We start from the raw sequence: 115,343 nt of genomic DNA, 5'->3' as shown, positions 1-115,343 counted from the left end.
GCAGGAATCCGCCGTGCACGAGTGCGGCCCGCCTGAGTAGACCGACGTCCCGGGTCAGCAGGATTCGATCTTCCGTGCGGGACAGCGCAAGAAGCTCGTCGTCGTCGCTGTCGTTCCGGTAACGGGTGTCGAAGCCGAGCAGTCGCAGGTAGCGCGCGAGGTGACCGAGGTGCACGTCGAGCACGAATCGCGGCTGCTGCAGCGGCGGGCGCAGCGGCGCGATCCCCGGCAATTCCAGCGACTGGAACGCCGGATACACCGCGACCCGTTCCCCACCGGCGAGACGGTGGTCGAATCCCACGGGGCTGCCGTCGACGAGGATCAGATCGACCTCGGTGTGCGGGACGCCGAGTGATTCGATCCGGTCCTTGACCGACGGCGTCCCGTCGAAGGCGTGCTCGAAGCTCCGCTTGCGTTGCGCGGGCGCCAGAAAATCGTCCAGCTCCCCGTAGAAGCGGAACTCGCACCGACGTCGATCCATCACCAGACACCGCACGGAACGGGGCGTCGTTCGCCCGCCTACCCTCGCCGCACCCGACCGCCTAGCGGCCGGAACCGTACGGGCGGGTGATGATCTCGAGGTTGTGTCCTGCCGGGTCGTGGAAGTAGACGCCGCGGCCACCGTCGTTCCGGTTGAACGCGCCCGGCCGAGACTTGTGCGGATCGGCCCAGTGCTCCATCCCCCGTTCTACGATCAGGCCGTAGATGCGGTCGAAGTCCTCCTCGCTCACGAGGAACGCGTAGTGCTGCGGCAGGACGTCGATCGGCGGATCCGCGAAGTCCAGAGTGACTCCGTTCTCCAGTTGCACTGCCAGGAACGGACCGGCCGGAACCGGATCCGGCAGGCCGAAGAGCGAGGTGAGAAAGAACGCGGACACGTGCTTGTCCTGCGCGAAAACGATGGTGTGGTTGAGCGAGATGGCCATGGATGACCCCTTGTGATACGACGCCTCCATGCCTGACGCAGTCCGTCACCGGCACGCGACGCTGCGCACCATCAAAGCACCGATCGCGGTTGCCCCGCAAGATCATCGGAGATCGCCGTCCAGGCAGGCACCGACGATCGGCCCGATCTCCGCGAGCGCCTCGGGCGTGGTGAGCCGGTTGTGCGTGTGACCGACCGGGTAGACCCGGACGGCACCGGTCACGAAGCGATCCCACGGCGTCTCTTGCCGTGCCGATCCGCCGTCGGCGGCGACGTAGACGAGGTCGCCGTCGAACACCGCCGGCCGGTAATTCTGTCCCAGCCCGACGGTGTGGACGTAGTCGTCGTAGAGCCGGCGCAGGTCGTCGGCGGTCAACGACGCGTACGGTCCGCCGCTCTCGTGCAGCAGTTGCGCGGCGCGCTCCGGGGTGAGCTCGCCATCGCCGCCGGCGGGCTCGTCGACGCCCGCGAACTCGGCGAACAGCATGCCCAGCGTCGGTGTCCGGGACGCCTCGGGAACCGAGTCGGAGGTCTGGGTGTCCAGCATGATCAGCGTCCCGACGTCCTCGCCGAGTTCGCGCAGTCGCACCGCCATCGCGTGGGCGATCGCACCGCCGACGGAGTACCCGAGCAGGTGGTATGGACCGTGGGGGCGCACCCGACGAATCAGCTCGACATACTCGCCCGCCAGTTCCTCCATCGACCCGGGATCGTGCCCGACATCGACCGTGCCGGGCGACTGCAGGCCGTACACCGGACGCGCTGTCGGCACGTACGGAACGAGTCCCGTGTAACACCCCACCAATCCGATCGCCGGATGCACACAGAACAGCGGGGCGCCGCCTTCCCCGGCCCGCATTCTCAAAAGGTTGCCCATACGGTCCGGGGTCCCGGCGTCACCCGCGGTTCGCCGCGCGATCACCGCCGGCGTCGGGTCACCGAACACCCACTGCATCGGCAGTGCCCGACCGAGTCGCGACTGCACCTCGGCGACCACCCGCACGGCGCTCAGCGAATTGCCGCCGAGCTCGAAGAAGTTGTCGTCGATGCCGACCCGCTCGGCGCCGAGGACGTCGGCGAACACCTCGCACAGCACCCGCTCGACGTCGGTGCGCGGCGGCCGGTACTCCCCCGCCGTGAACACCGGCGCGGGCAGCGCGGCGCGGTCGAGCTTGCCGTTCGAGTTCATCGGCACCTCGTCGAGGATCGTGATCGCCGACGGCACCATGTACGCCGGCAACGATGTCGCCGCGAACTTCCGCAGCGCAGCGCCGTCGACGACACCGTCCGGGGTGAGCCGGACGTACGACACCAGCACCGTCTCGCCGTTGGGCGCATCGTGGCCGAGGGACGCGGCGAACTCGACGTCCGAGTGCGCGGTGAGGGCGGCGTCGACGTCCCCGATCTCGATGCGCAGGCCGCGGATCTTGATCTGGAAGTCGGTGCGCCCCACGTACTGCAGGCCGCGCCCGCCGCACCGGCGCACCAGGTCCCCGGAGCGGTACATCCGCGACCCGGCGCCGTCGAACGGGTTCGCGACGAACCTCTCCGACGTGAGCGCCGGCTGCCCCCGATAGCCCCGGGCCAGGCACGAGCCGAACAGGTACAGCTCGCCCTCGCCGCCGTCGGGCACCGGACGCATCCAGCAGTCCAGGACGACGGCGCCGACACCGGACCGGGGCACCGGTCCCCCCATCGTGATCGGCGCCCCGGGCTCGAGGGACTCGCTGGTCGTCACACACACCGTGCACTCGGTGGGCCCGTACGCGTTGAGCAGGCGCGTGCGGTGCGCCCACGCGTCGACCAGTTCCGCGCCGAACAGCTCGCCGCCCACCTCGATCACCTGGACGTCGGGCAGCGATCCCGGTTCGATCGTCCCGCACACCGCGGGGGTGACCAGCAGATGCGTGATCCGCTCCTCCCGCGCGTAGGTCGCGAGTTCGGCGCCCGCGTACACGTCGGGCGGTGCCACCACCAACGTCGCGCCGACGCCGAACGCGAGCATCAGTTCCAGGACCGAGACGTCGAAGCTCGGGGAACACACGTGGAGGATCCGCGATTCCGCGCTCGCCCCTTGATGTTCCACCTGTGCGGCGGTCAGGTGTGGCAGACCGGCGTGCGTCACCACGACGCCCTTGGGCGCGCCGGTGGATCCGGACGTGTAGATGAGGTAGGCGGGATCGGCCATCCGGATCGGGTGGGTGCGTTCGTCGTCGCGGATCGGCGGTGCCGGATGGTGTTCCAGGTCGAGGCCGTCCAGCGGCAACCAGTCGAGTCCGCCCGGCAGCACGTGGGCAGCGGTCGCGGTCAACCCCACCCGGGCGCCGCAGTCCCCGAGCATGTACTCGATGCGTCCCGGCGGCAGCTTCGGATCGATCGGTACGGGCGCCGCACCGCTCTTCGCGACCGCCCACGTGGCCGTCACCGACTCCGCCGAGCGCGGCACCGCGACCGGCACGAAGTCCTCCGGGCCCACACCCCGGTCGAGCAGCACCCGCGCCAACCGGGTGGAACGCTCGTCGAGTTCACGATAGGTGGTATCGATTCCGTTCCAGCGCAGCGCGATCGCGTCGGGATCGCGCGCTACCGCGTCCTCGAGAATCTGCGGCCAGGTCCGCGGCGGGACCGACGCCGACTCCGCCACGTCGACGAGTTCGGCGCGCCGCTCGTCGCCGAGCAGATCGATGCGTCCCACCGGCGTATCGGGGCGGTGCGCCACGGTCTCCACGACTCGACCCAGCCGCTGCGCGAGATCCGCGACGTCGACCGGCGCGAGCGCCTCCGGCGAGTACCGCAGGCGCATCCGCAGTCTCGTGTCCTCGAACGCCATCAGCGACAGCGGGTAGTGCGTCGAGTCGTTGCCGACCACTCCGGTCACACGCAGTCCGGTGCGTTCGGTGAGGCGCGCGAGCGCGCCGGGATTCATCGGGTACGACTCGAACACCATCGCGGTGTCGAACAGTCCGCCGAAGCCGGCCGCCTGCTGAATCGCGGTGAGACCGCGGTACTCGTGCGGCATGAGCGCGGTCCGTTCCCGCTGCAGCCGCGCCAGCAACTGGCGCACGGTCTCGTCCGGATCGAGCCGCACCCGCACCGGCACCGTGTTGATGAACAGACCCACCATCGCCTCGGCGCCGGCGATCATGGGCGGTCGACCGGAGACCGTGGTGCCGAACACGACATCGGTCCCGGCGCTCATTTCGCCGAGAAGGATTCCCCACGCCACCTGCAGCACCGTGTTGACGGTCACGCCCGCCGCCTCCGACGTGCGCACGAGCGCCTCGGCCGTCGGATCATCCAACGGCACGGTCTCACTCGCGCTCGCCGACAGCTGCCGACCGACCGCGTGGGGGGCCGCGAGTGTGGGGCCGGGCAGCCCCGACAGTGCCCTCGCCCAGGCCCGTCCCGCGGCGCCGACGTCACGGGAGACCAGCCACGCGAGGTAGTCCCGGTACGGCGGGGCCGTCCGGTCGAGCGGTGCGCCCCCGGTGGCGTACAGGTCGAACAGATCGGCCACGAGCAGCGGCGCGGACCAGCCGTCCAGGACGATGTGATGGTTGGTGATCACCAGTCGGTGGGTTCGCTCGCCGACGTCGATCAGCAGGAAGCGGATCAGCGGGGCGCCGCGCATGTCGAAGTGGTTGCCGCGGTCACGGTCGATCACGGTGTCGCTGTCCGCGCGGGTGGCGACGGTGATCGCCGACCAGTCGACGGGGACGTGGTCGAGCAGCACCTGCACGACGCTGCCGTCGTCGTGGTTGTCGAACACCGTCCGCAGGCTCGCGTGCCGGTCCATCAGCGCCTGCGCCGCGGCGGCCATCCGGCGTTCGTCCAGGTCACCGTCGAGGTCCAGGACGAGCTGGACGTGGTAGGCGTCGACGGCCTCCTGCGCGAGCAGCGCGTGGAAGAGCAGCCCCTCCTGCAGCGGTGTCGGTGGCCACACGTCGACGACACCGCCGTGCGAGCGCTCCCAGCGGGCGATCTCCGCCCGCGTCGCGGGAACCAGGTCCAGGTCCGACGGGGTCAGGCCCCCGCACGACGGGTCGCTCAGGTGCGCGGCGAGGTCGCGGATTCCGTTCTCCCACAACGTCACGAACTCGCGCGTCGCGTCCGCGCCGAGCACGCCGCACGCGTACCGGATCTTCGCGGTCAGCTGCGGCCCCGCCGGACCGTCGGCGATATAGGCGTCGACCGCGAGCGTGGTCGGCACCGGGCCGTCGCTGCCGGAGTCGGACGCGGAGTCCGCACCGACCGCCGTGACCCCGCCCGCGGACGCGTCCCCCGACAGCCGTCCCAGGTAGTTGACGGAGATCTGCGGCGTCGCGAGAGCGGCGAGGGTGGGACCGGTATCGGGATTGAGATACCGCAGCAGCCCGTAGCCGATGCCGTGTCCGGGGACCGCGCGCACCTGCTCCTTGACGGTTCGCAGCGCCTCCCCGAGGTCGGCCGGGTCCACGTCGGTCAGGTCGAGCCGGATCGGGTACGCCGTGGTGAACCACCCGACAGTGCGTGACAGATCGACCCCGGGAACCGCGTCCTCGTCCCTCCCGTGGCCTTCGACGGACACGACGGCGCGCACCCAACGGCCGACCCCGCCCCACCGGTTCCACCGCGCCGCCGCGATCGCCGTCGCGCACAGCACGGCATCGGCCGGCGTCGCCCGATACGCCTCGGGCAGGCGCTCCAGGAGCTGACGGGTGACCTCGACCGAGTGGCGCACGTCGAGTTCGCCGACGGCGGTATCGGCGGCCGGATCGAACCGATGGTCCCCGAGCACCGGATCCGGCGGGACGAGCATGTCCGTCCACCAGTCCATCTCGGCAACTCGTTCCGGTGCGGTGGCCGACGCCGCGAGTTCGTGCGCCCACGTCCTCATCGACGTACCGACCGGGGGCAACTGGGGTGTCCGACCGCTGCGGATCTGCTCCGACGCCGACACGAGGTCGGGCAGCAGGATCCGCCACGACACCCCGTCGACCACCAGGTGGTGGATTGCGACCGACAGTCGGCCCGCCCGGTCCGGGCCCGCGTCGCACCACACCGCCTGCACCATCATCCCGTTCGACGGGTCGAGCCGACCGACCGCCGCGGTCCGTTCCCGCGCCGCCACCGCGTCGACGGCACCGTCGTCGGCCGCATCGGAACAGTCCACGCGGCGCAGGCACTCGCCGGCCGCCACCGCGCCCGGTTCGGGGATCTCGAGGTGCAGATCGGTGCCGGCGCCGACGCGACGGGCCCGCAGCATGTCGTGACGGTCGAGCACCTCCTGGAAGGCGCCGGCGAGGTCGGCGGCGGACAGTTCCGCCGGGACCGCGACCGTCACCGACTGCGAGAAGTGGTCCCAGTTTCCGCCGCGCTCGGCCAGCCAACGGACGATCGGTGTCGGCTCGACCGGCCCGATGCCGCCGCCGTCGATCTCCCCCAGCACCGGGTGTCCGCCCGCCTCGACCCCGGCCCGGATCACCGCGGCCAGGCCCGCGACCGTCGGGTGTTCGAAGACGTCCTGGGGGGTGAGCCCGAACCCGCTCTCGCGGGCCCGCGACACCAGCGAGATGACCGTGATCGAGTCACCGCCGAGCACGAAGAACGAGTCGTCCGCCGCGACCTCCGGCACCCCGAGTGCCTGCGCGAACAGCCCGGCGAGCGCTTCCTCGACCGCGCCGGCCGCGCGGCGGCCACCCCCGGCGAACGCCGCGAAGTCCGGTTCGGGCAGCGCCTTCCGATCGATCTTGCCGTTGACCGTGACCGGGAGATCGTCGAGCACCGTCACCGCCGCGGGCACCATGTAGGACGGCAGCAGCGCCTCGACCTGCCGACGAACCTCGACCGGGTCGAGCGTGCGGCCCGGAGTGGGGACCACGTATCCGATCAGCCGATCGCCGCCGCCATCGACGCTGCCACCGGCCCCGCGTTGCGCCACGACCACGGCCCGGGCCACCCCCTCGCACCGCAGCAGGGCGGACTCGAGCTCGCCGAGTTCGACGCGGAAGCCGCGCACCTGGACCTGGAAGTCGGTGCGTCCCAGGAACTCCAGTTGCCCGTCGCCGCCGCGACGGCCGAGGTCCCCGGTCCGGTACATCCGCCGCCCGCCGCCGCGGCCGTCCGCGACGAACCGTGCCGCCGTCAACCCCGGGCGTCCGACGTAGCCGCGCGCCACGGCCTCACCGGAGAGGTAGATCTCGCCCACCACGCCGTCCGGGACCGGATGCAGCCGTGCGTCGAGCACGTGCAGGCCGACCCCCGGGATACCCCGGCCGATCACGGTGCCGGGGATGCCGGCCAGGCCGCCGCGCTCGAGCGCGGCGGCGCTGTCGATGACCGTGGCCTCGGTGACCCCGTACATCTCGAACACCCGACCGGCGTCGTCCGGGCGGCGGGCATACCAGCGGGACACCTGCTCGAGGGCGAGCTCCTCGCCGCCGACGAACACGTAACGCAGGGGCAGATCGGCCGTGTCGCGGTCCACCAGCTGGTAGAACGACGCGGGGGTCTGATTGAGCACCGTGATCCGTTCGCGGCGCAGCAGGTCGACGAAGTCCGCCGGGGTCCTCGCCGTCAGCGGGTCCACGAGCACGGCCGTCGCACCGGTCGACAGCGGACCCCACACCTCCCACACCGCGACGTCGAAGGCGAACGAGTGGAAGATCGTCCATGCGTCCGACGAGCAGAGGTCGAACAACGTCGTCGCGTTCACGAGAAGGGCGACCGCGCTGCGGTGCGTCACCTGCACGCCTTTCGGCCGTCCCGTCGATCCCGAGGTGTAGATGACGTACGCGGCGTTGTCCGGGCGCAGCGCCGCGACGCGATCGACGTCGGACAGCGGCGCCGGCGAGAGTCGTTCGAGTTCGGCACGGGTCGCGTCGTCGTCGAGCAGCAGCATCGGGGCGGACACTGCACCGAGCGCGGCGGCCGAGTCGGTAGTGGCCACCACGCACGTGGGCTCCGCGTCACCGAGCACCAGCGCGATCCGCTCCGCGGGCGAACCCGTGTCGACGGGCAGGTAGGCCGCGCCCGCCGCGATGGTCGCGACGATCGCCACCATCATGTCCGTCGACCGCGGAAGCGCGAGGGCCACCACGGTTTCCGGCCCCGCGCCACGATCCACGAGGAGCCGCGCGAGCCGGTTCGCGGATGCCGCGAGGTCCCCGTAGCTGAGCCGGGTGTCACCCGACACCACGGCCGTCGCGTCCGGGTGCTCGGCCGCGGCGGCGGCGAACACGTCGGCGAGCGTGTCCGACGCGGGCGGGGTGCCGCCGATGACCGCCGACACGATCGCGGTCCGCTCGCCGGAGGTGAGCAGGTCGACGTCGCCGACCGGGTGGTACGGGTCCACCGCGGCGGCGTCGAGGATCCGGTGCAGGCGCTCGGTGAACCCTCGGACGGTGCCGAGGTCCCACAGGTCGGTGGCGTAGGTGACGTCGAATCGCATGCCGTCGGGGGCGCCGTCCGAACCGAACGACTCCGACACGCTCAGCTGCAGATCGAACTTCGAGACCCCGAGGTCCCGCTCGACCGGTTCGACGTCCAGGCCCGGCAGCCGCAGGTAGTCGGACATGTCGGTGCGGTACTCGACGAGCACCTGGAACAGCGGCGCATACGACGTCGACCGGGTCGGGGCCAACTCGTCGACGAGCCGCTCGAACGGCAGGTCGGTGCGCGCGAAGGCGCCGAGGTCCACCTCACGCACCGCGGCGAGCACGTCGGCGAATCCGGCGCCGGTGTCGATCGGAGTCCGCAGCACGAGGGTCCCGACGAACATGCCGACCACGTCGTCCAGCCCGGCCTCTCCCCGGCCCGAGACCGGGGTGCCGATCACGATGTCGGCGGTGCTCGACAGGCGCGCGACGAGTACCGCGAGGGCGGCGTGGGCGACCATGAACATCGTCGAACTGCCCCGGTGCGCAAGGTCGGCCAGGGCAGCGTGCGTCCGCCGGTCGACATCGAAACCGACGACGGCACCGCGCAGCGACTGCCGCGCTGGGCGCGGCCGGTCGGTGGGCAGCGGGACCAGGTCGGGGATGCCGTCGAGCGTCCGGCGCCAGTAGTCGAGTTGCCGCGCATAGCGCGACGTCGGATCGTCGGGCGACCCGAGCAGGTCACGCTGCCACAGGGCGTAGTCGACGTACTGCACGGCCGGCGGCGGCCAGTCGGGCGTCGCCCCGCGTCGACGCGCTTCGTACGCGCGCATCACGTCCTTGCCCAGCGCCGTCATCGAGAAACCGTCGGCACTGATGTGATGCGCCACCACGGCCAGCACGTGCTCGGACCCGGACACCCGCACCAACTCGGCCCGCAGCGGCACCCGATCGCTGACGTCGAAGCCGGTCGACGCGAGCCGCAGCAGGTGCGCGTCGAGGTCGGCGCGCAGCACCGCCAGCACCTCCGGTTCGGGGACCTCGCCGATGTCGACGATCCGCTGCGTCGGCACGCCACCGACCAGCGGGTACATCGTGCGCAGACTCGAATGGCGGCACACGACGTCCCGGACGGCGGCGGCGAGCGCCCGCTCGTCGAGGTCACCGCGCAGGCGCACCGCCATCACGATGTTGTAGGCCGGCGACGACGTGTCCAGTTGGTTGATCGACCACATCCGCAGCTGCGCCGACGACAGCGGCAGCACCTCGGGCCATTCGTACGGCCGCAGCACCGGTCGGTGCTCGGCGCCCGCGCCGCCGTGTTCCACCCGCGCGGCGAGCCCGCGCACCGTGCGGGCCTCGAAGATCGCGCGGACATCGAGGTCGGCGTCGAGCGCGGCATTGAGTCGGCCGGTGACCCGGGTGGCCATCAACGAGTTGCCACCGAGGTCGAAGAAGCTGTCGTCCAAGCCGATTCGGTCGATCCCCAGCACGGCCCGCAGGTGCGCGGCGACGATCGTCTCGATCGGGGTGAGGACCGCGGCGCTCGTGGCATCGACGAGGCGCGGGAAGTCCGGGGCGGGCAGCGCCTTCTGGTCGAGCTTGCCGGCCGGGGTCAGCGGCACCTCCGCGATCGGCACGATCAGCGCCGGAACCATGTGCGCCGGCAACCGGCCCGCGAGGTGGCGGACCAGTTCGTCGGGGTCGACGGCGGGGTCGTCGCCGGAGCGGACGTACGACACGAGGACGGTCTCCCCGGACGGCGCGGTCCGGCCGAGGGTCGCGGCGAACTCCACCGCCGGATGCTCGGCGAGGGCCGTGTCGATCTCGCCGAGTTCGATGCGGAATCCGCGCACCTTGACCTGCAGGTCGCTGCGACCGAGGTACTCGAGTGCGAGGTCGGGGCCGTCCTGCCGCCAGCGGACGATGTCGCCCGTCCGGTAGAGGCGGTCACCGGGCATGGTGCCCTCGTCCTCGTCCGTGGGGTCGTCGGTCGCCGCCACGAACGGGCTGGCGACGAACCGTTCCGCGGTGAGACCGGGGCGCAGGTGGTAACCACGCGCGATCGCCGGACCGCCCAGGTACAGCTCGCCGGGGACGCCGATCGGGACCGGCTGCAGGCGCGCGTCGAGCACCAGTTCCACGAAACCGAGGGTCGGGCCACCGATGGTGACCGGGTCGTCCGGGGCCAACGGACCGGCGATGTTCGACATGATGGTGCCCTCGGTGGGCCCGTAGGCGTTGAACATGTCGCGTCCGGACGCCCACCGGCCGATCAGTTCGGGCGGGCACGGCTCCCCCGCCACCGCGAGGGAGCGCAGTGCATCGAGCCCTTCGGGATCGAACGACCCGAGGACACTCGGGGTGAAGAATGCGTGTGTGTCCTGCCCGGCGGCCAGCTGCCGGGCCAGATCCTGGCCGCCGTAGACGTCGGGCGGGGCGATCACCAGGTGCGCGCCCGACCCGAACGCCATCAGCAGCTCGAACACGGACGCGTCGAAGCTCGGCGACGTGAACTGGGAGACCCTCGAATGGGAGGTGACGGTGAGGCTTTCGCGCTCCTGGACCACGAGGTTCGCGAGACCGCGGTGGGTGAGCACGACACCTTTCGGCACGCCGGTCGAGCCGGACGTGTAGATCAGGTAGGCCGGGTTGTCGATCCGCAGGGGCGCCGCGCGGTCCGCGTCGGTGACCGGATCGGCCGGGTACCGCTTCAACCGGTCCCGGTAGTCGTCGGAGTCGATCTCCCGCCACCCGATCCGCCCGGACAACCGCGGGCGCCGGTCGTGCACGGTCAGCCCCGCCGCCGCTCCCGAGTCGCAGAGCATGTGGTCGATCCGCTCCGGCGGATAGGTGGGGTCGACGGGGACGAACGCCGCCCCGGCCTTCGCGACCGCCCACACCGACTCGACGAATTCGATGGACCGGGTCAACCCCAGCGCGACAACGCTTTCCGGTCCGACGCCGTCGTCGATGAGCAACCGGGCCATGCGCGAGGATCGGGCGTCGAGGTCGGTGTAGGAGACGGTGCGATCCCCGCACGACAGCGCGGGCGCGTCCGGATCGATCGTTGCCGCGTCGGTGAGGATCCGCGCCAGCGTCCGGTGACGGTCACCGCGGCGGCCGAGCACGGGTGCGAGACGGTGGTAGTCGGCGTCGGACAGCAGTCGCAGCCGGGCCAACGTCTGCTCCGTGTCGTCGGCGAACGCATGCAGCACCCGCTCGAGCCGATCGGCCACCGCGTCGACCTCGACCGCGTCGAAGAGGTCGGGCGCGTAGTCGATCCGGATCTCCAGCCCACCGTCCACCGACGCCGCGAGCGCGAACGGATAATGGGTGGCGTCCCGGACGGCGACGTCGGTCACCCGCATCCCGGCGAAGTCGGTGTCCGCGGTCAGGCCGGCCCGGTCGACCGGGTACGACTCGAAGACGGTGATGGTGTCGAACAGGGCGGCCGCACCGGTCGCACGTTCGATGTCGGCGAGCCCGACGTGCTCGTGATCGAGCAGCGACGTCTGCTCGGCGTGCGCGCGGTCGAGGAGTTCGCCGAGCGTCTCGGCGGGATGCAGGCGCACCCGCACCGGAATCGTGTTGATGAACAGGCCGATCATCGACTCGATACCGTCGATCTGCGGCGGCCGCCCCGACACGATCGCGCCGAAGACGACGTCGTCACGCCCTGTCCACGCCCCCAACACGATTCCCCACGCCGCCCGCACGATGGTGCTGAGGGTGACACCGCGCTCGCGGGCGACCGCCTCGAGTCGGGCCGTCGCCTCCTCGGTGAGGATCAGCCGCTCCGCCCGTGGCACCGTGGGCAACTGCCGACCACGTTCGAGCGGTCCGAGCAGCGTCGGCTCGTCGACCCCTGCCAACGCGTCGACCCAGCGCTCCGTCGACGCCGCGAGGTCGACACTGCCCAGCCAGGACAGGTACTCCCGGAACGACGGCGGCACCGGGACGGCCCCCGGGTCGGGTGCGACGTACGCCTCGAGAAACTCGCGCACCAGCAGGGGCACCGACCAGCCGTCGAGCAGGATGTGGTGGTACGTCAGCACCAGACGGTGCGTGTCGGCGCCGGTGCGGATCAGCAGCCCCCGGAGCAGCGGCGACACGCTCATGTCGAAACGTCGGGCCCGATCGTCGGCCAGGACCTGCTCGGCGGCTTCGGGGTTCTCGAGATCGGCTACCGCCCACGGCAGCTCGACGCGCTCCGGCACCAGCTGCACGGGGTCGCCGTCCGGCCCGGTGGCGTACGAGACTCGAAGGATCGCATGACGATCCAGAAGAGCCTGGACGGCGCGGCGGACCCGGTCGGCATCGACCGATCCGCCCAGCACGATCTCGAGCTGCACCAAGTACGGGTCGTGCTCGTCGCCCGTCAGCTCCGTCTGGAACAACAGCCCGGCCTGCAGCGGCGACAGCGGCCACACGTCGGCGAGCCCCGCCTGCGCCTCCTCGAGACGTTCGACGGTCCCCTGGTCGAGGTGCACGAGCGGCAGATCCGACGGAGTGAGGCCGCCGGCACCGGGCCGGACGGCGGCCGACGCAAGTGCGCGGCACGCCGATCGCCACAGCTCGGCCAGGTCCTGGACGTCCCGGTGATCGAGCACGCCGCCCGGGTACGCCAGTGTCGCCCGCAACGTCGGGCCCCGCTCGCTGTCGACGGTGATCAGGTTGATGTCGAGGGCGGCGGTGGCCGGCATGTCCGGTTCGACCGAGGAACCCAGGTCCCCGAGTTCGTCGACCGGGAGCCAGTCCCCACCCACGCCGTGCGGCGCCACGGCCATCCGCCCGAGGTAATTGATGCTGGTCTGCGGGGTCGGCAACCCGTCGAGGGGTCCGGGGGTGCCGTCGACGCGGGCGCCCAGGTAACGCAGTACGCCGTAACCGATTCCGTGATCGGGCGCCCCACGCAACTGTTCCTTGACGAGTTTGAGCGCCTCACCCGCGACCGGCCCCCCGGCGAAGGCGGCGTCGAGATCGATTCCCGCCAGGTCGAGCCGCACCGGGTGGGTCGTCGTGAACCACCCGACGGTCCGCGACAGGTCCGCGCCCGACACCACCTGGTCCTCGCGGCCGTGTGCCTCGATCGTGAGCAACGTCGACAAGTCGGACGCGGTGCCACGCCGGTGGCGCCAGGTCGTCAGCGCCAGGACCAGCGCGGTGACGACGGCGTCGTCGACACTCCCGTGCACGCTCTCCGGTACCGCGGTGGACAGTGCCGCGGTCACGGCCTGTGGGAGGTCGACGGCGACGGTCTCGACCGTGTCGGCCACGTCGAGGCGCGGATCCAACGGGCGGCTGCCGAGCAACGGGTCGGGGCCCGCGAGCACGCCTCGCCAGTAGTCGATCTCGGCGGCGTGATCGCCACGTGCACGCTCGTCGAGTGCGTGCGCCCACGTCCGCATCGACGTCCCCACCGCCGGCAGTCGCACCGTCCGACCGGCCCGCGCCTGCCCCCACGCGGAGGCCAGGTCCGGCAGCAGGATTCGCCACGACACACCGTCGACCACCAGGTGGTGGGCCACCAGCACCAGCCGACCCGGCCGACCCGGGCCCGCGTCGCACCACACCACCTGCAGCATCCGGCCGGCCGTCGGGTCGAGCCGATCGACCGCCTCGGTGCGCGCGACGACCAGTGCCGCGACGAAGTCGTCCGTGCCGGGATCCGCGGCCACCGGGATCCTGTGCACGACGTCGCCCGCGGCGACGGCCCCGGGCGGCGGGACCTCGAAGGCGGCGATGTCGATGTCGATGCCACCGACGTATCTGGCGCGGAGCATGTCGTGGTGGTCGAGGACGGCCTGTACCGCGGTCCGCAGATCACCGCCGTCCAGCCCGATCGGCAGGACCACGCACACCGACTGCGACAGCCGGGTCCAGGACCCTCCGCGGTCGACGAGCCAGCGCACGATCGGTGTCGCCGCCACCGATCCGACACCGCCGCCCGACAGTTCCTCGAGCGCGGGAGCGCGCGCGGCGGTGTCGGTGGCCACGGACGCCAGCCCCGCGACCGACAGCCGCTCGAAGACGTCTCGCGGGGTCAACGCGAGACCGGCGGTACGCGCGCGGGACGCCAACTGGATCGCCATGATCGAGTCGCCGCCCAGCGCGAAGAACGAGTCCTCGGCGCCCACGGATTCGAGCCCGAGGACCTCGGCGAACAGCCCGGCCAACTTCTCCTCGGTGACCCCGGCCGGCGCCCGGCCGACCCCCGACGAGGAACCGAAGTCCGGTTCCGGCAACGCCTTCCGGTCCACTTTCCCGTTCACGGTCAGCGGCAGCCGCTCGAGAACCGTCACCGCCGCCGGCACCATGTAGGGCGCGAGCGTGCCGGTCACCTGCTCCCGCACCGCCGCCGGTCCCACCACCGCACCCGATTCCGGGACGACATACGCGACCAGTCGCACGGGCTCTCCCGGCGCGGCGCGTCGAGGCACCACCACCGCGTGGGCGACACCGGGGCACTCCACGAGCGCCGCCTCGATCTCGCCGGGCTCCACGCGGAAACCACGCACCTGGACCTGGAAGTCGCTGCGCCCCAGGAACACCAGCCTTCCCTCGTCGTCGAGACGGGCGAGGTCCCCCGACCGGTACATCCGGCTGCCGTCGCCGGAGAACGGATCGACGACGAATCGCTCGGCGGTGAGCCCGGGGTGGCCGCCGTAGCCGCGGGCCACCTGCACACCACCCGCATAGATCTCCCCGACGACACCGACCGGGACGGGACGCAGGCGACGGTCGAGCAGATACAGTCTCACGCCGGGAAGCCCCCGGCCGACGACGTTGCCGCCGCCCGACGCAGCCAGCGCCGACGTCATGGGCATCGAACTGAGGAAGACCGTGGTCTCGGTGATGCCGTACACGCTGACCAGGGCGGACCGGTCCCCGGCATGGCGGTCGAGCCAGGGCACGAGGCGCCGCTGGTCGTACTCGTCGCCCCCGACGAAGACCCGGCGCAGGTCGGGCAGTGGTGCGGGGGCATCCTGCTCGACCTCGGCCAACTGCAGGAACGCGGCGGGTGTCTGGTTCACCACGCTCACGCGCTCACGTCGGAGCAGATCGAGGAACGCGTCCGGGGTTCGCACGGTGTCCCGATCGACCACCACGAGTGTTCCGCCGATGGTCAGCGGCCCCCAGATCTCCCATACCGAGAAGTCGAACGCGAAGGAATGGAACATCGTCCACACGTCGGCCGCGGTGTTGTCGAACTCGAGGTTCGCATTGGCGAGCAGCGCCGCGGCACTGCGATGACTCACCTGCACGCCCTTGGGCCGGCCGGTCGAGCCCGACGTGTAGATCGAGTACGCCAGGTGGTCCGGCCGCAGCGGCCGGATCCGTTCCCCCGCGGTCACCGGCGCGGTCGGCAACCGCGCCAGCTCGGCGCGTGTCGCGCGCGTGTCCAGGGCGACGACGGGGGCGTCCAGCCCGTCCAGTCCGTCCAGTTCCTCTGCGAGCGCGGCGGTCGTCAGCACACATGTCACCCGCGCGTCCGCCAGCACGTAGTCGCGGCGTGCACGGGGCGATGACGCCTCGATCGGCACGTACGACCCGCCTGCGGTCAGGACCGCGAGCAGCGCGACGATGAGCTCGGCGGACCGGTCCGACACCACCGCCACCCGCGACTCCGGCCCCACTCCGAGCGTGATGAGTTCGCGTGCAAGCTGATTCGCCTCGCCACACAGCTCGCGGTACGTCAGCTCGGTGTCGCCGAACACCACCGCGGCCCGATCCGGGCCCAGCTCCGCGGAGTGGGCCACCAGCTCCGGCAACGTCCCGCCGCCCGACACTCCGGGAGTGTTCCACGCCGCCAGCAGCGCGGCGGTCTCCGCATCGTCGACGATCGGGAGCTCGCCGACGGGGGCCTCGGGAGCGGCGGTCGCCAGCGCGCGCAGCAACCTGGTGAACCGGTCGTAGTGCCGGCCGAGTGTGGCGTCGTCGTACAGGTCGGGATTGGCCTTGAAGTCCAGGCGGATCGGGCCGGAGGTGCCGTACCGGTAGACATTGACCAGCAGGTCCTCGATCGGACCGGACGAGAGCACCTCGAGCGAGGTCCGGGTGTCACCGAGGCGCAGCTCGGTCGGGAACATCATCAGGTTGAGCAGCGGACCCGAGAACCCGCGGCCGGACCCGTGCTCCCCGCGGTCCCGGCGCAGATCCTCGTGCCGGTAGCGCTGATGGCGCAGCGCGCCGGACAGGGCCGCCGCGACGGCCGCCACCAGTTCCGAGACCGTGGTGCCGGTACCCACCGAGACCCGCAGCGGCACCACGTTCGCGAGCGTCCCGCCGGATCGCCGCAGCACCGCAGTCGTCCGGGACGAGACCGGCAGGCTCAGCACGATGTCGGACGCGCCGATGTGGCGTGCGGTGTAGGCGACGATCGCCGACGCGACCAACACCGGGAGCGTGACCCCGTATCGATCCTGCGCGGCTGCAAGAGCGTGGGCGACCGCGGGTTCGATCTCGGTGCCGACGTCCCGGCTGTGGGCCCGCGCCGGCGCGGCGTGCTCGGCGAGGCTGCACCGCTCCGGCATCCCTGCGGTCCGCTCACGCCAGTAGTCGCGATCCGACTCCCACCGCGTCGACCCGACGTACTTTGCCTCGGCGGCGTGGACCTTCTCGAGACCGTCGGCCGTGTTCGGTGGTGGCTCGCGGCGCTCGACTGCCGCGTTGTAGAGATCGGCCATCCGATAGACCAGCGTCGCCGCGCCGACACCGTCGAGCACGATGTGGTGCGCACGTGAGTACCAGAAGTAGCGGTCGTCGGCGATCCGCAGGAGCGCAGAGACCGCCAGACGGTCCCGGAACAGATCGATCGGCGTGCCGATGTCCGAGCGCATCCATTCGCGCGCCGCCGCCTCCGGGTCGGGTTCACCCCGCAGGTCCACCAGCCAGGTTCCGGTGTCGACGTCGGGATCGACGATCTGTTGCGGCCGGGAATCGTGCGGAACCAGACGAATCAGACCCGAACCGAATTCGCGGGCCGCTTCGGAAGCGGCCCGCGAGAGCAGTGGGACGTCGAGCCGTCCTCGGATGTCGATGAACTGGGCGACCGCCATCGGCACGCCGGGGTCGAGTTGTTGTGCGAGCCACTGGCCCATCTGTGCGGGCGTCAGAGGCATCGGATCCGGACACCCTGCGCCGAACCTGTACGCCCCCATGCGATCACCGGCGTCCGTCGCGCCGGGCGCCGTGTCGACTCGAAATGGAAGCTCCATCAGCAGGATTGCGGCTTCACACGGACCGAGAGGTCCGGTTGTCGGGCTCCGGACCCGACGCCGTCACCTCAGCCGGTGCCGGGTGAGCCGATCGTCCGCGCCCGAACGCCGAGTGCGCTCGCCGACGCGGGATTTGCGTCGATGTTCGTCATTGCAACAACGATACGTCGGTCCGCCGCGACGGAGCGAGTGACGATTTCGTGTCGATCCCGGTCAACTCACCACTGCGGTCCCGCAACCACCAGGAACACGACGCCGACCGTCACACCCAACGCCCCGCTGAGGGCTCCGAACAACGCCTCGAGCGACTTCGGTTCGTCGTCCTCGACATCCACGGCACGGGACGCGGCCACACCGGTGACGATCGCACCGATACCGAGCAGGATGCCCAGACCGAACGTCCAGAATGTGATGACGGACAGGGCCCCGAGCGCGAGCGACGTGTCGCTGCCCGCTCGGCGCAGGACCGCCCCGACGGACGCGAGCGGCGATGCGGGACGGCGTTCAGGCCGGGAATCGGGGGCGGGAGTGGGCTCGGGAGCGGAATCGGGCGAACGGTCAGCGACGACGGACATGGTGGAGCGGTACTTTCTCGAGCGAAGGACAGAGGTTGCGAGGTGCGTGGGGACCGCAGACCTAATCGGTACGGGAACCGTGCCCCGTACCGATTCGCGCCGACGGTGGTGCAGGTGCCGTCGGCCCTAGGTGTCTCCCGTCCTGTCGCCCGCCCCCGCCTCGATGGTCCGTGGAGTGTCGGATCCCAGGCGGGTGACCTCGATCCGTCGTGGCTTCGCGCGCTCGGCAACCGGGATCATGACCGTGAGGACACCATTTTCGTAACTGGCAGAGACCTTTTCGGCATCCACGTCGTCGCCGAGAGAGAGCTGACGACGGTACGTTCCGCTGAACCGCTCGGACGCGAGCCACTGGACGTTCTCCTCCGAGGGCGCGCTGCGGTGCGCCGTGAGGGTCATCGTCCCGTTCTCGATGTTGACGTCGACCGAGCCGGGATCGACACCGGGCAGGTCTGCATGGAGGACGTAGTGATCGTCGACTCGGTAGAGGTCCATCGGCATGAACCGCGGTACGCGCGTGCTACCCATCGGGTTGGAGAGAAGGCTTCGAGTCAGTGCATCAATATCCGAAAAGGGATCGAAGCGCAGCACAGCAACACACCTCCTGAGCATCTCCGGTGCCCGCCACCCGACGGGCAGCCGATCAACTGTGCATTACCAAAATTAGCACTCCCACCCGATGAGTGCCAATCGTTTGTTCGGTCGATCGCAACAGGGCCCGGAGGGCTACTTCCCTCGCCGAAACAGCTTGTTACCCAGCCACACCACAGGGTCGTACCGCTTGTCGGCGACGCGCTCCTTCATCGGGATCAGCGCGTTGTCGGTGATGTGGATGTTCTCCGGACACACATCGGTGCAGCATTTGGTGATGTTGCACAGCCCCAGCCCGAACTCGGACTGGGCGGCGTCGCGGCGATCCGCGGTGTCGAGGGGGTGCATCTCGAGCTCGGCGATCCGCATCAGGTAGCGCGGGCCGGCGAACGCCTCCTTGTTCTCCTCGTGGTCCCGCACGACATGACACGTGTTCTGACACAGGAAGCACTCGATGCACTTGCGGAACTCCTGAGACCGCTCGACGTCCACCTGCTTCATCCGGTACTCGCCCGGCGCCAGACCGGGCGGCGGCGTGAACGACGGGATCTCGCGCGCCTTGGTGTAGTTGAACGACACGTCGGTGACGAGATCGCGGATGACGGGGAAGGAACGCATCGGGGTGACGGTCACGACCTCGTTCTCGCCGAACGTCGACATCCGGGTCATGCACATCAGCCGTGGTTGACCGTTGATCTCCGCCGAGCACGACCCGCACTTGCCGGCCTTGCAGTTCCAGCGCACCGCCAGATCCGAGGACTGCGTCGCCTGGATGCGGTGGATGATGTCGAGGACCACCTCGCCCTCGTTGACCTCCACCGTGTAGTCGCACAGGTCCCCGCCCGACGCGTCGCCGCGCCACACCCGGAACTTCGCGTCGTAGCCCATGTCAGGTCGCCCTTCCCGGATGCCCTTCGAGCTCGGCATCCGTGTAGTACTTCCCCAGCTCGTCGATCTCGAAGAGCGCCAACAGATCCGGACGCATCGGCGTCTGCTCCTCGCGCGTGACGATCACGTCGGGGATCGCGACGTCGTCGCCGAGTGCCGGATCGCCGGGCACCGTGCTGCAGACCAGCAGTGTCGACCGCCACTGCGGGTCCATCGACGGGTAGTCGTCGCGCGTGTGCCCGCCGCGACTCTCGGTCCGCATGAGGGCGGCGCGCGCGACGCACTCGCTCACCAGCACCATGTTCAGCAGATCCAACGCCAGGTGCCACCCCGGGTTGAACTGGCGGTGGCCCTCGACCGTCACCCCACCGACGCGAGACTTGATGTCGTCGAGCCTCGCGACTGCCCGCTCCACCTCCTCCTCGTTGCGAATGATGCCGACCAGGTCGTTCATGGTCTGCTGCAACTCGGTGTGCAGGGTGTAGGGGTTCTCCCCGACCCCCTCCGCGGGCGGGTCGAACGGCGCGAGGGCCGCGGCCGCCGCGGCCACGACATCCGATTCGGTGACCGCAGGACGGGTCTCGAGGGACTGGACGTAGTCGGCCGCCCCGAGCCCGGCGCGCCGACCGAAGACCAGCAGGTCCGACAGCGAGTTTCCGCCGAGCCGGTTCGATCCGTGCATGCCCCCGGAGCATTCTCCGGCAGCGAAAAGGCCGGGCACCGTGGATGATCCGGTATCGGGATCGACTTCGATGCCGCCCATCACGTAGTGGCAGGTGGGACCGACCTCCATCTGCTCCTTCGTGATGTCGACGTCGGCGAGTTCCTTGAACTGATGGTGCATCGACGGCAGCCGCCGCACGATCTCGTCCGCCGGCATCCGGGACGCGATGTCGAGGTACACCCCACCGTGTGGGGTGGACCGTCCGGCCTTGACCTCGGAGTTGATCGCCCGCGCCACCTCGTCACGCGGCAGCAGGTCGGGTGTACGACGGTTGTTGTCCGGATCGTCGTACCACTTGTCGGCCTCCTCAGCGGTCTCCGCGTACTGACCTTTGAACACCGCGGGGATGTAGGAGAACATGAACCGCTCGCCGTCCGAGTTCTTCAGCACCCCGCCGTCGCCGCGGACGCCCTCGGTGACGAGGATGCCCTTCACGCTGGGCGGCCACACCATGCCCGTCGGGTGGAACTGGACGAACTCCATGTTGATCAGGTTCGCCCCGGCCCGCAGCGCCAACGCGTGGCCGTCGCCGGTGTACTCCCACGAGTTGGACGTGACCTTGAACGACTTGCCGATTCCGCCGGTCGCCATGACGATCGCGGGGGCGTCGAACAGCACGAACCGCCCCGACTCGCGCCAGTACCCGAAGGCGCCGGCGATCCGGTCGCCGTCCTTGAGGAGTTCGGTGATCGTGCACTCCGCGAAGACCTTCACGCGCGCCTCGTAGTCGCCGGTCTCCGCGAAGTCCTCCTGCTGCAACGAGACGATCTTCTGCTGCATCGTGCGGATCAGTTCGAGCCCGGTGCGGTCCCCCACGTGCGCCAGGCGCGGATAGGTGTGCCCACCGAAGTTGCGCTGGCTGATCCGGCCGTCCGGGGTGCGGTCGAACAACGCGCCGTAGGTCTCGAGTTCCCACACCCGATCCGGCGCCTCCCGCGCATGCAGTTCGGCCATCCGCCAGTTGTTGAGGAACTTGCCGCCACGCATGGTGTCGCCGAAGTGGACCTGCCAACTGTCCTTGGAGTTCGCGTTGCCCATCGCGGCGGCGCAGCCGCCCTCCGCCATCACGGTGTGAGCCTTCCCGAACAGCGACTTGCACACCACGGCCACCGACAGGCCCCGTTCGCGCGCCTCGATGACCGCCCGCAGCCCGGCGCCGCCGGCGCCGATCACCACCACGTCGTACTTGTGCCGCTCCACCTCTGCCACGAATTCCCCCTCCAGCTGGAATCGCTCGTGCCCGTCGAGCCCGTCAGTTGATGAGACGCAGGTCGGAGATGGTGCCGCTCGCGACCAGCATGATGTAGAAGTCGGTGATGATCAGGGTCGCCAGCGTGGTCCACGCCAACTGCATGTGGCGGGTGTTGAGCTTGCTCACCCACGTCCACAGCCGATAGCGGACCGGGTGTGCCGAGAAGTGCTTGAGCCGGCCGCCGGTGACGTGGCGGCACGAGTGGCACGACAGCGTGTACGCCCACAGCAGGATCACGTTGACCGTGATGATCAGGCTGCCCAGGCCGAGGCCGAAGCTGCCGTTGGGGCCCTCGTACGCCCGCACCGCGTCGTACGTGTTGACCAGTGACACCACCAACGCGACGTAGAAGAAGTAGCGGTGGGCGTTCTGCACGATCAACGGCAGCCGCGTCTCCCCGGTGTAGGTGGCGTGGGGCTCGGCCACCGCGCAGGCAGGCGGCGCCAACCAGATCGACCGATAGTAGGCCTTGCGGTAGTAGTAGCAGGTGAGACGGAAACCGAGCAGGAACGGCAGCACCAGGAAGCCGAGCGGAATCCACATCGGCAGCTCGCCGACCCAGGTGCCGAAATGACTCGCACCCGGCACACACGACTCGCTGATGCACGGCGAGTAGAACGGCGTCAGGTAGTGGTAGTCGTCCACCCAGTACGCGGTCCGCACGAACGAGCGGACCGTCGCGTACACGACGAAGACCGCGAGCCCGAGCGTCGTGAGCAGCGGCGCCAGCCACCACCGGTCGGTGCGCAACGTGCGCGCACCGATGTCCGCCCGAGCCGGCGATGGTGCACCGATCTCGGTCACGCGGGGCGCCCTCACGCGTTCTCGTGCGGGTTGCCGCCAAGGCCTTCGTCGTCGGCCCCCTGCCACAGCGAACGGTCGTAGGGCGTGTCCGGCACCTGTACACGCTCGGTGCCCGCCCCGACCGTGGGCCGCGGAGGCGATTCGGTGAGGTCGTGGGCGTCGATGTCGAGACGATCGACGTCGTTGGCCAGCCGGCGCACGGCCGACGCGTCGCCGTAGACGTCACGCAGCGACCCGACGCACTCCCGCAGATGGCCGATCGTGCGCTGCAGATCCATCACTTCGGTGGTGGTCATCGGTACCTCCGAGAAGCTTCGAAAAGCACTGTTCGAATCCTCGGCCGATCGGAGCGGTACCAGGGCTGTCGGTCCGCCGCCCGATCTGCCTTCTCGATGTGATGGCACTCACAGTACGTGAAGCGTCGCCGTGTCGCCGCGAATTACCCCGACGGCACCGGGCCGTCGGAATTCCCCAGCACAGCGGGGCGCCTGGCCACGACAGCGAAGTTGAGAGGAATCCGCGGCGCTCCGGGTCGCAGCTCCCACCCGCGCCGACACGGGACGAGATCGTCGAACGCGGGCCAGTCCATGTACGGCAGCTCGACCAGGGATTCGATCGTCAAGCCGGCCTCCAGGAGGGAGCCGACGACTTCGCCGAGGTCGTGGCGCCACTCGTAGTTCGTCACATGCGCGATCTGCCCGGCCGAATCCTCGGTGTACGTTCCCGAGTCGTCGTAGGTGCGGTGACCACCCCCGCCGAGATAGTCGTCGACGATCTCCCACGGCTCGTGGTCCATCGACCCGAGAATCGGATGGTCGTCGCGAATCATGAACACGCCTCCCGGTTCGAGGAGGTCGTGGATCGACTGGGCCCACGTCGCCAATTCCGGCAGCCACACGATCGTGCCGGCACTCGTGACGACGGTTGCGAACCGGCGGTCGATCAGGGTCGATGCATACCGGGCGTCGCCTTCCACCCAGCGGATGTCACGCCCGTCGGCGGCCGCGATCCGCGCCGCGTGGTCCAACGAGTTCGGCGACAGATCGAGTCCGTGCACGTCCACGGCGCCGAGCCGCGCCCACGAGATCGTGTCGGTGCCGATGTGACACTGCAGGTGCAGCAGACTGCGGCCGCGCACCCCCGAGTCCGGCAGGTGGGGCGCAAGCACCGAAAGATCGTTCACAACGACTTGCGAGATCGTCCCCGGATCGGCGAGGAAGCCCTCGACGTCGTACATCTTCGATCGCGCGTGGACGTCCGCCCGGTCGTTCCAGTTCGCCCGGTTGGCGGCGATGGCCTCCGTGGCCTCTGTGGCCTCTGTGGTCTCTGTGGTCTGCACGACCCGTCCTCCCGTATGCGTACGCGTATGTCGACTCGACCGTGTCTAGCACGGACATATGCGTCCGGCGCAGCGATTTTCTGCGCCTCGGGCCGTCGGATCGGGTTGTTCAGCCGATCGAGGCGGCGAGCCATTCGGGGTCGAACCAGCCCGGCGCGGCACTCGCGAATCGAGCCTCGTCGAGACGCCCACTCCCCTCCGGGATGCGCCCGACCAGCGCGGCCCCCGTCACGTTCGGCAGATCCTCGAGATTGCAGCGCATCGCGAGATCGGGTTCGACGGGCCACGATCCGACGACGAAGCCCGAGCACTTCACGCCCGCCGCGGCCAGCGATTCGGCCGTCAACGCACAGTGGTTGAGCGTGCCCAATCCGGGCGCAGCCACCACGACGACAGGCGCATCCAGGTCGGCGGCGACGTCGCGCACCGTGAAGCCGTCCGCGCCCAGACGCACCAGCAGTCCCCCGGCGCCCTCGACGATCGTCACGTCGTACGTGGCATCCAGTTCGCGCACGACGGCCACGACATCGGACCGGGTGAGCATCGGCATGCCACTGCGCCGGGCCGCCGTGTCCGGGGCGAGCGGTTCGGGATACCGGGCGAGTTCGACCGTCGCCGTCACACCGCTCAGCCGCGTGACCTCCGCCAGATCGCCCGGCTCGTCCGCCGTGACACCCGTCTGCGCCGGCTTGCACACCGCGACCGATCGGCCTGCTGCCCGAAGCGCGGCCACGAGCGCCGCGGTGACGATCGTCTTGCCGACGTCCGTCGAGGTACCGGACACAACGAGCACGCTCACGCCGATACTCCCACGCGATTGCCCGAAAGCACCTCGGCGAGAATACTTTCGATCCGTTCCATCTCGTCGGCATCGATCGTCGCGCGCGCGGTCAGGCGCAGCCGCGACGTGCCCTCGGGCACCGACGGCGGTCGGAAACAGCCCACGTGCAGCCCCCGTTCCCGGCACGCGACCGCTGCGGTGAACGCCACCTCCGGATCCCCGAGGATCACCGAGACCACGGCCGATGCCGGATCTGTTACCCCGGTGATGCGCGCCAGGTCGCGGGCCCGGTCGAGCACCGCGGACGCGCGCTCCGGCTCCCGGATCAGCACGGCCAGCGCGGCACGTGCGGCCCCGACCGCGGCGGGCGCGAGGCCGGTGTCGAAGATGAACGTGCGCGCCGTGTCGACCAGGTGTGCACGCACCTTCTCCGACGCCAGCACCACGCCGCCCTGGCTGGCCAGCGACTTCGACAGGGTCGCCGTGACCACGACGTCGGGCTCCCCCGCCAGTCCGACCTCGTGGACGAGGCCGCGGCCGCCCGACCCGCGGACGCCGAGCCCGTGGGCCTCGTCGACCAGCAGCACCGCGCCGTGCTCGCGGCACACACGGTGCATCGCGGCGAGCGGCGCAAGGTCGCCGTCCGCGCTGAAAACCGAGTCGGTGAGCACCAGCGCGCGTTCCTCGGCGCGTTCGGCCAGCGCGCGGCGGAGGAACTCGATGTCGGCGTGCGGTGCCACCACGACCCGGGAGCGGGACAACCGGCACGCGTCGACCAGCGAGGCATGGCAGCCCGCATCGGACACGATCAGCGCGCCGGGACCCGAGAGTGCCGTGACGGCACCGAGATTCGCGGCGTAGCCGCTCGCGAAGACCAGGCCGGCCTCGGCGCCGACGAACTCGGCGAGTTCACGTTCGAGCAGTTCGTGATCCGACGTCGTGCCCGTCACCAGCCGCGATCCGGTCGCGCCACCGCCCCAGCGACGGACCGCGTCGACGGCGCCGTCGATCACCTCGGGGTGCCGGACGAGACCCAGGTAGTCGTTGGAGGCGAGGTCGATCACCGAGTCGGACGCGCCGCGTGCCCGCAGCTCGCGACGCAGACCGGCCGCCCGCCGATCACGTTCGACGTCGTCCAGCCAGCTCAGCGCATTGCCCTCGGTACCCACCCGAAGCACGATACAAGCCCACTTGAACAGCGTTCAAGTGGGCTTGCGGTCAGGCCGCCTGGCTTCGCGCGGCCGCCACCATGCCGGTGGTGAGCCGGTCCAGATCCTCGGCGGTACAGATGTAGGGCGGCATCGCGTAGATCAGATTCCGGAACGGGCGCAGCCACACCCCCGCCCCGACAGCGGCGTCGGTCGCGGTCTGCATGTCGACCGGTTCGGCCAACTCGATCACCCCGATGCCGCCGAGCACCCGGACGTCGACGACACCGGGAATGTCCCGCGCGGGTGCCAGCCCGCGTTCGAGCCCCTCGTTCAGCGCCGCGACCTCGGCCCGCCAGTCGCGCGAGAGCAGCAACTCCACCGCCGCGACCGCGACCGCACAGGCCATCGGGTTCCCCATGAACGTCGGGCCGTGCATGATCCCGCCGCCCTCGCCTGCGCTGATCGTCTCGGCCACCTCGGTGGTGCACAGCGTCGCGGCGAGCGTGAGATAGCCGCCGGTGAGGGCCTTGCCGACACACATCACGTCGGGCGCGATCCCCGCGTGGTCGGCGGCGAACAGCTCGCCGGTGCGACCGAATCCGGTGGCGATCTCGTCGAACACCAGCAGCAGATCGTGCTCGTCGCACATGCGGCGCAACTCGCGGAGGTAGTGCGGGTGGTGGAACCGCATGCCCCCCGCCCCCTGCACGACGGGCTCGACGATGATCGCCGCCAACTCGTCGCGGTGTTCGATCACGAGCCGCTCGAACTCCGCGACGTACGCGGCGTCGTACTCGCGCGGCGGCGCGGGCGCGAACACCTGCCGGGCCAGCACGTCCGTCCACATCGAGTGCATGCCCCCGTCCGGGTCGCACACGCTCATCGGCGCGAACGTGTCCCCGTGGTAGCCGCCCCGCCACGTCAGCAGCCGGTGCTTCTCCGGTCGCCCCTGGGCGCGCCAGTACTGCAGGCACATCTTCACGGCGACCTCCACCGACACCGAGCCGGAGTCGGCGAGGAACACCTTCTCCAGACCGGCGGGTGTGATCTCGACCAGCAACTCCGCGAGACGTGCGGCCGGCGCGTGGGTGAGCCCGCCGAACATGACATGACTCATCCGGCCGAGCTGATCGGTGACCGCGGCATCGAGGACCGGATTGCGATACCCGTGCACCGCGGACCACCACGAGCTCATACCGTCGACCAGTTCGGTGCCGTCCGCGAGGGTGAGGCGAGCGCCCTCCGCGGACTCGACGACCAGGGGGGCCGTCGACGCGGGAAACGCCCCGTAGGGATGCCACAGGTGTTCGGTGTCGATCGCGACGATCCGCTCGGAAGACATGCGCAAGGAGTTCACGGCGCTCGACTGTATGTGCTCGGGCGCGACGGTCGACGCGGCAGGTATTTTGGGGACGTCGCCGCCGCGACCGTTCCGCAGCAATCCGGGATTCCTCCCGCGCCGCCTCGAAAGGATCGCGTGTCAGTCCGCTCCACCGCCCCGACCCTCGGTGGCCCCTCGGGCTCCGAAAGCCGCATTCGCCCAGTTCACCGCCGTGATCTCGACGGTCTCCGCGGCCTCGCGATCGGGCTGGTGGTCGTCTACCACGTGTGGTTCGGACGGGTCTCCGGCGGCGTCGACATCTTCCTGGCGCTGTCCGGGTTCTTCTTCGTCGGGTCGCTGCTGCGGGTCGCTGAGGGTCCGTCTCGACTCGATCCACGCCCCGTCGTGGGGCGAATCACTCGACGACTCGGACCGCCTCTCGTCGTGGTGCTCGCGGCGACGGTCGCGTTCACCGTCTGGGTCCATCCGGCTACGTTGTGGTTCGACATCGCGCGGCAGACGACCGCCTCGCTGACGTTCCTCCAGAACTGGCACCTCGCCGACACCGCGAGCGACTACCTGGCCGCCGACCCGTCGGTGAGCCCGTTGCAGCACCTGTGGTCGATCTCCGTGCAGGGCCAGTTCTACCTCGCCGCGATCGTTGTCGTGTTCGCGGTCGCGTGGCTGTTGCGGGCCCGCGGGTTGCCCGTCCGCGGGCCGCTCGCGGTCGTCCTCGCGGCCCTGGCCGCCGCGTCCCTGATCTATGCGACGACCAGTGAACTGCCGCAGACGTGGCTGTATTACGACACCGCCGCGCGGATGTGGGAACTGCTCGCCGGCGGTGTGCTGGCGTGCGTCGCACCGTGGATCCGGGTGCCGCGCGGGTGGCGGATCGCGCTGTCCGTCACCGGCCTGGCGATCGTTCTCGGCTGCGGCATGGTGCTCGACGGACGCAGCGAGTTCCCCGGACCGTGGGCGCTGGTCCCGGTCGGCGCCGCGCTCGCCTTCATCGTCGCGGGCGCGCAACCGGCGGACGATGCTCGCGCGAATCCGGTCTCGAACCTGCTCACCTCGCGGCCGCTGCTACGTCTCGGCACCGTCGCGTACGCGCTGTACCTGTGGCACTGGCCGATCCTCATCGGCTATCTGGTGATCGCCGATCGCCCGTCGGCGAGCGTCGCCGGCGGGGCCATCGTGATCGCGGTGTCGCTGGTCCTCGCGGAACTGACGACCCGACTGGTCGAGACCCCGATCCGTAGGACCGCCGATCGCGGAGTGGCACGGTCGGCGCTCGTCGCGGCCGTCGCGGCGCTCGCGGTGATCGTGGGTGCCGCATCGGTGACCTGGACCGACTTCGTCGACCGCCGGACAACGCAATGGGCCCAGCAGGGACCACTCGATCCGGTCACCTACCCGGGTGCGGCCGCGCTCACGTCCGGCGCCGACGTCGTGACGGCGCGCGAGCAGCCGTCCCGGTTCGTCGCGCACGCCGACCTGCCGCCGACCACGGGCGACGGATGCATGTCGCAGTCCGGCCAGATCGAGGCCCTCACCTGCACGTACGGCGACGTCGATGCCGAGCGGAGTATCGCGGTGATCGGTGGATCGCACGCCGAGCACTGGATTCCGGCCCTGGACATCCTGGCCCGGGAGCACCGTTTCCGTCTGGAAACGTTCCTGAAGGTGGGCTGCCCCGCCCTGTTGCCCGTCGGCCCCGACTACCCGATCGGCGAGTGCGAGGAGTGGACGTTCGGGGTGGTCGACGCCCTCACGGAGATGCGCCCCGACTACGTCTTCAGCACCTCGACCCGGCCCCGCCCCGGCGAGCCCGGCGACTACACCCCTGAGACGTACGTCGCGCTCTGGCAGGAACTGGCGACCCGGGATCTGCCCGTGATCGCGCTGCGCGACACGCCATGGCTCGAGGAGGACGGCGTCAGCTACCGGGCGGCGGACTGCCTCGCCCGGCGTGGGGGCAACGCAGACTCGTGCGGCATCGACCGTGCGGAGGTCCTCGAGCCCGTCGACCCGGCGCAGGCCGCCGCGGCGTACCTGCCGACCGTCCAGCTACTCGACCTGTCCGACGCCGTGTGCAGGACCGACCGATGCCGCGTGGTCGAGGGCAACATCCTGGTCTACCGCGACGACGACCACCTGACCGCGACCTACGTGCGCACCCTCGCGCCCGAACTGGGCAACCGCCTCGGCCCCGCCACCGGGTGGTGGTGACGGGGCCGCGGGCGCGGGCTCAGTGCGCCACCGGGCACTTACCGGCGTAGTCCACCTGGAGTTCCTTGATCCCGTTGATCCACCCGGACCGCAGCCGCCGCGGGTCACCGAGTTTGGTGATGTCCGGCATGTGGTCGGCGATCGCGTTGAACATCAACTCGATCTCCATGCGCGCCAGGTTCGCCCCGATGCAATAGTGCGCCCCGGTGCCACCGAAGCTCAGGTGGTCGTTGTCGGCTCGCGTGATGTCGAACTGCATGGGGTTCTCGAACACGTCCTCGTCGAAGTTGGCGGACGAGTAGAACATGACGACACGGTCGCCCTTGCGGATCTGCTGACCACCGAGTTCGGTGTCGGACAACGCGGTTCGCTGGAATCCGACGACCGGCGTGGCCCAGCGGATGATCTCGTCGACCGCCGTGGCCGGACGCTCCCGCCGGTACAACTCCCACTGGTCGGGGTTGTCCATGAACGCCATGATCCCGTGCGTGATCGCGTTGCGCGTGGTCTCGTTGCCCGCGACCGCGAGCAGCAGCACGAAGAACCCGAATTCCTCGGAAGCCAGGGCGTCGCCGTCGATGTCGGCCTCGACGAGCGTGGTGACGATGTCCTGCGCGGGACACTTGCGCCTCTCCTCCGCCATCGCATACGAGTAGGCGAGAATCTCCGCGGACGCCGTCGCCGATTCCTGCGCGAACTCGGGATCGTCGTAGCCCATCATCTGGTTCGACCAGTCGAAGATCTTGTGGCGGTCCTCCTGCGGCACACCGATCAACTCCGCGATGGCCTGCAGGGGCAGCTCGCATGCGACCTGTTCGACGAAGTCGCCGGCGCCGGCGGCGACCGCCTGCTGGACGATCTGTTCCGCCCGCGCCTTCAACGCCGGACGCAGACTCTGGACGGCACGCGGGGTGAAACCACGAGCGATGATCTTGCGGAGCTTGGTGTGATCGGGCGCATCCTTGTTGATCAACAGGTGCCGCATCATCTCGACGGTCTCGCGGGGCATGTCGTCGCCGAAGCGGGCGATCGCCGTGTTCTCCCACGTCGAGAACACCTCGCCGTTGCGCGAGACCTCCTTGACGTCGGCGTGCCGGGACACCGCCCAGTAGCCGGCGTCTGGGTACCCGCCCTTCGTCGGTGACTGCTCCACCCACCAGACCGGAGCCGACTTCCGGAGTGCCGCGAACTCCTCGATCGGCAACCGGGTCTCGTACACATCGGGGTCCGTGAAGTCGAATCCTTCGGGGATGCCGGGAACCGCCACGTCGTACTCCTTCGCTCGGGGATATCGCCGACCACGTCTTCCGTCGTCGTGACGATCGTCACACGGAAGGGTGCGATCTCGCTTGGCCGATCTGCCCAGTCCAGCGCGGACCTTTTGTGCGACCCGCACATCCCGACATTTGTGCGACCCGCACATCCCGACACTTGTGCGACCCGCACATCCCGGCGCACCGCGGGTCAGCCCCCGAAGGTGTCGAAGCAAGCCAACGCCAGTTCGAGTTCGAGGTGCCGCCCCGTCAGATCGCGCCCGAGCGTGGCCTCCACCTGCTGGATCCGGTACCGCACCGTGTTCTTGTGGACACCGAGCCTGCGGGCCGCGGCTTCATGGTTACCGCGGCAGGCCAACACTTCGCGCAGCGTGTCCCGGAGACGCTCCGCGGTGGCATCCTCACCCCGCAGGCCCCCGAGTTCCCGCTCGACGAGTGCCCGCATCGACTCCGGATCCGCCGACAGCATCGACACCACCTCGACGTCGCGATACCGCGTGACGGTCGCACGACGGCGACCGGACTCGGCGATCCGTTGCGCCGCAATCGCTTCCCGGTGGCTGCGACGGAATCCGTCGATCCCGGCGGCCGGCTCGCCCAGCGCGAGCCGCACCCCCTTCGGCACCGACAGCGGATCGACCGTCCACGGATCAGCGTCACCGTCGTCGGTGGCGATCCACGCCCACACCCCGTGCGCCCCGGAGGGCACCGACAGACTGCGACGTGCCCCGGCCAGACGCGCCACGACCGATTCGAGGGATCCACCGGACGATGTGGATTCATCCGCCCACAGCACGACCGCGATGTGCGCCCGCTGCAGCGGATACCCGAGCCTGGCCGACGCCTGCGTCTGGTCTCCGCCGCCGTCGAGGATCTCCCGCACCGCCGTCACCCGGTACGCGAACGCGCCCTGCAGCAGACGTTCCCGCTCCTGCGCGTAGGTGACCGCAAGCTCGTCGAGCATGGAGTTGAGCAGTTCACCGGTCTGCGACCACATCGTGGTGAGCACCTGGATCTTGAAGTCGGGGTCCAACGACTCCTGCTCTATCAGCGCGGACGTGAAGCCCAGCATCGCGCGGTGGCCGGCGTGGTAGATCCGCGAGAGCACCCGCAGCTCCAGACCCCGCTGCGCGACGGTACGCGCCAGTGCGTGCGTCTCCTCCGACACCGCGGCCGCGGCCGGGCCGTCCGCCAACGGCCCACTGGCCTCGAGGAACGCTCCGAACTGACTGCGGATCGCCGACCGCAGATCCCGCTCCAATTCCGCGTCCGACGCCAACTCCGGCACATCCGCAGCGAACGACTCCTCCAAGTAGGCGAGGAAGGCGCTCAGATGCTCTCGTGTCAGCGTCGTGGTGATGTAGTCCCGCAACCACAAATCGGCACGCGTGTCCTTGCCCACGCGCCCACCTCCCCTGTTCGCGGCGCACCGTCGGCGCCATTGTGTATCGAACGGACCATCGGCGCCGGCAGTTCCTCGAGACCCGCCGAGGATTCGTCGGCGACCGAGGCGAGCCTCGCGCGGTAGTGGAATGCTCGACAGGCAAGGCGAGTTCTCCTCGAACGATCGACGAAGGAGCGCGGTATGCGAGCAATTCAGTACACCCGGATCGGCGGCGAACCCGAACTGGTCGACATCCCGAAACCCGAGCCGGGGCCGGGCGAGGTGCTTCTCGAGATCACCGCCGCCGGTGTGTGTCATTCCGACGAGTTCATCATGAGTCTGCCGACGGAACAGTTCGGCTACGACCTGCCGCTGACGCTCGGCCACGAGGGCGCCGGTCGCGTGGCCGCCGTCGGCGCCGGTGTCACCGATCTCGACGTCGGCACCAACGTGGTGGTCTACGGCCCATGGGGCTGCGGCCGCTGCTGGCACTGCGCTCAAGGACTCGAGAACTATTGTTCGCGTGCAACGGAACTCGGTATCCACCCGCCCGGTCTCGGAGCACCCGGCGCCATCGCGGAGTTCATGGTGGTGGACTCGCCTCGGCACCTCGTACCGATCGGAGACCTCGACCCGGTCGCGACCGTCCCTCTCACCGATGCGGGTCTGACCCCGTATCACGCCATCAAACGGTCGCTGGGCAAGCTCAGGGCAGGATCGTCCGCGGTGGTGATCGGTACCGGTGGACTGGGCCATGTCGCGATCCAGCTGCTCCGCCATCTGTCCCCGGCTCGCGTGATCGCACTCGACGTCAACGACGAGAAGTTGCAGTTCGCCCGTGAGGTCGGAGCCCACGAAGCGGTGTTGTCCGACGCCGACGCCGCGGCGAACGTCCGGAAGATCACCGGCCCCGCCGGCGCGGCTTTAGTCCTCGACTTCGTCGCCGTCCAGCCGACTCTCGACGTCGCCACCGCGGTCGCCGGCGTCGGATCGGACGTCACGATCGTCGGACTCGGCGACGGCAAGGCCACCGCCCGCGTCGGCTTCTTCACCGGCGCATTCGAGACCAATGTGTCAGCGCCGTACTGGGGCTCGCGCAGCGAACTGATCGAGCTCATCGACCTCGCGCACCAGGGCGTCCTCGACATCGCTGTGGAGCGCTTCAGCCTGGACGACGGCGTCGAGGCCTACCGCCGCCTCGCCGCGGGCACGTTGCGGGGACGGGCGGTCATCGTGCCGTGACCGGTGCCAGCGATCTCCTGCCGGTGCCGGCGCTGCTCGGCTACCTGTTACGCGAGAGCCTGCGAACACCCCCACCCACGCCGTAGCGTTGGGCGTGGCCGCCGCCGTCATCCCGATCGCGATGGTGATCGTCACCGATCGAGTCACCGATCTCCTCTACACCTGGATCCCGGATCTCGTCGGGTTCGACGGATATGCCCGGTGGTGGATCTTCGCCGTGCTCACCGGGATCGGGCTCCTGGTCGGGCTCCTGGTCGGGCTCCTGGTGTGGAAGCTTCCGGGTCACGGCGGACCCGATCCGGCGACAGCCGGACTGGTCGGCCCCCCGATCCCGCTCCGCTCGCTCCCCTCGCTGGCGCTGGTGGGTGGCACTCGCCCTCGGCGCGGGTGTGAGCCTGGGTCCGGAGAATCCGCTGATCGCGATCAATGTCGCGGGGGCGGCGTGGATCCTGGCGCGGCTGTGGCCGACCGTGCCGACGAAACGGGTGGTGTGGCTGACGACGTCCGCGACGATCGGAGTGCTGTTCGGGACCCCGCTGGCGGGGCCGTTGGCGTTCGTCGAACTCGCCGGGCGGTGCCCGAAAGGCGAACTGTGGGAAAACATGTTCGCCCCGCTCGTCGCGGCCGGGGCGGGGACGGCGACGATGTTCCTCCTCGATCGCCCGATGCTCATCCTCGACGTGCCCGAGTACCGTTGGCCGACGTTGGGCGCGGTGCTGGGCGCGCTGGTCGTGGCGGTCCGCAGTTGCTGGCTGGGCCTGTTCATCGGGGCGACGATGGTGGCATCGTTCGGGGTGATCCTGGTGCTGTGTGTGGCGGTGCTCCCGGTATGGCTGTTGACGGTCCACCGCGGCCAACTGGTGGTGGGACCCAACACCGGACCGCTCGAGAAACACGCCGGCTGATGCTTTGTCAGAGTCATCTTCCGAGTGAGAGGTGCCGCGGCCGCCGATCTCCGGGGTTGTTGTGCTGCATGTTCTCAAGTCTCGGTGAGTACTGTCTCGTCCGCGTGCGCAGCGTGTCTTGGCTGTGTAACAACGGTGGCGTGGCGGTATCGGTACCGGTGGGAGTCTGGATAATGGGTGCCTGTGGCTCAGATCTTGCTCATCGAGGATGACGAAGCGGTACGCGAAGGACTCAGACTGGGGCTAGGTCAGCTCTCTCATGTCGTGCAGGGAGCCGTCACCGGCCATATGGGTCTCGATTTTCTCCAGATCCAACCGCCCGACGTTGTCATCTTGGATCTCATGTTGCCCGGCATGGACGGTTTCGAGGTCTGCCGAAGAATTCGTTCCGCCAGCAGTGTTCCGATCATCATGCTGACCGCCCGTGGCGACGATGTGGACATCGTCAGTGGGCTCGAAGCCGGGGCCGACGACTATGTGATCAAGCCGGTCCAGCCTCGGGTTCTCGATGCTCGGATCCGGGCGGTGCTCCGTCGCGGCGAGACGCAATCCACGCCCACGGCCAAGTACGGCGACTTGACGATCGACTACTCCTCGCTGATCGTGGCAAAGCATCACGATCCGCTGATACTGCCCCCGACGGAGCTGCGTCTGCTCCTGACCCTCTCAGCGGCCCCGGAGCAGGTCTTCAGCCGGCAACAGCTGTTGCAGTCCGTGTGGGAGCACGAGTACCTGGGTGATTCGAGACTGGTCGACGCCTGCGTGCAACGACTGCGCGCCAAGATAGAGGACAATCCCGCACAGCCGGTCTACATCCAGACGGTGCGTGGGTTCGGCTACCGCTTCGGACCGGTCTAGGCGGGAACAGCGGATGCGGATTCGGATGCGGCTACCCGGGTGGCGCGGCGGCTTGCGGGCTCGCCTGGTGATCGCCTTCATCCTGGTGACTCTGGCTGCCATAGCCAGTGCCGCCACGGCCGGCTACATCTCCGCCCGCAATTCCCTCCTCGCCGCCGATCAGGACCGCGCCATCCGCGACCTGCGGCAACGCGTCACCGCGCTCGCCCCCGAGCTGCAGTACCCACCAGACCAGGAAACCCTGAACGCGTTCGCGGCACAGTTGCCGGGCAACGCCACGGTGACCTACCGCGATCTGCAGTCCACCACTGAATCGGCACACGTCATCATCAACCCGGAGCTCCGCGACGCGGTACGCGACCACACGCGCGTACAGGTGCAGTATGTCTCCACCCCGACCGGGCCCGAGTTGGTGATCGGCATGCCGGTGACGATCTGGCAGCCCGGCGACGCGAGTCAGCCGTCGGGGCTGGAGGTGTATTCCGGCCACGATCTTGCTCCGACCTACCAGCAGGTGCAGGTGCAGAGTCGGACCGCATGGCTGGTCGGTGCCGTCGCGGTGCCGTTCGCCATTCTGGTGGGTTTGTTGTCCTCCAACGGCGTACTTCGCCCGGTACGAGATCTCCGTCATGCCACTCGGCGATTGTCCGCGGGCGATCTCACGGCACGCCTGCGCGTGCGGGGAACCGATGAGCTGGCGGATCTGGCGCACACGTTCAACGAGACCGCTGACGAACTCGAGCGGACGATCGCCGAACTGCAGCGACTGGAGGAAGACGCCCGCAGGTTCGTTGCCGACGTCTCTCATGAGCTCCGAACCCCACTGAGCGCGATGCTCGCGGTGACCGACGTGCTGGAGGCAGACGTCCCGCGTATGCCCGACGATGCCGCGCGATCCGCCGGTCTGCTGGTGCGGGAAACCCGCCGACTTACTCGACTGGTCGAGGACCTCATGGAGGTGTCACGATTCGACGCGGGCACCGCGTCGCTGATCCTCGAGGAGGTGGACGTCGGGGAGGCGATTCGGGCGACCCTGGTGGCCCGCAACTGGGACGACACGGTCGATCTGGACTTACCGAGAGACGTTCGAGCCCAAGTCGATCGACGCAGACTCGACGTGATCATCGCGAACCTGGTCGGTAACGCGCTCCGGCACGGGCGGCCTCCTGTCACTGTCGTGCTTCACGCCGACCGCGATTGGATCGAAGTCGTCGTGAACGACCACGGCGACGGAATCCCAGACGACGCGCTGCCGCACGTCTTCGACCGATTCTTCAAAGCGGACACCGCCCGCGGTCGCTCCGAGAGCAGTGGATTGGGGCTGGCCATCGCACAGCAGAACGCGCGGATACACGGCGGCGACATCGAGGTCGGGAACGTCCCGGGCGGCGGGGCACGTTTCGTGGTTCGGCTACGCCGGAACGCCGACCAGAACCTCAACGAGGTCCAGCACGATCCTGACGATCAGTGATCAGATCCGCCTACTGTGCAGTCGTGGCCAGCACAGCTGGTCACAGCACCGGACATTTGCGGCCAGCAACCTTGTCGCCGGATAGTCCGTTGTGGAGCAAGATATCAACGGATTTGCCCTGGCCTGGGTTGCCGCGCGCGGCGTCGACCGCGAGGGCGGTGCACACCACCTGGTCGACCGCCGGCGGGGAGAGGTCGTAGACCGGTACCGACACGGTGATCACGGTCTCGGTGACGGTGACGTCGATGTCCGCCAGTGAGGCCCCCATCCGGGGCACCTCATTGCGAAGCTCGCGGGTGTCGTCCCGTAGGTCGCGACCGGCACCCAGGCCGAGCATCTGGATGGCGCGGCGGAGGTCGCCGAGCTTCCCCCACGGCTCGTCCCAGACGGTCCCTTGCGGTGCCGTCACCGGGCGCAGCGCGGTCCCGTCGAGGTAGTACAGGGTCGGGCCGGTGGCAATGCCGACCGGGGGCTCGCCGCCGTCTGTGACCCCACTACCCGTTGGGATCGCGCTGCAAGCCACGGTCAGAGTCAACCCCGTCAAGACCAGCAGAAGAGCACGCAGCGCCGCAGTCGGCACCCGGTTCACCCCTCGCACATCGACGATCCTCCCACGAGCTTGCGGAACGCCGTTCGGACGGGCGGGTGTGCGGTCCTTCCGGCGGCGACCTGCCGGGTGATGGCTGTTCATCGCGACTGCTGCTCGATGGCGCGCGTCAAAAGGTCGACATACAGCCCGGTCCCGGTGGGGCTCCGCGGGTGAGTGTCGTCCTCCCAGAACACCTCTGGTACACCCTGGGTGGCGACCTTCCAGTCGACGATCACGGTGTTGGGCCAGCGCCGCTGTGCGGCGCGCAGGGCGGCATTGACCGCGTCCTGCCACGGCCTGGGCACGCTGACGTTCATGATGATCACCCGACGCGACGACCCGATCGTTCGCAGTGCCGCATCGAGGGCGGACTCGTCGAATTCGCCGTTCGTGCCCAACGCGATCACAACCACCTTCCCGAGCCGTCCGGTGTCGCGCAGCTGCGCAATGAGATCGGGCAGATCCCACATCTGCCGACCGATTTCCACATCGACGTCCGCGCCGGGCAGGCGCTCTCGCAGTTCGCGTCCGGCCGCCGCCATGACGGAGTCGCCGATCGCGGTCACCCCGCTGCCCGGAGGGCCGGGAGTCTCCGCCCTCAGCGGGATACCCGCGGGCGGAGATGTGGGTGTCACTGATGGCGTCTGCGGGGCGCGGGCCGCGCTCTGGCCGGCAGCGATCTGAGATTGCAGGTCGTCCGCCGGCGGGGCGAAGACAATACCCGCCGCCGCAGTGAAGACGGTAGTGGCGGCCACGGCCACGGCCACCGCCACGCCACGGCCGGACGACGAGGGCAGTGAGCGGGGGTACTCGGTGAACCGCACGAGAGTGCCGCGGAATCCGTGCCGCCTGATCGGGTCCTCGACCCAGCGATACGACAACGCAGCGGCAGCAAAGGATATCGATGTCGCCGTCGCGGCGAAGACGAGCGGCGACATCGCGGGAACCGCAGCGTGAAGCAGCACGATGACCGGCATATGCCACAGGTATATGCCGTAGGACCGCAACCCGATCCACCGCAACGGCCGCGCAGCGAGGGTTCGCGCGAACCAACCGCCATCAGCGACAGCACCTATTACCACGGCGCCCGCCGCGACAGTCACCAAGCCGAACCCGCCGGAATACAGGAACGGGCTCGCTCCATCCAGCACCGCAACCATGACCACCAAACTCGCGGCGCCCACCAACCCCGCGGTGTCGAGGGCGCGACGCCGCACAGGCACCATCGTCCTCACCCACGCCGAAGGCATCGACAGCGCCAGCGCTGCCCCGACAAGCAACCCGAAGGCATGGGTATCGGTCCCGTAGTACACACGGGAGGCATCGACGCCGGGCTCGTAGAGCACGATCATCGCGGCCAGTGACGCCAGCGCGCCCGCTCCCGCGAGCACGGCGCACAGCGAGCGACTACAAGTGACCCGCATGACGACGAACAGGACCGGCCACACCAGATAGAACTGCTCCTCGACCGCGAGGGACCACAGGTGCAGGAACAACGACGGCTCGCCGAACCCGGCGAAATAGGACATCCCGCTGACAATGTTCCACCAGTTGCTGGTGAACGTCGCTGCGGCGAGCAGCTCTCCACCGATATCGGACACCAGAGTCGGCCGAATCACTGTGGCCGCGGCTGTGGCGACCACGACGACCACCGACACGGCCGGAATCAATCTACGTGCCCTGCGAACCCAGAAAGTACGCAGAGGAATGGTTCGTCGTTCCGAGAACAACCCGTGCAACTGATCGGTAATCAGGTAGCCACTGATCACGAAGAAGACATCGACACCGAGAAACCCACCCGGAAGCCATGTCTCGTCGAGGTGGTACACGAGCACCGCAAGCACCGCCCACGCCCGTACCCCGTCAATCCCCCGCCGGTACCGCCTCCCACCCGACTCGCCCAGACGCGCAGTCGGAATCGCGGCGCCGCCACGACCGTCGACACGGCGGGCGAGCGTTGGTGGCGAAGAATCCATGGGCACAGACTTCCTAAGCAGTGTCAGCACCAGATGCGGTCCGTGTCGCAACCGCGTCACAGAACCACCGACCCGGGGCACGGGACGGCGCGGCGGAGCCGGCGATCACCCCTCGCAGGTCTCGTCCTGGAAGGCTGCAGCGCGTGCCATTTGCGCGGGCCTGCGGCGCACGATCGCCCACGCCACACCCAGCACGGCGAACCACACCGGGGTGATCAGCAGCGCCTGCAGCGTGTCGTCCTTCTGGGTGAACGCCCAGATCAGGAACAAGAAGAAGGCGAACACCGCGTAACACATGGGGACGCCGCCAGGCATCTTGTACGTGGAGGCCTGGTGCAGGTGCGGACGTCGCTTGCGATAGACGAGGTAGCTGATCAGGATGATCGACCAGACGAACATGAAGCAGAGTGACGCGATGGTCGTGACGAGGGTGAAGGCCTCGATGATCGAGCCACCGACCACGACCATCACGACACCGGCAAGCAGGAACACACCCGAGAGGTACAACGCGTTCGCCGGCACGCGTCGCCGGGTGAGCTTGCCGAACGCCGCGGGCGCGTCACCTTCCTGTGCGAGCCCGTACACCATCCGCGAGGTCGAGTAGATCCCCGAATTCGCCGAGGACGTCGCGGAGGTCAGCACGACGAAGTTGATCACCGAAGCGGCAATGCCGAGGCCGGCGAGGGAGAACATTGCCACGAACGGGCTGCGATCTGCGACGATCTCTCGCCACGGCGTAACCGAGATGATGACAGTCAGCGCGACCACGTAGAACAGCATCATGCGAACCGGGATCGAGTTGATGGCCTTCGGAAGGTTCTTCTCCGGGTCCTTGGCCTCGGCAGCGGTGGTGCCGACAAGTTCGATACCGACGAAGGCGAAGGTCGCGATCTGGAATCCGGCAACGAAGCCCATGATGCCGGTCGGGAAGAAGCCACCGTCGTTCCACAGATTGGCGAAGGACGCCTCGGCGCCGCCGGGGGCGATGAAATGAGTGAAGACCATTGCCAGTCCGACAACGATCAAACCGACGATGGCAATGATCTTGATCAGCGCGAACCAGAACTCAGTTTCTCCGAATGCCTTGACGCTGGGCAGATTCAATCCGATGAGGAGGGCCACCGAGACGAGCGCCGGGATCCACAGCGGCAACGACCCCCACCAGTACGAGACGTAGCCCGCAATGGCGATGACATCCGCGATACCGGTGACGATCCAACAGAACCAGTAGGTCCACCCGGTAAAGAAGCCGGCCCACGGGCCGAGTAGATCGGAGGCAAAATCCGCGAACGATTTGTACGAGGTGTTGGAGAGCAACAACTCCCCCATCGCGCGCATGACGAAAAACAGCATCGTGCCGATGATCGTGTACACGAAGATCACCGACGGACCCGCGAGGGAGATCGTCTTGCCGGACCCCATGAACAGGCCGGTGCCGATCGCCCCGCCGATCGCGATCAGCTGGATGTGACGATTGGACAATTGCCGGGACAGTCCCGGCGGGTGTGACTCGTCGGCTGCGACAGCAACTGGCGTCGCAGCGACGCGGGGCTCGGTGTACTCGGACACAGGTACTCCTTGCTTGGGATGGATGCGGCACAACGACGATTGGTGGCCTGCGCACGGCACCCACACGGTTCGGTTCGACTGGGCGGGATCGATCGCGACCGGGATGTCGCACAAGTGAGAGGTGGGCTGCCCCAGCAGTCACATCGACGCTCCGAGCGCCCCAGCGCTGTGCCGCGGATCACACTGTAAGGGTGGACGAGGCGCGGCGCAACGGTCACGTCCTCGCCGAGGGCACCATGCCGCACCGCAACACTGCACCAACCATCCGACACCCGCGCGTCAAATGCGCTGCACACCAGCGCTTTAAGATACCCACCGATTGCCGGGACCCGGGAGTGCGCGGCACGTTCAGCCACACCCGTCGACATGCGCACCTCCCCAACATGGCGAGAGCATTCAACTCCGGACAGGCAACCGCGGGCGCAGGGAACGTGCATGGAGCGCCAGCCCGCCCCAACGGTCATCGACGGCATCGCCGCTGTTCAGGGCATCGATTGTGCTGTCAGCACTGGCTGCCGACGAAGTATTGGAGCGACAGCACGGTGACTCGCCGCCCCACACACCCCGATGATCGTGTGACGGCAAACACGTTTCGAGAAGAGGTGCGTTCATGAGGCTCTGCCCAACGACTCCACAGCGGGTCTGCATCGTCGGTGCGGGGATGGTCGGGTTGTCCACGGCATGGTTCCTGCAGGAACGGGGTGTCGAGGTTACAGTGCTCGACCGCAAGGGAATTGCGGCCGGGGCGTCGTGGGGTAACGCCGGGTGGATCACCCCTGGAATCAGCACTCCATTGCCCGAGCCGGCGGTGCTGCGGTACGGGGTTCGTGCGGTGCTCAGCCCATCCTCGCCGGTGTACGTACCGCCGACATTGAACCCTCGTTTGATTCGTTTTCTCGCGTCATTCGCCCGGCACAGCACCGCGGCGCGGTGGCGTACCGCGATGGAGGCCCTGGTCGGGATCAACCAAGGCGCACTGTCCGCGTTCGACGAACTAGCGGACAGCGGTGTACAGGCGAGGGCACACGAGGCGAAATCCTTTCTGGCAGCGTATCGGACACCGGCGGAGCGCACCGTCCTGCTCGAGGAGATCGAACACATTCGTGCAGCCGGTCAGGGAATCGAGTTCGACGTCCTGTCGGGTGACGACGCACGCGGGGTAGAGCCGTCGTTGTCCGACGAAATCGGCGCCGCGATCCGACTGCACGGTCAGCGGTTCATGAACCCCGGCGAGTTCGTGCACAGCCTCGCGGATGCGATCCGAGAGCGCGGGGGCACGATCTGCGAGGGCGTTGACGTCAACGGTGTCTTCGATGACGGTAGCGCCGTTCGGATTTCAGCCCCCACAGGTGATGTGGGACAGTTCGACGCCCTGGTACTCGCGACCGGAACATGGCTCGGCGACATTGCGCGCGACTTCGGCGTCCGCATACCCGTGCAGGCCGGTCGTGGATACAGCTTCAGTGTCGCGATCGACCACGTTCCTGCAGGCCCGGTCTACTTCCCGGCACAGCGGGTGGCATGTACGCCACTCGGAGATCGTTTGCGGGTGGCCGGGATGATGGAGTTCAAGACACCCGACGCTGCACTGGATCGGCGACGGATCGCGGCGATCGTGGAGGCCGCGCGACCTCTGTTGCGGGGCGCCGATCTCAACGCGCGTCGCGACGAATGGGTCGGTTCACGTCCGTGCACGCCGGATGGCCTGCCGGTGATCGGAGCAACCCGCTCGCCCCGCGTGTTCGCCGCAGGCGGTCACGGTATGTGGGGTATCACCCTCGGGCCGGCGACGGGACGTCTGCTCGCGGAGACGATCACCACCGGCCGAACAGCGACCGAGCTCGCACCGTTCGATCCGCTCCGGTGACCGGATCAGTTGTGGAGGTGGAGACTCCCCCGCGGCCCAGCGCATCGATCTCGGTCCGTCGATTCCCGACAAACGAGCGATACTGTGGAAGTGCGACTGCGCACGGCGGGTCCCAGGAGACTCGGCACGGCCGAGTCTCCTCCGTCACCGAGGAGAACCGATGATCAACGTCAGCGCCTTGATCGACTCGCTGGGCGGGGCCCTTCTTCGCCCGATCGTCTCCGGTCAGCGCGATCAGATCCACGACGTCACCCTCGCCGATGCCGACGACACATCCTTCGACCACCCCGGCAGCCTCGTCCTGGGTTTCGGAGTCGACTGCGCGGCCGCCGCTGTCGAACTCATTGATCGAGCAGTCCGCGCCGAGGCCTGTGCCGTGGTCCTCAAGGCACCCTTGGCCGAGGACCCGGGCGTGGCCGGCCCGGCCGCCGAGCTCGGCGTCGGTCTGATCGAACTGCAACCGCAGGCCTCGTGGACGCATCTGGTGTGGTTGACACGCAGCATCCTCGATCACGCCACGACGCTCGCACGATCCGAGATCCAGCACGATCCCAGCAACTACGGTGAACTGTTCGCCTTCGCCGACGCCGCAGCGGCCACCATCTCCGCACCCGTCACCATCGAGGACGCCCATTCGCGGGTGCTCGCCTACTCCGAGCTCCAGGACACCGCCGACCCGGCCCGCATCTCCACCATCGTCGGACGCCGCGTCCCGGAGCCGATCGTGCGGCACTTTCGGTCCCGAGGAGTGTTCCGACGACTGCAGTCATCCGACGAGCCGATCTGGGTCGACGCCGGTCCCGACGGCGTACTTCCGCGGTTGGTCATCCCTATCCGCGCCGGACGAGAGCTCCTCGGCTCCATCTGGGCCGTCGATCCCGGACCTCTCCCCGATGACCAGGTCCACGAACTGACCCGAACCGCATCTGTGGTCGCGCTGCACCTCCTGCGTCTGCGCGCGCAGTCCGGCGCCGCACGCAGAATGACCGTCGACCGTCTCCGCGCGGGACTGCTCAGCCCAGACAACACAACGGACCTGCGGTTGCCGCCCGGCCCGTGGCGCGTCGTCGCTTTGGCCGACGCTGCCACCGAAACGCAACCGGAGTACCGGCTACACCTGTGGGAGTCGGTCATGACGCGCTACGGCTGGCCCCAACCACTGCTCACCTCAATCGAAGGCACTCCGATGGCCGTGGTCACCGACACGGGGTCTGCACGCACCGCAGGGAGCTGGGCGTGGCTCCAGGCATTGGCCGACGACACGTACGCGTACGCGTACGACAACACCGTGTCGATCCTCGCCGGGCGACCCGCACACACGACACACGATCTTTCCCGATCATGCGCGGAGGCAACCGAACTCATTTCACTGGCCCGGAAAGGACGGGCCGCTACACCGTCGACGACCTATGAGGAATCCTGGCACGAAGTCGTTATCGCACGAACTCACGCGGCACTGCTCACGGAACCACCGCTCGGCGCAGGACCTATCCAGCCCTTGGTCGACCACGACGCTGAACGAGCAACCGATTACGTCACAACCCTGGCCGCGTTCCTCGTGCACTACGGCGAACCGAAGCGTGCCGCACAGTCGCTCCATATCCACCCGAACACGTTGCGCTACAGAATCAAGCAGATAACCGACCTCATCGGACTCGACTTGATGGATGCCAGGCTCCGCCTGGCCATCGCGGTCCATCTGACGTCCATCCTGGATGCCGCCGACAGCGCCGCCTCCGGTTCTCCTGAAGAGGCTGCCGTAGAACCACTTCCGGACGAACAGCCGACCAGCGACGATCGCCAGTGCTGATCGGCAAGCCGGCATTTCCTATCTCTTTCCAACCATCACCAAGATCCGAATCCGACAACCCAGGGAGCGCAACTATGTCCTCGACACCACCCACCGCAACCACGCCCGACGCGGGTTCGAACTCGGAATCGGACGCGGACCCGTCGATGTCGTGGGCGGACATCCTCACCGAGTTGGGGTACGCGTTACCGGCGACCACAGCACCGATAGGTGCGTATGTCTCGGCCGTTCGGACCGGCAACCTGGTGTACACGTCTGGCCAACTGCCTGTGGTAGACGGTGTGATCGAACGGACGGGCAAGGTCGGCCGCGACGTTTCAGTGGCGGACGCATCGAGCGCCGCTGAGATCTGCACGCTGAATGCTCTCGCTGCGATCGATGCTCTCGTCGGTCTCGACGCGGTCGTGCGAATCGTCAAGGTGGTCGGATTTGTCGCGTCCGCAAACGATTTCGCCGGCCAGCCAGACGTCGTCAACGGGGCATCGAATCTGCTGGCAAATGTATTCGGCAACGCCGGTGCACATGCTCGATCGGCAGTCGGCGTCGCGGAACTACCTTTGAATGCACCCGTCGAAGTTGAACTCGTCGTCGAGGTGGCCTGACCACGAATACGGAAGGATGGCGGTGGTCGCGACAGTCGTCAGTCTGACACATACCCCCGAAACGACAACAGCCCCGAGCCGACCCGAGTTTCAGGTCGGCGCTTGATCCCATCGGAGAGTGACTCGCGATGGACATCGGACGTAGAACCCTTGTCGCAGCGGTCGGCCCGATTGTGTCGTCCTGCCTGGGCGGGGCGCTGGCGCCGGAGGGCTACTGTCTGGGCAGCCACACCGGCTACGGGGCGACTGTACGAACACGACAGCCTCGGCCTGTGGCAGCATCCGTCGGCAGTCGAAGCGGTGCTCGCCGAATGTGTTGCTCTGCGGGTGCGGAGACACAGTTCGTTCCTGCTCGCGGGCCTGTATCGCCGTAGTGTCCTGTCCACACCGTTCAGAAGGTGATCACGCGGCCCTGCCCTATCCGGATCCGGAGGCTCACCATGACCCATCCGACGTCGACCAAGACGGCGACACGACGTATGACAGAGACGCGGCGCAGTCCCTGCCGCAGCTGCGGCTGAGTCTCCCCGCGGTCCAGCACAACGTCGATCTCATGGCGGCGTGGTGCCGCGACCGCGGCGTCGAGCTGTGCCCGCACATCAAGACGACGATGACCCGGCCCATCGTCCAGAGACAGCTGGACGCCGGCGCGTGGGGGGTCACGGTCGCCACGGTTCGTCAAGCCTCCATTGCCCTCGAATGGGGGCGCTGCCAATCCACTGAGGGTCCTCGTCGACGTCGGGACCCCGGGCGGGCGAACCGGAGTCCGGGACGCCCCGGCGGCGCTGGGCCTCGCCCGGGAGTGTGAGAACGTGCCGGGAATCGCCCTCGCGGGCGTCGCGGGGTACGAGGGTGTTCGCCCCAACCGTCGGGACGCGGACATCGTCACGCAGGTCGATGCGCATTGCCGGGAGACGGTGGACGCCTTCCGCGCGGTGTCGCCGTGGATCCAGACCGACAGCGCCCTACGGGGGGGTGAACTTCGGATCATCGCGTGATGCGCATTGTGATCAACGAGTTGTGTTGAATGCGAGCTGATTTCGAACATGCTGGGCAACCGCTCGGTCGGTTCGGTGGCGCGCTGCTTGGCTGCGATCGCAGCCCGCAGTCGTCCATGCCGACGTCGGAGACGTAGCGTCGAGTGACTCGCCGCTCGTCGTGTTGTTCGATGACAATGACTGTCACCAATGGAGGACGCGGCCGTGGGGAAAGATCTCCACGACGTCGGCTCTGAGTTGATCTCCTTGGACGGCAAACTCTGCGGCGCCCGACCCCTCCCGCATCGTGGGATCATCCGTTTCTGAAATTCACTTCTTGCAGATTCGCCTGCCGAATCCTGACATCTTGCGACTTTCGGATCGCAAGTGCTCGTCGGCACCTTCAATATGGTCGGTCATTCGTTTGCAATTTCTTCTGATTTATGATGACCTGCAACAGAGTTCGCAAACGAAAGTGACCGCCAGCGCCCGCTGTCCTATCCTTTCCAGGTCGCCCTCCCCCGGGGTGACGTTCGTGGCTCCATTCCCCCAGCGTGGTGTCACCTGGGTGGCGCTTCTCGCTTCCGAGAGTGCAGGCACCACCCTTCTATCGACTGATCGCCCTGCCACCGGTGTGACCAGGCGGGGCGATCAGTCCACAAGGGCCGCCCCTGGCTGCCGTTGGCGTCCTGTCCAGCGAGCTGTGCCGCATAGGACTGCTTGCAACACAGGGTGAACCGGGCGGTTGCGCAAATATCGACCCGATCCACCCGATCTGAATCCGAGAGGCGGACCGAAGTGTTCACGACAGTCGTCGTCCTGGCCGCCCTCGTCCTGGCTGTCGGCGGTGTCGTCATGGTGGTGATCGCTGCACCCCGCAACCGGAGCCCAGGTCCACGTTCAGCAAGACGAACCGGAGACGAATCTCCCGAGATCGACGACAGGTAGTAGCTCGCGCCGGGTCGTCGAAGGCGGTCAAGAGCTCGGGCCCAGACCAGGATAGGTATACAAACAGGCAATAGTGCCGTAGTCCCTGAGCCGCCGATAGGTCAAGCTGAGGTAGTCCTGATCAGCCCGACTTCGACGAGGGTGAGGAACGATGAACGGCGGACTCGAGGCATTCTTGACCTTGGTCGTCTGCAAGTGGCGCTTCGCCTCGATCGGCCGAGGTCGTAGGCAGTCAATCCTTTGGGCCCCACTGCCGCATCGACCGGAAAGGCGGCTGTACGAGTATGACAGCCTCGGCTTGTAGCGGCGCCTCACGATGCCCGCGCGACGAACTTCTCTACGTATCAGATGTTACGTGCCGATTGAGACCCGCCTTTTGCTGACCCAGCCCGTCGGGAGCGTGGACGATGTTGTGCTTCGGCCTCCAAAGCGTTTGTGAGGACAGCCTGCTGGTCCGATCGGCGCCCGCGCCGCCTCGGCGCGCCAAGTTGGTCTAGTTCGGCGCAGACCGCACGCAGGGACCATCGGTAGGCCCAGGCGTTGTCGGTGATCAGCCGACCCCGCTGACGCTACCGATATTCCATGGCTGTCGCAGGACCGCTCTCACCACAATTGTGTCGAACATTTGATTCACAGACCGGACTGAAGGTCGGGAACCTGGCGTCAGCTGGATGTTCCTGAAACTCGACGCGCAGACCGGGCATCACGCGGTGTTGGCCACGGACCCACGCGAATGTCCACTGGCCAGAGTCCAACGCAATGATCGTCATCCTGCACGGAGCGGGCTCCCGCGTGCGCGGCGTCTCTTGGATTGGCCGAAGGGCCACGACCGTGCCCTTCTTCGATGGGTTCCAGGGGGCGTGCAGGTCGGCTACTGGTTGCAGGTTCTCGCCAGGCATCTAGGTCGCTCCCTGAGGTGGGCTGTTTGAGCAGATCCACCCTGTCGCACCCGGACAGAAGACCGCACCGGTAGAAATACCTGGTTAGGTACCTATATCGGCACTCGACGCAATGAGTCCGCGTCGGGTACCAACAGTGTTGCGACGGCCCCTTGAAACCGCCTGCTTCGGGGAGAGGCGTTTCGTCGTTCTCGGGTCACTGCGTCGGAAGCAAACCGAATGGGCCTACCGGCAGGTCTTCACCACCAACGCCGAACGCGCCGCGGCACTTGCACCCTGGCTCAAGCGCGACAACACTCGACGACGCCACAGCGCACTCGGAGGCCTTCCTCCAATCAGCCGCCTGGCACCAACCTGGTGGCCGGGTACAGCTAGTACCGCAACCACAGTTTGTGATGTCGGCCCGTCGCCGATAACGCTCGTCGTCGCGGAAGCGGCCGACGCGTGCCAGTGGGACGGCGCCCCGCCGCACCCTTCGGGGCGATCGCCCATCTCCGGCGCTCAGACCTCGGTAGGTCAATGAATCACGCACAGGCACAGCAGTTCTCGCTGGTGCTGAACTTCTCGCGTCACGGCCGTGGCGGTCGTCGACTGCGCCGGGCCGTTGGGTTCGTTTCGCCGGTGGGCGCGCCCATCGGCTCCAGGGTTTCTGTACAGCAGAGCGGTGTTGCCATCTGAGGAAAACTTGCCTACGTTATGAGCGCAGCGGGTGTGATCGGCGTCTCATCTTGCATCACTCGTGAAGTGCATTAGTTGTCGCGTAGGAGGTTCAATGTCCATCGACGTCCTCGGAATCGTCGTTCTCGCGCTCATATTCGCGCTCGGGACATGGCGGTCGGTCAATCTCGGTGCGCTGGCGCTGATCGGAGCGGTGGCGGTCGGCACGCTGGTTGCAGGAGTTGGACTCGACGAGATCTACGAAGGGTTCCCGGCCGATATCTTCGTGCTTCTGGTGGGAATGACCTTCCTGTTCGGCGTCGCCACGGCCAACGGCACCGTCGAATGGGTCGTAGACCGAGCTGCCCACCGCGTAGGAGACCATGCGAAGGTGCTGCCCTGGGTGCTCTTCGCAGTCGCTGCGGTGCCGACTACGGCCGGAGCGCTGGGGCCGGCCGGCGTCGCCATCCTCGCTCCTCTGGGTCTTCGACTCTCACAGCGGTACAACATCAATCCGGTCCTGACCAGTTTGATGATCGTTCACGGTTCCGCGGTCGGGAACTTCTCGCCGGTCAATGTCCTCGGGGCTATCGTCAACCAGACGATGGAACGAGAAGGCCTGTCGTCGAATCCGCTGCTGTTGTTCGCCGGCAACCTGGCATTCAACGTCATGCTCGGCGGAGTGATCTACTGGATCTACGGCGGCGCGCTTCGCCGCCGCGGCGCTGATCGCTCGGACACCACTTCCGGGTTGCCGGACCCGACCGGCGGCGACGTCGCGCAGGTGCCGGATGGTTCCGGCGCCGTTGCGGTGCGGGGAGCGGCGGCCACGACGATCGCACCTTCCCGAAGCCTGCCCACACTCACGTCCCCGCAGATCGTCACCATCGGAGCCGTCCTGGTAGTGGTCGCGGGCGCCATGATCTTCGGGTTGGACATCGGCGTGTTGGCGTTGACCGCCGCGGTGGTGTTGCGGTTGGTCACGCCGAAATCGAGTGAAGGAGCAGAGAAATCGATCTCGTGGAACGTCGTGCTCTTGATGTGCGGAATCATCACCTATGTCGCGCTGCTGCAGCACATCGGGACGATAGGTCGGATCGGTCACGCCGTCGCCGGCTTGAGTCTTCCTCTCCTCGCGGCATTCATCATCTGCCTCATCGCCGCAACGGTTTCCGCGTTCGCGTCCAGTGCGGGCACGCTCGGAGCCTTGATTCCGCTCTCCGTTCCGTTGTTGGCACAGGGGGATGTTCCCGTGCTCGGATTGATCATCGCGCTGGCGGTGTCGGCGACGGCCGTCGACGCGACCCCCTTCTCCACCGTGGGCGCATTGACGGTCGCCAACGCCCCGGTCTCGCAGCAGCAACGCATCTTCAGTGGCATTCTGCGATGGGGTCTGTCGATGATCATCGTCGCACCGGTCGCCGCATGGCTGATGTTCGTGCTCGTCCCGAGCCTGTGATCCTGCGTTAGTGTTCTGAGTCAGGAATTGTATTCACAATTGCCGAATGGGCGAATGGCGCGTACCGGGTGGCCGAAGGCCGAGTTGACACAACGCGGTCCCGTGCGACACCACGCCCACTGGATACCGCACTCGAAGCAGCCAGGGGGCGAATCCGACGGTTTCTCGTTCCACGAGTCCATCACCGTGTTGTGGTAGCGGTTGCCTTTACGTGACATCGACTGCGTCGCACCGGCATCGGCCAGCAACCGTCGCCAGGACCGATGCTGATATTGGGCGGAATCAACCGGTGGTCGCAACACCTTGATGACGGAGGTGTTGATGGGCAGGCCAGCGGGATGGATGAAGGATCTCACGGGCCGGTCGCCGATGAGGTCGCCTGGCGCACCGTCGCATCGACGGGAGGTCGAGGGGCAGTTCTGGCGTGAGATCGCGACAGGTGTGACGAGTGAGGCAGCAGCGGCAGCGGTCGGCGTGTCGCCGGCGGCCGGTGCCAGGTGGTTCCGGGATCATGGTGGGATGCCGACGTTCGTGACCGTACCGCTTATCGGCCGGTATCTGTCCTTCGAGGAGCGTGAGGAGATTGTGCCACTGAAGGCGCAGGGAGTTGGGGTGCGTGAGATCGCCCGGGCGGTGGGACGGGATCCGTCGACCATCTCACGGGAGCTGCGTCGCAACGCGGCAACCCGCGGCGGCAAACTCGACTACCGGGCTTCGGTGGCGCAGTCCACGACAGTCAGGACAACACGAACGCCCCGTCATCCTTGACTACCGGCTTCGGTCCGTCGGCGGGTGCCGACGGACCGAAGCAGGTGATCGCAGTGGTGCGCGTACGCGCCCTGCCTCGCTCCTGTCAGGGGCGCGGTCAGGTCGTACATCGGCATCCCGTCGACAGTGGTCGGCGCGAAGTTCTGCTTCACCCATTCGGTGATCTGTGCGCCTGTGCCGACGCCGCCGGGTCCCATCCCGGCCATTTCCATGCCGTCGCCGATGAAGTAGTGGATCCGGCCCTCGGCCACGTACCGCTGGAACTGCGCGAGGGTCGGCGACGGATCGGTACCGTTGAACCCGCCGATCGGCATCACAGGGCGGCCGGTGGCCAGCTGGTAGCCGGCGGCGCTGTTCGAGCCGGTCGTAGCGGCCGCCCAGGTGTACCGGTCTGCGTCGTGTTCGAGCAGTTTGGTCATCTCAGCGCTGGGCTCGCTGCCGTGCAGCAACCCGCCGCCGGGGCCACCCCCAATCTGTTCTAGCCCGACTGGCTGGCTTCCCGCAGGTGCTGCCGGCTGGTTCCCGGTGGGGCCGCCCGGCGCGGGCCCCGGGCCCGGGGCCCCGGTGGCAGGGCCGGGCGGCGGGATCACCACCGCCCCGCCTGGGCCGACGACAATCAAGCCCGCGCCCGAGTACTCTGCAAGGTCGAAAGGCAGGGCCGAGTCGCTGGGCCCTGCGGTGGGTATCGCGCCCCCGTGTGGGGTCCTGATGGTGTCGGCCGCGTACGCGGCCGGGCCCGCCAGCCCGGTGAGCACCGCCGCCGCCGCGGTCGCCGCTGCCAGCCGCCCGTTCAGGCGCGGCCACAGCAGTGCCACCGCCGCGAGGGCCCCGACCACCAGCACCGTCCAGCGCAGCCAGGGCAGGAAAGACGAGCTGCGCCCGAGCAACTCCCACGACCATACGGCTGTCACTGCGAGGATGACCGCCAGGGCGATGCGGATCCGCCAGTCGGTGCGCCGGCGCCAGGCCAGCACCGCACCCGCGCCGACGAGTGCGCCGACCTGCGGGGCCATCGCGATTGTGTAGTACGAGTGGAAGATTCCGGCCATGAAGCTGAACACCAGTCCGGTGACAAGCAGCCAGGACCCGAACAGCACGAACGCCGCCCGTCTGGGATCGATACGGGCACTCCTGCCGCACAACACGATTCCGAGCACGCCGAGGATGAGCGCGGCTGGTATCAGCCAGGAGATCTGACCGCCCTGCTCGAGGTCGAACATCCGGGTGATCCCGGTACTCCCCCACATCCCGCCGGGACCACCGGCCGGCAGTTCACCCAATGGGGGCATCCCGGCGGTCTCTGCGCTCGTTCCCAAATTCATGAGGGCGCTGCCGAGTTCGTTGCCGTTCAGGCGGCCGAGGCCGTTGTAGCCGAGGGTCAGCTCCAGGATCGAGTTGTTTTGTGAGCCGCCGATCCATGGCCTGGACTCGGCGGGCCACAGCTCGACCGTCAGCAGCCACCAGCCGGCGGCGACGACCATCGCGGCCAGTGCCGCGAACAGTTGCGCGATCCGGGCGCCGAGGCGGGGCGGCCCGAACAGCAGGTAGGTCAGCGCGAGTGGCGGCACCACCAGCATCACCTGCAGCTGTTTGGTGAGGAAGCCCAGCCCCACCAGCGCGCCGGTCAGGACCAGCCAACGGGTGCGGCCGTCCTGCACCGCCCGCAGCAGCGCCCAGGCCGAGGCCGTCATGAGCAGCACCAGCAGCGCGTCAGGGTTGTTGAACCGGAACATCAGCACGGCCACCGGTGTCAATGCCAGCACCAGCCCGGCGAGCAGTCCTGCGGCTGCGCCGAAGTACCGCCGCACCGTCGCCCACAAGAGCGCGACCGTGGCGACGCCCATCAGTGCCTGCGGCACCAGGATCGCCCACGAGCTGAGCCCGAACAGCCGCACCGACAGCGCCATCACCCACAGCGAGGCGGGCGGCTTGTCCACGGTGATCGAGTTCGCGGCGTCCGACGAGCCGAAGAAGAAGGCCTTCCAGGACTCCGAACCCGCCTGCACCGCAGCGGAATAGAACGAGTTGGCCCAGCCGGAGGCGCCGAGTCCCCAAATGTAGGCCACCGCGGTCCCGATCAGCAGCGCCGCCAGCAGCCACGGCTCGGGGTTGCGGCGACGCGGGGTCGGCTCGGGCGCCGCGGCCTGCATCGACATGGCTTCGACGGTGGTCACCGGGCGGCTCCTTCGAGGTGGTTTCGGAACACCCGACGCAGGGCGACGAAACGAGTGAGAGTGGCAATCAGATTCGCGGCCACCAGCACCGCCAACTCGAGATGCTTGGAGGCGTCGGGCAGCCAGTGGTGCAGGGCAAACAGGGATCCGCTGGTCAGAGCCAGGCCGACCGCGAACACCGCGAGGCCCTGGGCCTGGTGTTTGGCGGCATCCGCGCGGCCGCGCACTCCGAAGGTGAACGCCCGGTTGGCTGCGGTGTTGAGCACCGCGGTGATCAGCAGCGCGACGAGATTCGCCGCCTGGGCACCGATCACGGGATGCAGTGCCAGGTAGAGCACCGCGTACGCGACGGTCGAGGCTGCCCCGACCGCGGCGAACCGGACCAGCTGCCCGACCATGCCGTGCGGCACCCCCGGCACCAGCGGCTCGCGGCCGAGGCTGGTGCGTAACGCGGCGACCGGCAGAGCGCCGGTGGCCAGTGCCCGGCCGACCCGGAGCACGCCCTTCAAGTCGGCGACTGCGGTCGAGACGATGTCGACGGTGCTGTCGGGGTCGTCGACCCAGTCCACCGGCACCTCGTGGATGCGGAGCCCCACCCGCTCGGCGAGCACCAGCAGCTCGGTGTCGAAGAACCAGCCGGTGTCCTCCACCAGCGGCAGCAGCTGTCGGGCGACGTCGGTGCGCATCGCCTTGAATCCGCACTGGGCGTCGGAAAACTTCGCCCGTAGCGCACCGCGCAGGATCAGGTTGTAGCAGCGCGAGATCGCCTCACGCTTCGGCCCACGCACCACACGGGAGGAGCGCGTGAGCCGCGAGCCGATCGCGACGTCGGAGTGTCCCGACACCAGCGGCGCCACCAGCGGAAGCAGCGCGTTGAGATCGGTGGACAGGTCTACGTCCATGTAGGCGACGACCTCCGCGTCGGAGGCGCTCCACACGGTGCGCAGTGCTCGGCCGCGCCCCTTCTCGTCGAGGTGCACCACACGGACGGAGTCGAACTCCTCCGCCAGCCGGTTCGCCACCGCGAGCGTCGCGTCGGTGCTGGCGTTGTCCGCCACCGTGATCCGGCTCGGATATGGGACGGATCCGTCCAGGTACGCGCGCAGCCTGCGCACGCAGGGCTCGAGGTCGCGTTCCTCGTTGTAGACAGGGATCACCAGGTCGAGAGTGACGGTGTCCACGCTTTCCGGCGGCGGCCGATCTCCGTGGCAGAGAAAAGAGTTCGTCGTCATGACCGCAAATGATGCTGGCCGAACCTGCGACGACCCTGGACTGCGGCTGGCAACTTCCTGTGCGCGCTCGCCGCGCGGGTACGGCGTAGGCGGGAGTATGGCTCCGAGAACCCGCTGCGCGAGCGGGGTCCCGGGCCACCGCCCCGCCTGAGCGGTCAGTCCTGCCGCTCGATCCGCGGCAGCAGCACCCGGAACACCGCACCCTCCCCCTCGGCGGACTCCAGGGTGACGGTGCCACCGTGCGCGGACACCAGCGCCGCGACGATGGACAGGCCCAGCCCGCTACCGCCGCTGCTCCGGTTTCGCGAGGCATCGACCCGGTAGAACCTCTCGAACACCCGCTCTACGGCTTCCGCACTCAGGCCGGGACCGGTGTCGGAGACCTCGAGCACCGCATTCGGCCCCTCGGTGCCGACCCGCACCACTACTTCGGCGTCCTCCGGTGTGTGGCTTAGTGCGTTGCCGACAAGGTTGCCGAGCACCTGACGCAGCCGCGCCACGTCACCGAGGACCTCGGCCAGCCCTGGGCCGCCGAGCACCTCGAGGCCGATCCGCCGCCCGGGAGCGACGGCCCGCGCGTCGTGGACCGCGTCCGAGGCCACCGCGAGCAGATCCACCGGGGCCCGCTCGATCGGGCGCTCGGCGTCCAGGCGTGCCAGCATCAGCAGGTCCTCGACCAGCAGACCCATCCGGGCGGCCTGCCCTTCGATCCGTGCCATCACCACCGCGGTGTCGGTCATCGCACCCTGTCGGTACAGTTCGGCGAATCCGCGGATCGTGGTCAGCGGGGTACGCAGCTCGTGACTGGCGTCGGCGACGAACCGGCGCATCTTCTCCTCCGACCGGCGCGCCGAGTCCTCAGACGCCGCGGTGGCCGCGAACGCGGTTTGGATCTGCGCCAGCATCCCGTTGAGCGCGGCCGACAGCCGCCCCACCTCGGTCCCGGCGCCGCGGTGGTCGGGGACCCGGCGGTCCAAGTCGCCCGCCGCGATAGCTGCGGCAGTGTGCTCGACCTCGACGAGCGGACGCAGGCTCCGCCGCACAACGAAATAGCCGAGCACCCCCAGGACCAGCAGCACCACGGCCCCGATCACGACCTGGAGGATCACCAGGCGCTGCACGGTGTCGTCGACGTCGGACAGACTCACCGCCACCGTCACCTTGCCCATCGGCGAGGAGTTGGCCAGCGCCCGCCAGCGCTGCCCGGGGTCACCGACCGAGCCGACCGTGACCGGCTCCGGCCCCAGGTCCTGCGGTAGATCTGGTTGTTTGAAGTCGTCGTTGATGACCAACTGGGTCTGGCCGGCGGGGGCTTGGGTGAGGACGAAGAAGGGGGTCGGTGGCCGGTCGGGCGCGGGCAGCGGTAGCGGTAGCGGCAGTGTCATCGGCGGCAGCGGCGACAGAGCCTCGGGTTTCGCCCACCCGTGCGCCGCGTCGCGCAGCGTCGCGTCGGTGCGGGCGATCAACGAGTTCTCCAGCGACGAGGTAACCGCCACCCCCGACGCGAACAACCCGAGACCCGCGAGGAGCACGAGTGCGGCCATCAGCATGAACCGCAATGGGATCTGACGGACCCGGCGCCCCACCACCATGCCTACCTCTGCTCGCGCATGACGTAGCCGACGCCGCGCAACGTGTGGATCAACCGTTTCTCCCCGGTGTCGATCTTTCGGCGCAGGTACGACACGTACGTCTCGACCACCCCGACCTCACCGCCGAAGTCGTAGTGCCACACGTGGTCGAGGATCCGCTGCTTGCTCAGCACCACACCGGCGTTGACCATGAAGTACCGCAGAAGGGTGAATTCAGTCGGGGACAACGAGGCCGTCTCGCCCGCCTTCCACACCTCATGTGTTTCGTCGTCGAGTTCGAGGTCGGCAAAGCGGATCCGCGCGGGATCGACCCACTGGTCACGCGAAGCCCGCCGCAGGATCACCCGTAGTCGGGCGACCACCTCCTCCAGGCTGAATGGCTTGGTCACATAGTCGTCGGCGCCCAGAGCGAGGCCGGCGAGCTTGTCGTCGACAGTAGCGCGGGCGGTCAGGAACAACACCGGGGCGTCCACACCGTCGGCGCGCAGTCGACGCAGCAGTCCGAAGCCATCCATGCCCGGCATCGTCACGTCGACGATCAGCGCGTCCGGCCGGAACGCGCGCGCCCGGTCGAGCCCCTCACATCCGTTGGCGGCCGTCTCCACCTCGAAGCTCTGAAACCGTAGGCTCACCGACAGCAACTCGACGATGGTCGGCTCATCGTCGACGATCAATACCCGGGCCGCGGGCTTGGTAACACTCACCCGGCCATCATCGGCGCAGCTCCTGGCCACAGCCTGGACGTTCGCTGTGAACTTCCTGTGAGCCGCCCCGGGATCCGCGCCGGCGCCACATGCACTGTAGATGCATGGTGATGACCATGCGCATCTCTATGTATAGAGTTAGGCCATGAGTACGCGATTACGTAGGACGCCGGCAACGCTCGCCGTTCTCGCTGAACTGTCGAGTTCCGCCGGTCCGATATGGGGATTGCAGATAGTGCGCGAGACGGGACGTCCTGCGGGGAGCGTCTATCCGATCCTCGCCCGCCTCGAAGAGGCAGGGTGGGTGGAGTCCGCGTGGGAGACCGATCAGGCCCACTCAGGACCACGGCGGCGCTACTACACCCTCACCGATGACGGCCGGGCACGCGCGACGGCGATGCTCGCGCCGGCGACTCCCGCACCGGCGGCGATCTATCGAGCGAGGTTGGTATGAGAGCGGCTCGGTGGATGGTCCGGACCTGCGCGCGATTGACCCCTGCCGCCCGCAGGGATCGCTACCGCGAAGAGTGGCTGGCCGACCTCGGGCACTGCTCCGAGATCGGAGTTCGAACCGCCACAGTTGTTTTCGGAGTTCTATCGATGACCATCCAATCGCAGAAGGCGAGGTTCCACATGACCGATTCGATGAACGCCCTGTCGACCGTCAAGGCGATCGGGCTGCAGATCGTATGCGTGGTGCTGGTACTCGGAGGCGTGCAAGGCTCGTATGCCTGGTGGTCCTACGCCCTGTGGGGTGTCGGATTGGCGGGCTCGGTGTGGATCGCCGTAGCCGCTGCACACGCGGCGGTTCGTGCACCAGCAGCGTCCCGCGCCCGCAGAGCGGCGAGCGCCGCGATCACCGCCTGTATCGCAGTGCTTATAGCGGCGGTCGTCGAGATCAATCTGCACTTCGAAGCGGTAGATGCCGGTTCACCGAACCGTCCGCTCGTCGTGATCATGGTCGCTACCGGATTCGCCGGTGTCGCCGCATTTCTCACCCTCGCCGGAGCCAGCGTGGCCGCCCTGCAACAGCGGTCACGCTGATCAGCCGGGGTCAGTCGGGTCGATCGCGGACTCACCCGCCCGCGGTCCGCGACACAGACCCTTGATCGCCCTCGGGCTCGTCCTCGATGATGCGACCCGTCTGCAGATCGATGTCGACTTCGCGGTGGCCACCCTCGAGATCGACGAAATCCACCTCGACGGTGGGCCGACCACCCTCCTCGTCCAGCTCGACACCGAGGATCCCCGGCGTCGGCGGAGGCTGCTGGGCGTCGACGAGACGGTTCGATCCCGGCGGACGGCACATTTCCGAAAACCCACCATCTCCGTCCGTTCCGGATCTCCGCGGCCTGCACCGCTCGGGACAGCGTCGGCCGAACCGTGTCAGCCGAGATTCGCCTTCGGAGTCAGGGGCGCCGCCGCCTGCTGTACATAACCCTTGTGATCGCCGACGGTATTGCGATCGACCGCGCCCAGCACGGCGTCGACCTCCGCCTCCCGAACGAGGACCTCCCCTTGAGCCGCAGCGCGAACTGGCAGGCCAGGCCCGCGATCGCGCCGATCGCCAGGGCCGACGCCGTGTCCACATAGCCCGCGCAGGGCGTGACGGTGGCCAGGCCCGCCACCGCGCCGGTGGCCGCGCCGAGCACGGTGGCCCTGCCCTGCCGGAACCACTCGAGAATCAGCCAGATGACCAGCCCGGCGGCCGCGGCGACATGGGTGTTCAACAACGCCTGAGCCGCGACACCGTTCGCCTGCAGACCGTCCCCCGCATTGAACCCGAACCAGCCGAACCACAGGATTCCCGCGCGGACGATCGTCAGAGGCACCGAGTGCGGCACCGTCTCGCTGTCCGGCCATCCCGCCCTCCGGCCGACCACGACGAGGATGGCCAACGCCGCGGCACCGGCAGACGCGTGGACCACCATGCCACCGGCCCAGTCCTGCGCTCCCCTACTCGCGGCCAGCCCTCGGGGTTGAACAGCCCGGCATCACGGCTGAACGCGATGCTGTGTCCGATGAGGATCCAGACAACGGTCACCACCCCGAGCGGAACGATGTTCTGCTGAAGCATCACAAGGGTGTTGCGGCTCTTGACCATTCCGGCATAGAAGAACGCCAGCCCCGGAACCATGAACAGCACGAGGGCGGCGCAGATCAGGACCCAGGAAGTGTCACCGGCGTCGAAGCGGCGTCGTCGTGTCAGGACCCCAGCCGATCCCGCTCCGTTGTGCGAACCGCACAGGCGCGGGAGCAGTACCGGCTCTCGGTCAGACGCCGTAGTACCGTGCGACGTCGATCCGGGACAGCGGTATCCAGTCCGACGACGAACCCTCGGCGAAACGTGCGGCGGTCGCGGATCGGCGTTCCCGCAGCGCGACCGCGAGAGCGGGCTCCTCGTCGATCCGTTGCACCAATTGGTAGATAGCCGCGAGATGGTGGAGGCACGGCTTCCGGCGCCCCGTGCACGCGCAGGTACCGGCGTGATCGGCGACATCGCCGGTCAACGAGATGCCCTTGTCGACCAACTCGGCGACCAGACCGTCGGGCAGTTCACCCGCAGCGACCCGGCGGTCGTCGGCGCCGGCGCGAGCGACCGTGGCGCGAACAGTGGCGGACTCGCGCCTGTCCCACAGCGGTACGTCGATCCCGACCGGGAAGGCCTTGCCGCGGACGGTCACGTCCGCGCGGATCCGGCCGGCCTCGGCGACAGTGAGAACGACGGAGCCGTTACCGGACAGCGTACGAGCCTGCGGCAGCAGCGAGTTCGACGACGACGCGGTGGTCGACTCGATGGTGCGGAGCCACACACGGCCCCACGCGGTGACACCGAACTTGATGGCCATCAGTTCGCTCCGAGCGTGTCGAGGTCCAGCAGGGCGCGCAGTTCGGCGTCGGGCAGCTTGGCGAGCACCGCCTCCGGGTTCCCCGAAACAGATTCGGCGACGGCTCGTTTCGAGTGGTGCATCGCGGCGATGTGGTCCTCGATCGTCCCCCCGGTGACGAGGGTATGCACATTGACGGTGCGGCGCTGCCCGATCCGGTGCGCCCGGTCGGTGGCCTGGTCCTCCACGGCGGGGTTCCACCAGCGGTCATAGTGCAGCACATGACTGGCCCGGGTGAGATTGAGTCCGAACCCGGCGGCGCGGAGACTGAGAATCAGGATCGGCGGCCCGTCGGGCGAGGACTGGAAGGTCTCGACGAGTTCGTCGCGGCGCTCCGCGCCGAGGCCCCCGTGCAGGAACGGCACCGTGCCCAGGCCGAGTTCCGAGCTCAGGTGCGCGGACAGCAACTCACCCATCGTCCGGTACTGCGTGAACACCAGTGCCCGGTCGCCGTCCGCGACGATCTCGGCGAGCATTTCGGTTGCCCGATCGAACTTTCCGGAACGCCCCACCAGGTCCCGGTCGTCCGCTCCGGTCAGCTGCGCGGGGTGATTGCACACCTGTTTGAGCCTGGTGAGCAGCGCGAGCACGTTGCCGTGGCGCGCGATGCCGCTGCCCAGGCCGTCGGCGAACGCACTCTCGACGGCGGCGCGATAGAGCCGGGACTGCTCGTCGGTCAACGTGCACGCGACCGTCGAGTACTGCTTCGGCGGCAGGTCGGTCGCGACCTGCGCCTTGGTACGGCGCAGAACGTACGGGGCGATCACGGCGTTGAGCCGTTGCGCGGCGGTCCGCGACCGGCCGGACTCGATCGGGGTCGCGAACCGCTGACGGAACCGGGCCCGGGTCCCGAGGACCCCCGGATTGGTGACGTGGAGCAGCGACCACAGCTCCTCGAGCCGGTTCTCGACCGGAGTGCCGGTCATCGCCACCTTCAGCGTCGCCGGCAGCCGAGCCGCGGCCTTGGCTGCCTGCGCGGCCGGATTCTTGATCTGCTGGGCTTCGTCGAAAACCACCGAGTCCCAGGCGACGTCGGACAACGCGTCGGCGTCGGACCGCAGGACGGTGTAGCTGGTCAGCATCACCGTTCTGTTCGGGAGCGTCACCGGCAGTGCGCGGTTCGCACCGTGGAAGACCACCACCGGCAGGTCCGGTACGAAGCGACCCAGTTCACGACGCCAGTTGCCGATCACCGATGTCGGGCACACCACCAGATGCGGGCCCGCGTCCGCACGCATCGCGAGCAGGGCGACGGCCTGCAGCGTCTTGCCGAGGCCCATCTCGTCCGCGAGGATCCCGCCGCCCTCGCCCGCCAACGCCCGGAGCCAGCCCACACCGTGAATCTGATAGGGGCGCAGGGTCGCCTGGATCCCGGCCGTCTCCAGATCGCCGACGAGCGCGGCGGCGTCGAGGAACTGACGGAGCGACACCGCCGCCGACGGGACAGCCGACTCCCCCGCGTCGAGGGTCGCGTGTGCGGCCACCGGCATCGCGTCGGCCAGTTCGGTACAGGCCGCATCGCCCCGTCCGGACAACCGGGCGGCCTCGCGCCACACCGACACCGACACGCCGAGCCCTTCGTGTTCGGGCCGCAACCCGCGGAGGGCGGGCAACACGGCCGGCAGGTCCACCGCCCGCGCCTCCACCGTGCGTGGTTCCACCCTCGTGCCGTCGACGGGCACCGCGAGCCGGCACGTCGTGGGCCGCCCCGCCGGTAGTCCGTTGTCCGCCAGCGCCGCCTCGACGTCGTCGACACCCCACCACACGAGCGTCCCGAGCGCGGGATCGAAGGTGGCCTGCAGCCGTCCGGGATTCACGCTCGACTCGTCCATGTCCGCCGAGACTAGCGCCGCAGGGGCCTCCGCCGCCATCGGAATCGGCCCGGAAGTTCGCAGTTCAGGTGTGGTTTTCCCAACATTGACGGCCGCAGGTTTGCGGTGCCTCGAGGCCGTTCCGGCTAGGGTTCTGCAGCATGGAACGCAGCGACGCCTCGTTGGACGTGTGGCCGGGCAGTGCGTATCCACTGGGCGCGACCTACGACGGTGGCGGCACCAACTTCTCGCTCTTCTCCGAGGTGGCCGACGCGGTCGAACTGTGCCTGATTGCGCGAGACGGGACCGAGACCCGCATCCCGCTCGACGAGGTTGACGGGTACGTGTGGCACGCGTACCTGCCCACGGTCACCCCCGGTCAGCGCTACGGCTTCCGGGTCCACGGGCCACACGACCCGGCGGCGGGTCTGCGGTGCGATCCGTCGAAGCTGCTGCTGGACCCGTACGGCAAGGCGTTCGACGGAGCCTTCGACGGAGATTCGTCGCTGTACACGTTCGGCGAGGACACGTTGGGGCACACCATGACCACCGTCGTGATCAACCCGTACTTCGACTGGGCCGCGGACCGGCCGCCGCGGACGCCGTATCACGAGACCCTCATCTACGAGACCCACGTCAAGGGGATGACTGCGACGCACCCGGAGGTGCCGGAGGAACTGCGCGGCACGTACGCCGGGCTGGCCCATCCGGCGGTCATCGAGCACTTGCGCTCGTTGGGAGTCACCGCGGTCGAGCTGATGCCGGTCCACCAGTTCATGCACGACCAGATCCTGCTGGACCAGGGCCTGCGGAACTACTGGGGCTACAACACTTTCGGGTTCCTCGCCCCGCACGCCGAGTATTCGTCGGTGACGAAGCCGAGCGGTGTCGTCACCGAGTTCAAGGCGATGGTGCGCACCTTCCACGAGGCAGGCATCGAGGTCATCCTCGACGTCGTCTACAACCACACCGCGGAGGGTGATCACCGCGGGCCCACCATCGCGTTCCGCGGCATCGACAACGCCGCCTACTACCGGCTCGACGACGAGGACCCCGAACTCTACAAGGACTACACCGGCACCGGGAACAGTCTGGGTGCCCGGCATCCGCACACCCTGCAGCTGATCATGGATTCGCTGCGGTACTGGGTCACCGAGATGCACGTCGACGGCTTCCGGTTCGACCTCGCGTCCACCCTCGCCCGCGAGTTGCACGACGTGGACCGGCTTTCCGCGTTCTTCGACCTCGTCCAGCAGGATCCGGTGGTGAGTCAGGTCAAGCTGATCGCCGAGCCGTGGGACGTGGGCGAGGGCGGCTACCAGGTCGGCAACTTCCCCGGCCTGTGGACCGAGTGGAACGGCAAGTACCGCGACACCGTGCGCGACTACTGGCGCGGTCAGCCGTCGACACTCGGTGAGTTCGCCTCGCGCCTGACCGGGTCGTCGGACCTGTACGAGGCAACCGGGCGGCGCCCCGGGGCGAGCATCAATTTCGTGACCGCCCACGACGGCTTCACGCTCGCCGACCTGGTGTCCTACGACGAGAAGCACAACGCGGCCAACGGCGAGGACAACCGGGACGGCGAGAGCCACAACCGGTCCTGGAACTGCGGCGTCGAGGGCCCCACCGACGACCCCGGAATCCTCGCCCTGCGCGCCCGCCAGCGCCGGAACATCCTCGCCACGCTCCTGCTCAGCCAGGGCACACCGATGCTCGCCCACGGCGACGAGATGGGGCGCACCCAACAGGGCAACAACAACGTCTACTGCCAGGACTCGACGCTGTCGTGGATGGACTGGACGCTCCTCGACGCCAACGCGGACCTGGTCGAGTTCACCCGACGGGTCAGCGCCCTGCGATCGACGCACCCCGTGTTCCGCCGGCGGCGGTTCTTCGCGGGCCGCCCGGTACGCGACGCCGAGCACAGCCGCGACATCGCGTGGTTGACTCCGTCGGGACGCGAGATGACCACCGCGGACTGGGACAGCGCGTTCGGCAAGGGCCTGGCGGTCTATCTCGGCGGAGACGCGATACCGGAACCCGACCAGCGCGGCCGTCGGGTGGTCGACGACTCCTTCCTGTTGCTGTTCAACGCCCACGACGACGCCCTCGAGTTCACCGTGCCGCACGGCGAGGTCGACTCCCCATGGACCGGCGAACTGGACACCACCGCACCGACGGGGGGCACCGATGTCGTTGTCGCGCCGGGTGACTCCATCGCCGTCCCGTCCCGCTCCCTGCTGGTACTGCGCCGGGACCGAATGCCATGAGGCCGATCACCGCCACCTACCGGCTCCAGCTGCGCGGTGACGCGTTCACCCTCGACGACGCCCGGCGCCTGGCCGACTACCTGGACCGGCTCGGCGTCTCCCACCTGTATCTCTCGCCCATCCTCACCGCCACCGCCGGATCGACGCACGGGTACGACGTCATCGACCCGACCACGGTCTCGGCCGAAATCGGGGGGCGGGCGGCACTGGTCGCACTGTCCGCGGAACTCGCCGAACGCGACATGGGGCTGATCGTCGATCTGGTGCCCAATCACGTCGGCGTCGGCCGGCCACGGGAGAACCGTTGGTGGTGGGACGTGCTGACCAACGGCCGACGGTCGCCGTTCGCCCGGTTCTTCGACGTCGACTGGCGCGAGGACAACGGGGCGGACGGGCGAATCGCACTGCCCGTCCTGGCCGATGAATCCGACCTCGGCGGTTTGAGTTTCGACCACGACCGGGGCACCCCGATGCTCGCGCTCGGCGACCAGCGGTTCCCCATCGCTCCCGGCACCGAGGACGGCAACCCCCGCGAGGTCCACGACCGGCAGGCGTATCGGCTCGTCGGCTGGCGCGACGGGGCGGTGGGATATCGGAGGTTCTTCGCGATCAACGACCTCGCCGCGCTCCGGCAGGAGGATCAGCGGGTGTTCGACACGACGCACCACCAGTTCGCGTCGTGGGTGCGCGACGAACTGGTCGACGGCGTCCGCGTCGACCACCCGGACGGCCTGAGCGATCCGTCCCGCTACCTGCGCACCCTGCGGGAGGTGATCGGCACCGACCGTTGGCTGCTCGCCGAGAAGGTCCTCGCGGCCGGGGAACCGCTCGACCCGACGCTGCCGATCGACGGAACCACCGGATACAACGCCCTCGCCGAGTACGGCGGCGTGTTCGTCGACCCTGCCGGTGAGGCGACGCTGACAGCGCTGGCCGACCGTGCGGGGGCACCCGGCGATGCGGCCTGGCTGCGCGACAACGGAATCGAACTCCGACGGCGTGCCGCGCGCACCGAGTTGGCGCCCGAGGTGCGGCGCCTGGTGCGGGCGGTACTGCGCGACTCGCCGACCTTCTGCAACCCGGACCAGTTGCGCGATGCGCTCGTCGAGGTACTCGTCCACATGCCGGTCTATCGCGCCGACTACGCACCACTGGCGGGCACGATCCCCCGGATGATCGGGGAGACACTCGATCGGCACCCCGAGTGGGCCGCCGCGCTGACGACCCTGGCCGGCGCGCTCACGGATGCGGCCAGCGAAGCGAGCACCCGCTTCCATCAGGTGTGCGGCGCGCTGACCGCCAAGGCGGTCGAGGACTGCCTGTTCTACCGCACCTCCCGGCTCGTCTCACTGCTGGAGGTCGGCGGCGATCCCGGCCGGTTCGGCTGCTCCCCCGCCGAGTTCCACCTCCGCGCCGCCGAACGCGCCCGGCTGTGGCCGAGGACGATGACGACACTGTCGACGCACGACACCAAACGCGGCGAGGACGTCCGCGCGCGCATCGGGGTGCTGTCGCAGGTTCCGGAACTGTGGGCTCGCTGCGTCGCCGACTGGGAGATGTCCACCCCGAGCCCCGACGGCACCACCGGACTCTTCCTGTGGCAGAACATGTTCGGAGTGTGGCCGGCGGACGGATCGGTCCCGACGTCCGCCCTGCGGGGACGACTCCACCAGTATGCGGAGAAGGCCACCCGCGAGGCCGGACTACGCACCGCCTGGACGGACGTCGACCAGCATTTCGAGACCGCGCTGCACACCTGGCTCGACAGGGTCGCCGACGGACCGGTCGGCCGCAGCATCGGCCGGATCGCGCAGCAACTCGCCCCGCACGGATGGTCCGACGCGTTGGGACAGAAGCTGCTGCAACTGTGCGGACCGGGCGTCCCGGACGTCTACCAGGGCACGGAGTTGTGGGAGGACTCGCTGGTCGATCCGGACAACCGGCGGCCGGTGGACTATCGGCCTCGCCGGAGGCTGCTGCAGTCGATGGACACCCCCGGCGTCGAGACGCCGCCCCTCGACGGATCGGGTGCCGCGAAGTTGCACGTCACCCGCACCGCGCTGCGACTGCGCCGCGAACGCCCGGACAGCTTCGTCGGAGGCCACTACCGCCCCATGTTCGGCGTCGGACCCGCCCACGCTCATCTCGTCGGCTTCGCTCGCGGCCCGGCCGGTCAGGCGTCGGACGTCATCGTCCTCGCCACGCGGCACAGCGTGCGACTCAATGAAACCGGTTGGGGCAGTTCCAGCATCGCACTACCGAACGGAAGCTGGTTTGACCGGCTCACCGGCGAACTGTATGCCGGGGCTGCTCCGCTGACGAAGATGTTCGAACGACTGCCCGTGGCACTGCTGGTGCGACTGGACCGGCCGTGACGAGTCGAGTCTTGCCCGCTTCGCGTGCGCGCCCGACGCCGTCGCAGCACTGAAGGTCGCTACCGTACCCGACCAGCCGGGTGTGGCAACGACCTTCAGCAACCCCTACGCCCCAAGGATGGGGCGCGCTACTACTTCAACACCAGACGTGAAGTCGGACCATTTCTCAGCTGAAGGTGGCGAGCGCACCGATCAGGCCGAGCAGTGCGCCGACACCCGCGAGTACGCCGCCGATACCACTCACGACAGGCTGAATCTGCTTGATCAACGCGAGGTCTGCATCAGAAGAACCCATAACCACTCCTCATCCGAATGTCGTTGCGCGGTTGCGCAAGCAAGAATGTACTACAGCACGTAGTAGCCGCGCTACGCGTGAGAGGAGCTCACTCGGAGCCATCGCGCCCGACAGACGTTTGATCGCTGGTAGCGTACCGTCCGCCGCGACGACCACCCCCGCCGGCTGGCGGACGGATACGCCGGCAGCGGCGGGATGTGTGCGCGCCCACGTCACCCGAGGCTTCTCCGCTCGGGTCGAGGGCTGCGGGCGCTCTCGCGCCGCCGCGTTGCGCGCCGATCCCCGCGGCCACGACGAAGCCGATGCCGAGTACGGCCAGGGGATTCGGGATCTGCCGTAGCGCCACGAGTCCGATGAGAGCCGCGATCGCAGGTTCGAGGCTCATCAGTGTGCCGAACGTCCCCGCGTCGAGGCGGCGCAGCGCAACCAACTCCAGCGCATAGGGCACCACCGGGAGCAGCACCGCAAGCCCGAGGCCGAGGAGTACGAGCTGCGGTGTCAGGCGCGCGAAGACGTCCGGCGCTGCTACCAACGTCGTGACAACCCCGGCGACCGGCATCGAGATGGACAGGCCGGCAAGGCCGCCCACCTCGTCACCGACCTTCTGCGTGAGCAAGATGTATGCCGCCCAACACACGGCAGCGCCCAGTGCGAAACCCGCACCCGTCGGATCGACGTGGCCGCTCCAGGGTTGCGTCAGCAGCACGACACCGCCGCCGGCGACCAGCGCCCACAGCCGGCCGACTCCGCGGGTTCGGGTCACCGCGATCCCCAGGGGTCCGAGAAACTCCAGTGCACTCGCAGTTCCGAGAGGGATCCGCGACGCGGCGGCCATGAACAGCATCGTCATGCCGGCAGTGGCCACACCCAGTGCCGCCGCGGAACGAAATGCGCGGCGAGTGAACTGCTCTGGACGTGGTCGAACGATCGCGACGAGGAGGAGACCGGCCCAGGCGAGCCGTAGCCAGGCGGCACCGGCTACACCCACCTGGTCGATGAGCGCAACCGAGGCCGCGAGACCCAGCTGCACGCACAGCATCGCAGAGAGCGCCATCCCGGCTCCGGCCCGCGATGCACTTCGGGCCTCGATCGTCGTCATTACGTCAGTGAACCGAACTCATCCGTCAAACTCCACGCGAATAAAGTGGACTGATCGTTCACGAATCCTGAACAATGCCTGCATGGACCTGCACCGACTCCGCATCCTTCTCGAACTGTCCCGGTGGGGTTCGATGCGCGAGGTCGCCGACGAGCTCGGAATGACCACTTCTTCTGTCTCCCAACATATTGCGGCGCTGGCCCGAAGGATCGGCACGCCGCTGACAGAACCCGACGGTCGACGGGTGCGCCTGACCCCGGCGGGCCGGCGACTCGCCGAGCACGCGGTGACGATCCTGGCCGCGGTCGATGCCGCGATAGTGGATCTCGACGTGGACGCAGCGCCGGCCGGTACGGTGCGTGTAGCGGGCTTCGCGTCCGCCATTCGGCGCTCGCTGTTGCCGACCATCGCTCGGCTCGGGGCGGCTCAATCGGCGGTGACGGTCATGATCGCCGAGCACGAGCCGTTCGAGGCTCTCGAACGGCTCGCCCGCGACGACGTCGACATCGCGCTCACGTACGACTACAACCTCGCTCCGGCGACACTTCGCAACGACTTCAGCGCGACCGCACTCTGGACGATGAAATGGGGCCTCGGCACACATGCGGCCCAGCGCCCCGGCCCGCTGTCCTCATACGCAGGCAGCAACTGGATCGTCAACTCGCGCAACACTGCAGACGAAGAGGTCCTACGCATCCTCGCCTCCATGGCCGGCTTCACTCCCCGGATTACCCACCACATCGACAGCCTCGAGCTCATCGACGATCTCATCGCCGCGGGCCACGGCGTCGGTTTGCTCCCCCTCGAGCGCACCCGCCAGCACTCCGAGGTACGGGTCAGGAGCCTCGACGATCTCGAGGTGATCATGCGAACCTATGCCGTCATTCGCCGCGGTCGCGAACAATGGTCGCCGCTGCGGCTCGTACTGGACGAATTGAACGCCGAGGAGCCCTGATCCAGGAACAAGACTGCGAACGCTTCCGCACAACCGCGTCCACCCCATCACCGGTAGCGGCACCGGCGAGCATTTTTCGATGCGACCGCTGCCGTCCGCCCCGCGATCTCACTTCCTCACGGCCGACACCAACCACCGGTTTCCCGGCCGCAACTGCTTCAGCACCGAGTGTTCGGGCAGCACACGCCCGTACCGCCGCGCGAGGTCGTCGACGGTCACAGCGGTGGCACGCCAACCGTACGAGTCGAACCAGGCCTCCGGATCCGCGGGACCGTTCGAGTGCAACAGGGCGAGCCAGTCGCGCCGACGGAGGGGGCTACCCCGGAACAGCGGTGCGTCGTCCATCGCCGCCGTGAAGTCGACGTTGGTAATGGTGGCGCCGATCGCACTTCCCGCTCCCGACAACTCCCCCACGTGCCGCATCAGGGCGTCCACGCCGTCCTCGGGTAGATACGCCAGCAGACCCTCGAGGATCCAGGCTGTGGGGACGTCGGGACCGAACCCGGCTCCGCGCAGGGCCGCGGGCCAGTCGTCGCGCAGGTCGATCGGCACCGTGACGCGGGCCGCCTGCGCGGGCGAGACACCGTCCAGGACGGCGTCCTTGAACTGCACCATCTCGGCGGTATCGAGTTCGTAGACGGTCACCGGCTGCGGCCAGGGCAGCCGGAAAGCGCGCGTGTCCAGGCCGGCGCCGAGGAGGACGAGCTGCCGACAGCCCGCCGCAACGGCGTCCAACACGAAGTCGTCGAGGAACTTCGTCCGCACCGCGACCCACGTCGTCAGCTCCTCGCGGCTGCCGTCGTCCATCTGATCGGTCGGCGGATTCCAGCCGGATGCTCTGACGAATTCACCGGCCCACGGGTCGTCGAACAATCTGTCGGCGCGACCGCTCTCCATCGCGCGGGCCGCTGCGACGAACACCGCGGTCACTCCGACGCCTCGAGGTTGATTCACGGCGGCACCTCCTCGGTCCACCGTCGATTGTGCTCCCGGTCACCGAGAATGCACGTCCGCGCACCCCATCGGCCGAATATGGTCCAGGTCACATGACCGTCAAGGACTGGAGGACATACCCATGAGCGCGAACCGTTTCGTCGGCAAGGTCGCTTTCATCACCGGAGCCGCCCGCGGCCAGGGTCGCGCCGAGGCGGTCCGGCTCGCGTCCGAGGGTGCCGACATCATCGCGCTCGACGCGTGCGCGGATTTCGACTCCACCGCCTACGACGGCGCGACCGAGGCCGATCTCGCCGAGACCGTCGCCCTCGTCGAAGGTCTGGGCCGCAAGATCGTCGCCACCAAGACCGATGTCCGGGACTTCGACGCGCTCGCGGCCGCCCTCGCCGACGGCATCGGCACCCTCGGCCGCCTCGACGTCGTGGTCGCGAACGCCGGCATCTGCTCGGGCGCCATGTCGTGGGAGATCACCCCCGAGCAGTGGCAGGAGACCCTCGACGTCAACCTCACCGGCGTCTTCCACACCGTCAAGGCCGCGATCCCGCACCTCATCGAGCAGGGCGAGGGCGGCTCCATCGTCATCACGAGTTCGGTCGCCGGCCTGCGCGGCCTGCCGTTCCTCGGGCACTACGTCGCCAGCAAGCACGGCGTCACCGGACTCGCGAAGACCCTCGCGGTGGAATTGGGCGCACACAACATCCGCGTCAACACCGTCCATCCCAACGGTGTCGAGACCGGCATGCAGGTCAACGACATGCACGCGCTCGTCCAGGAGTACAGCACCACCCTGGCCCCGATCTTCATGGGCAGCCTGCCGGACCAGATCAGCCAGCCCGAGGACATCGCCAACGCCGTCGCATGGCTGGCGTCCGACGAGGCCCGGCACGTCACCGGCATCCAGCTGCCGGTCGATCTCGGCACGCTGCTTCGCTGACGCCACCCCCGGACGGCTGCGATGTGCACGTGATCGGTGCATTCTGATCACGTGCACACCTTCGAGGTCTGGGCCCCCCTTCCGAGTTCGGTGCGCGTCGAGGTCGACGGGTACGCGCACGAGATGACCCGCTCCCCCGACGGCTGGTGGCGCGCCGACGTCGCCGCCGAACCGGGCGCGCGGTACGGATTCGTGCTCGACGGCACGCCGCCGGTGCTGCCCGATCCACGCTCGCGACGGCAGCCGGACGGGGTCCACCTGCCGTCGCAGCTGCATCGGCTCGATCCCGCAGGCTGGACCGACTCGGCGTGGACGGGCCGCCAACTGGCGGGCAGCGTCGTCTACGAACTGCACGTCGGCACCTTCACGGCGGAGGGCACGTTCGACGCCGCGATCGCCCGGCTCGATCACCTCGTCGATCTCGGCGTCGGATTCGTCGAACTGATGCCGGTCGCCGCCTTCAACGGCACCCACAACTGGGGCTACGACGGCGTGCTCTGGTACGCGGTGCACGAGGGCTACGGCGGCCCGGACGGGTTGCAGCGCTTCGTCGACGCCTGCCATCGGCGCGGACTGGCGGTGATCCTCGACGTCGTCTACAACCACTTCGGCCCGTCCGGCAACTACCTGGACCGGTTCGGCCCGTATCTCGCGGACGGCGCCAACTCGTGGGGTCGCGAGGTGAACCTGGGCGGCCCGCACAGCCACGAGGTGCGTCGCTACATCATCGAGAACGCACTGTGCTGGTTCCGCGACTTCCACATCGACGCGCTGCGCCTCGACGCCGTCCACGCGCTCGTCGACAACACCGCCGTGCACCTGCTCGAGGATCTCGCGGTGGAGGTGCACCGACTGTCGGCGCACCTGCGACGGCCACTGACCCTGATCGCGGAGAGCGACCTCAACGACCCCAAGATCATCTCGGCTCGGGCCGCCGGTGGCTACGGCCTCGACGCGCAGTGGGACGACGACGTCCACCACGCCATCCATGCCGCAGTGTCCGGCGAAAGGCAGGGATACTACGGCGATTTCGGCTCCCTGCAGGCGTTGTCGCACACGCTCACGCACGGCTACTTCCACGCCGGCACCTTCTCGACGTTCCGGGGCCGCAACCACGGCCGCCCCATCGACATCCGCCGAATTCCCGCCGACGCCCTGCTCGCGTACACCTGCACCCACGACCAGATCGGCAACCGCGCCACGGGCGACCGACCCGGTTCGTACCTCACCGCGGGTCAACTCGCGATCAAGGCCGCCCTGGTCCTGTGCTCCCCGTACACACCGATGCTGTTCATGGGCGAGGAATGGGGTGCGCGAACACCCTTCCAGTACTTCACGTCTCACCCCGAACCCGAACTCGCGAAGGCGACCGCGGAGGGTCGCCGCCGCGAGTTCGCGGAACACGGCTGGGACAGCGCCGACATCCCGGATCCGCAGGATCCTCGAACGTTCCAGCGATCGAAACTCGATTGGGGCGAGACGGCGATCGCGGCGCACGCACGGTTGCTCGAGTGCTATCGGGAACTGATCGCGTTGCGGCACAGCCGCGCCGATCTGACCGACCCGTGGCTCGAGCACCTCAAGGTCGAATACGACGAGAACGAACGCTGGCTCGCACTCATTCGCGGCGACCTGCGGATCGCCTGCAATCTGGGCACCGACCCGGTGACCGTGCCCATCGGCGGGATTCCCCTCCTGTGGTGGGAGGAGCCGACGGTGGACGAGACGGCGTCGGCGATCGTTCTGCCCGGGCACTCGTTCGCGGTTCTCGACGCCGGCCGGATCGGATAGCCCGGAACAGGACGGCGCAGCCTATACGGTGACGTCCGAGTAGGGCATGTGCTCGGAGACCCAGGGAAATACCACTTCCATGAGCAGCAGCACGAGCGCGACAACGAGGACGATCAGGAGTAGTGCCTTCACCGGCCGGGGGCCGGGGAGCGCGTGCCAGAGGTAGCCGTACATTCATCGCTCCTGCAACGCCGCGGGACCGTGGCCCGAGGACTTGGGGATTGTTTCGACGAGCATGGCATGCACGATCATGCGCTCGGTGTTCGAGAACAGCGGATGGCACGTGGTCAGCGTCAGCATGCTTTCCAGCCCGGGGGCTGCTTCCACCCAAGCGGCGCCGGGCAGCGGGTTGACGACCTCGACGTCGGTGGGCACGGTGATGTGCCGCCCCAGGACGTGGGCGTAGTCGCCGTCCGAGACGCGATCGGTCTGCTCGGGGCTCAGACAGGCTTCCGCCGCCGCACGCCTTTCGGGCGAGGCCGCCTCGAGTGGGAGCAGCCGGTAGGTCATCCATTGGAACTCGGTCTCCACGACGACGGCATCGCACGACGCGAGCCGATCCAGGTGCTGGAACACCGCACCGGTACCGATACGATGCCCGGCGAGCGCGAAGTTTCCTGCCTCGCCGGGCATCTGCGTCTCGGGATAGTGGCCGGGGCCGGCCCGCAGGTCCTCGTTGCGGGTGCCCTCGACGACGGCGTACACGGTGTCGCGGGCGGGGAGGTGCACCCGCGCGAACCCCTCGCCGAGCGCCGGGGGCAGCGGGGCAACCGGCTCATCACCGGCCGCCCCGGAGTCGTTGCCCCAGGACTGCTCCAGGTGGGCGTTGACATCGTCCTGCAGCCGCCCCGAGACGATATTGGTCCAGAACGCCTCATAGATGACGAAAAGCAGGACGAGGACCCCGGCCGTGAGGAGCAGCTCGCCGAGAATCTGCCCTGCGCCCGGCCGCGGCCGATGCGGGCCCGGAACCTTGCTGTCACTCACGGACCGGGGCCCCTTCCACAGATGTGTTGACCTAGCTGCCCGCGTTGATCATGACGCTTCCGGTGCCGCCGAGAAGATCATAGAGAAGCACGGACAGGCGACCGAGCCCGTCGATCGCGGCGGAACCGGTGGTCTGGATGTCGCCGATGACAATCGGGAACGGGAGGAAGAGCACGAGAATTCTCCTTCGAAGGGCGGCCGAGTGGACGGCCGCGAGACAGATGGTCGGCTGGTGCGTGGTATTCGATCGGTGTGGCGGAGCGGGGCGGGTGCGACCAGGTGTATGTAGGTCGCACCCGCCCCGCTACCGTGTGCCGGCTGGGGGTTATCCCTCGCCGGACACCCGCCTGCGGTTGCGCAGGGTCAGCCATGCGCCGCCGACGATCAACGCCAGCCCCACACCGGCGAGCCAGATGACGTTCGCCCCCGTCACGGGCAGGGACGGCGACTGGTCCGGCTGGGTCGGAGCCGGCTTACCCGGAGCACCGTTGTGTCCGGAGTCGCCCGGCTTGGACGGCTGCTCCGGCGAACCAGGTCCGCCCGGCTGGTTGGAGACCGGAGGGGTCGGCCACTCGGAGCCAGATCCCGGCGGGATCAGCGATCCGCCCCACGGCGGGATCGGGATGGGGAGCGGAATGATGATCAGCCCGTTGCTGCTGGTCTTGTTCTCGAGTCCCAGCACCACCGATCCGTCCGCGTCACCGGCGAGGGTGACGGAGACTCCGGTCGGCTTGCCGTCGATCGTGACGACGTCCGCACTTCCCTCGTTGACGCCCCACACCACGTCGCCCCACTTGACGTTGGTCACGTCAGTGTCGGCGCCGGTCTCGACGAAGGTGATCTCGGTGTCGAGCGGGAACTGGACCCGGCCGTCGATGACGGCGGCGTCGCACTGGGCGGTCGGGGTGACCGATGCGCCCGGCTTGACGTCGAGGATGCAGGTACGCGCCTCGTCGTCGACGTCCGTCCATGTCGCCGTGACCTGGAACGTCGTGGACTGGCCCTTCGTGACCTGGTTGCCCTTGGGGCCGGTCACGATCTTCTCGATATCCACATCCGTGGTCGGGATCGGGCGGTTGTGGATCTCCACCTTCGCCTCGTCTCCGGGCACGATTGCGACGGTGTTGCGGTAGTCCGCGTCGCCGGCGTCCTCAGCCACCCAGTAATACGGCCGCGCCCAGGCGATGCCGGGCAGGGGGTTGGGATCGACCTCGGAGAAGGTGACCACGGTGTTCCGCGGCAGCACGTCGCCGGACTTCCAGCTGAAGCCGTTTCCTGCGTTGAGGGTGATGGTCTCGCCCACCGCCGGGAAATCGGTGCCCGCGGGGAGCGCCGGATCGATGCCGTCGATCCGAACCTGGAACTCCGCGCCTGAGGGCAGGTCGGCTTCGGTGGCGGGGATGGGGTCGTCGCCGTCGAGGATGTACTTCGTGAACTCGACCGAGCCGAAGGCCCACAGGGCCTCGTTCGTCAGCGTGATCAGACGCCCCTCGGCGGGATCGTCGGACACGATGCCCGTCACCGAGCCATTGCCGTTGTCCTTGAGCCAGGACTCACCGTTGGGGTCGGTGCCCCACTGGATCGTGCCCCACTCGACGCCGGCAACATCCGGGCGGCCAACCTCGGTGAAGGTCACCTCGGTGCCGACGGGAAGCTTGGCGTTCAGCGGCGTGGCCACGCCCTTCTTGACGGTCAGCGTCTCCTTGGCGTAGTTGACACCGTCCTTCCAGCTGGCCTCGACCGTGAACTCCACGTCGTCGCCGATCTCGCCGGCGGCCTCGCCCTCAACCTGCTTGAGGATGCGCAGGGTGCCGTCGTTCTTGTCGACGAAGTTGACGACCTCGACCTTGCGCAGGTCCTTGCCGATGGTGACCACGCCGGACTCACCGATCGTGACATCCCCGGTGTATGCGGGCACGCCATAGGCGAGACCATTGCCGTTGGCCGGAACCGTCTCGGTCAGCGTGACCTTGGTGCCGCCGGGCAGGTTCTCACCGAACGGAACCGCGGTGCCGTCGGACGGGAGCGTCAGCGTCTTGGACTGCGGAACGTTGTTCGCGTCGGTCCACGTGGCGACCACGTCGAACGTCTTGGGAACGTCCTTGTTGAACGCCTCCGGGCCCGTGAGCTTCTTGCTCAGCTCGAAGGTGCCCTGCGTGATCTTCGCCTCGTTGGTGACGGAGACCGTGTTCGCTGCCGCATCGGTGCCGATGACGAGCGTCTTCGGTTCGATGACGGGCGCCGACCACGTCACACGGTCGGTGTCCGTCGGCTGAACCTCGGTGAAGGTGACCTTCGCTCCGATGGGCAGGTTCTTCAGATCGAAGACCCCGCCGTGCGTCAGCGTGAACGGGCGGATCTCGTTACCGGAACCGTCACCGAGGTCGATCTCCGCATTGACGACGAAGGCCTCGTTGCCGGTGAGTGCGCCGAGCGCCTCACCGATGACGGTCTTGGTGATCTTCGCCGAGCCCAGGACGGCCTTGTTGACAAGGGTGACGCCGACGTTGCTCTTCGGCGTGATGGTCACCAGCGCCTGGGTGCGGTCCGCGTTGAGCGTCACGCCCTCCGCCGGGCGGAACGTCCCCTGCTCGAAGTAGACGCCGTCGACCGTGGGCAGGTCGATCTCGGACAGGCGGATCTGCCAGCCGGTGCCGCGGGGGTAGAAGCCACTGACCGGCGTGCCGTCAGCCTTCACCTTGACGTTGTAGGTCGCCGACGGCTTGTCCATCTCCGGGTTCTTCCCGGGGGCGAACTCCTCGACCTTCACGGTGAACTCGGTGCCCTCCGGGAACTTCTCGGAGGAGGAATCGATCTGCTTCAGCAGCGAGAACGAGCCTCGCGCCACACCTTGGCCGGTGCCGCCACCGCCCCATTCCTGCTTGACGCCGTGCGAAAGATTCGGGCCGCCTTCGTAGGCGAGCGTGTTGCTGTACTCCGTGCCGCGCTGGTCCAGTCCGCCGCTCGTGGTGCAGAGGGTGTAGTCGATGTAGTACCGCGTCTCACGGCTGTAGTCATTCGCCTCCTTCGGGAGGGTGAAATCGATCCCGTCGGCGGTACGTGTGACCGTGGTGCCGGCAGTCAGGTCACGCTCCGCGTTGACTCCGCTGTGGCCGAGGAAGTCCTTCGCGATGACCTTCAGATTGAGGTTCTTCTTGAGATCACCGCTGACCTCACACACCGTCATGGTCTCGGAGAACGTGTCGGTGATGACCGCGGGATCGTTGCGGCCCTCGAGATGGCGTCCGGGGATTTCCACGTGCCAGTCCATGGTGGTGCCGGCCGACTGCTTCTCGCCGGCGACCTCCCGCGGATCGGTGTTGATCTTGCCGTTCTTCTTGCCGTTGAAGTCGGGACCCTTCACCGAACCCTTGACCGGCGTGCCGTTGACGGTCGCCGTGTTGGTGAACACATCTCCGGAGTCCGGCACTTTGTCCTCGGTGAGGCAGGTCCGGTACGTCACGTAGTAGTACTGCTTCGGGTCGACCTTGCCGGCGTCCTTCGGCGTGATCGTCACGGAGATGTCTTTGGCACCAGCCGCGGCGGTGGAAACGATGTCGAACTCGCCGGTGACGTCGGTGCGTTTGGGCCCTGAGCCGTCCGGCCCGGGCAGACGGTCGGCGCGCCAAACCTTGAGCCCAAGGCCCTCCTCACAGACGGCATGATTGCCACCGAGAGTGTCCGCAATGGTGACTACCTTGCCGGGGCTGGTTTCGATGAAGCTGCCCGGGACCGTGATGGTCCACTCGGCCGCCTTGTACCGCTCACCATGCAGGAGATTGCCGGACTTCTCCGGCCCAGTCTTCGGACGCCAGTCCTGCCCGACACCGGGCGCGCTCACCGTCGTGCCGCCGATCCTCACGGAGTTGTCGTAGACGGCTTGCAGGCCGTCCTCCCCGGGGAGATCCACCTCGCCGCTCGTCGTGCACGAGGTGTACTCGACGCGGTAGAGCTTGTCCTTCTCGAAGGGTGCGCCGTTAGTGATCGTGATGCCGACCGCACCCGCGCCGCCAGGCTGGGTGACGGCGACGCCGCCGGGGACGTTCTTGAGATCGCCCGGGCGACCGGACAGCAACTTCGCGTTGAGCACTGCGTCCTCGCACAGCTTCATGTTGCTCGAGAGCGTGTCGCTCAGGGTCACCGAACCGTTGCCAGCTGTGTCCAGAGCGGCCAGGTCGGCGCCGGGGATGTCAATGGTCCAACGCACAGACTGCTTGTTGTCCTGGAGCTTGCCGGACTTCGTGGCCTCGCCGATCACGCGGCCATCGCTGATGCCGCCCTCGCCGGGCAGATCGACCGGCACGACCTTCTCGTTGATCTCGAAGTCGATCGTCTCGGACGTGGTGTACTCGACCGCCTTCGTGAAAACCTCGAAGTCGCCGAACACTTCTTCGGGGCGATCCGTCACGGCGTCGGTGAGCACACAGGTCATGACATTGGTGGCGGCCACCAGATTGCAGGTGCCCCAGGCCGTCCCGTCGTCGCCCTCGAGGACGAACGCGGGGTTGGTCCCGAGCTTCAATTCGGCAGGGAACTTGATCGTAAACTCGTCGCCCGACTGCGGGTCCGCCTTGCTCGCGTCCCAGGTGCCCTTCACCGTGACGGAGTCGCCGACCGTGATCTGCTGGCCGTTCTTCCCCTCGACCTGAACGTCGGTGATCTGTACATCGATCTTGGGATTGAGTCCGCGCGGGGTGACCGCCGCGCTTCGCTTCGCCGTCGTCGGGGCCACGCTGGTCGTGCTCGCGGGCGACTTCGACGTGGACGCGGACGGCGACTTCGACGTGGACGCGGACGGCGCCTTCGTCGTGGTCGCGGGCGACTCCGATGCGGGCGCCGTCGTCGTGGTTGCAGGAGCCTTCGTCGTGGTCGCGGTCGACTCAGACGTGGACGACTCCGGCGTGGACGCGGGCGGCGCCTTCGTCGTCGAGGTGGCCGGAGTGGTGGTCGTGGTCTCACTTGGGTCCGCCGAGGCAACCGGGGCGAGCGAGAACGACGTCAAGACCAGGGTCAGGGCCATGAACATCAACCCCAGCGCCGTCCACCGAGACACCACCCCCTCTCCGGCACGGCGAAGGAAGACACGGTTACGCATGGGTTATACCTTTCGTTACACACACAAATTTTCTATCGACCTGCCGGAGGCTGCCGACCTGGCACACGGGATTCTCAGATCGGCCCTGCCCCACTCCGGCGGCCTACCCGAGGACCGGGAACGACTTGCAACTACCCCCGGGCGGCGCCACCAAAGTGCGCGCAAGTTCGGATGTCGACGCTGCGACCGGCGAGCAGTCTTCGGGCCGCGCGTGACGCGGCCACAAGGCTTGCCATTCGACCCCTTCCACTGAACGGCACAAGTTGGACAACTATCCATATATACGATCGGGGGACACACGCGCTGAGCCGAACCAACGTTTGATTCCGGGCCTTCGGACCACAGACGAGCGCCGGTACGTAGCGAAACCTGTTGCGCTACAGGGCGATTGAGTCGCTTCCAGCGAGAGCGGAGCGAACCATGGAGCAGTCGCGGCCGAGCGGAAACTTCACCCCCGGAATCACCCTCATCTACTGGTCGCCCGTCCAACTCCGTTGGTCATTCGTTTGGCGGAGGCGCCCGCTTTCGCGACGGCGGGGTGGCTGCGGACTGCGGTGTCGGCGCACACTCCACCGCGTGTGAGTGATGTACACCACTGTCCCGCAAGGAATCTGATGCGATGACGGGACGAGCTGGTGAGGATCTCGCGGGAAGCGATGTTCACGGGTCACGTACCCACAAAGTCGTTCAAGACCGAGCGCAAGGTCGAAGCATCCCATCGGGTGATCGATTCGGGCCGGACGATCGCCGCCGGATCGAGGCGGCCGCCGCCCAGGGTGATCAACCCCTCGACGGTGCCGAGTGCGCCGAGTTGCTGCGGTTGCGCAAGCAGGTCGCCGAGTAGAGGCCCGGATGACTGACCTGCTCGAGGCATCGCCCTCCGGACACTACGAATACTGCACGCGTTCTGCAGCAACAGGATTGATTCTTCGGATGAAGCGGCGGGCAGAGTTGGCGGTCAAGATCGCCGAATGTCACCGAGCCTCGGGTGGAGTGTACGGGTCGCCGAAGATCATGGCCGAACACGGGATCGTCGGGATCAGTTCACGCACGAGTACTACTACCGGTATACCTTCATTGAGCAGTAATTCACCGCGATCGTCCCGGATCGGGTCGGTGTTCCACAACCCCGCGTCCACCGTTCTGGGGGAACCTCGCGGCGACCACTACCGGATCAGAACGGGACGGCGGTCACCACCACGTTCTCCAGATACGTCCCGCGCCCCTGCGCATCCTTCACGATCTCCCCACCACACGTCACGATATGCAACTCACGCGGACCACCAGCACCCTGGAACACCCACTCCGGCAACACCTGCTTGACGAACCGCTCCATCCGCGTCACCTTCCACCGGGTGACCACCCCGTCCTTCGTCAGATACACAGCATCACCCGGATACAACGTGTGCATCCAATACAACGCACCCTCACCCTGATTCGCGTTGTCCACATGACCGGCCACCAGAATCCCGCCATCCGGCGCCTCGATCGGCGCCGACCCGGTCCAGTACGTCACCGCACTCACATCCCGAGGCAGCAACAAACTCCCGTCCGCCGCCAACCCCAACGGATCGAGCGCCGTCTCCACCCCGATCGCCGGAACCACCACGCTGTCGTCCGGCAACGGACCGAACGGAATCTGCGGCCGGTCCGCTGGATTCGCCGCCGCCGGACCCGGCTTACGCGCCTTCCCGCTGTCGCCGATCACGGGCGCCGGCCCAGCAACGGGGTCGTGGACTCCGTCCGGCGACAAGTCGAACGTCGACTCGGGCACCGGCGCCGCGGACGCCGACTCCGGTTGCAGGCCACGGAAGACCAGAAGACCACCACCCGCGAGCAGCACCAACGCCATGACTACCAGCAGAATCGTCCCGCTCCGACCCGACCCACGCTTGGCCGCATGCTTCCCCACGCTTCACAACCCTCTCCATCACCCCCGACGTGAACGCGGGTGGCCCGAGACGGTTCTCGTCTCGGGCCACCCGGTCAATCATCAGCGGTCATCACAGATCTGTGACGTCACCTTCCGCAGCCTTGCGCCTGCGCAGTGCCATGAACAGGACACCAGTCGCAGCGACCAGCAGCGCCAGTCCACCGGCGACGAGGCCCGTGTTCAGACCGCCGTCACCGTCGGCGCCCAGACCCGAATCGATCAGCGCACCCTTCTCGGTGTCGGAGTTGCCGGCGGCTCCACCATTTCCGGCATTCCCGTTCCCGGAGTTGCCCGCGTTGCCGGGAGTACCCGGGTCACCGGGCGTACCGGGGTTGGCGGGAGTACCGGGATTGCCACCGGGCGTACCGGGGTTACCACCGGGAGTACCGGAGTTACCGGAACCCGATCCGGCCGAACCCGAGTTCTCCTGCGAACCAGCAGAACCCGACGAGCCGGCCGAACCCGCGTTCTCCTGCGAGCCGGAGTTCTCCAGCGAACCCGCTGCGAGAGATCCGGCCGCGAGCGAACCTGCCGCCAGAGAGCCCGCCGCCAGCGAACCGCTGCCGAGGGAACCCGCCCCGAGGGAGCCGAGCGAACCGAGGCCCAGCGAGCCGAGCGAACCCGTTCCGCCGGGCTGTTCCCCAGCGGTGACCGTCGCGTCCGACGGATTCGATTCGATCGGAGCCTTCGACGGCGGGGTGCCGGTTGCCGTGGCGACGTTGTCGATCGAGCCGGCCTTCATGTCCTCATCCGTGAACGTGTAGGTGGCCTCGCAGGTCACCGACTCGCCGGGATCCAGCGAGTTGTCCGGGCACGTGATGTCCGACAGCGTTCCGGTGCCGGAGAACTCGTTCTCCTTGACCTTCACCTCGGTGAGGGTCTGATCACCGGTGTTCGTGATCGCGAACTTGTAGGTGACGGTGTCACCCACCTGGACGTTCTCGCGCGGCTCCGCGGTCTTCTCGAGCGTCAACCCCGACTTCGGATCCCCTGCCAGGTTCTCCTCGTCCTGGGGCGACTCGATCGGAGTCTCGGTGCCCGGAGGCGTACCCGTGGCGATCGCGACGTTGTCGAGCTTGCCGGCGTTGACATCGTCCTGCGTGATCGTGTACTTCGCCGAGCACGTCACCTTCGCGCCGGGCGCCATCGACTTCGCCTCTTCCGGGCAGGACAGGTCGGTGATCTTTCCCGAGCCCGAGAACGCGCCCTCGGCCACCTTCACGTTCGACAGCGTCTGGTTACCCGTGTTGGTGATGTCGAACGTGTACGTGATCTCCTGGCCGACCTTGAAGTCCTCGACACCCTTGGGCGACGCGGTCTTCACGATCTCGAGGGCAGGCTTCTGGTTGCCCGACAGGTTCACGTCATCGGGTTCCGAGGTCACGTCCCCACCCGACGGCGGGGTACCGGTCGCGGTGGCGGTGTTATCGAGAGTGCCCCGATCGACGTCGGACTGGGTCAGCTCATACGTGGCGGTGCACACCGTAGACGCGTTGGGCGCCAAAGGCTTCGACGCATCCGGGCAGACGAAGTCACTCAGTTTCGTCTTGTCACCCGAGAAGGCGACCTCGTTCGGATGCACGTCCGTCAGCGTCACATTGCCGGTGTTGGTCATCGTGAAGCTGTAGGTGACGGTCTCACCCACCGCGAACTTGTCCGCCTCGGTCGGCGTGGCGGTCTTCTCCAGGCTGATCGCCGCCTTCGGCTCGCCCGACAGCGTCTTGTCCGACGGCTTCGACGTGACCGGCTCACCCGACGGAGGCGTCCCCGTCGCGGTCGCGGTGTTCTCCAGCTTGCCGGCATCGATGTCGGCCTGCGTCAGCGTGTACTTCGCCGTGCAGGTCGTCGACTCGCCCGGTGCCAGCGACTTCGCGCCCGCTGGGCAATCGAACGCCGACATGTCGCCGTCACCCGTGAACTTGGTCTCGTTCGGATGCACGTCCGTGAGCGTCACTTCACCGGTGTTGGTGATCTTGAAGGTGTAGTCGATCTCCTGGCCGACCTTGTAGGACTCGGTCGTCGACGGCGATGCGTCCTTCACGATGGACAGCGACTTCGCGGGATTGCCCTCGAGCGTCTCCGTGTCCGGCGGGGACGTGATCGGTTCACCCGTCGGAGGCTTGCCCGTCGCGGTCGCGGTGTTCTCGATGCGCCCGCTGTCGATGTCCGCCTGGATCAGCGTGTACTCCGCGGTGCACGTCACCGTGCCGCCAGGGGCCACGGACTTCACCGGGCAGTCGACGGCCGACAGCTTGCCATTGCCGGTGAAATCACCCTCGTTGACCTTCAGATCGTTCAACGTCACGTTGCCGGTGTTGCTGATCTTGAAGGTGTACTTGATGGTCTGGCCGAGCTTGTAGGCCTCGGCTTCCTTCGGCGACGCGATCTTGTCGAGCATGATGCCGGGAGTGGCCGGACCGCCGACGAGAGGGACGCTCGACTCGTTCGAGTTGACCGGCTTGCCACCCGGATCGGTTCCGGTCGCGGTCGCGGTGTTGTCGAGCTTGCCGCGGTCGATGTCCTCCTGCTGGAGGACGTACGTCGCGGTGCACGTCACAGATGCCTTGGGCGCCAACGACTTAGCACCATCGGGACAGGTGAAGCCCGACATGTCCGCCTTGCCGGTGAACGTCTTCTCGACCGGCTTGACGTCCTTGAGAGTCACGGCGCCGGTGTTCGTCATCTTGAAGCTGTAAGTGACGGTCTTGCCGACGACGAAGTCTGCAGCCGTGTTCGGCGACGCCGACTTCACCAACTCCAGGCCGGGCTTCTTCGCCGCGTTGGTGAACGTGCAACTGGTGCTCTTGCCGCTCTGACCAGCCGGAATCTCTACGGTGATGGTCGTGCCTTCACCGGACTTCTTCGTCTGGGTCTTGGCGTCGACGCACTCCCACGTGGTGACGTAGTTGTCGAGGCTTGCGCCGCCCTGGGCGGTCTCCGTGAGGGTGTAGGTCTTGCCCGCAAGTCCGAGGACCGGGCCGGCAGCCTGGTCCTGGATCCCCGTCTTGGTGCCCGTCGTGGTCGCCGTGTTGCCCTCGCTCAGGCCACCACCGGAGATCTCAAGGCCGAACTGATCGTCCGTCCCGACGCGACCGTCGGGCAGGTTCTTGCGCAACTCGATCGTGTTCGGATCATTGCAGGAACCCATATCGGTCATGGACGAGCTGGTCAGGTTGGCAGGGACTGCGTTGCCCGTACCCGGATCGACCTTGAGGAGGCTTCCGCCGCCACCGACGAACAGGTAGCCGTTCGGCCCGAAAGCAATCGAATTGCTCTTCTTGAAGGCCGTCGATTCATCCGTGATCGCCTTGCCCGTCAGAGTCTTCTCGGAAGACGTCGGCATCGGCCCCTGGACCGAATAGATGCGGCCGTTATTGTCCCCGGCCGCGACGATGAACAGGTTGCCCTGTGCATCGAAAGCCATGTCGCCGTTGCCGCCCGGGACCGTAGTCTTCTTGTCGAACTTCACCTTGAGGACGACACCGAGGGACGCGTTGTTGGCAGGGTCGTACGCCCCGAACGTGAACGAATCGGCGCCATCGTCCTTGCCGCCGTAGTAGTACAGGCCGTTCGCGGGGTTGATCGCACCGTGTGTGTTCTTGACCTTGGCCTTGTCCGACTCGCTGGTCGTCTTGCCGGACGCGGCGTCGTACTCGTAGATCCTCCGGTCGTCGCCGTCATCTTCCGAGGATGTGTAGATCGCGTAGGTCCCGCCGGGACCAATACCGAGCTGGTTATGCCGGTAGCCCTCGCCGCTCGGCTCAACCGGAAACGCGTCGGTGACGGCCCCGGTGTTCGGGTCGATCCGCTTCGCGACACTCGAACCGTTCTCGACTGAATACAGCACATCACATCTCAGGTTTTCCGCCGCTGCTGCGGTCCCTGCGCCGACCGTTACGGTCGACACTGTGGCCACGCCGGCGAACATCGCCATGACCACAGTTCGGATGACGCCCTTACGCAGAGCGCCGCCTAACCTCCCCATTTGAGGCCCTTCTTATGAACGCCCGGCCGAACCCAGCCACGGCGAAATGGATGATGAATGGACAATCACCCCGACGCCGGACATACAAACACAAACGTCGATACAGCCCGCACCACCCGAATCGACGCGCCTCACCCCCGAACGGATGGGGAATTCGAATGAAATACCCTGTTCAACAACATGATTCGATAGATTGTACTGAAGTGCAAAACGCATATCGAAGACCGGAGGTGAGGCGGCAAATCACCCTCATTTTCACCCGTTGAAAGTTGAACCAAAAGTCCCGAGCCGGACAGCCCCCCACCTGGCACTGGGCATAGCAGTTGCGGCACACGGCATCCGAGGCGTTGCCACTCGGACACGAAAGCGGCCGGTCCGATCTGCAGATCGGACCGGCCGCTCGAGCCGTTACACGTCAACTACATGTCAACGCCGGCGCAGCATCCGCGCCACCAGGATCGCGGTCGCGATCAGGATGACCGCGGTCGCTCCGGCGGCGATGTGCATGCCGTCGACGAAGGCCGCTTGGGCCGAGTCGACGAACGCGGCCGCCTGCTCCACCGGCATCGACTTCGACACCTCCACCGCGCCCCCGAGCGTGCCCTGCGCGATGTGCGCCTGATCCGCGTCCAGCGCCGAGACGTCCAGGCCGCGACGGAAGATCGCGAGCACCACACTGCCGAGCACGGCGACACCCAGCGCCACTCCCAGTTCGTACGCGGTCTCGGAGACCGCCGACGCGGCACCCGCACGTTCCGGCTCGACCGCGCTGACCACCAGGTCGGAGGTGAGCGTCAACGCCACGCCGACTCCGGCGCCGGCCAGGATGAATCCGACGACGAACGCCTCCGGCCCACTGTCCGGCCCCAGCGCGATCATCACCGCCGCACCGAGGGCGGCGATCACCAGTCCGACGCTCAGTACCCGGCTGGGCTCCCAGCGACGCACGAGCCATGCCGCCGCGAGCGACGCGGCCGCGCTGACGAGCGTGCCGGGCAGCATCAGCAGACCCGCCTCCAGTGGGCTGTAGCCGAGCACCAGCTGCAGGTACTGCGATCCGAAGAACAGCACGCCGGCGAGCGCGAAGATCGACAGCAGGTTCGTCACGACCGCCGTCGAGAACGCCGGCCGCGCAAACAACGACAGATCGATCATCGGGTCGGCGAGGGACCGCTGCCTGCGGATGAACACCCAACCGGCGAGGGCGCCGACGAGACCGACTCCGGTGAGAATCCACGACGGGCCGTGCACGACGGACTCCTTGACCGCGTACACCATCGGGATCATTGCCACGATCGACAATCCGGCGCTGGCGAGGTCGAAGCGCCCCGGCTCCGGGTTCTTCGACTCCGGAATCACCAGCGGGCCGAGGGCGATGAGCGCGATCATCACCGGAATGTTGATGAGGAACACCGAACCCCACCAGTAGTGCTCGAGCAGCCAGCCGCCGACCAGCGGTCCGGCCGCGGCGCCGCCGCCGGCCATCGCGCCCCACACGCCGATCGCGGTGGTGCGCTGACGCGGGTTGACGAACATGGTCCGGATCAGACCCAGTGTCGCGGGCATCAGCGTTGCACCCGAGACGCCCTGCAGGACACGGGCGGCGATCAGCATCTCGGGGCTGGCCGACCATGCGGCGATCAACGACGCCAGGCCGAACCCGGCCGCACCGATGAGCAGCAGCTTCCGGCGCCCGATCCGGTCGCCGAGCGTGCCCATCGTGACCAGCAGGCCGGCGAGTACGAACGAATAGACGTCGATGATCCACAGCAGCTGCGTGCTGCTCGGCGCCAAGTCCTCACTGATGAACGGCAGCGCCAGGTCCAGCACTGTCGCGTCGACAGAGATGAGAAGGACCGCGAAGGCGAGCACGACCAGCCCGAGCCAGTCCTTCCGGCCGGCCCGAACGCCGTGCGGATCCCGCACCGTACCCAGAGACATCTCTACTCCCACGAAACTTCTTCGATGAACGAAAACCGACCAGAAGGTGAACCGTCCAGCCGGTACAGTGCCCAACCCAGGGTAGCAGTTCACCGTCCAGCCGGTACAGTGATTTTCATGGCCTCCGACACACGCGATCGCATCCTCGACGCCCTCGAACGCCTGCTGCACGACGTCGGCGTCGCCCACGTGACGCTCGAGGCGGTCGCCACCGCGGCAGGCGTCTCCAAGGGCGGTCTGCTCTACCACTTCCCCAGCAAGGAAGCGCTGCTCGCGTCGATGGTCCGCCGTCTCGGCGACCGGTCCGACCAACAGCTCGCCGACGCCGTCGCCGGCGGGCGGACCGTGTCCGAGATCTACCTGCAGTACCCCGGCGCCGACTCGGCGGACGAGATGGCGCTGTACCGTTCGATGCTCGCCGCGATGCGCAGTGCCGACGGGCAGCACGACGAGGTGCAGCAGGCCGTCGCGGACGTCATGCGATCGTGGGACGACGGGCTGCTCGCCGAGATCGACGATCCGGTCCAGGCCGAGATCGTGCGCCTGGTCGGCGACGGCATCTACCTCGCCGCCCTGCTCGGCCTACCCGAGCCCGACCCGGAACTCCACCGCCGGGTGGTGAACCGACTGCTCGGCCCCACCGCGGCGGCGGAGGACGACTCCGCTACGTGAGGTAGCGGTACGCCGGGGACCCGGGCTCGAGCTGTTCCACCTGGAGGCGCGAGGCACGCATCCGGTCGAGCAGGTCGGTCAACCCGTCCGCCGAACCGAGCTCGACGCCGACCAGCGCGGCACCCGTCTCCCGGTTGTTGCGCTTGACGTACTCGAACAGGGTGATGTCGTCGTCCGGCCCGAGCACCTCGTCGAGGAATCGACGCAGCGCACCCGGCTCCTGCGGGAAGTCCACCAGGAAGTAGTGCTTGAGACCGAGGTGGACAAGCGAGCGCTCGAGGATCTCGCCGTACCGGGACACGTCGTTGTTGCCACCCGAGACCAGGCACACCACGGTGCTCCCCGGCTCGACATCGAGATGACCGAGCGCGGTCACCGACAACGCACCGGCAGGCTCGGCGATGATGCCCTCGTTCTGGTACAGCTCCAGCATCGCGGTGCAGATCGCGCCCTCGTCGACCTGGGTCATCGCGAACTTCTCCGAGCCGTGCCCCGTGCGGGTGCCCGCCACCAACGGCAGCGACGCGTGCGAGACGACGCTCGCGCCGAGCTCGGAGACCACCGCGTACGGCAGGTCGCCGACCCGCTTGACCGCGGCACCGTCGACGAACGGGTCGACCTCGGGCAGCGTCACCGGGCCACCGGCGACGAGGGCCGCCGTCATCGACGCCGCCCCCACCGGCTCGACACCGACGATCGTGGTCCGCGGCGCGCGCTCGTGCAGGTACGTGGCGATGCCGGCGATGCAACCGCCGCCGCCGACCGGGACAATCACGCTGTCCGGCGCCTGACCCAGCTGCTCGAGGATCTCCGCCGCGATGGTGCCCTGGCCCGCCGCGGTGCGGGCATCGTCGAACGGCGGCACCATGGTGGCGCCCGTCCGCTCGACGTCGGCGGCCGCGGCGGCCGCGGCGGCGTCGTAGGTCTCCCCCGTCGGGATCAGTTCGACGAAGCCACCGCCGTGGACCATGATCCGGTCGCGCTTCTGCTTGGGAGTGTTGGCCGGAACGTAGATGCGCCCGCGGATCTCCATCGCCCGGCACGCGAACGCCACACCCTGCGCATGGTTGCCGGCGCTGGCCGTGACCACACCCGCGGCGCGCTCGGCATCGTTCAACTGCATGATCAGGTTGTAGGCGCCGCGCAGCTTGTAGGAGCGGACCACCTGAAGATCTTCACGCTTGAGGTACACCCGAGCGCCGGTCAGCACCGACAGTCGATCACTGAGCTGCAGGGGTGTCGCGTCGATAATGTGCGCAATTCGCTCGGCAGCAGCATCGATCTCGTCCGCGGTGAGAGCGGGCGAGGTGACCTTCAGTTCTGCGAGTTTCGGCGAATTTGACACCCAACCATGTTCCCACTGTGCACCCGGTCGCGCGCAACCGCCCCGGCATCGACGGACGGGCGTCAATCCTTCCGCGAGAACTGCGACGGCCGCGGCACATTCCGCAGATTGGACTTCGCCATCTGAACAGCTTCTCCCACACCGCCGTTCATCACCATCCGCGACATCGCCAGCGCGAAGCCACGCACCTGCTCGCCGGTGATGGTGGGGGGCAACGACAGCGCGTTCGGATCGGTGACGATGTCGACCAGCGCCGGACCGTCGTGGTCGAGCGCCGACCGCAATCCCGACTCCAGATCGGCCGGATTCTCGATCCTTCGGGAGTAGAGCCCCAGCGCCGCAGCAACAGCCGCATAGTCGACGGACGGGACATCGACACCGAAATCGGGCAGGCCGTCGACCAGCATCTCGAGCTTGACCATGCCGAGCGTCGAGTTGTCGAACACGACGATCTTGACCGGCAGCTTGTACATCGCGACGGTGACGAGATCGCCCAGCAGCATCGACAGCCCGCCGTCACCCGACATCGCCACCACCTGACGGTCCGGCCGCGCGAACTGCGCGCCGATCGCGTGCGGCAGCGCGTTCGCCATCGAACCGTGCAGGGCCGACGACAGGAACCGACGTCGGCCGTTGGGATTGAGATAGCGGGCGGTCCACACATTGCACATGCCGGTGTCCGCGGTGAAGATCGCGTCGTCGGCGGCGAGGTCGTCGAGGATCGACGCCGCGAACTCGGGATGGATCGGGACCCGCTGCTTGGCCGGCTCGGTGTAGGCCCCGACGACCTTCGTCATGAGCTTCTCGTGCCGGTCGAGGGTCCGGTCGAGGAAGCCGCGATCGGACTTGCGGTCGACGAGCGGCGCGAGCGCCCGCAGCACCGACCGCGTGTCGCCGTGCACCGCGAGGTCGACGCCCGTGCGCCGGCCGAGTTTCTCCGCCGCGATGTCGATCTGCGCGGTGCGCACGTCGTCGGGCAGGAACTGGTCGTACGGGAAGTCGGTCCCGACGAGCAGCAGCAGATCCGCGCCGTGGATGCCGTCGTGCGCCGCGCCGTAGCCGAGCAGACCGGTCATGCCGACGTCGAACGGGTTGTCGTACTGGATCCACTCCTTGCCCCGCAGGGAATGCCCGACCGGGGCACCGATCGCGTCCGCGAGGGCGAGCAGTTCGTCGCGGGCGCCGCGGACACCGGCACCGGCGAAGATCGCCACCGCCGACGCGGTGTTGATCGCGTCGGCGAGCGCCCGGACGTCATCCTCCGCCGGCACCACCGACGGGGTGCCGGTCCGCACGAGCGGGGGCGCCGAGCCCTCCGCCTGCTGATCGGCGACATCGCCCGGCAGCGTGATCACGGCGACCCCGGACTGCGCGATCGCGTGCTGCATCGCGCTCTGCACGATCCGCGGCGCCTGCACGGGGACGCTGATCATCTCGTTGTACCGGGAGCACTCGACGAACAGCCGGTCGGGATGCGTTTCCTGGAAGTATCCGGTCCCGATCTGCGCGCTCGGAATGTGGGACGCGATCGCGAGCACCGGCGCACCCGAGCGGTTCGCGTCGTACAGGCCGTTGATCAGATGCAGGTTCCCGGGGCCGCACGAGCCCGCGCACACCGCGAGCCTGCCGGTGATCTGTGCCTCGGCCGCGGCCGCGAAGGCCGCGACTTCCTCGTGCCGGACGTGGACCCAGTCGATGCCACCGGATGCCGATCCGCCCGTGCGCCGCACCGCGTCCACGACCGGATTGAGACTGTCTCCGACGATGCCGTAGATACGCTGCACGCCCGCATCCACCAATTGGGAAACGAGTTGATCCGCAACAGTTTTCGCCGCCATATCCGCCTCCGCCCGAACGGTCCGGAATCGAGAGCTTGCTTCTCGCAGGCTACCCGGGTCCGCCCCGTTCGGCGCAGAGACGACGACTGTCCCGGCGAGCTAGTCCTGCGGGGACAACACGAAGACCGGAATCTGACGCTCGGTCTTGGTCTGGTAGTCGGCATAGGGCGGCCACGCCTCGACCGCACGCTTCCACCACTCGGCCTTCTCGTCGCCGGTGACCTCGCGCGCGATCATGTCCTGCTTGACCGGACCGTCCTGCAACTCGACGTGCGGGTCGGCGACCACGTTGTGGTACCAGACCGGGTGCTGCGGGGCGCCGCCGAGCGACGCGACCACCGCGTACTGCTCGTCGTGCTCGACGCGCATGAGCGGCGTCTTGCGCAGCTTGCCGGACTTGGCGCCCTTGGTGGTCAGGACGACGACGGGCTTGCCCTCCATCGTCGTTCCCTCGGTGCCGCCGGAGCGCTCGTACAGATCGACCTGGTCCGCGGCCCACGAGCTGGGGCTGGGTTCGTATTCACCGGTGAGAGGCATGTATCCAGTGAACACCGCGCACATGATCTTGACCACCCGAATGCCCGGACGCTGGGAGTTTCGTCCGCCTCCTCCAATTGTTCGCTGGACCGAACTTCGAAGTATGCGTACTCTGAACTCACCGGAGGAACGGACCGAAACCAGGAGACGAGGTGATCGCGATGACGACCGCAGCGCCGTCACGCCACACACGTCACCGGTCGAGTCTCACCGTCGACATCGCCGGCACCGCCTGGCCGCTCTACAAGATCGAGGCTCTGGTCGCCGCGCTCGGCGTGTTCCTCCTCGTCCTGGCGATCGCACAGGTCCTGCAGACCGCGGTCCTCACCGCCGCCGCCGTGGCGGTCGTCGTCTGGTGGACCCGGCGCGCCATGCTCGCGCACCGGCGCGACTGACCGGATCCCCGGTCAGGGCCCGAGCGGACCTGTAATTCTCTGCGAGCAACGGCCGGCTTGCGGAATGTCATGACTGTGCCGTCGTGGCAGTTGCAGCGCCGTCCTCGGTCGTCAGTCGCACCGGGACCCCGGCGGGGTCCAGCGGAACATCCACCGTGGTGTGACCGTCAGCGGAGACGGCCTCCACCGCGTAGCGGGTGCCGTCGCCGGGGGCGACGACCATGCCGACGTCGCCGGAATGCGACCGTAAGTCGACCTCGGCGCGCGTGTCGGTGACCGTCAGGTCCCCGGAGCGGGTGTCGGCCCGGACGACACTGCCGTAGGGCACCTCGATCTCGTAGTGGGCGATGCATGTGGGGTGCCCGACCGCGAAGCGATCGGGACATCGCGTGGTGATCGTCAGGCCGCCCCACTCCTGTTCGATGGTCTCCTCCGGCTTGTCGCCGTCGGTGTACTCGAAGGTCCGGCGAACCTGGATGTCGTGGCGGTCGGCGCCGACGATGTGAGCGTTGAGAGCGGCGGTGGTGAAGCCGATCTGCTTCGCGCCCGAATCATCGAACTGCAGTACGACGGTGGCGATGTCGCCGGCGTAGGTGTCGCTGCGCGACTCCTGGCTCGTCGTTCCGCTGGTGCAGGCGGTGAGCGTGACGGCGGCAAGTGTCATCGCCGCGACACCGCTGCCGCGCCGACACCATCGGAGACCCCGGGTACGAGGTGTGACGGATTCAGCGACGGACATGACGAACCTCCTGAACGAGCAACGCGGCGGCGATCAGCACGACGCCGACGGCGAGAGAGAAGACGGGCGAAGGACCGGCGAGCCGACCGTCGTCGCGGAGTGCACCCATGACGTCGACGGCGGCCACGCCGTTGAGGACCGCGTACCAGAGCACCAGGTAGACGGCCTGGAACACGCGAGGACTGCGGACGATCGAGCCGATCAGGAGTGCGAGCGCGGGAATCAGGGCCGCGCCGGTGACCCACGCGGCAATGCCGCTCACATCCGCTGCCGCCAGCATCCGCAGCAGCGGTCCGGCACCGGCCAGGACCGCGATGAGCACGCCGGCACCCCACTGGGCGACGAGTCGCGTGCGGAACGACACGCCACACTCCACGAGAGGATCGACGCCCTGTTCGAGGGCGTGCGTGCCCAGACGCGACCAGATCAGCACCGGCAGCAGCCACGCGAAGAGCAGCGCGGTGTCGACGCCGTCGGCCGGGACCACCAGTGCCGCACCCGTCACGATCGCAAGCGCGAGCCACCACCACCGCGACACGCCTCCGAGGTGGATGCGCACCTCGCCGACGAGAAGCCCCCAGAACGGGTTTCCGCGGGCGACCGGAGACAACGTTCGTGCGGTCCCGGCGAAGGCGGTCGACGCGCGCGCGACAGGCGATTCGACAGAAGTGGTCGCCGACGAGCTCCTGGCACCGATGCGCCGGGAAAGGCGGCCGCGGCGTGACGGGTCGAACCGACTGAACCACAGGGCCGGCAGTGCCGCGACGACCGTCGAGGCCACCGCCAGTCCCACCCCCGCGACGACGAGAGACAACGCGATATCCATACCGGACCACGCGAACTGCCCGAGCGCACCGGGTTCCGCTGTGAGACCGATGGAGATCTCGTCGTTCGCTCCGGGGTACTGGGCGGCCAGGTCGGCTTGGAACCCTGCGGTCGTCTCGGCGTAGATCAGGGGAAGGCCGGCAAGGAACATCGCGGGATACGCGAAGAACCACACGATGTTTCCCAGACCGCCTCGCAGCGGCGGGATCGTCTCGAAGACGATGGCGGCCGCCGCCGCGACGGTGAGGACCGGGAGACAGAAGAGCACGATCGGCAGCCACAGCGCCGTCAGGTCGAGGGTCGAGGATTCGCCGCGGAGCAGCTGCATCACAGGTGCGATCAGCGCGAGTGCCACAGCCATCGCGGCCAGCACCAGCAGGTTGCTGAAGTACTTGCCCAGCAGGTACATCGGAGTGCGCAGTGGGCTCGCGGCGAGTGTTTCACCGACGCCGGTGGAGACGTCGCGGCCGATGCTGTCCCGAACGACGTAGAACCCGAACAGCGGGAGCCACAGGCTGCCGATCATCGCGAGCATGACCCCGACATAGCCGCTGTCATATACGCCCCGGAACGATCCGACCTTGACCATCGCGTAGGTGGCCGACGCGGGCGGGATCGCGACGTAGCCGAGGGCGAGAGCTCCGAGCACGGTGACCAGGAACGCGGGACGTCGCGAGCGATCCCGGAAATCTGCGAGCGAGACTGCGGCGACTGCAGTCGTCATCGGGTCACCTCGAACTGCGCGGTCGCCGGACCCACGGCGAACATGTAGGCGTCCTCGAGATCGGGTTCGACCGGACACGCGTCGGCAGTCGGCGGGGCGGTGGCGACCGTGCGGACCCGTACGCCGCCAGCCGTGCGGACGATCCTGGTGACCATGCCCCGCCGACGGATGTCCGCGACCGCATCGGCCGGCACCACCGACTCCCACACCGTCCCGGTCGCGGAGCGGAGCAGATCCTCGGGAGCGCCGCGCCACCGCAGGTGCCCGCCCGCGAGAACCGCGATGTCGTCGGCGATCGCCTCGATGTCCGACACGATGTGGGTGGACAGGATGACGATTCGGTCGGACGCCAGATCACCGAGCAGGTTGCGGAACCGCATGCGCTCCTCGGGGTCAAGCCCCACCGTGGGTTCGTCGACGACGAGGACCTCGGGATCGCCCAAGAGTGCCTGCGCGATCCCCAGCCGTTGGCGCATGCCTCCGGAGAACTTGCCGACCGGCCGCGAGCCCGTATCGGCAAGGTTGACGAGTTCGAGCAACTCGTCCACCCGCGCCCGGGCCGATCGCGCACTCAGCCCCTTGACCGCGGCGAGGTACCGCAGGAACTCCCTGGCACTGAGGTGCGGGTAGACCCCGAAATCCTGTGGCAGATAGCCGAGTACCCGCCGAAGGCTCGCGGGCCGGACCGCGATGTCGGCGCCGTTCCAGGTGACCGAACCGGCGGTCGGGCGGGTGATCGTGGCGAGAATCCGCATCAGCGAGGACTTTCCGGCTCCGTTGGGTCCGAGAAGACCGAGCACGCCGGGTCCGATCCGCATCGTGACGTCGGAGACGGCCGGTTTGCCGCGATACGTCTTGGTGACATTGCTCAGCTCCAGTTTCATGGGTCCTCGTTCCTCTGCGAAATCACTTGCAGCAAGCGGACCATTCGACAGGTGATGCGGGCACTGGGTCCACGCGGCGAAAACGGGGTGGCGCCAGCACCACCCACGAGGTGCGCTCCGGACCATTCGCACCAGGCAACCAGCCCGATAGGCTCTGCGGGGTGCCCTCCGACGAACCGCTCACACCTCTCGCCGCGATCACGCGGCGGCGGTTCCTACTCACGGGTTGGCCGTGGCGCGCACTCGCCTATCTGTTGACGACGCCGCCGGTGGTACTGGCGGCAGCGTTGCCGTTCTCCGGGCTCGTCGCGCCCTGGATCGTGCTGGTGGTCTGGGCCGGAGACGGCTCGTACCCACAGCCACTCGGCACGGTTCTGTTCCTGGTCGTCCTCGGCGCGATTCTGGTCGTGGGACTCGGACCGCTGCTCGCGGTACCCCTCGCGGCGCTGGAACGACAACGGATCAGGCTGGTGATCCCCGGCCGGGCGATCACCGCACATCGCCACCCACCCGCAGCAGGATTGTGGCCGCGGCTGCGAACGCGATACACCGAGGCGGCCACCTGGAAGGCACTCGCCTACGCGAGTCTGTTGATCGTCGTGGCGCCCGCGGCATACGTCCTGGCGGCGGTGTTCGTGTTGCTTATTCTCATCATGCTGGCCAGCCCTCTGCTGGTGAGCGAGGGGCAGCCGGTCGCGCTGGGACTCAGCCAGCTCACGTCGGCCCCGCAGGCTGTCCCCTACGCGATCGCGGGTCTGGCTCTGCTGCCGACGATCCCGTACGTGTTCGCGATCCTGGCGGGTCTCCATGCCGTGATCGCCCGGGCGCTGCTGCTGGCCGACGACCCGGACAATCTGCGCGCTCAACTCGTCGAGGTCGCTCGATCCCGCGCACGGTTGGTGGACGCGTTCGAAGCCGAGCGGCGACGAATCGAACGGGACCTGCACGACGGCGCCCAGTCTCTACTGCTCAACCTCACGCTGCAGCTCGGCATGGCCCGGCTCGATCTGCCGACAGGATCTCCGGCCTCGGCGAGTGTGGCGCACGCGCACGAGCAGGCCAAGCAGCTCATGACCGAACTGCGGCAGCTCATCCGTGGAATCCATCCGCGAGTGCTGACCGACCGTGGCCTGCCCGCTGCGTTGCGCGAGCTGACCGAGGACGTGGCGATTCCGGTGACCGTCACCGCCGACATCCCGCGCCGACCACCATCGCATGCCGAGATCGCCGCGTACTTCGTGGTGGTCGAAGCGCTCAACAACGTCACCAAGCACGCCGATGCCACCGAGGTCGCGGTGACCGCCCGCATTCAGGGCGACGCGTTGACCGTCGAGGTCGTCGACGACGGCCGCGGTGGTGCCGATCCGGGCCGGGGCAGTGGCCTGACCGGCCTGGCCGACCGGGTCGCCGTGATCGACGGCAGAATGCTGTTGTCCAGCCCGCCCGGCGGGCCCACCATCGTCCGTGTGGAGCTTCCGTGCAGCCAGAATTGACAACCGACATCAGGGTGGTGCTCGCCGAGGACGGCGCGCTGCTGCGAGAGAGCCTTGCCCTGATGCTCGAGCGGTTCGGATTCCTTGTGGTGGCAGCGGTGTCGGACGCCGACGCACTGGAATCGGCTGTGGCCGAGCATGCCCCGGACATGGTTGTCACCGATGTGCGGATGCCGCCGGGGTTCACCGACGAAGGGTTGCGTGCCGCCGTGGGGTTGCGGCGCCGGTACCCGGATCTCGCCGTCGTCGTGCTGAGCCAGTACGTGGAACTGAGTTACGCGGACGACCTCCTCGGCGGGGAGGGCGGTCGGGTCGGTTACCTCTTGAAGGACCGTGTCGTCGACGTCGAAGACTTCGCCGCCACGCTGCGGCAGATTGCGAGCGGTGCCACGGTCATCGATCCCACGGTCGTACGCCAACTCTTCCGCCGCCACCGCGACCCGCTGTCCGCACTGTCACCGCGCGAGCGCGAGGTACTCGCCTTGATCGCCGAGGGCCACTCCAACATGGCCATCGCGAAGCTGTTGTTCATCACCGAATCGGCGGTCGGCAAACACGTCGGGAACATCTTCGCCAAGCTGGTTCTGCCGCCGACCGACGATGCGAACCGCCGGGTCCTCGCGGTGCTCGCGTACTTGAGACGCGACGAGGTGGACTAGTCGACACAGGGCGGCCCTCGGGACATCCTCCGTACCACCGAAACTCCCGGGTGCATTTGTGGCGGACCATTCCGGGATACGCTGACCTACGCATTCTCGCCGAGGCGACACGCACGACACGCCGCCAACCCCGTCTGGCGAGGTTCGACGATGGCGCGATACGAGGTCTGTCAGGTGGCCGAGGACATCTATCGCACCGCCGACGACTGACCCGACGAACGGAGAATCGATGCGAACCCGCCGCTCTCCCGCACCCCTCATCGTCGTGCTCGGCGCCCTACTGACAGTGGTCGCACCCGGGCCGGCGCAGGCAGACGCGCCGCAATCCGTATCGACGGCGTGCGGATCACCCCTGAGCGCAAACGAGGTCGATCGAGTCCTGGAACTCGCCGACACCTCAACCGTGCCGGGATCCGGGCTGGACCGCTTCGAGGCCGCCGTGGAGCGGCACCGCGAGATCACCGACATCCTTGTTGCGCACAGGGATCGGCGCGGGCTGTTCTCCCTCGGACTGAACGCCGTGGAGCACGAGGCCGTCCTGCCCCTGCAGCGCGACCCCGCCGCACTCCCCGACCGACGATGGTCCCCCGCGATCAGCTACGACCTGCTGGCCCGCTATCTCCGCAATGTGCACGCCGAGTTCTCCGGCACCGCCACCGACCCCGCGTGGGCGAACTACTTCGCGATGACCCGGCAGTGCTCACTGAGCCCGGCGCGGGTCGCGATGGCCGGCTACAACGCCCATCTCACCGTCGATCTCGCGCACGCGGTCGCGACCAGCGGAACCACCACCGACAACGTTCCCGACTACTACGAGATCGTCGATTCGATTGCCGTCAGGGGCGGTTCCATCGTCACGCTCTCGAAGGATCTCTACGGCGCCGACCTCGGGCCGCTGTGGCGGTTCTACTTCGTCGGTGAGGGACTCGACCGCCTGGCCGGGAACAGCGAGCCGTCGAAGCTGCTGCTGCGCGCCGCCGACAGCGGATACAACACGATCACCCTCGCCAACGGATTCGCGCTGCAGGACCCCCGGACCGCGCAGCCCGCCGACCAGGAGATCGACGGGCTGTGGCGCGCCACCGACGGCGCCCTGCAGACCCTGTCCGACATCGGCGGACTCTGACGCACCAGCCGACTTCGGCGCGCGTGGCTTCCTGTGAGTCTCCTAGGAGTTTCGACCAACCGGACAAAACCGGCAATATCATGGGGCTTGCAGCAACAGCAGCGGTGCGCCCGAGAGCCGCCCTCGAGGACGCCAGTGGACGTGCCGCGCCGGCCACGACACCGTCGACCGCCCACCGGGACGACGCGATCCGACCCCGCCACACCGACCCGAGCCGAACCGCACCGACGGTGCACCCGGGACGCAAACCCGTCCGGGGGCCGTGCGGAAAGGATCGCCATGGAACACAGGAAGCAAACCCCGGACACGGCGGGCAGCGCACGCCGGGTACTCGCGAGAGTCCTCGTCACGCTGTCGTTGGCGGCCGTCCCCCTGGGGCTGGTCGCAGCACCGGCACTCGCCGATCCCGCGACGCCCGCAACCAGCCCGAGCGCGGTTGCAGTGACGCAGGTGCACCACCAGCATCACCAGCATCACGGCGGTTGCTGGCGCTGGGAGCAGAACCATCAGGGCCAGTGGAACTGGATGTGGCACGAACACCACCGGTGACACTGCGCCACACCCCACCGTCCGGGTCTTGCCGACCCGGACGGTTCGCGTCACGGCTCAGCCGGCGAGGCAGCTCGGCCCGAGCAACGCCTTGAGATCGCCCATCAGCGCCGACGACGGCTCCACCCGCAGGACCTCGTCCACCATCCACAGCGACGTGCCGCGACTGCCGATCAACCGCACATGGACGTCGGACGTACCGGGGTGACGCGTCAGCACCTGCTTGAGGGCACCGAGCTTCTCCTTGGTGCACTGCCGCACCGGCAGGCTCACCGCGACCGGCTTCGCGACACCGATAGCCGAAAGGTCCGGCACCGCAAGGTCGTTCGCGATCAGCGAGACGCGGTCGTCCCGGATCGACACGCGCGCCTTGACGAGCACCACCGAGTCCTCGACCACATCCATCCCGTACACCGAGTACGCCTGCGGGAAGAACAACACCTCGATACCACCGGAGAGGTCCTCGAGCTGCGCGGACGCCCACGTCAGTCCGTTCTTGTTGATCCGCCGGTTGACCGACGCGAGGATGCCGCCGACGGTGACCTGGGTGCCGTCCTTGATGTCGCCCTCGAGGATGGTCGGGATCGCCGTGTCCGACTGCGAGGCGAGGACGTGTTCGATGCCGTTGAGCGGATGCCCGGAGACGTACAGGCCAAGCATCTCGCGCTCGAGCGCGAGCCGGTGCTTGGTGTCCCACTCCTCGTCGGGAATCTTCACGTTGAAGACCGACGTCACCGACTCGTCCGCGTCGTCGCCACCGAACAGGTCGAACTGCCCCATCGCCTCGGCCTTCTTGGTGCCCATCACCGCGTCGATCGCGTCGGCGTGCACCAGCATCAGACCCTTGCGCGGATGCTCGAGCGAGTCGAATCCGCCTGCCTTGATGAGTGATTCGGTGACCTTCTTGGAACAGGCCAGCGCGTCGATCTTCCCGAGGTAGTCGGAGAAGTCGGTGAACTTCGACTTCTCGGTGCGCGCCTTGATGATCGACGCCACGACATTCGCGCCGACGTTGCGGACCGCACCGAGGCCGAACCGGATGTCCTCACCGACCGAGGCGAAGTTGACCTCGGACTCGTTGACGTCCGGCGGTAGCACCGTGATGCCCATCTTCCGGCAATCCGACAGGTACACCGCCGCCTTGTCCTTGTCGTCGCCGACGGACGTGAGCAGACCGGCCATGTACTCGGCCGGATAGTTCGCCTTGAGGTACGCCGTCCAGAACGACACCAGGCCGTAGCCGGCGGCGTGCGACTTGTTGAACGCGTAGCCGGCGAACGGGAGGATCGTGTCCCACAGCGCCTTGATCGCGGGCTCGGAGAACTCGTTCTTGAGCATCCCCTCGCGGAAGCCGGCGTAGGCCTCCTCCAGCACCGAGAGCTTCTTCTTACCCATGGCTCGACGGAGAATGTCTGCCTGTCCCAGCGAGTAGCCGGCCACCTTCTGAGCGATCTGCATGATCTGCTCCTGGTAGACGATCAGGCCGAAGGTGTCCTTGAGGATCTCCTTGAGCGGCTCCTCGAGCTCCGGGTGGATCGGCTTGACTTCCTGCCGCCCGTTCTTGCGGTCGGCGTAGTCGTTGTGCGCGTTCATGCCCATCGGACCCGGGCGATACAGCGCCAGCACCGCGACGATGTCCTCGAAGCCGGTGGGCTGCATGCGCCGCAGCAGATCCCGCATCGCACTGCCGTCGAGCTGGAAGACACCGAGGGTGTCACCACGCGCGAGCAACTCGTACGTGGCCGGGTCCTCGATGGGCAGCGTGTCGAGATCGATGTCGATGCCGCGGTTGGCCTTGATGTTCTCGATCGCGTCACCGATGACGGTGAGGTTGCGCAGACCGAGGAAGTCCATCTTCAGCAGGCCGATGGCCTCGCACGACGGGTAGTCCCAGCCGGTGATGATCGCGCCGTCCTGCGCGCGCTTCCACACCGGGATCGCGTCGGTGAGCGGCTCGGAGGACATGATGACCGCGCAGGCGTGCACGCCGGCGTTGCGGATCAGGCCCTCGAGGCCCTTCGCGGTCTGGTAGATCTTCGCGACGTCCGGGTTGGAGTCGATGAGCGCGCGGACCTCGACGGCCTCCTTGTAGCGCTCGTGCTCGGGATCGGTGATGCCCGCGACCGAGATGTCCTTCGCCATGATCGGCGGCGGCAGCGCCTTGGTGATCTGATCGGCGATCGCGAAACCGGGCTGCCCGAACTGGACTCGCGCGGAGTCCTTGATGGCGGCCTTGGTCTTGATGGTGCCGAACGTGATGACCTGGGCGACCTTGTCGCTGCCCCACTTCTCGGTGGCGTAACGCACCATCTCGCCGCGGCGACGGTCGTCGAAGTCGATATCGATATCGGGCATCGACACGCGCTCGGGGTTGAGGAACCGCTCGAACAGCAGGCCGTGCGGAATGGGGTCGATGTTGGTGATGCCCATCGCGTACGCGACGAGCGAACCGGCCGCCGAGCCTCGACCGGGGCCGACGCGGATGCCGACCTCGCGCGCATGGTTGATCAGGTCGCCGACGACGAGGAAGTAGGCCGGGAAGCCCATCTCGTTGATGACGCCGATCTCGTAGTCGGCGCGCTCGAGGTACTCCTGCGGCGGACCGCCGGGGAAGCGACGGTCGAGTCCGCGCAGCACCTCGTGACGCAGGAACGTCTGCTGGGTGTGCCCGTCCGGGACCGGGAAGATCGGCATCCGGTCGTGGTGGGCCCACACGTCGTCGTACGACTGCACCCGCTCGGCGATGAGCAGCGAGCTGTCACACGCCTCCGGGACCTCGGAGTCCCAGATCGCGCGCATCTCCTCGGCCGACTTGAGGTAGTACCCGTCACCGTCGAACTTGAAGCGCGTCGGGTCCGAGAGCGTCTTGCCGGTCTGGATGCACAGCAGAGCCTCGTGGTTCTCGGCCGCGTCCTTGGTCACGTAGTGGCAGTCGTTGGTGGCGAGCGGGCGGATGCCCAACTGCTTGCCGATGTCGAGCAGGCCCTCACGGACGCGGCGCTCGATCGACAGGCCGTGGTCCATGAGTTCGAGGAAGAAGTTGTCCTTGCCCCAGATCTCCTGCCACTTCGCGGCGGCCTCGAGCGCCTCCCGGTCGTGGCCGAGACGCAGCCGGGTCTGGATCTCACCCGACGGGCAGCCGGTCGTGGCGATGATGCCCTCGGCGTGCGTGGCGATGAGTTCCTCGTCCATGCGCGGCCACTTGCCGAGCTGACCCTCGATCGACGCGAGGGACGACAGCTTGAACAGGTTCCGCAGCCCGGTCGCGTTCTCGGCGACCATCGTCATGTGCGTGTAGGCGCCCGAACCCGAAACGTCGTCGGACTTCTGGCTGCGATCGCCCCACAGCACGCGCTTGGTGTTGAACCGCGACTCCGGCGCGATGTACGCCTCGATGCCGATGATCGGCTTGATGCCGTGCTTCTTGGCGACGTTGTAGAACTCGCTGGCGCCGTACATGTTGCCGTGGTCGGTCATACCGACCGCGGTCATCCCGAGGCGCTCCGCCTCCTTGAACAGCGGGCCGACCTTTGCCGCACCGTCGAGCATCGAGTACTCGGTGTGATTGTGCAGGTGAACGAACGAGTCAGCCACGCGCGCCTCTCTGTCTACGGCCGGTGTGCGAGCACCGGCGGGTCCAGCAGCCTCCAGCAGCCACTGAGTCTATGCCCTGGCACCGACGGCCCGGACAGTCGCTACCGAACGTCTGTCACCGCGCCGCGGCGGGTGATTCTCACGGCACCGCGACGGCTTCGACGGCCGCCTGAGCCTGCCTGCGGGTCCGCCGCGCACGGACCAGAGCGTCGGTGGTGAACACCACCAGCGCGGTCCAGATCAACGCGAACCCGATCCACCGCGACGGCGGCATGACTTCGTGCATCACCGCCACACCCCACACCATCTGGAGGACCGGCGTGAGGTACTGCAGAATGCCGAGCGTGGTCAGCGGAATGCGTTGCGCCGCGACTCCGAACAGGAGAAGCGGTACCGCGGTGACCGGCCCTCCCGCCATGAGCAACAGACTGTGGCCGACGCCGTTGCCGAAGAACGAACCGGTGCCCGTGACGGCGAGCACCACCAGATAGGCCACCGCGAACGGCGCCGCGACCACCCCTTCCGCCGTCAGGCTCGTGCGCGGGTCGAGCGGGATCACCTTCTTGATCAACCCGTACGTCGCGAACGACAGGGCCAGCGTGAGCGCGACGAGCGGCGGTCGTCCGTAGTCGACGGTGATGATCACCACCGCGATCGCCGCCAGCACCAACGCCGCGACCTGCGCGCGGGACAGCTTCTCCCGGAAGATCAGCACACCGAGAAGCACGCTGACCAACGGGTTGACGAAGTATCCGAGCGCCGCCTCGACGACGTGGCCCGACACGATGGCGTAGATGTACGTGCCCCAGTTGATCCCGATCGCGACGGTGGCCGCCGACACCAGACCCCACGTCCGCGCGCCCATCCCCCGCAGCGAACCGAGCCTGCCCAGCACGACGAGCACGACGAGCATCAGCAGCACCGTCCACACCATCCGGTGGGCCAGCACCTCGAGCGATCCGGCGGGGGCGAGGAGACCGAAGAAGATCGGGAACAGGCCCCAGATCAGGTAGGCGCCGACACCCGACAGCAGTCCGGTGGAATCGTCACTTCGGGCCCGCTGTGTCACGTAGTCCGACGATAGCCGCCGGGCTACTGTGACTCGTCACGCACCGGTACGGATCCGGGGCGCCCAGACGCAGGAGCCCGCGGTGACGACGACCACAGAGCCCGAGAACACGGATGCCGCGCGGTCGGCGGGTCATCCGTGGCGACGACGCTCCGCATGGACCCTCGGCCTGCTGCTCACCGTCGTCCTGGTCTTCGCCCTCGCCTTCCTGACCACGCCGTGGCCCGGCTCGATCCTTGTGCGCTTCATCTTCGACAAGGGCGCGCAGAAGACGACGGGGGCCCTCGAGAAGCACGCGCCCGACGGCATCGCGTCGATCCCGGACCTGCAGTACCGGACCGGCGACGACGACGCCTACCTCGACGTCTACTTCCCCGAGGGCCTGGCGGGCACGCCGCAGGTGCTGCCGACCGTGATCTGGACGCACGGCGGCGCCTGGATCTCGGGCCACCGCACGAACTACGCACCGTACTTCCAGCTGATCGCCGACGCCGGATTCACCGTCGTCTCGCTCGACTACTCACTCGGACCCGGACGCAAGTACCCGACCGCCGTCGAGCAACTGCGCGACGCTCACGCGTACGTCCTCGCGAACGCCGAACGCCTGCATGTCGATTCGAGTCGGATCGTGCTGGCCGGCGACTCGGCCGGCGCGCAGCTGTCGAGCCAGCTCGCGACGATCGCGACCAATCCCGAGTATGCGCGGGCCGTCGGGATCGAGTCGGCGCTGCAGCCGGAGCAGCTGCGCGGGGTCGTGCTCAACTGCGGCATCTACGACGTGCCGAACATGGTCGGCGGGCCCGGCATCATCGGATGGGGCACCACCGAGTCGATCTGGGCGTACGCCGGCACCAAGGACTTCGAGAACTCGGAGGCGGTGGCGCAGATGTCCACGCTCCACCACGTCACCGACCAATTCCCGCCCTCGTACATCTCCGGCGGCAACGCGGACGGGCTGACCGAGGAGCAGTCCCAGGCGCTCGCCGCGAAGCTGACCGGCCTCGGGGTCGACGTGACCACGCTGTTCTACCCGGACGACCACGAACCGGCCCTGGGGCACGAGTACCAGTTCGACCTCGACAACGCCGACGGCATGAACGCGCTCGCCCAGACCATCGAGTTCATCCGCAAGCACACCGCGGATGCCCCCGTGAACTAGACGATACGAGGCAACCCCTCGTTCCGAGTGACCGGACCGCACCCCGCCGGTGTTCCGGATTTCCGCGCCGATAACGCGAAACAGACTTGGCTAGAACGGATCCCGCCCTCCTACCCCCTCTCCGGAAACCCCGGCCCCAGTCGAGCCCGAGACTTCTCACAGCAGGTACCGGACGGCGAATTTGCCGCGCGCACAACCGCCTCGGCGTCTGCGATATGGTCGGTGGCGAATCCATTGTCAGGGGAGGGACAATTGTGACGACCATCTACCTTGCTTGTCTCGCCATGGGTCTCGTGGGGATTGTCGGGACACTTGTCGTCGGCGAGACCGGATCGGATGTCGGTGACACAGACGGAGGAAGCGGGCTGCCGTTTCTGAGTCTGACCACCGTCGCGACTGCACTGTTCGGCGTAGGTGTCGGCGGCAGCGGCGCGAGTGTGGCGGGCGGGAGTGGCCTCGTTGCCGCGCTCACCGCGACTGCCGGCGCAATCGTTCTGGTCGGTCTCACCCGAGGTGTGCTGTTGCCGTATCTACTGCGGCAACAGTCCAACTCCCACATCGGACGGCAGGCCTACATCGGTCTCGTCGGCACGGTCACCATCCCGATCGCCCCCGGAGGTTGGGGTGAGGTCGCGTTCACCGACACCGAAGGCAACCGGGTCCGCGCGCGAGCAGTATCGGCCGAAGCTGTGATGCTTCCCGTCGACGCGCGGGTCTACATCGGCGATATCGATGCCGACAACGTTCACGTCGTGGCCGTCCCCGACGATCTCGCATCGGATTCTCCACTGCACAAATCGAACTGAGGAATCTTCATGGTGACAGTCGTGGCCGCCATTGTGGTGGCTCTGGTGATCTTCATCGGATTACCGCTCGTGTACGTCCGGAACTACATCAAGGTGCCGCCGAACGAGGTCGCGGTCTTCACCGGCCGCGGCAAGCCGAAGGTCGTCCGGGGCGGCGCGCGCTTCAAGATCCCCGGCATCGAGCGGGTCGACATCATGTCGCTCGAGCCGTTCAACGTCAGCATCAACCTCCAGAACGCGCTGTCCAACGACGGCGTCCCGGTGAACGTCGAGGCCGTCGGCCTGGTGCGCATCGGATCCGCCGACGAGGCCGTGCAGACCGCGGTCCAGCGGTTCCTGACCTCCGATCTCGACGAACTGCGCCGACAGATCAACGAGATCCTGTCCGGGTCGCTGCGCGGCATCACCGCAACCATGACCGTCGAGGATCTGAACTCGAATCGCGAGACCCTCGCCCGCAGCGTCGTCGAGGAGGCCGGTACCGACCTCGCCCGCATCGGCATGGAGGTCGACGTCCTCAAGATCGCCGGGATCAACGACCACAACGGATATCTCGAGTCCCTCGGGCAGCGGCGCATCGCGGAGGTCAAGCGTGACGCCGCCGTCGGCACCGCGAACGCCGAACGCGACGCCCAGATCCAGTCGGCCAAGGCCCGACAGGAGGGCGCCGTCGCGCAAGCCGAAGCCGATACCGCCATCGCGACTGCCAACCAGGCGCGCGACGTCGAACTCGCGAAGCTGCGCGCCCGGACCGAGGCGGAGAACGCCGAAGCGGACCAGGCCGGGCCGTTGGCCCGCGCGACCGCCGAGAAGGCCGTCCGCATCGCGCTGGAGCAGGCCGAAGCGGCACGGGTGGAGGCTCGGATCGAGGTCGAACAGCGGCGCGCCGAGCAAGCCAAGGCGGCGCTCGAAGCCGACGTCATCGCCCCTGCGGAGGCGGAGCGTCAGGCCGCGGTCGCCCGCGCCGAGGGCGAGAAGCAGGCCGCAATCCTCAAGGCCGACGCGAACGCCGAGGCCGCTCGCCGCTCCGGAGCCGCCCAGGCGGACTCCCGCAAGCTCGCGGCCGATGCGGTGCGCGCCGAACAGCAGGCCGAGGCCGACGGCATCAAGGCCCGGCTGGGTGCCGAGGCGGAGGGCCGCAAGGTGTCCGCCGACGCGCTGCGCGCGGAGCAGCAGGCCGAGGCCGACGGTTTGCGTGCCCGGCTCGAGGCCGAGGCCGACGGCAAGCGGAAGGTCGCAGAGGCGCTCAACGCGTACACCCCTGCCGCGGCCCAGATGCTGATGCTCCCCGACGTCCTCGCGGCACTCGTCGAGGCCACCGAGGCAGCAGCGAAGCCAGTCGGTGACATCGACCGGATCTCCATCGTCGGCAGCGCCGACGGCGTGTCCGGCAGCGTCGGCTCCATCCTCGGCATCAGCCCGTCGACGATCGCCGGCGTCATCGAGACCCTCGAATCCTCGGGCATCGACATCACGGGCATTCTCAATTCGGTCGGGCACCACCCCCAGCAGGGCGCACCGACGGATATCTCGCCCACGGTGGCGACGGCACGCGTACCCGTGAGCGCCGGCAGCAACGGCGTGAGCGACACACCTGGCGCGTGACCGCATACGAACGGCCCGCGCCACGGATTGTGGTGGGCGGGCCGTTCGTGTTCGGTCCCACCGGTCACGGCAGCGCCGGTACCGGCCCGTCGTCCGGCCCCGGCACCACCACCGTGGTCTGGGACGGCAGCAGCGGGCTGACCGCGAACGCCCCGGCGACGGCGTCCGCGGGCAGCGCCTCGACCGCGCGCGCGGTCGGGGTCGCGGCCAGTGCCCGCAGCTGCGCGAGCGAACCGCGGACCACCGCACCCACCACACACGTGCACCCCGTGGACAGGCGCGCCGCCGAGTACGCCATGACCTGCGACTGCCGGTCCACGCCTGCCCCGGCCATCGACAGCCGCGCCGATGCCACCGTGGACGCGCGTTCGACGGATTCCCGATTCGCCGCGACCGGGATCGTGACGATCGGTGTCTGCACCCGCTCGATCGGCACCCGGAACATCACCTGGGACACCCTCAGGTCGCCCACGGTGTCGAGCAGGGTCGACGCCGTCGCCGGCGCATCCAACGACACCAGCGCCCAGTGCTCCGCACCGGCGTCGGGCCCCGCGTCCTCGACCAGTGACGCGTTCGCACGGTCGAGATACTCGGCGACCGGCTCCCCGGCGTCCGGGCCCAGCCTGTCGGTCGACACCCGCGCCGGGGGCACCGGGTTCGCCACCCCGAGCGCGACGACGGTACCGGTGAGCGCGACCGCCGCAACGATGGTCGGCCACCTCCGCGAACTCATCTCACGTGCCCCGCAGAACTCCGAGCGCGTGCTGCAGATCCTTCGGGTAGTCGCTGGTGATCTCCACCCAGTGACCGTCCGCCGGATGTGCGAACCCGAGGGAGCGCGCGTGCAGCCACTGACGTTCCAGGCCCAGACGCTCGGCCAGGCGCGGATCCGCACCGTAGGTGAGGTCACCGCAGCACGGGTGCCGCAGCGCCGAGAAGTGGACCCGGATCTGATGGGTCCGGCCCGTCTCCAGGTGGATGTCGAGCAGGCTGGCCGCCTGGAACGCCTCGACCGTGTCGTAGTGCGTGATGCTCGGCTTGCCGTCCGCGGTGACCGTGAACTTCCAGTCATTGCTGCGGTGCCGGCCGATCGGCGCGTCGATCGTGCCACTGCTCGGATCGGGATGGCCCTGCACGAGTGCGTGGTAGCGCTTGTCGATGGTGCGCTCCTTGAACGCGCGCTTGAGCACCGTGTACGCGCGCTCCGACGTCGCGACCACCATGACGCCGGACGTGCCGACGTCGAGACGGTGCACGATGCCCTGACGCTCGTGCGCCCCGGACGTCGAGATCCGGAAGCCCGCCGCGGCGAGGCCACCGATCACCGTCGGGCCGGTCCAGCCGACGCTCGCGTGAGCCGCGACGCCGACCGGCTTGTCGACCGCGACGATGTCGTCGTCGGCGTAGAGGATCTCCATCCCCTCGACCGGTTCCGCCTCGATCGTGAGCGGACGCGGCGGCTCGGGCAGCTCCACCTCGAGCCACGTGCCGGCGGACAGCCGATCGGACTTCCCGACGGCGGCACCGTCGATCCGGACCGCGCCTTCCTCCGTGAGCACGGCCACCGCGGTGCGCGAGAGTCCCAGCAGGCGCGCCAGTCCGGCGTCGACCCGCATGCCCTCGAGTCCGTCGGGAACCGGCATCGATCGTGTCTCCCTCATGCCGCATCCCCCTTCCGCGAGGTCTCTGTCGTCGTGTCGGTCTTCGTGCCGCTCGGTTCGATTCCGAACAACGTGAGCGCCACCAGCAGGATCGCACCGCACACGATGGACGAGTCGGCGACGTTGAACACCGGCCACCAGCCCACCGAGACGAAGTCGACGACGTGACCCTGCAGCGGTCCCGGCGAGCGGAAGAGTCGGTCGATCAGGTTGCCGAGCGCGCCGCCGAGGACCAGGCCCAGGCCGAGCGCCCACCACGGCGAGCTGAGGGTCCGGCCGATCTTGATCACGCCGATCACGACACCGACCGCGACCAGCGTGAGGAGCCACGTCATTCCGGTCGCCATGGAGAAGGCGGCACCCGGGTTGCGGATCAGGGTCAGGGTGACCGTGTCGCCGATGATGCGGACCGGATCCCTGGGATCGATCAGCGCGACGGCCAGGACCTTCGTCACCAGATCGAGGGCGAACACCACGACCGCGACGGCGACGAGCAGGAACATGCGACGCGGGCCGCGCGGTGCCGCCTCGGCGTCGCCGCCCGACGACGCCTCGACGGGATTGTCGGGGTCCGGTACGGGCTGATCGGGAATGGGTTTACCTTTCACGGCGCGGTCGTCGCTGTCGGTGCGGTCGTCACTCACTCCGCCATCATCCCCTACCCGGGAGACAGACCGGTCATCCCACCCGCGCCGACTAACCTGTTGGCGTGCCACTGCCGTCGAAACTCTTTCGTCCCGGAACCGCGCTGATCGCGGTCACCCTCTCCCTCACCGTCCTCGTCACCGGGTGCGGAAGCGGCGGCGATGCCGCCCCGTCCAGCCCCGATGCGGTCGGTGCCGCGTCCGACGAGGTGACGGTCCCGGTGACGGCCGCCACCACGGAGGTCGTCGACGCGGGAGCCGAGCCGCGGAGTGTGGTGCAGTTCCGTCCCCCGCAAGGCACCCGGCAGCAGGCCCGGCTGGTGACCACCGGCACCGTCCAGCAGCAGATCGACGATCAGCCCGCACAGGATTTCTCCAGCCCGGAGTTGACGATGCCGCTCACCGCCCTGGTGACGCAGGGGGCGTCCGACAGCACGCCGGCCACGACCACCGATCTGACGCTGGGAACCCTCACCACGGCGGACGACGCGACGAACGAACTCCTTTCGCCCGCAACCGATTCGCACGCCGGGTTCACGATGAACCTGTCGGGCGCGATCACTGCGCTGCGGCTGCGTCCGGACCCCGACGCCCAGAACAAGGCCCGGTCGATGATCGAGCAGGCGTTCTACCAGGCCGTCTACCGCACCGTCGCGTTCCCGGAGCAGCCGATCGGCGTGGGCGCGGTGTGGACGATCCACCAGCAGGTGATGAGCGCCGTCGCGCTGAACCAGGTGACCACCGCGACCCTGACCGCACGCGACGGCGATCGGCTCACGATCGATGTTCGGGTGGCGCAGTCCCCGCAGTCACCCGTCTTCGAACTCCCGAACGGCGCGGGAACCCTGAACGTGGATTCGTACTCGCTGCAGGGCTCCGGTCGTGTCGTCGTCGATCTGGGCAAGCCCCTGCCCGTCGACGGTTCGATCAGCGTCGAGGGCACCCAGTCGTTCAGCGACCCGTCGGACGCGATGAGACTGCGTCAGACCACCAGCGAGCGGGTCGAGTGGTCCGCATGACGCGGCGCCGCTACCCCCTCGTCGCAACGGTCACAACGGTCACAACGGTCACAACGGTCGCGGTGGTCGGGGCCGCACTGTCCGCGTGTGGATCGTCGGACGAGCCCGCGCCCGCAGCCGTCGATCTGGGCCCCGTGGTGACCGCCCCGGCATCGGCGCCCGAGACGGGGCCGATCACGGACTCCGCGGTGCTGCAGGCCGCCCTCCTCACCGCCGCGGATCTGCCGCCCGGCTTCGCACCACTGCCCGATCCCGTCGACGACCTCGGTCTCGCACCGGATACGGGCAACGCAACGGACCGCTCGCGCACCGATCCCACCGGCTGTGCGAACGTCCTCGACACCGTCTCCCGCCAGGTTCCCGGCGCGGCCGCATCCGCCGAGGAGAACCTCGCGGGTCCGGGATTCACCAGCGTCGACGTGGACGCGGCCGGCTACGCGGGCACGGCCGCCGCCGATGCCTTCGCGACCGTCCAGTCCACCTTCCGTGACTGCACGACCTACACCGGTACCGATTTCGACGGCACGCCCGTGCAGTACCGCCTCGAGCCCCTGCAGCAGCCGGCCGTCGGTGACGCGTCGACCGCGGTCCGGCTCACCACCACCAGCGAGGGATTCACGCTGGTGTCCGACGCCGTCGTCGCGGTCGTCGGCTCGACCGTCGTACAGGTGGTCGCGACCGGACCGGACGCCGCGAACGGCGACCTGCTCACCGGGCTCGCACGCACGACGACCGACCGCATTCGGGCGGCGTCGCAACCGAAGTAGGTGCGCCCGGCACACGAACGCCGATGCCGGCGCCACCCGAGGAGGGCGACGCCGGCATCGGCGTGACGTACGGAACTGCTACGCGGGGCAGGCCGGCGAGGTCAGGTTGGCCATCGTGACCAGCTGGCACGCGTACTGCTGCGACATCTTCCAGACGCCGCCCTCGGCGACGAAGTCGACGGTGGCCGGGTTCGCCTGGCCGTTGACGGTCAGCGTGACACCGGCGGTCACGGTGTCGTCACCGGTCGGCGTGACGTCGACTACCTCGATGCCCGCGTTAGCGTCCTTGGCGGCCTTCGCGACCTGGTTGATCAGTTCCGGATCCGCCTCGGCGCCCTGAACCAGCTGGACCTTCTGGTCCAGCGGGACGCTCTCGTCGAACGCCTTCGCGAGAGCCGCATTGAGCTCGGCCGGCGTGGGCGGGGCCAGCGCCGGCGTCGCGGCGGCAGCAGTGGTCGTGGTGGCCTGGGCGGTGGTGCGCTCGCTGCTGCCGCCGTCGTCCGAGCAGGCAGTCATGGTCAGGGCAGCCGCGATCGCCACGCCCGCGATGGTCATCTTCCGAAGCTTCAAGTCTTCGTCCTTTTCTTCTCGGTCGAAAATCGTTCACGGCTCAGCCGGGATGCACATCCACTCTCCCAGCTATGACGCCAGTTCACAGCAAGCGTACCGGGATGAGGCGGACCTCACCCGAGGCTGTCGAGCGGATCGGCCACATCCAAGTCCCCCGTGGTGTCCTCGAAGGTACGCGACTGCCCCGGTCCGCTGCTACGGGTCTCGAACCGAACCGTCACCACGCCGTGTCCAGCGCCCTGCACCCAGCCGTGTCCGTACTCGGGGTGCGACACGTCCAATCCGGGATGCCACCGGGGCCGCGACTCGGAAGCCGCACGGTCCGACGAAACGTCCTCGAGTCCACCACTTTCCGACACATCCTCACCCTGGTCCAGCTCGGGGAACAGCGACCCCTGGACCACCGCGGACAACCCACCGAAGCCCACGCCCACCAGGCGGATCGGACCCAGTTCGAGCGGGTCGATCGCCTGGCGCTGCGCCGTCGCGGTGAGCGTCTGCAGATCGGTCGTCGCGTACGGCAGCGTGATCGATCGGGTCACGATGCTCATATCCGACTTACGGAGTTTCAGGACGACGGTGCGGGCCGCGCGGCCGTCCCGCGCCAACCGCCTGTGCGCCGCGGCGGCGCTCGACTCGACGGCCCGCCGCAGCTCGGACAGTGTCACGATGTCCTGCGCGAAAGTCGTTTCGGCACTCACCTGTTTGGCGTCGGCGCGTTCCGCGACCGGACGGTCGTCGATGCCCCGGGCCAGCCGCTGCAGACTCGGTCCGATCGTCGTCCCGAGAATGGATGCCACCTCGGCCTCCGGCAGCGCCGCGAGGGCGCCGACGGTCTCGATCCCGAGCCGCTTGAGCTTCTCCTCCGCGACGGGACCGATACCCCACAGCTTGCGCACCGGCAGCGCCTCCAGCAGGGCCTGCTGGACGTCCGGGGACACCACCGTGATCCCGTCCGGCTTGGCCAGACCGGACGCGATCTTCGCGACCTGCTTGCCCGCGCCGGCGCCGATCGAGGCGACCAGCCCCGTCTCGGCGAGAACCAACGCCCGCAGCTCTTCGCAGTAGCGCTCCACCTCGGCTTTGCCGGCACCGGCGAGCTCGGCCGGTTCCCCGAACGCCTCGTCGAGCGAAAGCTGTTCCAGCACAGGCATCCGCACCCGCAGCGCCTCGAACACCTCCCGGCTCACGTGCCCGTACAGCCCACCGCGGGGCGGCAGCACGACGGCCGACGCCCCCACCAACCGGCGCGCCTGGTGCATCGGCATGGCCGAGCGCGCGCCGAAGACCCTCGCCTCGTAGCTCGCCCCCGCAACCACTCCCCGACCGCCGAGGCCGCCCACGAGCACGGGACGACCCCGCAACGTAGGACGGGTCAGCTGCTCGACGGATGCGAAGAACGCGTCCATGTCGAGATGCAGGACCCACCGGCGGCTGCGTGTGGGGTCGGCGGAGTCCATGGATGAAAAATACGCCGAGCGGACGACAGGCCCCGTCGAGGCCTTCGGCTATGCGGTGGGCGTCGCCGACGGCTGCCCGTCCGCCCGGACGGTGCCGGCCTCGGCCGTGCCGCGCGGCACGGTGAAGGTGGCGGCCACGCACGCGATCGCGACGGCGAAGCACGCGATCGTGTACCAGAGGCTGCCGATAGGATCCCCGTTGCTCGTGACGCCGTCGACCGCCCCGAAGAAGTCCGGCAACGCGCTCAGCCACAGCACGCCGAGCACCGCGATGTACACGATGGAGTAGATCCGGACGAAGTCGTTCGAGTAGGCGGGGACGTCGGACGTTCCCGCGCGCAGCCGCGACCACTGCTTGTACAGCAGCGGAATCGCGACGACCGTGACCGCGACCAGTTCGGCGGCGTAGAGGACACCCCGGACCGTGTCGCTGCCCATCCCGAAGACCGTCGCAGGGAGCGGGAGGACGAACACACCGACCGACGCCGCGAGACCGACCACGATTGTGCGCCAAACCAACCCGAGTCCGGAGAAGTGCCGGCCGTCGTCGACGTGACGTCCGACGAAGAACTGCACGCACAGGGCCAGCGACATCGGCCACAGCGCCGCGAACACCACGACGCTCGGCAACGGAACCGAATCGAAGAAGGGCAGGTTGACCTTGTTGTCGAGGGTCCACTCCCACCACCGCAACTGCGGACCGAGCTGGTCGAACATCTCGTAGAACGCGTGGTGCACGAAGCCGACGCACACCGCGCCGAGGAACACCCCGTAGCGCCGGAACACCCCGAGCATCCGGACGATCTCGAACGCCAGCGTCGCCATCAGCGGATAGATCGCGACGATGTACAGCGGCAGTCTGCCCCACAGGAATTCGACGGTGAACACGTTGTGCGCGAACATCGTACCCAGGTATTCCTCGGTGCCGAACGGGGCCGGGAAGTAGATCGGCGGCTCGATCACGAAGAGGAAGGCGGTGGCACCGAACCACAGCACCAGGTTGGTGGGATCGCCGTGCCGCCGCAATCGCAGAATCGCGTACACGAGCGCCAGCACCGCGCCGAGAACGATCGTGAACTCCAGGACCGGTAGCGTCCAGTTCTCCAACGCACCGGGGTTGCGGAACTCGACGAGCCCCCCGGCCTCGTCACACGAGAAGCCCAGCCGGGTGGCCAGATCCTCGAACGTGGGTGAACACAGATCCGACATCAGTTCACCGCCTTCGACGACACCGACTCGGCGGAGTACCAACGCGTGCAGTCGTAGCCGTCGTCGTAGCGGGTGAACCACTCGCCGGCGAGCACGGGCAGGTTCTCGTGCGTCGGGTCGTGGCCGGGCAGCTGGCTACGAACGGCGCCGCGCAGAGCGGTGAGCTGCTCGCCGAGGGCCAGGCCGTCGAACGCGCGCGGCATCGGCCCCTTGGTCAGGTAGGGCGCGAAGCTGGTGAGCACCCGCTGCTTGGTGCGGTGCCGGGCAAACATCGACATCGAGTCGACCTTCCGCGCGGACAGCGGAACGTGCTGGTTGAAGCCGGCGCATGCGATCCGGATCGACTTCATCACGTGCGCGAAGATCGACGGCGCCATCCGCATCCGGTACATCTCGTTGCCGACGAGCGAGTTGTAGATGATGAGCGCGGAGCTGCGGTGCTCGACCTCTTCGACGAAGTGCCAGAGGAACAGCGAGGCGACCCGGTCGTCGCCGGGCGCGAACAGTGTGGCCTCGTTGTCGAGCATCAGCTTGAACACCGGGGTGAAGGTCGCCTCGAGGTCCGCGGTGTACGCGAGGCGATAGTCGATCGAGGTGCGCTCGGTGAGCAGATCGAACTCGCCGATCACCGCGTCGAGCGTGTTCTGCAGGCCGGGGTAGCGCCGGATCAGCCCGTTCACGTGCTGGCGGTGTGCGGTCGAGTGGTGGCCCTCCTGACGCATGAACGCCACCGCCTCCTCGGCGACCGCCGGGTCGGTGATCAGCGGCTTGGCCTGCAGGATCAGCTTCACGATCATCTTCTCGAAGCCGATGGCGAGGAACGACACCGCGTTCGACATGCTCGACCATGCCGGGTTGTCGGGGTTCCACAGGAACGGGACGTCCCCGTCGTCGAACCCGAAATCCATCTTTCGGGGCTTGAGATCCGTCATGCGCACTACCTCGTTCGTCGTCGGTGAGGGGCCCCGTCCGCGCAGGCCGGGGCCACAATCGCGGCAATCATACGATTGTGATCAAAGTTGTATGATTACTTTCGCGAAATCGCCGCCGCCTGCGCGAGAACCAGTGCACTGCTGGTAAATTCCGCCCCGTGGCACGCAGACGCGGATGGGGCGGCAAGCCGCCGGCCGACGACGAAGAGGCCGCGCGGCGCATCGTCGCCGCGGCGGTCGAGACGATCTCCCGCACCGGATCGGCCATCAGCATCGCCGACGTCGCGGAATCCCTCGGCGTGATCCGGCAGACGGTGTACCGGTACTTCCCCAGCACCGACGCCCTCCTCCGCGCCGCCGCCATCGCCTCGGTCGACGGGTTCCTCGACCGCCTGACGGCGCACGTCCGGGGACGGGCGGATCCGGCCGACGCCCTGATCGAAGCCGTGGTCTACACCCTCGACGAACTGCCCCGCACCCCGCACCTGGGCATCATGCTGTCCGGTTCGCACTCCCACACCGAGGGAATCACGTCGGACGAGGCGCTCACCTTCGGGATGACGATGATCCGACGCTTCGACGTCGACTGGGATCGGCACGGGTACGACGAACCGTCTCTGCGCGAACTCGTCGAGTACCTGCTGCGGACAATGCAGTCGTTCTTCGTCTCCCCCGGAAACCCTCCACGCGGCGAGCACGAACTCCGGCGGTACCTACGCCGCTGGATGGGCGCCGCGATCAGCGCCCAGACGACAGCACACACGACGAAGCCCTGAGGAACCTACGGTCCCTCAGGGCTTCGTTCGCGAAGCGTCGCTACCCGATCACGCCTTGGTGACCGTGGCGCGCACGCCCTCACCGAGTTCGACGACCGCGTCCCCGGAGACGTCGCCGAGTTCGAGTGTCGTCGCCAGGACCTCGCCCGCGATCAGATCGCGGTGCCGCTGTGCCCAGTCGAGACGATCCGCGGGAACCTGCAGCGTCACCGAGATGCGATCGGAGACATCGAGACCCGCCGCACGACGCGCGTCCTGCAGTTCACGGATGCGGTCCTTGGCCCAACCCTCGGCCTCGAGTTGCTCGGTGACCTGCGAGTCGAGTACCACCAGACCGGCGCCGTCGGGCAGGGCCGCCGTCGACTCGGGCTCGGCCGCGACCAGCCGCTGCGTGTACTCCTCGGGGAGCAGCGCGATGCCCACGGCAGGAGCGGAGCCTGCGGAGCGACCCGGCCACACCGTGACCACACCGTCCGTCTCGGACCAGTCGCCCGCCTTGACCGCCTTGATGACGGTCTGCACGTCCTTGCCCAGGCGCGGACCCGCGGCCCGGGCGTTGACGACCAACTCGAAGCGACCGTGCACGTCGACGTCGTCGGTGACGTCGACCTTCTTGACGTTCACCTCGTCGGCGATCAGGCCCAGGTACGGGCGCAGCCGATCGGCGTCGGGTGCCGCGACGGTGACCTCGGGCAGCGGCAGCCGCACCCGAAGGTTCTGCGCCTTGCGCAGACCCAGCACCGTCGAGCAGACGCCCCGGACATCGTCCATCGCGGCCACCAGCTCCGCGTCGGCCGGGAGCTCGGACGCCGTCGGCCAGTCCGTCAGGTGCACCGACCGCCCACCGGTCAGGCCCCGCC

Annotated in this window: 83 protein-coding genes and 3 pseudogenes (2 of these 86 only partly in view); 32 read left to right on the top strand and 54 right to left on the bottom strand. The window is 68.1% G+C overall.

What is annotated here, in order from left to right:
- The 13 genes from DEU38_RS07000 to DEU38_RS06940 form a co-directional block, all read right to left on the bottom strand.
- A protein-coding gene (locus DEU38_RS07000; protein ID WP_114719366.1) for a Mut7-C RNAse domain-containing protein crosses the window boundary here: on the bottom strand, positions 1-481 show its 5' portion. It extends 266 nt beyond the left edge of the window; only the first 481 of its 747 coding nucleotides appear in the window; it begins with the start codon at positions 479-481; its stop codon lies beyond the left edge, outside the window.
- A gap of 61 nt (positions 482-542) precedes the next feature.
- Positions 543-926: a VOC family protein gene (locus tag DEU38_RS06995; RefSeq protein WP_181818689.1), complete on the bottom strand. Its 384-nt coding sequence runs from the start codon at positions 924-926 to the stop codon at positions 543-545.
- A 102-nt stretch (positions 927-1,028) separates the two neighbouring features.
- Entirely contained in the window at positions 1,029-17,405 is a 16,377-nt protein-coding gene (locus DEU38_RS06990) for an amino acid adenylation domain-containing protein (RefSeq protein ID WP_258557665.1), read from the bottom strand.
- 314 nt (positions 17,406-17,719) lie between these two features.
- Complete coding sequence (locus DEU38_RS06985) at positions 17,720-18,076, bottom strand: hypothetical protein (protein WP_114719363.1); 357 nt, start codon at positions 18,074-18,076, stop codon at positions 17,720-17,722.
- Between the two features lie 126 nt (positions 18,077-18,202).
- On the bottom strand, positions 18,203-18,667 hold the full coding sequence (locus tag DEU38_RS06980) for an Hsp20/alpha crystallin family protein (protein WP_114719362.1): 465 nt from the start codon (positions 18,665-18,667) through the stop codon (positions 18,203-18,205).
- A 135-nt stretch (positions 18,668-18,802) separates the two neighbouring features.
- Complete coding sequence (locus DEU38_RS06975) at positions 18,803-19,555, bottom strand: succinate dehydrogenase/fumarate reductase iron-sulfur subunit (protein ID WP_114719361.1); 753 nt, start codon at positions 19,553-19,555, stop codon at positions 18,803-18,805.
- Position 19,556: 1 nt separating this feature from the next.
- A complete protein-coding gene (locus DEU38_RS06970) occupies positions 19,557-21,488 on the bottom strand; it encodes a fumarate reductase/succinate dehydrogenase flavoprotein subunit (protein WP_114719360.1) in 1,932 nt (643 codons plus the stop codon).
- A gap of 43 nt (positions 21,489-21,531) precedes the next feature.
- A complete protein-coding gene (locus DEU38_RS06965) occupies positions 21,532-22,335 on the bottom strand; it encodes a hypothetical protein (protein WP_258557664.1) in 804 nt (267 codons plus the stop codon).
- An 11-nt stretch (positions 22,336-22,346) separates the two neighbouring features.
- Positions 22,347-22,631: a hypothetical protein gene (locus tag DEU38_RS06960; RefSeq protein WP_114719358.1), complete on the bottom strand. Its 285-nt coding sequence runs from the start codon at positions 22,629-22,631 to the stop codon at positions 22,347-22,349.
- Between the two features lie 143 nt (positions 22,632-22,774).
- Entirely contained in the window at positions 22,775-23,674 is a 900-nt protein-coding gene (locus DEU38_RS06955; RefSeq protein WP_114719357.1) for a bifunctional 2-polyprenyl-6-hydroxyphenol methylase/3-demethylubiquinol 3-O-methyltransferase UbiG, read from the bottom strand.
- A 109-nt stretch (positions 23,675-23,783) separates the two neighbouring features.
- Positions 23,784-24,473, bottom strand: coding sequence for a dethiobiotin synthase (bioD, locus tag DEU38_RS06950; protein WP_114719356.1), 690 nt, complete (start codon positions 24,471-24,473; stop codon positions 23,784-23,786).
- On the bottom strand, positions 24,470-25,636 hold the full coding sequence (locus tag DEU38_RS06945) for an 8-amino-7-oxononanoate synthase (protein WP_114719355.1): 1,167 nt from the start codon (positions 25,634-25,636) through the stop codon (positions 24,470-24,472). The genes bioD and DEU38_RS06945 overlap by 4 nt, the downstream gene beginning before the upstream one ends.
- A gap of 37 nt (positions 25,637-25,673) precedes the next feature.
- Entirely contained in the window at positions 25,674-26,948 is a 1,275-nt protein-coding gene (locus tag DEU38_RS06940) for an adenosylmethionine--8-amino-7-oxononanoate transaminase (RefSeq protein ID WP_397484385.1), read from the bottom strand.
- A gap of 135 nt (positions 26,949-27,083) precedes the next feature.
- Here DEU38_RS06940 and DEU38_RS06935 point away from each other — a divergent pair, with 135 nt between their 5' ends.
- Positions 27,084-29,156: an acyltransferase family protein gene (locus DEU38_RS06935; RefSeq protein ID WP_114719354.1), complete on the top strand. Its 2,073-nt coding sequence runs from the start codon at positions 27,084-27,086 to the stop codon at positions 29,154-29,156.
- Between the two features lie 19 nt (positions 29,157-29,175).
- On the opposite strand, the gene DEU38_RS06930 is transcribed toward DEU38_RS06935, so the two are convergent.
- Both DEU38_RS06930 and DEU38_RS06925 read right to left on the bottom strand, forming a co-directional pair.
- Positions 29,176-30,423, bottom strand: a complete 1,248-nt coding sequence (locus DEU38_RS06930; RefSeq protein ID WP_114719353.1) for a cytochrome P450 — start codon at positions 30,421-30,423, stop codon at positions 29,176-29,178.
- 197 nt (positions 30,424-30,620) lie between these two features.
- The gene (locus DEU38_RS06925; RefSeq protein ID WP_114719352.1) at positions 30,621-31,832 is read right to left on the bottom strand and encodes a CdaR family transcriptional regulator; all 1,212 of its coding nucleotides are present in this window, start codon (positions 31,830-31,832) and stop codon (positions 30,621-30,623) included.
- Between the two features lie 183 nt (positions 31,833-32,015).
- Here DEU38_RS06925 and DEU38_RS06920 point away from each other — a divergent pair, with 183 nt between their 5' ends.
- From DEU38_RS06920 to DEU38_RS06905, 4 genes are all read left to right on the top strand, one after another.
- Positions 32,016-33,056, top strand: coding sequence for an NAD(P)-dependent alcohol dehydrogenase (locus tag DEU38_RS06920; protein WP_114719351.1), 1,041 nt, complete (start codon positions 32,016-32,018; stop codon positions 33,054-33,056).
- A 365-nt stretch (positions 33,057-33,421) separates the two neighbouring features.
- Complete coding sequence (locus DEU38_RS06915) at positions 33,422-33,961, top strand: chloride channel protein (protein WP_258557663.1); 540 nt, start codon at positions 33,422-33,424, stop codon at positions 33,959-33,961.
- 183 nt (positions 33,962-34,144) lie between these two features.
- Positions 34,145-34,819, top strand: coding sequence for a response regulator transcription factor (locus tag DEU38_RS06910; RefSeq protein ID WP_114719350.1), 675 nt, complete (start codon positions 34,145-34,147; stop codon positions 34,817-34,819).
- A 13-nt stretch (positions 34,820-34,832) separates the two neighbouring features.
- Positions 34,833-36,290 carry a HAMP domain-containing sensor histidine kinase gene (locus DEU38_RS06905; RefSeq protein ID WP_258557662.1) on the top strand — a complete coding sequence of 486 codons (1,458 nt, stop codon included), beginning with the start codon at positions 34,833-34,835 and terminating at the stop codon, positions 36,288-36,290.
- Between the two features lie 40 nt (positions 36,291-36,330).
- Here DEU38_RS06905 and DEU38_RS06900 read toward each other — a convergent pair whose 3' ends face one another.
- From DEU38_RS06900 to cycA, 3 genes are all read right to left on the bottom strand, one after another.
- Positions 36,331-36,981 (bottom strand): hypothetical protein, encoded by a 651-nt coding sequence (locus DEU38_RS06900; protein WP_147283475.1) that lies wholly within the window; start codon positions 36,979-36,981, stop codon positions 36,331-36,333.
- Positions 36,978-38,855: an acyltransferase family protein gene (locus DEU38_RS06895; RefSeq protein WP_114719348.1), complete on the bottom strand. Its 1,878-nt coding sequence runs from the start codon at positions 38,853-38,855 to the stop codon at positions 36,978-36,980. Before DEU38_RS06895 ends, DEU38_RS06900 begins: the two co-directional genes overlap by 4 nt.
- 105 nt (positions 38,856-38,960) lie before the next feature.
- Positions 38,961-40,424, bottom strand: coding sequence for a D-serine/D-alanine/glycine transporter (gene cycA, locus DEU38_RS06890; RefSeq protein ID WP_114719347.1), 1,464 nt, complete (start codon positions 40,422-40,424; stop codon positions 38,961-38,963).
- A gap of 610 nt (positions 40,425-41,034) precedes the next feature.
- On the opposite strand from cycA, the gene DEU38_RS06885 reads away from it, so the two are divergent.
- The 4 genes from DEU38_RS06885 (at position 41,035) to DEU38_RS28030 (ending at position 45,701) form a co-directional block, all read left to right on the top strand.
- Positions 41,035-42,291, top strand: coding sequence for an FAD-binding oxidoreductase (locus DEU38_RS06885; protein ID WP_114719346.1), 1,257 nt, complete (start codon positions 41,035-41,037; stop codon positions 42,289-42,291).
- 160 nt (positions 42,292-42,451) lie between these two features.
- The gene (locus tag DEU38_RS06880) at positions 42,452-44,101 is read left to right on the top strand and encodes a CdaR family transcriptional regulator (protein ID WP_114719345.1); all 1,650 of its coding nucleotides are present in this window, start codon (positions 42,452-42,454) and stop codon (positions 44,099-44,101) included.
- A 146-nt stretch (positions 44,102-44,247) separates the two neighbouring features.
- The gene (locus tag DEU38_RS06875) at positions 44,248-44,703 is read left to right on the top strand and encodes a RidA family protein (RefSeq protein ID WP_114719458.1); all 456 of its coding nucleotides are present in this window, start codon (positions 44,248-44,250) and stop codon (positions 44,701-44,703) included.
- Between the two features lie 812 nt (positions 44,704-45,515).
- Complete coding sequence (locus DEU38_RS28030) at positions 45,516-45,701, top strand: hypothetical protein (RefSeq protein ID WP_147283474.1); 186 nt, start codon at positions 45,516-45,518, stop codon at positions 45,699-45,701.
- A 77-nt stretch (positions 45,702-45,778) separates the two neighbouring features.
- Here the strand turns inward: DEU38_RS28030 and DEU38_RS29035 are convergent.
- Positions 45,779-45,935: pseudogene (locus tag DEU38_RS29035) on the bottom strand (IS256 family transposase); the annotation flags it as partial.
- Between the two features lie 1,794 nt (positions 45,936-47,729).
- Between DEU38_RS29035 and DEU38_RS06860 the strand changes: the two are divergent.
- From DEU38_RS06860 to DEU38_RS29030, 3 genes and pseudogenes are all read left to right on the top strand, one after another.
- Positions 47,730-47,885, top strand: a pseudogene (locus tag DEU38_RS06860) (integrase core domain-containing protein); the annotation flags it as partial.
- A 414-nt stretch (positions 47,886-48,299) separates the two neighbouring features.
- Positions 48,300-49,643, top strand: coding sequence for an SLC13 family permease (locus DEU38_RS06855; protein ID WP_114719342.1), 1,344 nt, complete (start codon positions 48,300-48,302; stop codon positions 49,641-49,643).
- A gap of 342 nt (positions 49,644-49,985) precedes the next feature.
- Positions 49,986-50,402: pseudogene (locus DEU38_RS29030) on the top strand (helix-turn-helix domain-containing protein); the annotation flags it as partial.
- Here the strand turns inward: DEU38_RS29030 and DEU38_RS06845 are convergent.
- The 4 genes from DEU38_RS06845 to DEU38_RS06830 all read right to left on the bottom strand — a co-directional run bounded on the left by DEU38_RS06845 (position 50,402) and on the right by DEU38_RS06830 (position 56,113).
- The gene (locus DEU38_RS06845) at positions 50,402-52,567 is read right to left on the bottom strand and encodes a glycosyltransferase family 39 protein (RefSeq protein WP_114719456.1); all 2,166 of its coding nucleotides are present in this window, start codon (positions 52,565-52,567) and stop codon (positions 50,402-50,404) included. The pseudogene DEU38_RS29030 and the gene DEU38_RS06845 sit on opposite strands and share 1 nt — an antisense overlap.
- A gap of 14 nt (positions 52,568-52,581) precedes the next feature.
- Positions 52,582-53,817 (bottom strand): bifunctional glycosyltransferase family 2/GtrA family protein, encoded by a 1,236-nt coding sequence (locus DEU38_RS06840; RefSeq protein WP_114719341.1) that lies wholly within the window; start codon positions 53,815-53,817, stop codon positions 52,582-52,584.
- A 155-nt stretch (positions 53,818-53,972) separates the two neighbouring features.
- Positions 53,973-55,409, bottom strand: coding sequence for a cell wall metabolism sensor histidine kinase WalK (locus DEU38_RS06835; protein ID WP_114719340.1), 1,437 nt, complete (start codon positions 55,407-55,409; stop codon positions 53,973-53,975).
- Between the two features lie 2 nt (positions 55,410-55,411).
- A complete protein-coding gene (locus tag DEU38_RS06830) occupies positions 55,412-56,113 on the bottom strand; it encodes a response regulator transcription factor (protein ID WP_114719339.1) in 702 nt (233 codons plus the stop codon).
- Positions 56,114-56,258: 145 nt separating this feature from the next.
- On the opposite strand from DEU38_RS06830, the gene DEU38_RS06825 reads away from it, so the two are divergent.
- Positions 56,259-56,567 carry a PadR family transcriptional regulator gene (locus tag DEU38_RS06825; RefSeq protein ID WP_114719338.1) on the top strand — a complete coding sequence of 103 codons (309 nt, stop codon included), beginning with the start codon at positions 56,259-56,261 and terminating at the stop codon, positions 56,565-56,567.
- A 146-nt stretch (positions 56,568-56,713) separates the two neighbouring features.
- Entirely contained in the window at positions 56,714-57,157 is a 444-nt protein-coding gene (locus DEU38_RS06820) for a hypothetical protein (RefSeq protein ID WP_114719337.1), read from the top strand.
- 31 nt (positions 57,158-57,188) lie between these two features.
- Here the strand turns inward: DEU38_RS06820 and DEU38_RS06815 are convergent, their stop codons facing one another.
- From DEU38_RS06815 to DEU38_RS06800, 5 genes are all read right to left on the bottom strand, one after another.
- Positions 57,189-57,422 (bottom strand): PepSY domain-containing protein, encoded by a 234-nt coding sequence (locus tag DEU38_RS06815; protein ID WP_114719336.1) that lies wholly within the window; start codon positions 57,420-57,422, stop codon positions 57,189-57,191.
- Positions 57,423-57,522: 100 nt separating this feature from the next.
- The gene (locus tag DEU38_RS29025) at positions 57,523-58,044 is read right to left on the bottom strand and encodes a hypothetical protein (protein ID WP_258557661.1); all 522 of its coding nucleotides are present in this window, start codon (positions 58,042-58,044) and stop codon (positions 57,523-57,525) included.
- The gene (locus DEU38_RS29020) at positions 57,936-58,250 is read right to left on the bottom strand and encodes a hypothetical protein (protein ID WP_258557660.1); all 315 of its coding nucleotides are present in this window, start codon (positions 58,248-58,250) and stop codon (positions 57,936-57,938) included. Before DEU38_RS29020 ends, DEU38_RS29025 begins: the two co-directional genes overlap by 109 nt.
- Before the next feature lie 136 nt (positions 58,251-58,386).
- Complete coding sequence (locus tag DEU38_RS06805; protein ID WP_114719335.1) at positions 58,387-58,962, bottom strand: hypothetical protein; 576 nt, start codon at positions 58,960-58,962, stop codon at positions 58,387-58,389.
- Entirely contained in the window at positions 58,962-60,833 is a 1,872-nt protein-coding gene (locus tag DEU38_RS06800) for a DEAD/DEAH box helicase (protein ID WP_114719334.1), read from the bottom strand. Before DEU38_RS06800 ends, DEU38_RS06805 begins: the two co-directional genes overlap by 1 nt.
- 140 nt (positions 60,834-60,973) lie before the next feature.
- On the opposite strand from DEU38_RS06800, the gene glgX reads away from it, so the two are divergent.
- Both glgX and treY read left to right on the top strand, forming a co-directional pair.
- Positions 60,974-63,082: a glycogen debranching protein GlgX gene (glgX, locus tag DEU38_RS06795; protein WP_114719333.1), complete on the top strand. Its 2,109-nt coding sequence runs from the start codon at positions 60,974-60,976 to the stop codon at positions 63,080-63,082.
- Positions 63,079-65,457, top strand: a complete 2,379-nt coding sequence (gene treY / locus DEU38_RS06790) for a malto-oligosyltrehalose synthase (protein ID WP_114719332.1) — start codon at positions 63,079-63,081, stop codon at positions 65,455-65,457. Before glgX ends, treY begins: the two co-directional genes overlap by 4 nt.
- A gap of 166 nt (positions 65,458-65,623) precedes the next feature.
- On the opposite strand, the gene DEU38_RS29015 is transcribed toward treY, so the two are convergent.
- Both DEU38_RS29015 and DEU38_RS06785 read right to left on the bottom strand, forming a co-directional pair.
- On the bottom strand, positions 65,624-65,752 hold the full coding sequence (locus tag DEU38_RS29015; RefSeq protein WP_258557659.1) for a hypothetical protein: 129 nt from the start codon (positions 65,750-65,752) through the stop codon (positions 65,624-65,626).
- Positions 65,753-65,840: 88 nt separating this feature from the next.
- Positions 65,841-66,851 (bottom strand): DMT family transporter, encoded by a 1,011-nt coding sequence (locus tag DEU38_RS06785; RefSeq protein WP_114719331.1) that lies wholly within the window; start codon positions 66,849-66,851, stop codon positions 65,841-65,843.
- An 82-nt stretch (positions 66,852-66,933) separates the two neighbouring features.
- Between DEU38_RS06785 and DEU38_RS06780 the strand changes: the two genes are divergently transcribed.
- A complete protein-coding gene (locus tag DEU38_RS06780; protein WP_114719330.1) occupies positions 66,934-67,806 on the top strand; it encodes a LysR family transcriptional regulator in 873 nt (290 codons plus the stop codon).
- Between the two features lie 108 nt (positions 67,807-67,914).
- Here DEU38_RS06780 and DEU38_RS06775 read toward each other — a convergent pair whose 3' ends face one another.
- On the bottom strand, positions 67,915-68,760 hold the full coding sequence (locus DEU38_RS06775) for an SAM-dependent methyltransferase (RefSeq protein WP_147283473.1): 846 nt from the start codon (positions 68,758-68,760) through the stop codon (positions 67,915-67,917).
- A gap of 121 nt (positions 68,761-68,881) precedes the next feature.
- Between DEU38_RS06775 and DEU38_RS06770 the strand changes: the two genes are divergently transcribed.
- A complete protein-coding gene (locus DEU38_RS06770; RefSeq protein ID WP_114719328.1) occupies positions 68,882-69,694 on the top strand; it encodes a mycofactocin-coupled SDR family oxidoreductase in 813 nt (270 codons plus the stop codon).
- A gap of 51 nt (positions 69,695-69,745) precedes the next feature.
- Positions 69,746-71,485, top strand: coding sequence for a malto-oligosyltrehalose trehalohydrolase (gene treZ, locus DEU38_RS06765; RefSeq protein WP_114719327.1), 1,740 nt, complete (start codon positions 69,746-69,748; stop codon positions 71,483-71,485).
- A gap of 21 nt (positions 71,486-71,506) precedes the next feature.
- Here the strand turns inward: treZ and DEU38_RS28320 are convergent, their stop codons facing one another.
- The 4 genes from DEU38_RS28320 to DEU38_RS06755 form a co-directional block, all read right to left on the bottom strand.
- Positions 71,507-71,659, bottom strand: a complete 153-nt coding sequence (locus tag DEU38_RS28320; RefSeq protein ID WP_174910919.1) for a hypothetical protein — start codon at positions 71,657-71,659, stop codon at positions 71,507-71,509.
- Positions 71,660-72,472, bottom strand: coding sequence for a class E sortase (locus DEU38_RS06760; protein WP_114719326.1), 813 nt, complete (start codon positions 72,470-72,472; stop codon positions 71,660-71,662). It abuts the gene before it with no gap.
- A gap of 31 nt (positions 72,473-72,503) precedes the next feature.
- Entirely contained in the window at positions 72,504-72,647 is a 144-nt protein-coding gene (locus tag DEU38_RS28315; RefSeq protein ID WP_174910925.1) for a hypothetical protein, read from the bottom strand.
- 150 nt (positions 72,648-72,797) lie between these two features.
- Positions 72,798-77,204 (bottom strand): DUF5979 domain-containing protein, encoded by a 4,407-nt coding sequence (locus DEU38_RS06755; RefSeq protein ID WP_258557658.1) that lies wholly within the window; start codon positions 77,202-77,204, stop codon positions 72,798-72,800.
- On the opposite strand from DEU38_RS06755, the gene DEU38_RS29010 reads away from it, so the two are divergent.
- Entirely contained in the window at positions 77,167-77,820 is a 654-nt protein-coding gene (locus DEU38_RS29010) for a hypothetical protein (RefSeq protein ID WP_258557657.1), read from the top strand. The genes DEU38_RS06755 and DEU38_RS29010 overlap by 38 nt on opposite strands.
- A 921-nt stretch (positions 77,821-78,741) precedes the next feature.
- On the opposite strand, the gene DEU38_RS06745 is transcribed toward DEU38_RS29010, so the two are convergent.
- The 3 genes from DEU38_RS06745 to DEU38_RS06735 all read right to left on the bottom strand — a co-directional run bounded on the left by DEU38_RS06745 (position 78,742) and on the right by DEU38_RS06735 (position 85,426).
- Positions 78,742-79,479, bottom strand: a complete 738-nt coding sequence (locus DEU38_RS06745; RefSeq protein ID WP_258557656.1) for a class F sortase — start codon at positions 79,477-79,479, stop codon at positions 78,742-78,744.
- 91 nt (positions 79,480-79,570) lie between these two features.
- Positions 79,571-83,347, bottom strand: coding sequence for a hypothetical protein (locus tag DEU38_RS06740; protein ID WP_258557655.1), 3,777 nt, complete (start codon positions 83,345-83,347; stop codon positions 79,571-79,573).
- A 564-nt stretch (positions 83,348-83,911) separates the two neighbouring features.
- Entirely contained in the window at positions 83,912-85,426 is a 1,515-nt protein-coding gene (locus DEU38_RS06735) for an MFS transporter (RefSeq protein ID WP_114719323.1), read from the bottom strand.
- A 117-nt stretch (positions 85,427-85,543) separates the two neighbouring features.
- Between DEU38_RS06735 and DEU38_RS06730 the strand changes: the two genes are divergently transcribed.
- Positions 85,544-86,098, top strand: a complete 555-nt coding sequence (locus DEU38_RS06730) for a TetR/AcrR family transcriptional regulator (RefSeq protein WP_114719322.1) — start codon at positions 85,544-85,546, stop codon at positions 86,096-86,098.
- Here DEU38_RS06730 and ilvA read toward each other — a convergent pair.
- From ilvA to DEU38_RS06715, 3 genes are all read right to left on the bottom strand, one after another.
- Positions 86,091-87,443, bottom strand: a complete 1,353-nt coding sequence (gene ilvA / locus DEU38_RS06725; RefSeq protein WP_114719321.1) for a threonine ammonia-lyase IlvA — start codon at positions 87,441-87,443, stop codon at positions 86,091-86,093. The genes DEU38_RS06730 and ilvA overlap by 8 nt on opposite strands.
- A 62-nt stretch (positions 87,444-87,505) precedes the next feature.
- A complete protein-coding gene (locus tag DEU38_RS06720; protein ID WP_114719320.1) occupies positions 87,506-89,281 on the bottom strand; it encodes a pyruvate dehydrogenase in 1,776 nt (591 codons plus the stop codon).
- Positions 89,282-89,380: 99 nt separating this feature from the next.
- Entirely contained in the window at positions 89,381-89,818 is a 438-nt protein-coding gene (locus DEU38_RS06715; protein WP_114719450.1) for a nitroreductase family deazaflavin-dependent oxidoreductase, read from the bottom strand.
- A 161-nt stretch (positions 89,819-89,979) separates the two neighbouring features.
- Between DEU38_RS06715 and DEU38_RS06710 the strand changes: the two genes are divergently transcribed.
- Entirely contained in the window at positions 89,980-90,213 is a 234-nt protein-coding gene (locus tag DEU38_RS06710) for a hypothetical protein (protein ID WP_114719448.1), read from the top strand.
- 67 nt (positions 90,214-90,280) lie between these two features.
- Here DEU38_RS06710 and DEU38_RS06705 read toward each other — a convergent pair whose 3' ends face one another.
- From DEU38_RS06705 to DEU38_RS06695, 3 genes are read right to left on the bottom strand one after another with little or no spacing between them, the layout of a single operon-like run.
- Complete coding sequence (locus tag DEU38_RS06705) at positions 90,281-90,952, bottom strand: DUF4097 domain-containing protein (protein ID WP_147283472.1); 672 nt, start codon at positions 90,950-90,952, stop codon at positions 90,281-90,283.
- On the bottom strand, positions 90,939-92,501 hold the full coding sequence (locus DEU38_RS06700) for a hypothetical protein (RefSeq protein WP_114719318.1): 1,563 nt from the start codon (positions 92,499-92,501) through the stop codon (positions 90,939-90,941). The genes DEU38_RS06705 and DEU38_RS06700 overlap by 14 nt, the downstream gene beginning before the upstream one ends.
- Positions 92,498-93,385 (bottom strand): ABC transporter ATP-binding protein, encoded by an 888-nt coding sequence (locus DEU38_RS06695; RefSeq protein WP_114719317.1) that lies wholly within the window; start codon positions 93,383-93,385, stop codon positions 92,498-92,500. Before DEU38_RS06695 ends, DEU38_RS06700 begins: the two co-directional genes overlap by 4 nt.
- 161 nt (positions 93,386-93,546) lie before the next feature.
- Between DEU38_RS06695 and DEU38_RS06690 the strand changes: the two genes are divergently transcribed.
- The 4 genes from DEU38_RS06690 to DEU38_RS28025 all read left to right on the top strand — a co-directional run bounded on the left by DEU38_RS06690 (position 93,547) and on the right by DEU38_RS28025 (position 97,212).
- Complete coding sequence (locus tag DEU38_RS06690; RefSeq protein ID WP_114719316.1) at positions 93,547-94,878, top strand: sensor histidine kinase; 1,332 nt, start codon at positions 93,547-93,549, stop codon at positions 94,876-94,878.
- Between the two features lie 8 nt (positions 94,879-94,886).
- Positions 94,887-95,537, top strand: coding sequence for a response regulator transcription factor (locus DEU38_RS06685; RefSeq protein WP_302675490.1), 651 nt, complete (start codon positions 94,887-94,889; stop codon positions 95,535-95,537).
- Positions 95,538-95,766: 229 nt separating this feature from the next.
- Positions 95,767-96,663, top strand: a complete 897-nt coding sequence (locus DEU38_RS06680) for a DUF5995 family protein (RefSeq protein ID WP_114719314.1) — start codon at positions 95,767-95,769, stop codon at positions 96,661-96,663.
- Between the two features lie 279 nt (positions 96,664-96,942).
- A complete protein-coding gene (locus tag DEU38_RS28025) occupies positions 96,943-97,212 on the top strand; it encodes a hypothetical protein (protein WP_147283471.1) in 270 nt (89 codons plus the stop codon).
- A gap of 57 nt (positions 97,213-97,269) precedes the next feature.
- On the opposite strand, the gene dnaE is transcribed toward DEU38_RS28025, so the two are convergent.
- On the bottom strand, positions 97,270-100,806 hold the full coding sequence (dnaE, locus tag DEU38_RS06675) for a DNA polymerase III subunit alpha (protein ID WP_114719313.1): 3,537 nt from the start codon (positions 100,804-100,806) through the stop codon (positions 97,270-97,272).
- A 139-nt stretch (positions 100,807-100,945) separates the two neighbouring features.
- Positions 100,946-101,875: an EamA family transporter RarD gene (gene rarD / locus DEU38_RS06670; protein WP_114719312.1), complete on the bottom strand. Its 930-nt coding sequence runs from the start codon at positions 101,873-101,875 to the stop codon at positions 100,946-100,948.
- A gap of 82 nt (positions 101,876-101,957) precedes the next feature.
- On the opposite strand from rarD, the gene DEU38_RS06665 reads away from it, so the two are divergent.
- From DEU38_RS06665 to DEU38_RS06655, 3 genes are all read left to right on the top strand, one after another.
- On the top strand, positions 101,958-103,034 hold the full coding sequence (locus DEU38_RS06665) for an alpha/beta hydrolase (RefSeq protein ID WP_114719446.1): 1,077 nt from the start codon (positions 101,958-101,960) through the stop codon (positions 103,032-103,034).
- Between the two features lie 254 nt (positions 103,035-103,288).
- Complete coding sequence (locus tag DEU38_RS06660; protein WP_114719311.1) at positions 103,289-103,840, top strand: NfeD family protein; 552 nt, start codon at positions 103,289-103,291, stop codon at positions 103,838-103,840.
- Positions 103,841-103,849: 9 nt separating this feature from the next.
- Positions 103,850-105,445: a flotillin family protein gene (locus DEU38_RS06655; RefSeq protein WP_114719310.1), complete on the top strand. Its 1,596-nt coding sequence runs from the start codon at positions 103,850-103,852 to the stop codon at positions 105,443-105,445.
- A gap of 64 nt (positions 105,446-105,509) precedes the next feature.
- Here DEU38_RS06655 and DEU38_RS06650 read toward each other — a convergent pair whose 3' ends face one another.
- Genes DEU38_RS06650 through lspA form a run of 3 tightly spaced genes read right to left on the bottom strand, consistent with a single transcriptional unit; the run spans position 105,510 to position 107,750 of the window.
- Complete coding sequence (locus DEU38_RS06650; protein WP_114719309.1) at positions 105,510-106,178, bottom strand: hypothetical protein; 669 nt, start codon at positions 106,176-106,178, stop codon at positions 105,510-105,512.
- 1 nt (position 106,179) lies between these two features.
- Positions 106,180-107,106 (bottom strand): RluA family pseudouridine synthase, encoded by a 927-nt coding sequence (locus DEU38_RS06645; protein ID WP_114719308.1) that lies wholly within the window; start codon positions 107,104-107,106, stop codon positions 106,180-106,182.
- The gene (gene lspA, locus DEU38_RS06640) at positions 107,103-107,750 is read right to left on the bottom strand and encodes a signal peptidase II (protein ID WP_397484363.1); all 648 of its coding nucleotides are present in this window, start codon (positions 107,748-107,750) and stop codon (positions 107,103-107,105) included. The genes DEU38_RS06645 and lspA overlap by 4 nt, the downstream gene beginning before the upstream one ends.
- Positions 107,751-107,815: 65 nt before the next feature.
- On the opposite strand from lspA, the gene DEU38_RS06635 reads away from it, so the two are divergent.
- Positions 107,816-108,769, top strand: coding sequence for a hypothetical protein (locus DEU38_RS06635; protein ID WP_114719307.1), 954 nt, complete (start codon positions 107,816-107,818; stop codon positions 108,767-108,769).
- Positions 108,766-109,536 (top strand): hypothetical protein, encoded by a 771-nt coding sequence (locus DEU38_RS06630; protein ID WP_114719306.1) that lies wholly within the window; start codon positions 108,766-108,768, stop codon positions 109,534-109,536. Before DEU38_RS06635 ends, DEU38_RS06630 begins: the two co-directional genes overlap by 4 nt.
- 78 nt (positions 109,537-109,614) lie before the next feature.
- Here DEU38_RS06630 and DEU38_RS06625 read toward each other — a convergent pair whose 3' ends face one another.
- The 4 genes from DEU38_RS06625 to DEU38_RS06610 all read right to left on the bottom strand — a co-directional run bounded on the left by DEU38_RS06625 (position 109,615) and on the right by DEU38_RS06610 (position 113,707).
- The gene (locus tag DEU38_RS06625) at positions 109,615-110,091 is read right to left on the bottom strand and encodes a hypothetical protein (protein ID WP_258557672.1); all 477 of its coding nucleotides are present in this window, start codon (positions 110,089-110,091) and stop codon (positions 109,615-109,617) included.
- Between the two features lie 128 nt (positions 110,092-110,219).
- Positions 110,220-111,566 carry a DNA polymerase IV gene (locus DEU38_RS06620; RefSeq protein WP_114719304.1) on the bottom strand — a complete coding sequence of 449 codons (1,347 nt, stop codon included), beginning with the start codon at positions 111,564-111,566 and terminating at the stop codon, positions 110,220-110,222.
- A gap of 48 nt (positions 111,567-111,614) precedes the next feature.
- On the bottom strand, positions 111,615-112,775 hold the full coding sequence (locus DEU38_RS06615; RefSeq protein ID WP_114719303.1) for a hypothetical protein: 1,161 nt from the start codon (positions 112,773-112,775) through the stop codon (positions 111,615-111,617).
- Complete coding sequence (locus tag DEU38_RS06610) at positions 112,775-113,707, bottom strand: metal-dependent hydrolase (protein WP_114719302.1); 933 nt, start codon at positions 113,705-113,707, stop codon at positions 112,775-112,777. The genes DEU38_RS06615 and DEU38_RS06610 overlap by 1 nt, the downstream gene beginning before the upstream one ends.
- A gap of 158 nt (positions 113,708-113,865) precedes the next feature.
- Here DEU38_RS06610 and DEU38_RS06605 point away from each other — a divergent pair, with 158 nt between their 5' ends.
- A complete protein-coding gene (locus DEU38_RS06605; protein ID WP_114719301.1) occupies positions 113,866-114,483 on the top strand; it encodes a TetR family transcriptional regulator in 618 nt (205 codons plus the stop codon).
- Positions 114,484-114,531: 48 nt separating this feature from the next.
- Here DEU38_RS06605 and ileS read toward each other — a convergent pair whose 3' ends face one another.
- Positions 114,532-115,343: the end of an isoleucine--tRNA ligase gene (gene ileS / locus DEU38_RS06600; protein ID WP_114719300.1), read on the bottom strand. 2,377 nt of this gene lie beyond the right edge of the window; only the last 812 of its 3,189 coding nucleotides appear in the window; the start codon falls outside the window, past its right edge; it ends in the stop codon at positions 114,532-114,534.

The organism is Rhodococcus sp. AG1013 (assembly GCF_003350365.1).
Lineage (GTDB): Bacteria > Actinomycetota > Actinomycetes > Mycobacteriales > Mycobacteriaceae > Prescottella.
The sequence above is the reverse complement of the archived record's forward strand: the minus strand, read 5'-3'. Positions and strand labels throughout refer to the sequence as shown.

What these genes read in the sequence shown, in the direction of transcription:
- DEU38_RS06995 (WP_181818689.1), bottom strand. Translation starts at nt 926, where the DNA reads ATGGCCATCTCGCTCAACCACACCATCGTTTTCGCGCAGGACAAGCAC.
- DEU38_RS06990 (WP_258557665.1), bottom strand. Translation starts at nt 17,405, where the DNA reads ATGCCTCTGACGCCCGCACAGATGGGCCAGTGGCTCGCACAACAACTC.
- DEU38_RS06985 (WP_114719363.1), bottom strand. Translation starts at nt 18,076, where the DNA reads ATGTCCGTCGTCGCTGACCGTTCGCCCGATTCCGCTCCCGAGCCCACT.
- DEU38_RS06975 (WP_114719361.1), bottom strand. Translation starts at nt 19,555, where the DNA reads ATGGGCTACGACGCGAAGTTCCGGGTGTGGCGCGGCGACGCGTCGGGC.
- DEU38_RS06960 (WP_114719358.1), bottom strand. Translation starts at nt 22,631, where the DNA reads ATGACCACCACCGAAGTGATGGATCTGCAGCGCACGATCGGCCATCTG.
- DEU38_RS06940 (WP_397484385.1), bottom strand. Translation starts at nt 26,948, where the DNA reads ATGTCTTCCGAGCGGATCGTCGCGATCGACACCGAACACCTGTGGCAT.
- DEU38_RS06920 (WP_114719351.1), top strand. Translation starts at nt 32,016, where the DNA reads ATGCGAGCAATTCAGTACACCCGGATCGGCGGCGAACCCGAACTGGTC.
- DEU38_RS06905 (WP_258557662.1), top strand. Translation starts at nt 34,833, where the DNA reads ATGCGGATTCGGATGCGGCTACCCGGGTGGCGCGGCGGCTTGCGGGCT.
- DEU38_RS06900 (WP_147283475.1), bottom strand. Translation starts at nt 36,981, where the DNA reads ATGAACAGCCATCACCCGGCAGGTCGCCGCCGGAAGGACCGCACACCC.
- DEU38_RS06895 (WP_114719348.1), bottom strand. Translation starts at nt 38,855, where the DNA reads ATGGATTCTTCGCCACCAACGCTCGCCCGCCGTGTCGACGGTCGTGGC.
- DEU38_RS06885 (WP_114719346.1), top strand. Translation starts at nt 41,035, where the DNA reads ATGAGGCTCTGCCCAACGACTCCACAGCGGGTCTGCATCGTCGGTGCG.
- DEU38_RS06880 (WP_114719345.1), top strand. Translation starts at nt 42,452, where the DNA reads ATGATCAACGTCAGCGCCTTGATCGACTCGCTGGGCGGGGCCCTTCTT.
- DEU38_RS06875 (WP_114719458.1), top strand. Translation starts at nt 44,248, where the DNA reads ATGTCGTGGGCGGACATCCTCACCGAGTTGGGGTACGCGTTACCGGCG.
- DEU38_RS06855 (WP_114719342.1), top strand. Translation starts at nt 48,300, where the DNA reads ATGTCCATCGACGTCCTCGGAATCGTCGTTCTCGCGCTCATATTCGCG.
- DEU38_RS06845 (WP_114719456.1), bottom strand. Translation starts at nt 52,567, where the DNA reads ATGTCGATGCAGGCCGCGGCGCCCGAGCCGACCCCGCGTCGCCGCAAC.
- DEU38_RS06840 (WP_114719341.1), bottom strand. Translation starts at nt 53,817, where the DNA reads ATGACGACGAACTCTTTTCTCTGCCACGGAGATCGGCCGCCGCCGGAA.
- DEU38_RS06835 (WP_114719340.1), bottom strand. Translation starts at nt 55,409, where the DNA reads ATGGTGGTGGGGCGCCGGGTCCGTCAGATCCCATTGCGGTTCATGCTG.
- DEU38_RS06825 (WP_114719338.1), top strand. Translation starts at nt 56,259, where the DNA reads ATGAGTACGCGATTACGTAGGACGCCGGCAACGCTCGCCGTTCTCGCT.
- DEU38_RS06820 (WP_114719337.1), top strand. Translation starts at nt 56,714, where the DNA reads ATGACCATCCAATCGCAGAAGGCGAGGTTCCACATGACCGATTCGATG.
- DEU38_RS06815 (WP_114719336.1), bottom strand. Translation starts at nt 57,422, where the DNA reads ATGTGCCGTCCGCCGGGATCGAACCGTCTCGTCGACGCCCAGCAGCCT.
- DEU38_RS29025 (WP_258557661.1), bottom strand. Translation starts at nt 58,044, where the DNA reads ATGGTGGTCCACGCGTCTGCCGGTGCCGCGGCGTTGGCCATCCTCGTC.
- DEU38_RS29020 (WP_258557660.1), bottom strand. Translation starts at nt 58,250, where the DNA reads ATGGTTCCGGGGCTGGCGTTCTTCTATGCCGGAATGGTCAAGAGCCGC.
- DEU38_RS06805 (WP_114719335.1), bottom strand. Translation starts at nt 58,962, where the DNA reads ATGGCCATCAAGTTCGGTGTCACCGCGTGGGGCCGTGTGTGGCTCCGC.
- DEU38_RS06800 (WP_114719334.1), bottom strand. Translation starts at nt 60,833, where the DNA reads ATGGACGAGTCGAGCGTGAATCCCGGACGGCTGCAGGCCACCTTCGAT.
- glgX (WP_114719333.1), top strand. Translation starts at nt 60,974, where the DNA reads ATGGAACGCAGCGACGCCTCGTTGGACGTGTGGCCGGGCAGTGCGTAT.
- treY (WP_114719332.1), top strand. Translation starts at nt 63,079, where the DNA reads ATGAGGCCGATCACCGCCACCTACCGGCTCCAGCTGCGCGGTGACGCG.
- DEU38_RS29015 (WP_258557659.1), bottom strand. Translation starts at nt 65,752, where the DNA reads ATGGGTTCTTCTGATGCAGACCTCGCGTTGATCAAGCAGATTCAGCCT.
- DEU38_RS06785 (WP_114719331.1), bottom strand. Translation starts at nt 66,851, where the DNA reads ATGACGACGATCGAGGCCCGAAGTGCATCGCGGGCCGGAGCCGGGATG.
- DEU38_RS06780 (WP_114719330.1), top strand. Translation starts at nt 66,934, where the DNA reads ATGGACCTGCACCGACTCCGCATCCTTCTCGAACTGTCCCGGTGGGGT.
- DEU38_RS06770 (WP_114719328.1), top strand. Translation starts at nt 68,882, where the DNA reads ATGAGCGCGAACCGTTTCGTCGGCAAGGTCGCTTTCATCACCGGAGCC.
- DEU38_RS28320 (WP_174910919.1), bottom strand. Translation starts at nt 71,659, where the DNA reads ATGTACGGCTACCTCTGGCACGCGCTCCCCGGCCCCCGGCCGGTGAAG.
- DEU38_RS06735 (WP_114719323.1), bottom strand. Translation starts at nt 85,426, where the DNA reads ATGTCTCTGGGTACGGTGCGGGATCCGCACGGCGTTCGGGCCGGCCGG.
- DEU38_RS06730 (WP_114719322.1), top strand. Translation starts at nt 85,544, where the DNA reads ATGGCCTCCGACACACGCGATCGCATCCTCGACGCCCTCGAACGCCTG.
- DEU38_RS06720 (WP_114719320.1), bottom strand. Translation starts at nt 89,281, where the DNA reads ATGGCGGCGAAAACTGTTGCGGATCAACTCGTTTCCCAATTGGTGGAT.
- DEU38_RS06715 (WP_114719450.1), bottom strand. Translation starts at nt 89,818, where the DNA reads ATGCCTCTCACCGGTGAATACGAACCCAGCCCCAGCTCGTGGGCCGCG.
- DEU38_RS06710 (WP_114719448.1), top strand. Translation starts at nt 89,980, where the DNA reads ATGACGACCGCAGCGCCGTCACGCCACACACGTCACCGGTCGAGTCTC.
- DEU38_RS06705 (WP_147283472.1), bottom strand. Translation starts at nt 90,952, where the DNA reads ATGTCCGTCGCTGAATCCGTCACACCTCGTACCCGGGGTCTCCGATGG.
- DEU38_RS06700 (WP_114719318.1), bottom strand. Translation starts at nt 92,501, where the DNA reads ATGACGACTGCAGTCGCCGCAGTCTCGCTCGCAGATTTCCGGGATCGC.
- DEU38_RS06695 (WP_114719317.1), bottom strand. Translation starts at nt 93,385, where the DNA reads ATGAAACTGGAGCTGAGCAATGTCACCAAGACGTATCGCGGCAAACCG.
- DEU38_RS06680 (WP_114719314.1), top strand. Translation starts at nt 95,767, where the DNA reads ATGCGAACCCGCCGCTCTCCCGCACCCCTCATCGTCGTGCTCGGCGCC.
- DEU38_RS28025 (WP_147283471.1), top strand. Translation starts at nt 96,943, where the DNA reads ATGGAACACAGGAAGCAAACCCCGGACACGGCGGGCAGCGCACGCCGG.
- DEU38_RS06655 (WP_114719310.1), top strand. Translation starts at nt 103,850, where the DNA reads ATGGTGACAGTCGTGGCCGCCATTGTGGTGGCTCTGGTGATCTTCATC.
- DEU38_RS06650 (WP_114719309.1), bottom strand. Translation starts at nt 106,178, where the DNA reads ATGAGTTCGCGGAGGTGGCCGACCATCGTTGCGGCGGTCGCGCTCACC.
- DEU38_RS06645 (WP_114719308.1), bottom strand. Translation starts at nt 107,106, where the DNA reads ATGAGGGAGACACGATCGATGCCGGTTCCCGACGGACTCGAGGGCATG.
- DEU38_RS06630 (WP_114719306.1), top strand. Translation starts at nt 108,766, where the DNA reads ATGACGCGGCGCCGCTACCCCCTCGTCGCAACGGTCACAACGGTCACA.
- DEU38_RS06625 (WP_258557672.1), bottom strand. Translation starts at nt 110,091, where the DNA reads ATGACCATCGCGGGCGTGGCGATCGCGGCTGCCCTGACCATGACTGCC.
- DEU38_RS06620 (WP_114719304.1), bottom strand. Translation starts at nt 111,566, where the DNA reads ATGGACTCCGCCGACCCCACACGCAGCCGCCGGTGGGTCCTGCATCTC.
- DEU38_RS06615 (WP_114719303.1), bottom strand. Translation starts at nt 112,775, where the DNA reads ATGTCGGATCTGTGTTCACCCACGTTCGAGGATCTGGCCACCCGGCTG.
- DEU38_RS06610 (WP_114719302.1), bottom strand. Translation starts at nt 113,707, where the DNA reads ATGACGGATCTCAAGCCCCGAAAGATGGATTTCGGGTTCGACGACGGG.